The sequence below is a fragment of the Streptomyces sp. NPDC101234 genome (genome assembly GCF_044767525.1).
GTDB classification, from domain to species: Bacteria; Actinomycetota; Actinomycetes; order Streptomycetales; family Streptomycetaceae; genus Streptomyces; species Streptomyces sasae.
The window spans coordinates 26,643-139,508 of sequence record NZ_JBIWOA010000009.1 but is presented as its reverse complement, the minus strand read 5'-3'; the positions used below and the strand labels follow the sequence as shown (position 1 = coordinate 139,508).

89 protein-coding genes, 4 pseudogenes and 1 riboswitch are annotated in these 112,866 nt (G+C 71.3%); of the genes and pseudogenes, 45 read left to right on the top strand and 48 right to left on the bottom strand.

Annotation, left to right across the window (positions count from 1 at the left end):
- Positions 1-127: 127 nt before the first annotated feature.
- From ACIRR9_RS18470 to ACIRR9_RS18455, 4 genes are read right to left on the bottom strand one after another with little or no spacing between them, the layout of a single operon-like run.
- Positions 128-772 (bottom strand): hypothetical protein, encoded by a 645-nt coding sequence (locus ACIRR9_RS18470; protein ID WP_403752638.1) that lies wholly within the window; start codon positions 770-772, stop codon positions 128-130.
- Positions 769-1,989, bottom strand: coding sequence for a hypothetical protein (locus ACIRR9_RS18465; RefSeq protein ID WP_403752635.1), 1,221 nt, complete (start codon positions 1,987-1,989; stop codon positions 769-771). The genes ACIRR9_RS18470 and ACIRR9_RS18465 overlap by 4 nt, the downstream gene beginning before the upstream one ends.
- A gap of 21 nt (positions 1,990-2,010) precedes the next feature.
- Positions 2,011-2,490, bottom strand: coding sequence for a hypothetical protein (locus ACIRR9_RS18460; protein ID WP_403752632.1), 480 nt, complete (start codon positions 2,488-2,490; stop codon positions 2,011-2,013).
- Complete coding sequence (locus ACIRR9_RS18455) at positions 2,487-4,121, bottom strand: hypothetical protein (RefSeq protein WP_403752630.1); 1,635 nt, start codon at positions 4,119-4,121, stop codon at positions 2,487-2,489. The genes ACIRR9_RS18460 and ACIRR9_RS18455 overlap by 4 nt, the downstream gene beginning before the upstream one ends.
- A gap of 145 nt (positions 4,122-4,266) precedes the next feature.
- On the opposite strand from ACIRR9_RS18455, the gene ACIRR9_RS18450 reads away from it, so the two are divergent.
- Together ACIRR9_RS18450 and ACIRR9_RS18445 are read left to right on the top strand one after the other, a co-directional pair.
- Positions 4,267-5,502, top strand: coding sequence for a sensor histidine kinase (locus tag ACIRR9_RS18450; RefSeq protein WP_403752628.1), 1,236 nt, complete (start codon positions 4,267-4,269; stop codon positions 5,500-5,502).
- Positions 5,499-6,230, top strand: a complete 732-nt coding sequence (locus tag ACIRR9_RS18445; RefSeq protein WP_403752625.1) for a response regulator — start codon at positions 5,499-5,501, stop codon at positions 6,228-6,230. The genes ACIRR9_RS18450 and ACIRR9_RS18445 overlap by 4 nt, the downstream gene beginning before the upstream one ends.
- 104 nt (positions 6,231-6,334) lie before the next feature.
- On the opposite strand, the gene ACIRR9_RS18440 is transcribed toward ACIRR9_RS18445, so the two are convergent.
- Together ACIRR9_RS18440 and ACIRR9_RS18435 are read right to left on the bottom strand one after the other, a co-directional pair.
- A complete protein-coding gene (locus tag ACIRR9_RS18440; RefSeq protein ID WP_403752622.1) occupies positions 6,335-6,763 on the bottom strand; it encodes a hypothetical protein in 429 nt (142 codons plus the stop codon).
- A 294-nt stretch (positions 6,764-7,057) separates the two neighbouring features.
- Positions 7,058-7,978: an ADP-ribosylglycohydrolase family protein gene (locus ACIRR9_RS18435; protein WP_403752619.1), complete on the bottom strand. Its 921-nt coding sequence runs from the start codon at positions 7,976-7,978 to the stop codon at positions 7,058-7,060.
- A gap of 985 nt (positions 7,979-8,963) precedes the next feature.
- Here ACIRR9_RS18435 and ACIRR9_RS18430 point away from each other — a divergent pair.
- From ACIRR9_RS18430 to ACIRR9_RS18415, 4 genes and pseudogenes are all read left to right on the top strand, one after another.
- Positions 8,964-9,854, top strand: coding sequence for a phosphotransferase (locus ACIRR9_RS18430; RefSeq protein WP_403752616.1), 891 nt, complete (start codon positions 8,964-8,966; stop codon positions 9,852-9,854).
- Positions 9,855-9,873: 19 nt separating this feature from the next.
- A complete protein-coding gene (locus ACIRR9_RS18425) occupies positions 9,874-11,829 on the top strand; it encodes an ATP-binding cassette domain-containing protein (protein WP_403752613.1) in 1,956 nt (651 codons plus the stop codon).
- Positions 11,830-11,914: 85 nt separating this feature from the next.
- Positions 11,915-12,265, top strand: a pseudogene (locus ACIRR9_RS18420) (NUDIX domain-containing protein); the annotation flags it as partial.
- 122 nt (positions 12,266-12,387) lie between these two features.
- Complete coding sequence (locus ACIRR9_RS18415) at positions 12,388-12,720, top strand: hypothetical protein (protein WP_403753081.1); 333 nt, start codon at positions 12,388-12,390, stop codon at positions 12,718-12,720.
- 103 nt (positions 12,721-12,823) lie between these two features.
- Here the strand turns inward: ACIRR9_RS18415 and ACIRR9_RS18410 are convergent, their stop codons facing one another.
- A complete protein-coding gene (locus ACIRR9_RS18410; protein WP_403752610.1) occupies positions 12,824-13,207 on the bottom strand; it encodes a hypothetical protein in 384 nt (127 codons plus the stop codon).
- Between the two features lie 253 nt (positions 13,208-13,460).
- Here ACIRR9_RS18410 and ACIRR9_RS18405 point away from each other — a divergent pair, with 253 nt between their 5' ends.
- The gene (locus ACIRR9_RS18405; protein ID WP_403752607.1) at positions 13,461-14,255 is read left to right on the top strand and encodes a GNAT family N-acetyltransferase; all 795 of its coding nucleotides are present in this window, start codon (positions 13,461-13,463) and stop codon (positions 14,253-14,255) included.
- Positions 14,252-14,476, top strand: a complete 225-nt coding sequence (infA, locus tag ACIRR9_RS18400) for a translation initiation factor IF-1 (protein WP_232648077.1) — start codon at positions 14,252-14,254, stop codon at positions 14,474-14,476. Before ACIRR9_RS18405 ends, infA begins: the two co-directional genes overlap by 4 nt.
- A 148-nt stretch (positions 14,477-14,624) precedes the next feature.
- On the opposite strand, the gene ACIRR9_RS18395 is transcribed toward infA, so the two are convergent.
- The 4 genes from ACIRR9_RS18395 to ACIRR9_RS18380 form a co-directional block, all read right to left on the bottom strand.
- A complete protein-coding gene (locus ACIRR9_RS18395; protein ID WP_403752603.1) occupies positions 14,625-16,193 on the bottom strand; it encodes an MFS transporter in 1,569 nt (522 codons plus the stop codon).
- A gap of 58 nt (positions 16,194-16,251) precedes the next feature.
- On the bottom strand, positions 16,252-17,604 hold the full coding sequence (locus tag ACIRR9_RS18390) for an alpha/beta hydrolase (protein WP_403752600.1): 1,353 nt from the start codon (positions 17,602-17,604) through the stop codon (positions 16,252-16,254).
- A gap of 151 nt (positions 17,605-17,755) precedes the next feature.
- Entirely contained in the window at positions 17,756-18,616 is an 861-nt protein-coding gene (locus ACIRR9_RS18385) for a PaaX family transcriptional regulator C-terminal domain-containing protein (protein ID WP_403752597.1), read from the bottom strand.
- A 358-nt stretch (positions 18,617-18,974) separates the two neighbouring features.
- On the bottom strand, positions 18,975-19,874 hold the full coding sequence (locus tag ACIRR9_RS18380) for an MBL fold metallo-hydrolase (RefSeq protein WP_403752594.1): 900 nt from the start codon (positions 19,872-19,874) through the stop codon (positions 18,975-18,977).
- A 265-nt stretch (positions 19,875-20,139) separates the two neighbouring features.
- Between ACIRR9_RS18380 and ACIRR9_RS18375 the strand changes: the two genes are divergently transcribed.
- The gene (locus ACIRR9_RS18375; RefSeq protein WP_403752591.1) at positions 20,140-20,574 is read left to right on the top strand and encodes a hypothetical protein; all 435 of its coding nucleotides are present in this window, start codon (positions 20,140-20,142) and stop codon (positions 20,572-20,574) included.
- Positions 20,575-20,756: 182 nt separating this feature from the next.
- Here ACIRR9_RS18375 and ACIRR9_RS18370 read toward each other — a convergent pair whose 3' ends face one another.
- The gene (locus ACIRR9_RS18370) at positions 20,757-23,075 is read right to left on the bottom strand and encodes a helix-turn-helix domain-containing protein (protein WP_403752588.1); all 2,319 of its coding nucleotides are present in this window, start codon (positions 23,073-23,075) and stop codon (positions 20,757-20,759) included.
- A 439-nt stretch (positions 23,076-23,514) separates the two neighbouring features.
- Here ACIRR9_RS18370 and ACIRR9_RS18365 point away from each other — a divergent pair, with 439 nt between their 5' ends.
- Entirely contained in the window at positions 23,515-24,207 is a 693-nt protein-coding gene (locus ACIRR9_RS18365) for a DUF4232 domain-containing protein (RefSeq protein ID WP_403752585.1), read from the top strand.
- Between the two features lie 13 nt (positions 24,208-24,220).
- On the opposite strand, the pseudogene ACIRR9_RS18360 reads toward ACIRR9_RS18365, so the two are convergent.
- The 4 genes and pseudogenes from ACIRR9_RS18360 to ACIRR9_RS18345 form a co-directional block, all read right to left on the bottom strand.
- Positions 24,221-24,523 (bottom strand): annotated as a pseudogene (locus tag ACIRR9_RS18360) (discoidin domain-containing protein); the annotation flags it as partial.
- A 16-nt stretch (positions 24,524-24,539) separates the two neighbouring features.
- Positions 24,540-24,857, bottom strand: a pseudogene (locus ACIRR9_RS18355) (xylosidase); the annotation flags it as partial.
- A 194-nt stretch (positions 24,858-25,051) separates the two neighbouring features.
- Entirely contained in the window at positions 25,052-28,612 is a 3,561-nt protein-coding gene (locus ACIRR9_RS18350) for a choice-of-anchor D domain-containing protein (protein WP_403752582.1), read from the bottom strand.
- A gap of 243 nt (positions 28,613-28,855) precedes the next feature.
- A complete protein-coding gene (locus ACIRR9_RS18345) occupies positions 28,856-29,584 on the bottom strand; it encodes an alpha/beta hydrolase family protein (protein WP_403752579.1) in 729 nt (242 codons plus the stop codon).
- Positions 29,585-29,875: 291 nt separating this feature from the next.
- On the opposite strand from ACIRR9_RS18345, the gene ACIRR9_RS18340 reads away from it, so the two are divergent.
- Together ACIRR9_RS18340 and ACIRR9_RS18335 are read left to right on the top strand one after the other, a co-directional pair.
- Positions 29,876-30,784 carry an aldo/keto reductase gene (locus ACIRR9_RS18340; RefSeq protein ID WP_403752576.1) on the top strand — a complete coding sequence of 303 codons (909 nt, stop codon included), beginning with the start codon at positions 29,876-29,878 and terminating at the stop codon, positions 30,782-30,784.
- A 191-nt stretch (positions 30,785-30,975) separates the two neighbouring features.
- Positions 30,976-32,022 (top strand): lytic polysaccharide monooxygenase auxiliary activity family 9 protein, encoded by a 1,047-nt coding sequence (locus ACIRR9_RS18335; RefSeq protein WP_403752573.1) that lies wholly within the window; start codon positions 30,976-30,978, stop codon positions 32,020-32,022.
- Positions 32,023-32,195: 173 nt separating this feature from the next.
- Here the strand turns inward: ACIRR9_RS18335 and ACIRR9_RS18330 are convergent, their stop codons facing one another.
- On the bottom strand, positions 32,196-32,918 hold the full coding sequence (locus ACIRR9_RS18330) for a rhomboid-like protein (RefSeq protein WP_403752570.1): 723 nt from the start codon (positions 32,916-32,918) through the stop codon (positions 32,196-32,198).
- Positions 32,918-33,631, bottom strand: a complete 714-nt coding sequence (locus ACIRR9_RS18325; RefSeq protein WP_403752567.1) for a hypothetical protein — start codon at positions 33,629-33,631, stop codon at positions 32,918-32,920. The genes ACIRR9_RS18330 and ACIRR9_RS18325 overlap by 1 nt, the downstream gene beginning before the upstream one ends.
- A gap of 420 nt (positions 33,632-34,051) precedes the next feature.
- Positions 34,052-34,165: riboswitch (SAM riboswitch) on the top strand.
- A 406-nt stretch (positions 34,166-34,571) separates the two neighbouring features.
- On the opposite strand from ACIRR9_RS18325, the gene ACIRR9_RS18320 reads away from it, so the two are divergent.
- The 4 genes from ACIRR9_RS18320 to ACIRR9_RS18305 are packed head-to-tail and all read left to right on the top strand — an operon-like array spanning position 34,572 to position 39,873.
- Complete coding sequence (locus ACIRR9_RS18320) at positions 34,572-36,191, top strand: ABC transporter substrate-binding protein (RefSeq protein WP_403752564.1); 1,620 nt, start codon at positions 34,572-34,574, stop codon at positions 36,189-36,191.
- Positions 36,192-36,194: 3 nt separating this feature from the next.
- Positions 36,195-37,154: an ABC transporter permease gene (locus ACIRR9_RS18315; RefSeq protein ID WP_403752561.1), complete on the top strand. Its 960-nt coding sequence runs from the start codon at positions 36,195-36,197 to the stop codon at positions 37,152-37,154.
- Entirely contained in the window at positions 37,151-38,137 is a 987-nt protein-coding gene (locus ACIRR9_RS18310; protein WP_403752558.1) for an ABC transporter permease, read from the top strand. Before ACIRR9_RS18315 ends, ACIRR9_RS18310 begins: the two co-directional genes overlap by 4 nt.
- The gene (locus ACIRR9_RS18305; RefSeq protein WP_403752555.1) at positions 38,119-39,873 is read left to right on the top strand and encodes a dipeptide ABC transporter ATP-binding protein; all 1,755 of its coding nucleotides are present in this window, start codon (positions 38,119-38,121) and stop codon (positions 39,871-39,873) included. Before ACIRR9_RS18310 ends, ACIRR9_RS18305 begins: the two co-directional genes overlap by 19 nt.
- 21 nt (positions 39,874-39,894) lie before the next feature.
- Here ACIRR9_RS18305 and ACIRR9_RS18300 read toward each other — a convergent pair whose 3' ends face one another.
- Positions 39,895-41,601, bottom strand: a complete 1,707-nt coding sequence (locus ACIRR9_RS18300; protein ID WP_403752552.1) for a serine/threonine-protein kinase — start codon at positions 41,599-41,601, stop codon at positions 39,895-39,897.
- A 220-nt stretch (positions 41,602-41,821) separates the two neighbouring features.
- Between ACIRR9_RS18300 and ACIRR9_RS18295 the strand changes: the two genes are divergently transcribed.
- Positions 41,822-42,589, top strand: coding sequence for a hypothetical protein (locus tag ACIRR9_RS18295; protein WP_403752549.1), 768 nt, complete (start codon positions 41,822-41,824; stop codon positions 42,587-42,589).
- Here ACIRR9_RS18295 and ACIRR9_RS18290 read toward each other — a convergent pair.
- The 6 genes from ACIRR9_RS18290 to ACIRR9_RS18265 form a co-directional block, all read right to left on the bottom strand.
- Positions 42,513-42,959, bottom strand: coding sequence for a hypothetical protein (locus tag ACIRR9_RS18290; RefSeq protein WP_403752546.1), 447 nt, complete (start codon positions 42,957-42,959; stop codon positions 42,513-42,515). The genes ACIRR9_RS18295 and ACIRR9_RS18290 overlap by 77 nt on opposite strands.
- A 686-nt stretch (positions 42,960-43,645) precedes the next feature.
- Positions 43,646-44,683: a 2,3-diaminopropionate biosynthesis protein SbnA gene (gene sbnA, locus ACIRR9_RS18285; protein WP_403752543.1), complete on the bottom strand. Its 1,038-nt coding sequence runs from the start codon at positions 44,681-44,683 to the stop codon at positions 43,646-43,648.
- Between the two features lie 36 nt (positions 44,684-44,719).
- Entirely contained in the window at positions 44,720-45,790 is a 1,071-nt protein-coding gene (sbnB, locus tag ACIRR9_RS18280) for a 2,3-diaminopropionate biosynthesis protein SbnB (RefSeq protein WP_403752540.1), read from the bottom strand.
- Positions 45,787-46,791 carry a TauD/TfdA family dioxygenase gene (locus tag ACIRR9_RS18275; protein WP_403752537.1) on the bottom strand — a complete coding sequence of 335 codons (1,005 nt, stop codon included), beginning with the start codon at positions 46,789-46,791 and terminating at the stop codon, positions 45,787-45,789. The genes sbnB and ACIRR9_RS18275 overlap by 4 nt, the downstream gene beginning before the upstream one ends.
- Before the next feature lie 41 nt (positions 46,792-46,832).
- Positions 46,833-50,114, bottom strand: coding sequence for an amino acid adenylation domain-containing protein (locus ACIRR9_RS18270; RefSeq protein WP_403752534.1), 3,282 nt, complete (start codon positions 50,112-50,114; stop codon positions 46,833-46,835).
- Between the two features lie 13 nt (positions 50,115-50,127).
- Entirely contained in the window at positions 50,128-52,692 is a 2,565-nt protein-coding gene (locus ACIRR9_RS18265; protein ID WP_403752531.1) for a Pls/PosA family non-ribosomal peptide synthetase, read from the bottom strand.
- Positions 52,693-53,340: 648 nt separating this feature from the next.
- On the opposite strand from ACIRR9_RS18265, the gene ACIRR9_RS18260 reads away from it, so the two are divergent.
- Together ACIRR9_RS18260 and ACIRR9_RS18255 are read left to right on the top strand one after the other, a co-directional pair.
- Positions 53,341-54,441 (top strand): alpha/beta fold hydrolase, encoded by a 1,101-nt coding sequence (locus tag ACIRR9_RS18260; RefSeq protein ID WP_403752528.1) that lies wholly within the window; start codon positions 53,341-53,343, stop codon positions 54,439-54,441.
- Position 54,442: 1 nt separating this feature from the next.
- Entirely contained in the window at positions 54,443-56,764 is a 2,322-nt protein-coding gene (locus ACIRR9_RS18255) for an FAD-dependent oxidoreductase (RefSeq protein WP_403752525.1), read from the top strand.
- 55 nt (positions 56,765-56,819) lie between these two features.
- Here ACIRR9_RS18255 and ACIRR9_RS18250 read toward each other — a convergent pair whose 3' ends face one another.
- The gene (locus ACIRR9_RS18250; RefSeq protein ID WP_403752523.1) at positions 56,820-57,026 is read right to left on the bottom strand and encodes a hypothetical protein; all 207 of its coding nucleotides are present in this window, start codon (positions 57,024-57,026) and stop codon (positions 56,820-56,822) included.
- 558 nt (positions 57,027-57,584) lie between these two features.
- Positions 57,585-58,025, bottom strand: coding sequence for an ATP-binding protein (locus ACIRR9_RS18245; protein WP_365339311.1), 441 nt, complete (start codon positions 58,023-58,025; stop codon positions 57,585-57,587).
- Between the two features lie 236 nt (positions 58,026-58,261).
- Between ACIRR9_RS18245 and ACIRR9_RS18240 the strand changes: the two genes are divergently transcribed.
- From ACIRR9_RS18240 to ACIRR9_RS18230, 3 genes are read left to right on the top strand one after another with little or no spacing between them, the layout of a single operon-like run.
- Positions 58,262-59,137: a helix-turn-helix domain-containing protein gene (locus ACIRR9_RS18240; RefSeq protein ID WP_403752519.1), complete on the top strand. Its 876-nt coding sequence runs from the start codon at positions 58,262-58,264 to the stop codon at positions 59,135-59,137.
- The gene (locus ACIRR9_RS18235) at positions 59,134-59,394 is read left to right on the top strand and encodes a DUF397 domain-containing protein (protein ID WP_351704161.1); all 261 of its coding nucleotides are present in this window, start codon (positions 59,134-59,136) and stop codon (positions 59,392-59,394) included. Before ACIRR9_RS18240 ends, ACIRR9_RS18235 begins: the two co-directional genes overlap by 4 nt.
- Positions 59,395-59,442: 48 nt before the next feature.
- A complete protein-coding gene (locus ACIRR9_RS18230; protein ID WP_403752516.1) occupies positions 59,443-60,249 on the top strand; it encodes an SAM-dependent methyltransferase in 807 nt (268 codons plus the stop codon).
- A gap of 56 nt (positions 60,250-60,305) precedes the next feature.
- Here the strand turns inward: ACIRR9_RS18230 and ACIRR9_RS18225 are convergent, their stop codons facing one another.
- Positions 60,306-61,163 carry a chitosanase gene (locus ACIRR9_RS18225; protein WP_403752513.1) on the bottom strand — a complete coding sequence of 286 codons (858 nt, stop codon included), beginning with the start codon at positions 61,161-61,163 and terminating at the stop codon, positions 60,306-60,308.
- Between the two features lie 209 nt (positions 61,164-61,372).
- On the opposite strand from ACIRR9_RS18225, the gene ACIRR9_RS18220 reads away from it, so the two are divergent.
- Genes ACIRR9_RS18220 through ACIRR9_RS18195 form a run of 6 tightly spaced genes read left to right on the top strand, consistent with a single transcriptional unit; the run spans position 61,373 to position 66,960 of the window.
- Positions 61,373-62,332 carry an STM4015 family protein gene (locus tag ACIRR9_RS18220; protein ID WP_403752510.1) on the top strand — a complete coding sequence of 320 codons (960 nt, stop codon included), beginning with the start codon at positions 61,373-61,375 and terminating at the stop codon, positions 62,330-62,332.
- 11 nt (positions 62,333-62,343) lie between these two features.
- Positions 62,344-63,513 carry an STM4014 family protein gene (locus ACIRR9_RS18215; protein WP_403752507.1) on the top strand — a complete coding sequence of 390 codons (1,170 nt, stop codon included), beginning with the start codon at positions 62,344-62,346 and terminating at the stop codon, positions 63,511-63,513.
- A 37-nt stretch (positions 63,514-63,550) separates the two neighbouring features.
- Positions 63,551-64,366 carry an STM4013/SEN3800 family hydrolase gene (locus ACIRR9_RS18210; RefSeq protein ID WP_403753067.1) on the top strand — a complete coding sequence of 272 codons (816 nt, stop codon included), beginning with the start codon at positions 63,551-63,553 and terminating at the stop codon, positions 64,364-64,366.
- Entirely contained in the window at positions 64,363-65,700 is a 1,338-nt protein-coding gene (locus tag ACIRR9_RS18205) for an STM4012 family radical SAM protein (protein ID WP_403752504.1), read from the top strand. Before ACIRR9_RS18210 ends, ACIRR9_RS18205 begins: the two co-directional genes overlap by 4 nt.
- A gap of 10 nt (positions 65,701-65,710) precedes the next feature.
- A complete protein-coding gene (locus ACIRR9_RS18200; protein ID WP_403752501.1) occupies positions 65,711-66,562 on the top strand; it encodes an STM4011 family radical SAM protein in 852 nt (283 codons plus the stop codon).
- A 50-nt stretch (positions 66,563-66,612) separates the two neighbouring features.
- Positions 66,613-66,960 (top strand): tetratricopeptide repeat protein, encoded by a 348-nt coding sequence (locus ACIRR9_RS18195; RefSeq protein ID WP_403752498.1) that lies wholly within the window; start codon positions 66,613-66,615, stop codon positions 66,958-66,960.
- Positions 66,961-66,998: 38 nt separating this feature from the next.
- Here the strand turns inward: ACIRR9_RS18195 and ACIRR9_RS18190 are convergent, their stop codons facing one another.
- Complete coding sequence (locus ACIRR9_RS18190; RefSeq protein ID WP_403752495.1) at positions 66,999-67,415, bottom strand: BlaI/MecI/CopY family transcriptional regulator; 417 nt, start codon at positions 67,413-67,415, stop codon at positions 66,999-67,001.
- A 60-nt stretch (positions 67,416-67,475) separates the two neighbouring features.
- On the bottom strand, positions 67,476-68,924 hold the full coding sequence (locus tag ACIRR9_RS18185) for a PepSY-associated TM helix domain-containing protein (protein ID WP_403752492.1): 1,449 nt from the start codon (positions 68,922-68,924) through the stop codon (positions 67,476-67,478).
- 124 nt (positions 68,925-69,048) lie between these two features.
- Here ACIRR9_RS18185 and ACIRR9_RS18180 point away from each other — a divergent pair, with 124 nt between their 5' ends.
- A complete protein-coding gene (locus ACIRR9_RS18180) occupies positions 69,049-69,693 on the top strand; it encodes a peptide deformylase (RefSeq protein ID WP_403752489.1) in 645 nt (214 codons plus the stop codon).
- A gap of 121 nt (positions 69,694-69,814) precedes the next feature.
- Here the strand turns inward: ACIRR9_RS18180 and ACIRR9_RS18175 are convergent, their stop codons facing one another.
- On the bottom strand, positions 69,815-71,242 hold the full coding sequence (locus ACIRR9_RS18175; protein ID WP_403752486.1) for a dihydrolipoyl dehydrogenase family protein: 1,428 nt from the start codon (positions 71,240-71,242) through the stop codon (positions 69,815-69,817).
- 135 nt (positions 71,243-71,377) lie between these two features.
- Here ACIRR9_RS18175 and trxA point away from each other — a divergent pair, with 135 nt between their 5' ends.
- The gene (gene trxA / locus ACIRR9_RS18170; RefSeq protein WP_403752483.1) at positions 71,378-71,758 is read left to right on the top strand and encodes a thioredoxin; all 381 of its coding nucleotides are present in this window, start codon (positions 71,378-71,380) and stop codon (positions 71,756-71,758) included.
- Between the two features lie 16 nt (positions 71,759-71,774).
- Here the strand turns inward: trxA and ACIRR9_RS18165 are convergent, their stop codons facing one another.
- Complete coding sequence (locus ACIRR9_RS18165) at positions 71,775-73,229, bottom strand: benzaldehyde dehydrogenase (protein WP_403752480.1); 1,455 nt, start codon at positions 73,227-73,229, stop codon at positions 71,775-71,777.
- Between the two features lie 125 nt (positions 73,230-73,354).
- Positions 73,355-74,401 (bottom strand): LacI family DNA-binding transcriptional regulator, encoded by a 1,047-nt coding sequence (locus tag ACIRR9_RS18160; RefSeq protein ID WP_403752477.1) that lies wholly within the window; start codon positions 74,399-74,401, stop codon positions 73,355-73,357.
- Between the two features lie 137 nt (positions 74,402-74,538).
- On the opposite strand from ACIRR9_RS18160, the gene ACIRR9_RS18155 reads away from it, so the two are divergent.
- Positions 74,539-75,210, top strand: a complete 672-nt coding sequence (locus ACIRR9_RS18155) for a TetR/AcrR family transcriptional regulator (RefSeq protein ID WP_403752474.1) — start codon at positions 74,539-74,541, stop codon at positions 75,208-75,210.
- Positions 75,211-75,275: 65 nt separating this feature from the next.
- Positions 75,276-76,442 carry an FAD-dependent oxidoreductase gene (locus ACIRR9_RS18150; RefSeq protein WP_403752471.1) on the top strand — a complete coding sequence of 389 codons (1,167 nt, stop codon included), beginning with the start codon at positions 75,276-75,278 and terminating at the stop codon, positions 76,440-76,442.
- On the opposite strand, the gene ACIRR9_RS18145 is transcribed toward ACIRR9_RS18150, so the two are convergent.
- Positions 76,417-77,097, bottom strand: a complete 681-nt coding sequence (locus tag ACIRR9_RS18145; RefSeq protein ID WP_403752468.1) for a TetR/AcrR family transcriptional regulator — start codon at positions 77,095-77,097, stop codon at positions 76,417-76,419. The two genes, ACIRR9_RS18150 and ACIRR9_RS18145, sit on opposite strands and share 26 nt — an antisense overlap.
- 104 nt (positions 77,098-77,201) lie before the next feature.
- Between ACIRR9_RS18145 and ACIRR9_RS18140 the strand changes: the two genes are divergently transcribed.
- Positions 77,202-77,759: an NAD(P)H-dependent oxidoreductase gene (locus tag ACIRR9_RS18140; protein ID WP_403251181.1), complete on the top strand. Its 558-nt coding sequence runs from the start codon at positions 77,202-77,204 to the stop codon at positions 77,757-77,759.
- A 52-nt stretch (positions 77,760-77,811) separates the two neighbouring features.
- Here the strand turns inward: ACIRR9_RS18140 and ACIRR9_RS18135 are convergent, their stop codons facing one another.
- Positions 77,812-78,693 (bottom strand): LLM class F420-dependent oxidoreductase, encoded by an 882-nt coding sequence (locus ACIRR9_RS18135; protein ID WP_403752465.1) that lies wholly within the window; start codon positions 78,691-78,693, stop codon positions 77,812-77,814.
- A gap of 203 nt (positions 78,694-78,896) precedes the next feature.
- Between ACIRR9_RS18135 and ACIRR9_RS18130 the strand changes: the two genes are divergently transcribed.
- Positions 78,897-79,871, top strand: a complete 975-nt coding sequence (locus tag ACIRR9_RS18130; protein WP_403752462.1) for an alpha/beta hydrolase — start codon at positions 78,897-78,899, stop codon at positions 79,869-79,871.
- A 233-nt stretch (positions 79,872-80,104) separates the two neighbouring features.
- Here ACIRR9_RS18130 and ACIRR9_RS18125 read toward each other — a convergent pair whose 3' ends face one another.
- Positions 80,105-80,563 carry a (2Fe-2S)-binding protein gene (locus ACIRR9_RS18125; protein WP_403752460.1) on the bottom strand — a complete coding sequence of 153 codons (459 nt, stop codon included), beginning with the start codon at positions 80,561-80,563 and terminating at the stop codon, positions 80,105-80,107.
- 31 nt (positions 80,564-80,594) lie between these two features.
- The gene (locus ACIRR9_RS18120; protein WP_403753064.1) at positions 80,595-82,649 is read right to left on the bottom strand and encodes a molybdopterin cofactor-binding domain-containing protein; all 2,055 of its coding nucleotides are present in this window, start codon (positions 82,647-82,649) and stop codon (positions 80,595-80,597) included.
- Between the two features lie 185 nt (positions 82,650-82,834).
- Between ACIRR9_RS18120 and ACIRR9_RS18115 the strand changes: the two genes are divergently transcribed.
- On the top strand, positions 82,835-84,001 hold the full coding sequence (locus ACIRR9_RS18115; protein WP_403752457.1) for a helix-turn-helix domain-containing protein: 1,167 nt from the start codon (positions 82,835-82,837) through the stop codon (positions 83,999-84,001).
- Here the strand turns inward: ACIRR9_RS18115 and ACIRR9_RS18110 are convergent.
- The gene (locus ACIRR9_RS18110; protein ID WP_403753061.1) at positions 83,995-88,029 is read right to left on the bottom strand and encodes a molybdopterin-dependent oxidoreductase; all 4,035 of its coding nucleotides are present in this window, start codon (positions 88,027-88,029) and stop codon (positions 83,995-83,997) included. The two genes, ACIRR9_RS18115 and ACIRR9_RS18110, sit on opposite strands and share 7 nt — an antisense overlap.
- Before the next feature lie 293 nt (positions 88,030-88,322).
- On the opposite strand from ACIRR9_RS18110, the gene ACIRR9_RS18105 reads away from it, so the two are divergent.
- Entirely contained in the window at positions 88,323-90,044 is a 1,722-nt protein-coding gene (locus tag ACIRR9_RS18105) for a SpoIIE family protein phosphatase (RefSeq protein ID WP_403752454.1), read from the top strand.
- A gap of 15 nt (positions 90,045-90,059) precedes the next feature.
- On the opposite strand, the gene ACIRR9_RS18100 is transcribed toward ACIRR9_RS18105, so the two are convergent.
- The 5 genes from ACIRR9_RS18100 to ACIRR9_RS18080 all read right to left on the bottom strand — a co-directional run bounded on the left by ACIRR9_RS18100 (position 90,060) and on the right by ACIRR9_RS18080 (position 96,422).
- Positions 90,060-91,085: an alcohol dehydrogenase gene (locus ACIRR9_RS18100; protein WP_403752451.1), complete on the bottom strand. Its 1,026-nt coding sequence runs from the start codon at positions 91,083-91,085 to the stop codon at positions 90,060-90,062.
- 113 nt (positions 91,086-91,198) lie between these two features.
- A complete protein-coding gene (locus ACIRR9_RS18095) occupies positions 91,199-92,314 on the bottom strand; it encodes a hypothetical protein (protein WP_403752448.1) in 1,116 nt (371 codons plus the stop codon).
- A 114-nt stretch (positions 92,315-92,428) separates the two neighbouring features.
- Positions 92,429-93,844 (bottom strand): lamin tail domain-containing protein, encoded by a 1,416-nt coding sequence (locus ACIRR9_RS18090; RefSeq protein ID WP_403752445.1) that lies wholly within the window; start codon positions 93,842-93,844, stop codon positions 92,429-92,431.
- Between the two features lie 86 nt (positions 93,845-93,930).
- Complete coding sequence (locus ACIRR9_RS18085; protein ID WP_403752442.1) at positions 93,931-95,298, bottom strand: HupE/UreJ family protein; 1,368 nt, start codon at positions 95,296-95,298, stop codon at positions 93,931-93,933.
- Positions 95,298-96,422, bottom strand: a complete 1,125-nt coding sequence (locus ACIRR9_RS18080) for a DUF3500 domain-containing protein (protein ID WP_403752439.1) — start codon at positions 96,420-96,422, stop codon at positions 95,298-95,300. Before ACIRR9_RS18080 ends, ACIRR9_RS18085 begins: the two co-directional genes overlap by 1 nt.
- 826 nt (positions 96,423-97,248) lie before the next feature.
- Here ACIRR9_RS18080 and ACIRR9_RS18075 point away from each other — a divergent pair.
- From ACIRR9_RS18075 to ACIRR9_RS18045, 7 genes are all read left to right on the top strand, one after another.
- On the top strand, positions 97,249-98,010 hold the full coding sequence (locus tag ACIRR9_RS18075) for a DeoR/GlpR family DNA-binding transcription regulator (protein ID WP_403752436.1): 762 nt from the start codon (positions 97,249-97,251) through the stop codon (positions 98,008-98,010).
- An 87-nt stretch (positions 98,011-98,097) separates the two neighbouring features.
- The gene (locus tag ACIRR9_RS18070) at positions 98,098-99,453 is read left to right on the top strand and encodes an ABC transporter substrate-binding protein (protein ID WP_403752433.1); all 1,356 of its coding nucleotides are present in this window, start codon (positions 98,098-98,100) and stop codon (positions 99,451-99,453) included.
- Positions 99,454-99,532: 79 nt separating this feature from the next.
- Entirely contained in the window at positions 99,533-100,492 is a 960-nt protein-coding gene (locus ACIRR9_RS18065; protein WP_403752430.1) for a carbohydrate ABC transporter permease, read from the top strand.
- Between the two features lie 26 nt (positions 100,493-100,518).
- Complete coding sequence (locus ACIRR9_RS18060) at positions 100,519-101,406, top strand: carbohydrate ABC transporter permease (protein WP_403752427.1); 888 nt, start codon at positions 100,519-100,521, stop codon at positions 101,404-101,406.
- Complete coding sequence (locus tag ACIRR9_RS18055) at positions 101,403-102,392, top strand: zinc-dependent alcohol dehydrogenase family protein (RefSeq protein WP_403752424.1); 990 nt, start codon at positions 101,403-101,405, stop codon at positions 102,390-102,392. Before ACIRR9_RS18060 ends, ACIRR9_RS18055 begins: the two co-directional genes overlap by 4 nt.
- Positions 102,393-102,632: 240 nt before the next feature.
- Entirely contained in the window at positions 102,633-103,007 is a 375-nt protein-coding gene (locus ACIRR9_RS18050) for a hypothetical protein (protein ID WP_123979144.1), read from the top strand.
- Between the two features lie 200 nt (positions 103,008-103,207).
- On the top strand, positions 103,208-103,573 hold the full coding sequence (locus ACIRR9_RS18045; protein ID WP_365339382.1) for a metalloregulator ArsR/SmtB family transcription factor: 366 nt from the start codon (positions 103,208-103,210) through the stop codon (positions 103,571-103,573).
- A gap of 42 nt (positions 103,574-103,615) precedes the next feature.
- Here ACIRR9_RS18045 and ACIRR9_RS18040 read toward each other — a convergent pair whose 3' ends face one another.
- Complete coding sequence (locus tag ACIRR9_RS18040) at positions 103,616-104,362, bottom strand: FadR/GntR family transcriptional regulator (RefSeq protein WP_123979142.1); 747 nt, start codon at positions 104,360-104,362, stop codon at positions 103,616-103,618.
- Between the two features lie 92 nt (positions 104,363-104,454).
- On the opposite strand from ACIRR9_RS18040, the gene ACIRR9_RS18035 reads away from it, so the two are divergent.
- Positions 104,455-105,342 (top strand): carbon-nitrogen hydrolase family protein, encoded by an 888-nt coding sequence (locus ACIRR9_RS18035; protein ID WP_403752419.1) that lies wholly within the window; start codon positions 104,455-104,457, stop codon positions 105,340-105,342.
- Positions 105,339-106,697, top strand: coding sequence for an APC family permease (locus ACIRR9_RS18030; RefSeq protein WP_403752416.1), 1,359 nt, complete (start codon positions 105,339-105,341; stop codon positions 106,695-106,697). Before ACIRR9_RS18035 ends, ACIRR9_RS18030 begins: the two co-directional genes overlap by 4 nt.
- A 116-nt stretch (positions 106,698-106,813) precedes the next feature.
- On the opposite strand, the gene ACIRR9_RS18025 is transcribed toward ACIRR9_RS18030, so the two are convergent.
- The 4 genes and pseudogenes from ACIRR9_RS18025 to ACIRR9_RS18010 all read right to left on the bottom strand — a co-directional run.
- Positions 106,814-108,088, bottom strand: a complete 1,275-nt coding sequence (locus ACIRR9_RS18025; RefSeq protein ID WP_403752413.1) for a substrate-binding domain-containing protein — start codon at positions 108,086-108,088, stop codon at positions 106,814-106,816.
- A complete protein-coding gene (locus ACIRR9_RS18020; RefSeq protein ID WP_403752410.1) occupies positions 108,085-109,173 on the bottom strand; it encodes an ABC transporter permease in 1,089 nt (362 codons plus the stop codon). The genes ACIRR9_RS18025 and ACIRR9_RS18020 overlap by 4 nt, the downstream gene beginning before the upstream one ends.
- Entirely contained in the window at positions 109,170-110,774 is a 1,605-nt protein-coding gene (locus tag ACIRR9_RS18015) for a sugar ABC transporter ATP-binding protein (RefSeq protein WP_403752407.1), read from the bottom strand. Before ACIRR9_RS18015 ends, ACIRR9_RS18020 begins: the two co-directional genes overlap by 4 nt.
- A 47-nt stretch (positions 110,775-110,821) precedes the next feature.
- Positions 110,822-112,531: pseudogene (locus ACIRR9_RS18010) on the bottom strand (SpoIIE family protein phosphatase); the annotation flags it as partial.
- Between the last annotated feature and the right edge of the window lie 335 nt (positions 112,532-112,866).

Genomic DNA, 112,866 nt, shown 5'->3' with positions numbered 1-112,866 from the left:
CGGCGGCCGGCCACACCCCCCCCCCCCCCCCATCGCCCCCCGCCACGGTGCAAGACCGACTGGCGGGGTGCGGCCGCACCCCGCCAGTCGTTCTTCCACGGTCCTTGAGCACCGCTCGTCAGTAGCGTCAGTAGCTCAATGCCACCATGCGGCGGCCCGGGCGGTGACGGCGCCAGGCCACGGTCAGCAGGGCGATCAGGCCGCCGACCGGCGGCAGAGTGCAAACGGTCCAGCTCACCGCGTACGGGGGGCCGGGCTGGGAGAGGACGGGGATGTTCTTCAGCGTGCCCGTTCCGGTGCCCTGGGAGCCCTTGATGGTGAAGGTGAAGTTCCACTTGCCGGCGGTGGACAGCGACTGGACGTCCAGACCCCAGACCGACAGCTTGCGCGGATGCCGGGCCAGTTGACCGCCCATGCCGCCCCCGCCGCCGCCCGGGCCGCCCATGCCGCTCTTCTGGCCGGCGAGGCTCATGGAGAGGGTGCCGGACCTGCCCTTGATGCCTCCGTCGGGGGCGAAGGTGAAGTCCAGGGACTGGTTGGCGCGCAGCGGCCACTTGGAGAAGCCGACCGTCAGGTCGTAGGGGCCCACCTTCACCTTCTCGGTGTGGACGATGTCGACCGGCGCGTAGGCCTGGGCCGACGGGGCCGAGACGAAGAGCATGCCCGCCATCGCGGACAGGGCGAGGACGAGGGCGCGGGCGCGGTGCAGTACCGTCCGCCGCTCGGTACGTGCCTGGCGCGGCCGTACCCGAAGCAGTGATCGCGTGTTCATCGGGTCAGGCTGTCTTCCTGGTCGGTGACGGTGGTGTTGAGCCGCAGCAGAACGGCGAAGCGGGAGCCTAGGTAGCCGGCCAGTGTGCCGATCACCAGCCCGAGAACGGCGTCGGTGAGGAGGGTGCTCGCGGAAGTGCCTGACTGACCCATCGGGCCACCGCCACCCCCACCACCGCCACCGCCACCGCCACCGCTGACCAGGGAGGTCTGGAGGAGCATGGAAAGGCTGACCAGTACGCCGCCGACGGCTCCGACGACCTGCGGCATCCAGCGCCACGACCAGTTCTGCCTGCGGCCGAGCAGGAGCAGGGCCTCGATCACCACGGCCACGCCGAGCATGAACATGGGGATGCCGGAGGGCAGCACGGGCGCCGCGTTCATGAGGTTGTCGCGCAGCGGCAGCCCGACGTGGCCGGCGTACCACTTGGCCGCCCACGGCGAGAACCACCACAGGAACAGCTGCATGACACCGAGCACGGCCGCGATGGACAGCGCGATGCCCCGGTGGCGCAAGGTCAGCGCCCCCGTGATCAACAGGCACACGGAGAAGAAGATGTTGCCCGCCAGCTGCGGGTCGATGGTCTGGGACACCCCCTGGAACGCGTAGGTGGTGAGGGGGCAGAAGGTGATCAGCACCGGGGTGCTGACGACCAGGCCGATCCGTCCCCACCGCTGCTCCCGGGCGGCGGCGAAGACGGTGATACTGCCGACCATGGTCAGGCTGATGGAGATGAACAGCGCCACGTGCGGCGGGGAGTTGAGCACGGCGTCGAAGCCGTACAGGGAGTGCCACCACAGGTCGACCAGGCCGTACATCAGGAACAGTGCGGCGCCGGTGCCGGAGATGAGATAGCCGAGTGGTGCGGTGAACGTGCCACCGAACACCCGGACCGGCGCACCGCCCACGGCCCGGTCGGTGGAGCGTCCGGCGCGCTGCGCGAAGGTGGAGCGCAGCACCATCACCAGGCTGGCCACACCGGCGAGGGCACTGCCGGAGTACAGCAGCAGGTGGGAGAGGGTGAAGAAGGTGTCCGGGCCGACGTCGACATGCCACTCGATGTCCCAGCTGATGCCGATCAGCGAGGTCAGCGTGCCGGCCAGTACCGTGAAGGCGGAGACGGGGCCGGCCCGGTCCGCCTGCGGCCGGGGCGGGTTGCCGGGTGGTGACGGTTCGTCGGGTGCGACGGTGAGCGTGGAATCGGGGACGGCGTCCATCGGCACTGCCTTTCAGCGGGGTCAGCGAGTGAGGGTGAGCGGGAAAACGAGGTGGTCGTCGCGGCCCTGGCCGTCGATGTCGACGAGGAACTCCCAGCGGCCGGTCATCATCAAGGGCAGGGCGGAGACGCGGTACCGGTTACTCGCGGTGGGTACGGCGGTGTAGTCGGGCAGCGCGTGGCCCGTCGTGGGCAGCACGGCCGAGACGGTGACGACGGGCGCGGAACCGGTCGTCCTGGTCGCTCCGGTCGCTTCGCGCGGTGTGAGCCGTACCTCGACCGACGTCGTGCCGGTCTTCGGTGAAGCGATCGTCAGGGTCACCACGTCGTGGGCGGTGCCGCCGGTGAGGGTCGTGCCGCCGGACGAGGAACCGGACGAGGAACCGGACGTACTCGACAACATCGTCAGGCGGAGCGCCAGCAGGGTGAACAGGACGGTGGCCAGAAGTACCGCGCCCATCCGGAGACGTCGGCGGCGGGACGGTGACATGGGCCCGCTCATCGGGTCTTCTCCGTGGTGGCGTCGGTGACGTGCAGCAGGTAGGGAACGGTGATGATCGTGTTGTCGCGCTCGGCCTGGATCCAGATCCGGTAGTAGCCGGCGATCGGGAACGTGTAGACGAAGGAGACGTCGGGCCCGTAGGCGGCGACCGTCTCGTCGGCGGTGCTGTCGCCGTTGACGGAGGTCAGGCCACTCATCGAGCTCATGTCACCGGAGCTCATGTCCATGCCCGGCATGTCGTCGGCGACGGAGCCCATGGAGTGCGAGTGCGCCCACACCTCGGCGTTCTGTGCCTCCACGCCGACCGCCGCCGTCCTCGACCTGAGCGGGCCGACGACGATCATGTGACCGAGCATGCCGAGCCACGGCTGGAGGGTGGCCGAGTCCCCGATCCGAGCGGTCAGGACGGCTGCCTTGCCTGTGACGAGCGACGACGCGCTCATGCGGACGCGGATCCCGTCGACCGTCCGTGTGCCGGTGCCTTCCTGCGTCAGCAAGGTGCTCGAAGTCGCCTTCGTCGAGCCGGTCGCGTCGATGCCGGTCGCGGAGCGGACCTCCTGGACGCCGCCGCCGCGACGGGCAAACTCGGCGGAGACCGCGTAGTGGCCGGCCTCGGGCAGCGGCAGCCGTACCTCGAAGGTGCCGTACCCGGTCATGACCGGGTGCAGGTGGCAGAGCCGGCCCGAGGGGCCTACGACCAACAGGTGCACCAGTGCCCCGTCGTGGACGACGAGGTCGTCGACGGCCAGGCCCGTCGAGGCGTCGGTCAGCTTCAGCGTCAGGGTGTCGGTCTCGCCCGCGCGGATCGTGGAGGAGCCGAGCAGCAGGGTGGCGGGCGGGCGCGAGTAGTCGGCGGCCTGCTGGACGACCGAGGTGTACGGGTTGCCGACACCGTCGATCGTGGCGTCCACCTGGACTCCCTGGGACACCGGCAGCGGCAGGCTGGAGGACAGGACGGCGCCGGTGACCGCCACGGCGAGGCAGGCGAGCACGCCGCCGGACGGCACGAACGTCCACCAGCCGCGATGCACCCGTACCGCCACGACGACGGTGACCAGCATGAGGACCCCGGCGCCGATGAAACCGGCGTACACCGCCTTCTCCGCCGGTGAGGTGGTCGTCTTCGACACGACGAAGGGGATCTTCCCCGTGTGTCCGGCGCCGTCGTCGAGCATCAGTTCCCAAGGGCCGACCTCGTCGACGTTCAGCTGGGCGGAGTAGGAGCCGGGGGTGCTGTCCAGCTTCACGACGGCCGAGTCCACGGTCGTACCGGATTCCTTGCCCTTCGACGCGGACGTCGAGACGCCGGTGGGTGTCACCGCGAGCTCGATCCGGCCGGCGGCCGTGCCCTTGTGCGTGATCACGTCCACGTGCAGGGGACCCGGCACTCCGGTGATCCGGCGCAGGACGACGGTCAGTTCCCGGTCGCCGAGCGTCTGGGCCACCTGGACGTCGTTGCCGGTGGACGCGGAGTCCGCGGTGGCGGCCGAGCTCGACGTCAGCAGCAGGACCACGGCGCAGACCAGGACGGAGAGCGCGGTCCAGAGGCGGCGTCGGTGGGGGTGGGGGCGGGGGTGGGGCGTACGCGGGCGGGTGGGGCGCACCGTCGTACGAGGGGGCGTGTCGTTCATGGTCGGGCCAAGCTATGGCGGCCGCGCGCCGGTGTCGTCACGGTGACAGGGGAGGCTCCCTCCCCCGAACGGGGGACCCGCGCATGGCTGTGACCAGGCATCATGGGTCGTCGAAGCCAGCTGTAGCGCGGACGAGAGGACTGCATTGCCCGAGAGCGAGGGAAGTGAGGCGCGCGGCGCGGGCCGAGCGGAGTCCGTCCGCGCCCGGGACGTCAGCGGATCACTGACCCGGCAGTCGCTCCTGGTCGCGGCGACCACTCTGGTCGTGGACTGCCTCGGCTTCCTCCTCGCTGACCAGTCCCACCCGCTGACGGCGTGGCACTGGGTGGTCCTCGCGGCGATCGTCGTGGTCGACGCCGCTCTGGCCACCCCGCCGCGGCTGTCGGGAGCCGTGGCCGTCGCCCAGGCGGTCGTGGCGGTCGGCGGCAGTGTCCTGCTGCCCGGTCACGGTCCGCTGCCCCAGCTCAACAACGCGGGCATGCTGGTCTCCGCGTACCGGGCGGGTGCCTGGCTGGACCGGGGGCCCGCCGTGGCATCCCTGCTCTGCCTGGCGACCGGGATCGTCGGGGGGCAGTTGCTCGGCGGCGAGCACTTCGGGCACGGGGGAATCCTGCTCGGCGCCCTGGGCGATGCCCTGCTGCCCTGGCTGGTCGGCCGGTACACCACCGCACGCCGCGCCTACATCGCCGAACTGGAGCAGCGCTCCGAGCGTGAGCGGCACGAGCGGCAGCAGGCCCTGGCCGAGGCCATCGCCGAGGAACGCAGCAGCATCGCCCGTGATCTGCACGACGTCATCTCCCACCACGTCAGCGCCATCAGCATGCACGCGGGGGTCGCCCGGCTGCGGGCGGGGGCGGCGCCGAAAGGCGTCGACGTCGCGGAGTCGTTGACCGCGGTGGAGACGTCCAGCCGGGCGGCCATGGTCGACCTGCGGCGCCTGCTGGACTTCCTGCACGGAGCCCCCGCCGGCGAGGACAGCCAGCCGGGTCTGGACAACCTCTCCGGGCTCCTCGACACCGTCCGTGCCGTAGGTCTGAAGACCCGGGTGACCGTGCACGGCGTGCCGCCCCGGCTGCCGGAGTCCCTGGACATCGCCGCGTACCGGGTGGTGCAGGAGATGCTCACCAACGCCCTCCGGCACGGGGCCGGCGGGGTCGCCGAGGTCGAACTGCGCTACACCCCCGCCACTCTCGCCGTCACCACGACCAACCCCCTCGCCACCGGAACGCGCAGCAGGCCCGACTCCCCGCACCGCGGCCTGCAGGGCATCCGCAGCCGCGCCGCCCTCTTCAACGGCTCCGTCACCTACGGCCCCACGCCCGACGGCACCGCCTGGTTCACCACCGTCACCTTCCCCCTCGACACCCTGGATCCGGCATGACCTTGCGCGTCCTGGTCGCCGACGACCACGCCATGTTCCGCTCCGGCCTGCGCGGCGTCCTGGACAGCCAGCCCGACCTGGAGTGCGTGGCCGAGGCTTCGGACGGCCGCAGCGCGGTGAGTCAGGTGCGCCGACTCCGCCCCGACGTCGCCATCCTCGACATCCGCATGCCCCTGCTGGACGGTCTGCGTGCCACCGAGACGATCCTGGCCGACCCGGAGAACACCACCAGGGTCATCCTGCTGACCACCTACGACCAGGACGCCTACGTCCACCGCGCCCTGCGTGCCGGAGCCAGCGGCTTCCTGCTCAAGAGCCTTCCCCCGGAGGAGCTCATCGCCGCCGTCCGGGTCGCCGCCCGCGGCGACGCCCTCATCGACCCCTCGGTCACCCGGCGCCTCCTGGCCCGTCTCGCCGAAGGGGTCGCGCCGCCGGCCGTCCCCGTCGGCCTGGACGACCTCACCTCGCGGGAGCGCGACGTGCTGCTGCTGATCGCCGAGGCCTACACCAACGCCGAGATCGCCGACCGCCTCGGCATCGGCGACGAGACCGTGAAGAGCCATGTCTCCCGCATCCTGACCAAGCTCAACCTCCGCGACCGTGTCCAGGCCGTCGCCTACGCCCACCTCCACGGCCTCGTCAAACCGGCCTCCACACCGCTCGCCCCGCCTTCCGACCGGACGAGCACCACTCGCGACCGGCGCAGGCGCGGCCCCGGCGGACCGTAGAGCTGAGCGCCGGAGCGACTCTCTGGAGCGCGATGGCCCACGAGAGTCCCGTCGGCCCCATCCACCACGGAGCGATCGCAGCCGAGTTGGTTGCAAGCCCTGGGTCAAGGGCGTGCCGGTTTCTTCCGCTCACCGGCACCGGCCTGCCGCATCAGTTCGTCCGTTGCCGCGGCGGCCAACAGCGGGTGCACGAGCCGGACGTATTCGGCTTGCCCCAACAGGGACTTCCTGAGCTGACTGTGGTTGCGGGCGCTGTACGAGATTCTTCCGCGGACCTCGATGGCGCCGACGGCGAGTGCCGGCTCCTCGATGTACACGGTGAAGGCGACGGATTCCGATTCGGTGCCGACGGTGCAGTCCACGGTGCCTGCCCTGACATCGAGCCCGATGCTGTACTCGACGCCGCCGCCCGCGTACGCCGACACCGGTATGACGTTCTCCGTTTCGGCCGGACCAGTCAGTCCCAGAGAACCCGCCGTCTCTGCGTAAGCGGCCCGTACTTCTTCGAAGAAGATCTTCGACGATGGAACCACGCAGGTCTGGCCTCCTTTGCCTTCGCCGCCTTCGAGCGGTGCGCCCGTCAGCCGCCGGCGGATCCGAGGCTGTTCCGGGCGATGTCCCGCGCGGTCCTGGCCGCCCGGTCCGCGGTCTGGTCGAGGGCCTCCTCGGAGACCCCGAAGAGACCCTGTCGCAACCTCGGCCTCCGGCCGCTCGACACGGTCTCCGTGAAGGCCGGCGTCGAGCTCACCGTCGTAGACCGAAGGGCCAGGACGACCGCGACCCCGTGGACGCCGTCCTCGACGAGATCATCGCCGGCGACATCGGCATCACCCCTCCTGCTCCATCACGACCGGGGGCAGCGGTTCACAGGCCGCGTGCCAGGAAGGGGGAAGGGCGGCAACGCCTGTGCGGGCGGCTATCACGCCGCCCGCGATCGCGCAGGTGGTGTCGATGTCACCGCGCCCGGCGACCGTGAGCCACAGGCCCTCCTGCAGGTCGTCGAGGTGCCCCGCCGCGCACCACAGGGCGTACGGGACGGTGTCGGGCCCTGACATCTGGTAGCCGGAGCCCAGGACCTCCGCGGCGTGCCGGACCGACGTGTGCTCCGGCATCCGGGCCGCGACCCGCACGCCCGACCGGACGTCGCTGTCGGGGAGCCGTTCGGCGACCGCATGGAGGAAGTCCGGCCTGGCCGGGGTGTGCCCGCCCCGGCTGCGGGTCGCCAGCGCCGCGGCGAGGGCAACCGCCACCGCTCCGGCGACCGCCTCCGGGTGGTGGTGCGAGACCGCGCTCTGCCGGGCGGCCTGCTCGGCGACCGCATCGAGGTCGGCACAGTGCCAGGCGCCCAGCGGGGCGACGCGCATCGCCGCGCCGTTGCCCCAGGAACCCTGGCCGCCGAACTGTCCGGCGACCACCTCCTGCCAGGGCTCGCCCGCGCCGATCCGGCGCAGCACGTCGTGCATCGAGGCTCCGTAGCCGCGGTGCGTGTCGTCGGCGTAGGCCGCCGCAAGGCGCAGGGCGAGGCGGCGCTGGTCGACGGTGCCGCCGCCCTCGGCGAGTTCCCGGACGAGAACGAGCGCCTGCGCGGTGTCGTCGCTCCACCGCCACAGCGGTTCCGGGGGCAGCGTCCGCGCCTCCAGGGCTGCCGAACCGTCCCGGCGCAGGATGCCGAACCAGCGGTCACCGAAGGCGTCGCCGAACGCGAGCCCGTGCAACGAATCCAGCACAGCAGAAGGCACGTTGATCATCGCGGCAGTATCGCAGCAGGACGGCGCTCGTCCGCTCGGATTTTCGAGCGGACAGGCTGCTGATCCGCACATGATGCCGGGCGGCCAGGCTCAGCAGGGCGGTCGGGGGTGAACTCCGCACCTGGAGGACCGACGTGCCGGCCCGGTTGATCGAGACGATGGCGTCCATGACCTGGACGACGACCAGCGGGGCGAGGCCCGTGGACGGTTCGTCCAGCATGACCGGCCGAGGTCCGGTGACCGTGGCCCGGCCGACGGCGAGCATCTGCTGCTCGCCGCCGGACAGGGTGCCCGATCGCCGCGGAGACGACTCCGACCTGATGCAGTCCCCCGTCGACACGGTCGACCAGGTACGGCCCGTTGCCTGCCGGGCATGGACTCCCGATTCCGAGTGCGCACGAACTCCTCGGACATCCAGTGGACGATCCACACCAGTTCGTGCTCCTCGACGTCCACCACAGCCATGCGCAGTGCCTCCGCACCCGCAGCCCGCCACCCAGCCGCAGAGCATGTGCTCCGCGCCGGTGACCCCTTCGTCCGAGGTCGCACCGTGCGGAAACGCGTGCGTCACTCCTGTATCGGGTCGCGGCGATTCGGCCACTCTCCGCACTCATGGGTCCGCACAGGCAAGCGGTCGGCACCACGCCGGCCCCGGAATCACGGGGCTGGAGATGCGACTCAAACACGCGCGTTCGAGTCGGGCGGTCGGGTCGTTGTGCCGGTCATCATCAGTCATCCCCAACGCGGCCCGCATGCACGGCTGTTGACAACAGCCGAGCCGGAGCCGTGTCCCTGGGGGATGACCACCGTCCCACCTTGCTGTTCGACGACCTCTGGAGGAAATCATGAATCCCGTTCCCGCCCCCGCTCCTGTCCCTTTCCCTCCTGCTTCGGCGCGCCGCGCCCCGGGCCGGCCCGCGTACACCGCCTGGAGCGTCTCGGTGGCCGGCGCGGATCGATCACGTATGACACCGAGGTGGGGGGCATGACTGACCCGTTCCTGCTGCCCGAACCGGTACGCGGCTGGGCCGAGAAGACGCTGGGCGCCCTCGTCCCCGTACGTGACGCCTCGCTCGACGTCACCCCGCGGAGTTCGTGGCACGTTGTCCGGGCTGCCGACAACGCACGCTTCGTCATCAAGATCGCCCGGACGTCCGAGGGCTTCACCCAGGAGACGTTCGTCCACCGGCACGTGGTCTCGGCCCTCGGCGCGGGAGGCGCGCCGCGTCTGCTGGCCACCCTCCCCTCCCACCTGGCCCTGCTCCTGACCGACCTGCCCGGCCTTCCCCTCTCGGACCTGCACGTGAAGGCCACCGCTCTACGGCGGATCCACTGGCGCAGCGGGGTCCTCGTCGCCCGGCTGCACCAGGCCGGCGAGGCGACCGCCGACGACCGTCAGGAGGCGGACACGGCCGTGTTGCGGGTGGCCCAAGACGCTCGCCTCCACCTGGCCGTGGCCGGCGACCGGCTGTCGGTGGCGGAGCAGAAGCTCGTCGCGCATCTCGCGGACCGCCTGAGCGTGCTCGGCGGCCTGCCACTGGGCTTCGTCCACGGCCGCCTCGAACGCGGCCTGGTCCGGGGTCCCGAGACGCACCTGTCCCTGCGTGACTTCGAGACAGCCGGGTTCGCCCCGGTCGTTGTGGACTTCGCCCGTCTGGCCTGCGGTCCGTGGCTGGCTCATCCGCACCTGCGCCTCGACTTCTTCAACGGCTACGGCCGCGCCCTGAGCGGAGACGAGCGGCTGGCCCTGCGCGCTCTCACGGCCCTGCACGCCGTACGCACGCTGGCCGCCGACGGCAAGGAACACGGCCATCACCAAACGGCCGAAGACGCCCATGCCGTGCTGGCCCGCCTCACGAAAGAGGTACCGGTATGAGGCCGACATCATCCCCAACATGCGTGGCGAGGCCGTCCGTTGCCCGAACTGGACTGCCTCGGGGAGGACGCCGGTGAACGCCGCCTCCCCACCACGGGCAAGGGACGCGGTAGGAGCTGGTCGGGTACCGCCTCCGCCGCCCGCCCCGTTGCACTACACCGGCAAGCACAGCAAGAACCCGCTTGAAGAGGCCGGGTTCACGGCCATGGTCGGCAAACTTCCCGGGGTGCTCGCGCGAACCGCCAGGATCGCGTGGGCCATCGACCGCCGTGCCGTCATGCTGCTCGCCGGCTGCCAGCTGGCCATCGGGGTCAGCGCTGCCGTCCAGCTGACCGGCACCGCGCACGCGATGCGTCAGGTCCTCGCCGCGGGACCGGTCGCGGGCAGGCTCCACCAGGCGCTGCCCGCCCTGGTGGTGATCGCGCTGGCCGCGATGACCGGAAAGGCGGCGACCGCGCTGTCCTCCTACGCGGACGGAAGGATCACACCGCTGCTGACCACGGAGGCGGACAGCAGTCTGGTGGAGGCGGTGTGCGGCATCGAGGCCGCCGCCCGCGCCGAGGACGGCTGCGCGGACCGGCAGGAGGCCGCGGAGATGGGCGCGGTCCGCGGTCATGTGATGGTGCAGGACGCCACCCGCCTGACCGCCGCCCTCATCCGTCTGGTCGCCGCGAGCGGAGTGCTCACCGTCCTGCATCCGCTGCTGCTGCCCCTGCTGCTGCTCGCCGTCGTACCCGCCGGTGTCGGCGCCGTGCTGCACGCGAAGGTCACCTATCAGACGCACTACGCGAACGTGGGCGACCGCAACGTCCGCCACAATCTGCGCGGCTGGGCGACCAGCGTGAAGTTCACCGACGAGATCCGCGCCAACACCATGACCGGCTATCTCAGCTTCTGGTACCGGTCGATCTCCGAGCGGATCGACGCCCGTACCCTGGCCGCCGCGCCCAGCATGCTCAGGATCGTCCTGACCAGTTCGGCGATCGGGGGAGTCTTCCTGGTCGTCACCTGGGCCGCGCTGGCCTGGCTCGCCGCCACCGGCAGGATCGAGCCCGCGGTCGCGGGGACCGCGGTCATCGCCGTGCAGACCAGCCTCGCCGCGCTCAGCCAGGTCGTCATCTACGGCGCGGCCATGTTCCACACCTCGCTCTACCTCGCCGACATGGACGCCTTCCTCGCCTTCGCCGCCGACCGCGCCCCCAAGCGCGGTGAGCCGGCCCTCTCCGCTCCGGTGCAGGAGGTCCGGGCGGAGGAGGTCGGCTACCGGTATCCGGGCAAGGAGAAGCCGGCTCTGGACGGGGTGTCACTGCGGGCGGGCAGGGGCGAGATCGTCGCCCTGGTCGGCGAGAACGGGTCGGGCAAGTCCACCCTGGCCCGGCTGCTCGCCGGCATCTACCTCACCGACAAGGGCAAGGTCAGCTGGAACGGCAGGGACGTGGCAGGTCTCGACCCCGAGAGCCTGTGGGTCATGTCCGGGCTGGTCCCGCAGTCCTTCGCACAGTGGCCGCTGTCCGTACGGGACAACGTGACGCTCGGCCAGCCCCATGAAGACGGTGACGCTCTCGTCTGGGAGGCGATCGACGCGGTCGGCCTGAGAGAGGCCGTCGAGGACCTCCCGGCCGGACTGGACACCTTGCTCGCCCGGGAACTGTGGGGCGGCAGCGAGCTGTCCGGCGGTCAGTGGCAGCGCCTGGCCTGTGCCAGGGCCCTGTACCGCAAGGCAGGTCTGCTGATCCTGGACGAGCCGACCTCGGAAATGGACGCCCGTGGCGAGCACACGATCCTCCAGAAGATCAAGGCCCTCGCCGGAGACTGCATCACGATCGTGGTGACCCACCAGCTGGTCAACTGCCAGATCGCCGACCGGATCCTCGTCCTGGAGAACGGCCGGATCGTCGAGCAGGGCGCCTACGACGACCTCGCGGCCGGCGGGGGCCTCTTCGCCGAACTCCTGGCCCTGTCCACCACCCGTTGAAACCCGGGGCGCCGCCACTGTCGGGGACAAAGGCGGCGGCGCCCCGCTCCTCCTCACATCTCGCCTGCCCGCATGGAGAACCCGCATGAGCATGGCCGAACCGCCCCCGCACACCAACGTGGTCGCCCTTCTGGTCCACCCCGATGGCCGTTGTCTGCTGCATCTACGGGATGCGAACAAGCCCATCTCCAGCGCCGGACAGTGGTCACTGCCGGGTGGCCATCCCGAGCCCGGGGAGAGTCCTGACGCGGCGATCGCCCGCGAGCTGCTGGAGGAGGCGGACCTGCGCATCGCCGATCTGGCCCCGTTCGCGCTCGTGGAGGACACCGAGCCCGACGGCCGGCTGACCGGCCTGGTCCAGTTCTACGCCGGGACCTGGCGCGGCGACCCCGCTTCGGTGCCGCTCACCGAGGGGATCATGCTGCGCTGGACCGACCCCGGACAGCTCCCCTGGCTGACCATCGATCCGGACCTCGACACCGGTCTGCTCACCCGCCCCGACGGCTGGGACGCCGCCAGTACGAACGGGACTGCGAGAAGATCCACGACGAGACGGCCATGCTCGTTTCCCACCTGCTCTGCCACGCCGACGACTCGGGCTACTACATACCGGTCGACTTCGACGAGCCGCTCTTCCTGCCGCCGGAGGCGGGTGTCGACGGTCACGGCATGGTCGGCTCCAGCCAGCGTCTGCCGGCCGAACTGGCCGGCGTCGCACCCTCACTCGGCATCCACCTCGACGCCGACGCCACACTCTCCGCAGCGGCCGAGTCCGCCCTCGCCGACTTCGAGCCCGACGCCCCCTTCGGCATGGAGAGATCCACCTGGCATCAGCTCTATCGCGCCTGCCGGGCAAGCATGGCCGGCGGCCATGCCATCGTCTTCCGCTGAGCTCAGGAACCGATCTCGCTTCGCCACCCGCGAGCGGCTGCCCCCCGCACTTTCACGGCAGGTTTCGAGAAGTCGCCGGTTCGGCCGGAAACACCGGCCGGGATTACCGGTCGGGGTCGAACAGCAGGCCCGCCAGGAAGAGTGTGAGTGATCGTTCGAGCGTCGCGGTGAAGGACGGGAGGAGGAAGGCGAGGCTCGGGTCGGCGGTGTAGACCGCGCGCACGGCCGGCGCCGGGTGAGTGCGCGTCCACAGCGCGCCGACAAGGACGATCGTCATCCTGGCCGCTTCGGTGGCCTGCTGGCCGCCGAGCTCGGGCAGAACCTGCTGGAAGGGCCCGGCCAGACCGGCGAGAGCATCGTGCGCTCCCCGCTCGTACTCCGTGGCCACCTCGGTGGAGACGTTGTGGTCGAGGATTCCGGCCTGGGCGCTGAGCAGTTCGCACAGCATGTCGTTCGACGCGAACGACATGGCGAGACCTGATGCCATCGGTCTGCCATGACCCGTCGCATGTTCGCGACCCGCCTCGCGACCGGCCTCGCGGTCCGCCGACGGGAAAAGGGTTTGAACGAGGCGGCGCCCTGCCGCTACTTTCGTGGCGGACCGTGAAGTCGTCGTATGGAGGTGAGCCCCGTGAACACAGTTACCCGTGGGTGCTCCCTCAACCCGTCACGGTCCGGCGGCTGACGTTCGGTGTCGCCAGGAGCGCCTGAGATCGAGGCACTCCTGGAGGGAGACTCCGATGAACACAAAACCTTTCTCATCCGGCCTGCGCGAGAACGCGGTGATGATCACGCGCGTCGCGGACCGGCAATGGCATGCACTGGATGACGACCTGGTGGTCGGCCGCGGGTACGCGGAGCACCGGTCCGACGGACGCCTGTTCGTCGGCATCGACGCCTGGCACGACGCCACCTTCGACCGGCTCGCCCAGGCGATGCTGGCGGAACTGCCGGTGCCGCTGTACACGGTGGTCGACGAAGCCGACGCCGAGTTGACGGCCGGCTGGCGGCGGGCCGGTTTCACGGTCCGGCGCCGTGAGTGGGAGTACGTCGTGCCGACCGACCCGCGCGTCACAGGGCTCGAAGCGGTCCTGCCGCCTTCGGGCGTGACCATCGTGCCCGCCGGCCAGGCCGACGAGACTCTGCTGCGGGCGGTGGACCGCACGATCCGTGACGAGGTCGAGGCGACCGCCGGGTGGTGGCAGACGATGCCCGCGGAGGTCATTCCCCTCCCCGAGGGCGACACCATCGTCGACCCGTCGAAGTACGCGGTGGCCGCGGCGCCGGACCGCTATCTCGGTCTGATCCGGGTGGTCACGGTGATCCGGCCGCGCATCGGACTGGTCGCGGTCCGGGCCGGCGAGCAGCGCCGCGGCATCGCGCGGGCGCTACTCGCCCACGCGCTGGGGACGCTGCACCGCTCCGGGTTCGCCGAGGCCTGGACCGAGGTCCACGAGTCCAACCAGGCGGCCTCGACGCTGCTCGAGGGCATCGGCGCCCGGCCGCTGAGCAGCAACCTGGAACTGGTGCGATGACCAGGAACAAGAACGTCATCGAAGTCGAGGGCAAGGTCGTCGAGTGCCTGCGCAGCGCCATGTTCACCGTGCAGCTCGAGAACGGCCACCAGGTGCTCGCGCACATCAGCGGGAAGATCCGCAAGAACTACATCAAGATCATGCTGGAGGACCGGGTGCTGGTGGAGCTCCCGCCGTACGACCTGACGCGCGGCCGGATCGTGTTCCGGTACCGGAACTAGCGGCGGTCGGCACCTTCCCCGGAAGCTGAACCCAGGCCCCGGTCGCGGTGCTTCCGCGACCGGGGCCGCTGTGCCGGCTCACCCGACCGCGACGGCCACAGCTGCAGCCATCGATGCCCTGGGGGGCACAGCCGGTCCGGCTCTTTCCCTACTGCTGCTCTGAGGATTCGTCACGTGGAGCGGCTCGGCCGCGAAGCGTCACCAGGGCCAGCAGTGCTGAGAACAGTGCGGCCGAGCCACAGACGACGAAGCCGATCGAGTAGCCGTGACCGAGGGCGTCCAGGGCGAGTGGGTGCAGGTCCGCCAGCTTGGGTGACGCCGCCGAGGCACCGTTCACCGCGAGCGGGCCGCCTTCTTCCAGTACGGCCGTGCCTGCGCCTTTCAGTGCTTGCGGCAGCGCGGATCCGTGCAGGGAGTCGGAGAAGCTGCTTGCCGCGCGGCTCAGGGCCACGGCGCCGATGACGGCCGGGCCGAGGGTGAAGCCGAAGTCCCGCAGCAGGTTGGTGGTGGCGCTCGCCATGCCGGCCAGGTGCACCGGCACGGTGTTGACGGCCGTCGCCGTGATCGACGAGACGGTGATCGCGAAGCCCAGCCCGACCAGGCCGAGCGGCAGGATCAGCGAAGCGAAGGAGGTATCGGTGATCGGCAGCGTGGCCGCCCAGTAGTCGCCCGCCGCGATCAACAGCAGTCCCGTGCCCAGCAGCAGCCCAGGCGCCACACTTCTCAGCAGCCGTTCCGTCAGCGGCAACATCACCAGGGTGATGCCGTTGAGCAGGACGAATGCCAGGGCCGTCCGCATCGGGGCCTGGTCCTGCACCGGGCCGAGCCGGATGCTGACGGAGTAGGCGGTGCCCAGAAAGGCGAACATCCCCACCACGGCCACGACCGAGGCGACCGCGAAGGCGCGGTTGCGGAAGAGGTCCAGGCGGAGGAGCGGGGACTTGGCGCGGTGCTCGGCGAGGACGAAGGCGGCGAGGAAAGCGGCTGCCAGGACGAAGGCTGTGACGATCGCGGGCGAGGCCCATCCGTCGGTGGGGCCCTGGATGATGGCGTAGAGCAGCGAGAACAGGCCGAGACCGATGGTCAGTTGGCCCACCACGTCCAGCGAACGTCCCTCGGGGGCACTGGAGTCGACGGCGAACACGGCGCTGACGGCGGCACTCGCCGCGGCTACGGCGGTGACCACGACGAAGGACCATCGCCAGGAGCCGTAGGTGGCGGTGATGCCGCCGAGCAGCGGGGCGAGGAACCCGCCGGTGGAGAGCAGCGCTGCCCACATCGCGATGACCCGGGCCCGTTGCGCGGGCGAGGTGGTGCCGGCGGCCAGGATGGCCAGCGAGGTCGGGAACAGGCTCGCGGCGCCCAGACCTGCCAGGGCCTGTCCGACCCAGAGTTGGTGGACACCGGAGGCGGTGGCGCTGACCAGCTCGCCCACGGCCAGCAGCGAAGCGCCGCCGATCAGCAGCCGCTTGCGGCCGAACAGGTCGCCGAGCAGTCCGAAGGTCAGCTCCAGTACGGCGACCGGCAGCAGGAAGGCGTCGGAGATCCAGGTGAGCTGCGAGCCGACCGGGTGCAGGTCGGACTGGAACAGCCCGTTGAGTGTGGCCGGTATGGCCAGGCCTATCTGGGCGAGGCAGACGGCGAGGAGACCGGCGACCAGGGTGCCGGTGGTCAGACCGCGGCCGACGGCGGTTCTGGCGGAGGATTCGGTCGTCATTGACACGGAGGTGCTCCTGGGGCGCGCGAGCTTGGGATGGGGAGGGGACGCTTCGGGATCAGCGGGTACCGCTGAGAGGATTCGGCCGGTAGTCGGTGAAGGCAGCGCCGTCGAGGCCCAGTTCGTCGGCGCTGCGCTGGAGTCCGGCGGCGGTGGCGGAGTTGTCCCAGTGCCCGGTGTCCAGCCGGTGCTCCACGGCGTGCAGCCCGGCGACGACTTCGGCGGTGGTGAAGTTGCAGTGGCTCTGGCGTGCCACATAGGCCTGTCGCAGCAGCGCGGAGTCTCCGGCCCTGCGCACCCGCCCGGCGAAGGCCGACTCCTGCTCGACGGGCACGAGTTGGTCGGCGGTGGTGTGGATGTCGAGCAGCGGCACGGCCAGTCCCTGGCCGGCCGTGGAGGTCCGCTTCAGATGAGCCACCGCAGCCGGGTCGGCCGAGATGTCCGCGCCTCGGGTGAGCCGGTTCAGGTCCGTCCGCAGGTCGAGGCCGGCGTCGCGGTAGAGCGCCTTGATCTGCCTGGCATGGCTGGACTTGTGCAGCAGGCCGGCGTAGTCGACGCCCTTGTTCCAGGATGTGTTGCCGCCGGCGGACTGCTCCACCGACCAGCGCGCCGGGACGATGAACCCGAGAAGGCCCTGCGCCAGCCACGCGTACTGCTGCTTCTCCTGGCCCTCGAAGTCGTCACGCGCGGGCGGCTGTTGGCCCGGAGCCCAGTCGGTCTGGTTGAGGAAGGCGGCGGCCAGGGCGATCCGGGCACGCCCCGTGGGGGTCTGCTGTGCCGCTTCCACAGCCTTCGTGAGCCGGTCGGCGAGGGCCGCGCCGTCGGCCTGGCTGCCCAGGTTCACGAGGTTGTCGGCGTCGGCAGGGTCGAAGAAGCTGGCCAGGGTGTACTCGGCGTCGAGTTGGTAGTTGTCCAGGTCCACGCCGCCCGCGACCAGGCCGCACAGGCCGAGTGAGCCGTCGACGCGTCCTGCGCCGTCACGGGCGATCTGGGCGTTGACGAGGCCGCCCATGGACTGGCCCACCGAGATGACCCGGGTCGGCGTGCCGACCTGTCGGCGGAAGGCGGTGAGCGCCGCGAACTGATCCCGTTCGGCCGAGTCGAGCGCCCACATCGAGCCGTTGGGGTCGTAGGAGGAGCCGACGAGTGCGTAGCCGGCGTCCAGCAGGGCCTGGCGCGCCGCGGTCGACGGGGCGTCGGCAGCGACGGTCGGTCCGAAGCCGTGGCTGAAGAGCAGCAGGCTGCCGTTCCACTGCGCGGGTCTGTCCGCGATCCAGGTGGCGCCGTCGGACAGCGTCCCGGAGTAGTGATCGGTGGTCGTGGCCCGGGCGCCGGTCGCCGGCCCGATCAGAGTGGCGGCGAGGGCGGTCGCGCAGGCGGCGACGAGGGTCGAGAAACGGGGTCGGGGCATGACGGCGGCTCCGCGAGTCGAGGGGGGACCGAGCGAGGGAGCGAGCTTTAAGAGCGCTGCGAATGTAGGGCTCTTTTTTCATCGCCGTCAACATACTGCCCAATATTGAGACAGGCGGCTCCGCGTCCGGACGCGTGGGGCCCGGGGCGGATCAGTCCAGCGTCAGGGTGTCGAGGAGCCGGGCGGCCACGCGTGTGGCGGGGCGTTCCCAGCGACTGGCCAGGCCACGGAAGACGGTCTCCGCGTCGGCGGCGGGCCAGTCCCCCGGAAGGTGCTCGGCGGGCAGATGCGGATCACGTCGCACCAGGTCCAGCCAGTCGGTGTGCAGCAGGAGCTGGCCTGCGAGTTCGTCGCCGGAGAGCGCCGCGGGCAGCGGGTCGGTGCGGTCCCAGCGCTCCAGGAACGCCCGGTACCGTGCGCCGATGGCCGGCAGGTCGAAGGCCTGCTCCAGCACCTCACGGACGTCGGTCGGCGATTCCACCTCCGCCCGGAACACCCGCAGGTACGGTTCCATGCCGAGACCCGCCACCATCTCACGGACGTCGACGCGCGCCGGGGCCACCCACAGGCCGTTCTGCAGGGGGCCGAAGCCCGCCCAGATCAGCCGGGAGCGCAGGTCGTGCCGTTCACGGCTCCATGCCTCGGGCAGCGAGAAGCCCACCATCGTCCACCGGCCGTCCCAGTCCCGGTTCACCGCGCCGGTGCGCCAGATGCGGTCCCTGCCGTCCGTCAGCACCTGGACGGCGTGCGGCGTCAGCCCGAAGTAGGTCTTCCGGCCCTGACGGCGACGCTCCAGCAGGCCGCGTTTGACCATCCGGTTCAAGGTGGTCCGCACCGCCTCCTCCGTACTGCCCAGCCTCCCGAGAACAGCGATCACACTGCCGGACGACACCGCGATGGGCCGCCCCAGCACATGAGTGCCGAAGAAGGTCAGCATCAGGGACTGGGTACGCGGCTCGGGACCGCTTTCGGCGGCGGGCCCGGCGGCGACATCGGCACTGGTCACCGGCACAGCGTAGGCCCGGAGCGAACACAGGCTGCCGCCACCCCGGAAAATGCGCCATTTCCATGACGGCAATCGCCAAACAGACCAATCTCAGCAGTCGAGCCACGAGACGGACGGCGAGAGGAGTGCCGTTCCGGCAGACAGCCGCCCGTGGTGCGGGCCAGGCCGAGGGACGGCTGCGCCCCCTCATTCGGCCACGAAGCGGTGGACACTGCGGCCCGCACCACCTGCCCGTACGACTTGGCCCGGCTCTTGGGAGCCGTTCGCCGCGGACATGATCCATGGCTGAGCGCCGCGGTCGGCCATTGCGGGCATCGCGGTCGGCCACACCGCCGACCCGCGCGGATGCACCCGTGGGACGCGCTCAGCCCCAGGCCGCCCACTCCTGCACCGCGAACCGGTCGCCTACGCGTCGTACTTCGGCCGCGCCCGGCCCGGGGAAATGCGCGGGGAACAGCACGGCGCCCAGGTCCGCGGCCTCCCCCAGCACCCGGCGTCGGCTGCGCCGTGCGCGAGGCTCGTCCTCGTCGAAGCTGGGACAGTCGTCCGGCTCCACGATCTGCAGCGGGCTGTGCAGCAGATCCCCGGCGAACACCGCCCGGTCGGTGCCCGACCGCAGCCATACGACGGAGGAGCCGGGCGTGTGGCCGGGGGCGGGCTCGATGCGGAGCCGGCCGTCGATGTCGTAGTGGTCGCCCTCCCACAGCACGGTCCGGCCGGCCTGGTGGACGGGGGCGACGCTGTCCTCGAAGACGTTGGCCATCCGAGGGCCGGACCGGGTCCGGTGTCCGTTGGCCGGATTCCAGTAGTCGAAGTCCGCCCGTGCGAGGACGTACCGAGCGTCGGGGAAAGTCGGTCGCCACTCCCCCTCGGGCGTCAGGCGGGTGTTCCAGCCGACGTGGTCACTGTGGATGTGAGTGCAGATCACCGTGTCCACGTCCGGCGGATGGACACCCGCTGCGGCCAGCTCTTCGAGGTAGTGGGTGTGCAGACGGTGGAAGGAGGGCATGGCCGGGCGCTCCCGGTCGTTGCCGACGCCGGTGTCGATCAGGATCGTTCGGCCCTCGCTGCGGATCAGCCAGGTCTGGATCATCATGGGGATCTCGTCCGCGGCCGGGTCCAGGAAAGTCGGGGCGAGCCAGTCCCGGTGCTCCTGCCAGTGCTCGACGGGCACATCGGGGAAGACATAGTCGCGGGCGCGCCCCTTGGCGGGCAGCTCCACCACACGCGTGAGCTCCACGTTGCCCAGCACCATGGTGTCCATACGTCCAGCCTGCGCGCCGGATGACGCGGGCGCGATCGGTGGCACGGCTGCGGCCAGGGAGGAAGCAGGACGCGGCGCGATACGGCCCTGAGCCGGCCGTGCCTCACACCGGATCCGGCCGGCTCGTGGCGGACGGGGGTTACTTCTGCCGGTCGTTCTGCATGGTCCGCGTCCGCCTGCCCGTGATCGACTCGTCGTGGCGCCGGGGACGCCTGTTCTCTCCCTTCCCCGACTCGACCACGCCCCTCGGCAAAGGAACATGCACATGCGCAGATTCAGGAGTGCCCTCACGGCAGTCGCGGCCCTGGCCGCTTTCGCGGGAGTGGGTGTCGCGGCGGCGCCGGCACAGGCGGCGACCATCTGCAAGGACAAGGGCATCAATTACCTCTGCCAGTACGGCATCACGACCACCAAACTCGACAATGGGACGACACAGGAATTCGTCGTCGGTACCGATCACGCGGTCTGGACGAACTGGAGCTACTCCGACGGCAACTGGAACGGATGGGTGTCCATGGCCGGATGGGCCCAGAGCCGGGTCTCCATCGGCCGTTCCTCCTCAGGAACCCTCAATTACTTCACCATCAACGCCATCGGCAGCGACGGCAACTACTGGTTCCGACAGCGCTTCACCAACGGCCAGTGGAGCCCCTGGCAGGTGAGCTGCAACGTCTCGGACACCGGCTCGCTGTGCCCGTGACCGTGGTGGGAGAGCGGCAGCGGCCCTGACGGCACGCAGCCACCTGTCGTCACCGGTCCGGTGAGCGGCTGAGCCGCACTGCGGGCCGAGGCCCGGTCGGCGCTCCCCTCGGGGGCCCGGCCGGGCCTCGTGTCGTCCGGGGCCTGGGCAGACGGCAGCCGGCGCGCACGGCCGGTCGGGCCTCACCCGCCCGTGGTGGTCCGGTCCAGCGCGGCGAGTGCGGTGGCGGCTTCGTCCTGTCGTGGGCTTCTCAGCGCGGCGAGGGCGGCGTGGGCGGCGACCAGTGTCTGACGGGCCTCCGGGTGGCCCATGGCGCCGAGCACCTGGCCCAGATCGAGCCGAGCCTGCTCGGCCCAGGCCGGCATCTGCGCGGTCTCGAAGGAGGCGAGGGCCTGCCGCAGCGGCGGCTCGGCTTCGTGCCAGCGCTCCAGGGCCGCCAGGTCGTTGCCGATCTGCTGTCGGGCGACCGCGTGGTACAGCGCGATCAGTTCGTCCGCACGGCCCGGGACACCCGCCCGGCAGATCTGTTCGCTGCGGCGGTGGATGTCCAGAGCTTCCGCCGGTCGGCCGATCTTGCGCAGCAGGGTGCCGAGGCTGTTGAGGATCGTCAGCTCGGCCAGCCTGGCCTGCGGGGAGCCCTGTGAGGCGAGGCAACGGGCCGCCTCACGCAGCCGTGTGTGGGCCTCTTCCGTACGGCCCAGTCGATTCAGTGCCCCCGCGCCGTAGCCGAATGCCCAGCCCTCCTGGAGTCCGTCCTCGCTGTCGCGGGCGGCCACGAGCGCGGCGTCGGCGGACGCCAGGGAGGCTCGGGGGTCGTGGACGCAGAGGTTGTGGGCCCAGGCGAGGTAATTGAGGTGGACTGCTTCCTCCCGCCTGCTGCCGAGTGCGCGGGCGGAGTCGGAGGAGCGCTGGAACACCTCCACCCACTGCTCCCAGTGCTGGGTGCGGTCGGAGAACCAGTGCATCGCCTTCGCGGTGTCCAGGACCTGCCGGTGCCGGCCCGTGTCGTGGGCCCGGCGCAGCGCGGCGAGCCACTGGGCTCGCTCGGCCTCCAGCCAGGCCCGCGCCTCCTCCCGGCCGACGGGTGCTGTGTCCGGGTCCGGGTCACCGGACGGCGCCGTCCGGTCGTGGTCGACGTCGAAGTGCAGCGCGGCGGCGGTGGCCCGGCACAGCATCCACTGCGTGGTCCGGTCGAGCGCCGCGTCGCGGACCGCGGGGCCGTCCTCGGCCTCGACCTGCTCGGCCGCGTAGAGCCTCAGCAGGTCGTGGAACCGATAGCGCTCGGCGGTGGGGTCGCTCTGGAGCAGCCCCGCGTCGGTCAGTTCCTCGGCGCAGGCGACCGCCTGGTCGTAGGACAGTCCGGCCAGGAGCGCGCCGCTCTCCGGGCTGAAGTCCGCCCCGGCGGCCAGTGCGGCGCGCCGCAGGAAGGTCCGTGAGTCCGCGGGCAGTTGACGGTAGGAGAGGGCGAAGGCGGCGCGCACCTGCAGGCTTCCGGCCTGGAGGCCGTCCAGTCGGCGGCCCTCGGCGGCGAGACGGGCGACGAGCTTGCCCAGGCGCTCGTGCGGCCGGCTGAGGAGGCGCTGTCCGGCGATCCGGACGGCGAGAGGAAGATACCCACACAGATCGGCCAGGTCGCGTGCGGCCTGCGCTTCCGCCCGTACCCGTTCGGGGCCGACGATGCGGGTCAGCAGTTCCACCGCTTCCTCGCGCCGCAGCAGAGCCAGATCGCAGCGGTGAACGGAGGTCAGACCTGCCAGGGCCTGACGGCTGGTGACGATGGTCAGCGACGGGCCGGTGCCGGGCAGCAGCGGGCCGACCTGGGTCTCGTCGATGGCGTTGTCCAGCAGCAGGAGCAGCCGGCGGCCGGCGGCCAGGGAGCGCCACAGGCTCGCCCGCTCGTCGGTGCCGGCCGGTAGCGCGGCGTCGGCGATTCCCATGGCGCCCAGCAGCCGGGCCAGCGCGTCCCGGGGGGTGGTCGGCTCGGCATCCATGCCGTGCAGGTCCAGGGCGAGCTGCCCGTCGGGGAAGTGCGGGGCGAGACGGTGCGCGGCGTGCACCGCGAACGAGGTCTTGCCCAGTCCCGGCTGTCCGGCGACCACGGTGACCACCGGCCGGCTCGCACCGGGGCCCTGCGCCAGGTCCAGCAGCCGGGCAAGAGCCGTGTCACGGGCGGTGAAGTCCTGGATGTCACGCGGCAGGGCCAACGGGACGGGCACGGAGGGACCTTCGGCCGGGCTTTCGACCGGGCGAGGGCGGGGGCGCCCTTGCGCGGCGGACGCCTCCAGGCCCGACGCCTCGTCGCCGTCCAGTCCCAGAGCTTCGGCCAGCGCCTCGACCGTACGGCGCTGCGGCCCTCGGGTACGCCCGCGTTCCATGTCTGCCAGTGCCCTGACGCTCACCCCGGCGGCGTGCGACAGCGCCTCCTGGCTCAGTCCGGCGCGAGTCCGCAGGAAGCGCAGCCGCTGCCCGAAGTCCTCCGTGGAAGGCGTGCCACCGCGCACGTCGACGTCCCCCGATCATCCGGCTCGTCCGGACGCGAGCCCCCGGCAGAAGTATGACGGACGGTAGTTCTGCAGGTGGAACCGCCTGGGACGCGACGGCCGTTGGTGATCGACTGAGAACAGGCGCGGAACGCCTCCTCCCAGACGGACGGAGTCCGGACGGCCGGTCCTCGACGGACGGTGCCGCCGGACCACGGACCCTGTGCGGACTGGGGACGGGCACCGACCACCCGCCGCCGAACACCCACCGAAGACACGCGACCGACGCACGAGCGACAAGCGACAAGCGAGAAACGGGGAAACCTCACGCGAGTTCGTGTACACCCTGCCGTCCGACTGCCGGCCGGGCACGGACAACTGACCAACCGCACCACTCCACCGGAACGACCTCGGCCGACGGCACCCGCCGCGGCCCCGCACCACTCACGGGAAACTCTCCATGAACCTTCTGCGTCACCGCTCCCTGCTGCTCGCCACCGCGGGCACGGCCGTTGCCCTGTCCCTCACCGCCTGTCAGAGCGACGCGCCCGCCAAGTCGGCTCCCGCGGCCACCTCTTCGGCAACCGGGAAGACCTCGGACGGCGGGCAGGCCGACGCGTCCGGCGCGACGGACTCGACCGGCGCGACGCACTCGACGGCGTCGACGAGCTCTGCGGACCGCACCGCCGGCGGCGGCTCCGCGGGCTCGACCGGCGGGCAGGCGTCCGCCACCACCCGCATCTGCACCGCGGGGGACGTCACCGTCACCGCCGCCCGGCAGGACGGCCCTCCCTACACCCATATCGTCCTCACGGCGAAGAACACCTCCGGACACTCCTGTCGGCTGGCCGGTGCGCCGCACATCCAGTTCCTGGAGAGCCACAAGCAGGACGTCCCCTCCGTCGCCAAGAGCAAGCCGGCCGCGCCGGTCGTCCTCACGGCGGGAGCGCCCGCCTATGCCCTGGTGAAGCTGTCGGACGGCGGGGTCGACGAGGACAACGAACCCGTGTCGGCGTTCTCCGTCGTGCTGGAGGGTGACTCCACGGTCATCACCGTCACCGCGCCGGGCAGCGGCGGCGTCGCCGTCGACCCGGCGAAGGCCCTCACCGGCTACTGGACCCCCGAACTCCGCAACGGAGCGGACGACTTCTGAGTCACGCCGGGCATCACGCCCCGAAGACCCGGAACTCCGAGACCTGTCCGGCCGGCCAGCCGTTGTCGGCGGTGGAGGTGAGTCGTACATAGCGGGTGGCGACGGTCGCGGGGAGCGTGAGGGCCGCGGTGTCGCCGGTCGCCAGGTCGAAGGTGTAGCCCGGCGAGGCGAGAAGCTGGGCGAAGGTGCCACCGTCGGTGCTGCCCTCGACGGAGATGGTCTGGGTACGGGTGGCCCAGGCCGTCGCCGGGGGAAGGTCGAGGACGATCCGCCTGACACCGGTGGCGGCGCCCAGATCGACCTGCGCCCACTGGGGGAAGGCGTTGTTGGCAGACGACCGGCTTGCCGTTCTGCCTCGCGTACGCCGCGGACGCGGTGTGTGCGGGCATCTTGGTCGTCCAGTCCGTCTTGATCTCGGACTGTATGTTCGTCCAGTCGCTGACGTCGTACATGATGTAGAACTTCCGCCCGTACGACTCGGCGGCGCCGCGCACCCTGGCCGCCATGGCGTCGCGGGTGGAGGCCTCGCCGCCGGTGGGGTTGAAGCGCTGCAGGGCGACGGTGTCGATGCCGTTCTGCTGCAGCCACAGGAAGTGGGTGTTCACCGTCTGCTGGTCGTAGGAGGAGAACAGGGTGGCGGGACGGCCGTTCGCCCGGCGAACCGGCCGCCGACGCGGTCCGGGCGAGTACGGTCTCGGTGACTCCCGCGGTTCCGGCCGCGGTGGCCGCGATCGCGGCCCGTGGGAAGACTCTTCGTGTGACACCCATCTGGATTCCTCTGGACTCCTCTTCGGCGGTCGGTGCCGCCGAGCGCGAACGCGCCCGGCGGCACCGTGAGTTCGGATCAGGTGTTCCAGACCTGGAACTCCGAGACCTGCCCGGCCGGCCAGCCGTCGTTCGCCGTGATGTTCACCCGGAGGTATCGCTGGGTGGTCGCGGTGAACGCGATGGTGACCGTGTTGTTGGTGGTGGGGTCGAAGGTGTAGGTGGCCGACGACTTGATGGTGGTGAAGGAGGAGCCGTCGGTGCTGCCCGACAGGGACAGCGTCTGGTTGCGGGCGCCCCAGGTCGCGCGGAGCTGGAGGACGACGCGGCCGGCGCTCTGCGCGGAACCGAGGTCGACCTGGACCCACTGCGGGAAGGCGTTGTTGGCGCTCTCCCAGTAGGTGCCCTGGTTCCCGTCCGTCACGTTCGACGACGGGTACACGTCGGTGTGGCTGGACTCGGTGGTGGCCGCGCCGGCCGCCAGGTTCCTGCTCACCGTGCCGGCCCCGGTGCCGTTCAGCGCGACCGTGGTCGTGCCGTTCGACGCGTTGCTGGCGATGCTGAGATCGCCGGTGCGGGTGCCGGAGGCGGTGGGTGTGAAGGTGACGGCGACCGTGCAGGAGGCCCCTGCCGCGATCGACGTCCCGCAGGTGTTGGTCTGCGAGAAGTCACCGGTGACGGAGATACCGGAGACGGTCGCGGCCGCGGTACCGGTGTTGGTCACCGTGACCGTCTGCGCACTGCTGGCGGTGTTGAGCGCCTGGGTGGGATACGACAGCGACGTCGGGCTGGCCGACAAGGTCGCCGGCGAGGAGCCGCCGTCGCTGGGGAACACCTCGAAGTCCGACAACTGGGCGGCATTCCACCCGGTGTTGGCGGTGATGTTCACCCGCACGTAGCGCGCCGTGGCGGCACTGAACGTGATGGTCACCGTGTTGCCGTTGGCGTTCGGGTCGAATGTGTACCCGGCCGACGCCTTGATCGTGGAGAAGCTGGAGCCGTCCGTGGATCCCTGCACCGACAGCGTCTGGGTGCGGGCCGACCAGGCCGTCGCCGGCGGGAGCTCGAGCACGACCTTGCCGACGCTGTAGTTCTGGCCGAGGTCGACCTGGGCCCACTGCGGGAACGAACCGTTCGTGCTCTCCCAGTACGTCGAGGCGTCCGGGTCGGTGAGGTTCGAGGCGACGTACGGGCTGTTGCTCGAACTCGCCGACGCCGGCCGACCGGCGGCGATATTGGTGGTGCTGTCGATGCCGCTGCCGGCCAGGGTGACGACGGTCGGGCTGTTGTTGGCGTTGCTGGTGACGGTCAGGTTGCCGGTGCGGGAGCCGCCGGTGGTGGGCTTGAACCCGACGGTCACCGTGCAGGACGCACCGACCGCGAGGGTGGCGCAGTTGTTGGTCTGGCTGAAGTCACCGGTCGCAGAGACGCCCGAGACGGTCGCCGAGGTGGTGCCGGAGTTCGTCACCTTCACCGTCTGCGCGGTGGCCGAGGAGCCGACCACCGTGGCGGCGAAGGACAGGCTCGCCGGGTCGGTGTTCAGCACCGGGCCCGGCGCGGTGCCGGTGCCGGAGAGGCTGACCGTGTTGATGATCCCGCCCGCGTTGACGGTCAGCGCGCCGCTACGGCTGCCGGTCGCCGTCGGCGCGAACTTCACGCTGACGGTGCACGATCCGTTCGCCGCGATCGACGAGCCGCAGGTATTGATCTGGGAGTAGTCGCCGCTGGTGGAGACGGACGAGACGGAGGCGGTGGTGTTGGTCGGGTTGGAGACGGTCACGGTCTGTGCGTCGCTGGTCGAACCGGTCGGGACCGAACCGAAGTTGAGCGCGCCGGGGGTGGCCGACACGCCTTCGGACGGGTAGGGCGGGTAGACCGGGGCCGGCCAGCCTCCGCAGTACGGTGTGCCGCTGATGCCGGAGTTGCCGCCGCCGTCGGTCACCGTGAAGCTCCCGACCGAGCAGCTGTACACCGGTGAGGAGTAACCGACGCCGGTGGCCGTGACGTTGGTGAACTTGGCCGCGCCGCCGGTCTGTTCCTGCAGGGCGAAGGTTCCGGTGCCGGCGATGGTCACGTTGTCGAGGTTGACGCCGCTGATGGTGCCCTCGACCCACTGGACGGCTTCGTAGGGACTCTGCTGGATCAGCGCGTTGGTCACGTCGATGGGACCGGTGATCGCGCCCTGGCTGCCGTCGAACCACAACGCGCCCACGCCGAACTGCCAGTTCGGGTCGAGGCTGCCGTCCCGGACCATGGTGTTGTCGGAGATGGTGGTGGTGCCGACCGGCGTCGACGAGAAACGCTGACCGACGTGGATGCCGCCGCCCTGGGTGATGCCGCTGTCCACCACCCGGTTGCCGCTGACGGTGTTGTCGTGGCCGCCGTAGATCGCTATGCCGTTGGCGAGGATCTGCAGGGACACGGTGTTGTCGGAGATCGTGTCGTGGGCGTCGGCTCCGATGGCGGAGTCCGCCCAGGTGGCGATCCCGTCGTCGCCGGTGTTGCGGATGTCGCTGTCGGTCACCTTGGAGTTGGTGACACCGCCGTGGAAGTTGATGCCGTCCGCGGTGGTGTCCCGGATGCGCATGCCGCTGAACGTCAGCCCGTCCATCGGCCCGTCCATCCAGGCGCCGACCTTCATGTGGTCGATCCACAGGTTGGAGACCGTCGAGTTGCTCATCGCGCCGCCGATGCCGTTGACCTGGGCGCTGTCGTCGCGCTCCTGCACATCGCCGAAGACCGCGAAGTTCCGCAGGTGCACGCCGGTGCTCGGCGAGGGTGCGGAGTTGCCGTAGAAGCCGGGTGCGGCGCCGGTGACGGTCGAGTACCACATGCCGGCGCCGGCGATCGTGACGCCGTTGACGCTGATGTGGCCGGGGATGTTGTAGGTGCCCGGCGGGATCCACACGGTGCCGCCGGGGCCGGCCGCGCTGATCGCGGCGTTGAACGCGCTGGTCGCATCGGTCGCACCGGTCGGGTCGGCGCCCTTGCTGGTCACCGTCACCGACCCGGAGGGCGCGGTCAGCGCGGCGCCGACCTGCTCGAAGTCGGCGAAGTCGATCGTGTACGAGGAGGCGGTGTCCCCCGAGTCGATCTGCAGCTTGAAGGTCGTGCCCGCCGGATAGGTGGTGGAGAACAGACGGTGGGCCTCGTCGAAGAAGTGGTGCGGGTTGCTGCCCGGGGTGTTGGTGAAGGGGTAGCTGCCGTAGTACCAGCTGTAGGCGTTGGTCAGGGTGAAGTCGGGCTGCTTGACGCCGTTGACGTACAGGGACAGCGCGGCGGTGTAGACCGAGCCGCCCGAGGTGTCGGGGATGCTGTACCGGAAGTTGATCGAGTTGGTCGCCACCGGCGTGGTGAACGTGACGTACTCGCCGGTGCCCTGAAGCGTCGTCGCCTTGCGGTACGACGCCTCGTCGGCCAGCTGGCCCTGGGTGTAACTCGGTCCGATGATCGTGCCGTTGGTGGCGGAGCTCTCCGCCTGCACCTCGACGTACGGCAGGCTCGCGCCGCTGCCGCCGGTGGCGGCGGCCGCCGCCCACGCCGGTTGGACGGCCAGGACGAAGACGCCGACCGTGGCCACCATCGCGGTGCTGACCGCCCAGACGAGGACACGTCTCAGATCTCGGATGGAATGGAGCACTTACCACTCCTTACGTCATGAAATGCCGGAATTGCTCCGTCGACACCGCCAGAGAGGTGGGGGAGCCAGGGGGTGCTGATGACGCAAGGGGACCGTAATATCGGCGATATGAGCGCGCAAGAACAAGACGGAACTTCGCAACAATAAAAATTGAGCCTGCAAGATCTAATGTGACACTTCTGGCCGCGCACATTACGGTGCCGCCGGACGGGGTGTCCGGCGGCACCGTGCAGCAGGACGGCCCTAGCCGGCGGGCTCGTCCTCCCGGACGGAGATCAGCTCCTTCTCGCAGGTCAGCTCAGCCAGGAGACGCTGCGGCTGCCCCTTGGAGAACTGGTCGTTCTCGGCTTCGAGCACCAGCGTCGGGCAGGTGATGCGGTCCGCGACACCCTCCATGGTGTACGCCTCGGCCGCCCTGACCAACTCGTCGATGCCGGACGCGCCGAGGGTCCACCGGCCGTTGCGCACCACCCATCGCACCATGGTGTTCTGCGCCATCAGCGTCTCCATACCGCCGGGCGTCGAAGCGGCCCGGTCGGCGGTTGCGGCCACGGCCTCGTGGAAGTCGTAGACGCCGTCGTACAGCACGCACGCGACGAGGCGGTGCTCGAAGGCGGCCGCCCGCGCGGCGAGGTAGCCGCCGAGGCTCATACCGATCAGCACGAGTCGCTCGGCGTCCACCGCGGGCACGGTGAGCGCGAAATCGACCACGGGGGTGACCACGGCCTCCCAGTCCGGGCGGAAGTGCAGGCCCTGCCCGCGGACGGTGCTGCCCTGGCCGGGGCCGTCGAACGCGATGACGTTGTAGCCACGCCGCAGCGCACCCGCGGCCGGCGCGAAGTAGTCCTCCTCGAGGGTGGAGTCGTATCCGCCGTGGAAGAGCACGGTCGGGCGCGGGGTGCCCGAATCGTCGGCGAGGAACAGATAGCCGCAATCGAGGCGGCGCTGCGAGCGGCCGTCCGCTGACCTCACCGTTCCGGTCGGGGCGGAGTCGAGCGGGGCCCCGGGCACCTGTCCCGTGGCCCCCGTGTCCGATGACCTGGTGGCTGACGCTTCAAGTACCCCTCCCTGCTAGAATGTTGCCCAGCAGCAGAGCCTTCTCGGCGCGGATTCCGATCCGCCGGGGAGGCTTTTTTCATGCCCGGGGTCCCGCCCCGGTACCGGCGGGCCCGGTTTGCGGCGCTCGCCCCACCGGGCGGCCCGAACCCGCCGCGCCCACCCGTCGGTTCCTCGTTTCCCGACCCGCAAGAGGAGAGCCATGTCATGAGCTCACAGACGAACACCACAGCAGCCGCCGGAACTTGGCGACTCGACGACCTGACCGTCAACCGTGTCGGGTTCGGCGCGATGTGCCTGACGGGCACCGCACCCTTCGACCGCGGTGTGCCGCGCGACCGCGAGCAGTCGATCGGCGTGCTCCGGCGGGCGGTCGAACTCGGCGTGAATCACATCGACACCGCCGCGTTCTACTTCTCCGCGACGCGCTCCGCCAACGAACTGGTCAACCGGGCACTGGCGCCGTACCCGGAGGACCTGGTCATCGCCACCAAGGTCTGGCCGGGCCGCGATCCCTCGGGCGCGTGGTGGTGGGCCGCTCCGGAGCAGCTGCGCGGCCAGGTCGAGGAGAACCTGCGCCAACTCGGCCGCGATCACCTGGATGTGGTGAATCTGCGGGTACCGCCGAGCCGACGGACCGGATCGATCAGCGAGCACTTCGGAGCGTTGGCCGAGCTGCGTGACGCCGGGCTGATCCGTCACCTCGGCGTCTCCAACGTCACGTGCCGGCAACTGGCCGAGGCCCGGGCCATCGCCCCGGTCGTCTGCGTGCAGAACCCGTACGGGATCGGTGCGGCGGGCGAGGACCGGGCACTTCTGCGGCTCTGTGGTGAACTCGGCCTCGCCTTCGTTCCCTTCTTCGCGATCGCCGGTGCCGGCCGCGAGGCGGGTCCGGCCGCCGGTGACAGCGAGGAGGTGTGCGCGGTCGCCCGTGCGCACGGTGCGTCCCCCGCGCAGGTCCGGCTGGCCTGGACCTTGCAGCAGGGACCGCATGTGCTGGCGATTCCGGGGACCGGCGATCCGGGCCACCTCGCGCAGAACATGGCGGCCGACGCGCTGCGGCTCTCGAAGGAGGAGCTGGCACGCCTGACCTCGCTGCGGACGGCCGCCGCGTGACGGGCCGTTGCCCGCCGGAGGAGCCCGTCGAGCCTGGCCGCGGTGACGGTGGTGGCACCGCGGCACCAACCCCGTCACTTGCAGAATGCATATGCGCAAATACAGTGAGTAGTGACATTTGAGTGGTTTCGTGGCGTCTTGCGACGCGGGTCGCGAGATCACTCGTTCTGTGCGACTGGAGGAGTACGCGGATGCAGCCCTACCCGGAAGACCTGCGTGCGGACGCGACCTACCGCGACGACGGTGACACCAAGCTCGAGGGTATTTCCCTCACCTGGCAGATCGGCCAGAACGCCCCCGACCAGGGCGAGACGCAGCCGCCCGACTGGAACAACGGCCAGCCGGCCTACCCGCACCACTACGAGGTCTGGCTGGACGGGCGGCCCGCGCAGACGGTGGACGTGTACTGGGCGACGTGGTACCCGCACTGGCAGGCGGCGAACCGGCACTGGGTGTGCCTCGGGGAGACTCCGGCCGGCCAGTACCGGGTGAAGATCCGGGCCCGGCACGCCGACGGCCCCTGGGGACCGTTCACGAACGAGGTCACCGTCGACACGTCCACCTCCCAGCCCTACAAGCAGTTCATCCCCCGACGTGCCGCGGAGAGTGCAGAGGGCGGCCGGGAGCGGCACGGGAGCCTGGAGTTCCCGGTCAGCCGGGCCATCCGGGCGATCCGCGACCAGGACGACGCGCGGATCTGCCAGGAAGCACGCCGGCTGAACACGTCCACCACCTGGCAGGAGGTGGTGCCTCCCGGCACGGTCGCCGATCCGCCGTGGAACGAGGAACGCGGCTACCTGGAGTACCGGAAGTTCTTCCAGGACGCCGATGTGGCCTCGGCGGCGAACCCGGCTTTCAAGGGCCTGGACCTGGCGGGCGGCGACGGCCACGGTGACTGGCCGATCAGCACGCTGCAAGCCGTCGACGGCCGGCACACCTTCACGTACAACTACCGGCAGAACCACATGGGCCCGAAGTGGACGCACCAGTGGTTCATCACCAAAGAGGGCTGGGACCCCGCTCAGCGCATCTCCTGGGACGTACTGGAGCCGACTCCCTTCATGGTCGAGCACCACGGCGGTGGCACTCACGGCGACCAGGAACTGCAGTACACCACCGAGGCGCTGGTGAACCGCCGGGGACGGCACGCGATCGTCAACATCTGGGGCGGCGGCGACGCCGGGCACGACTTCGTCGGCGAGTTCTTCGTCAGCGTCGCCGACGTCGACTTCCGCTGACCCCCGGTCGGCGCCCGTCCGGCGTGCGGCCGACGTGAACGGCCGGAGGCCTCCCGAGGAGGCAGCCCGGCCCCTCGTCGGCGTTCGCGGGCACACGCCGGCCGGGCGTCGGCTTCCGCGCACCCGGCATTCGCAGGGACGTCACGCACCCCGGCCGGTGTCCTCCCAGGCCGTCACAGCGACGGGCCGGGCGGAGGGACCATCCCCGCGGGCGTGGGGAGCCTGTGGCGCAGGGTTGTTGCGAGAGCGAAGCCGATGGCCGCGGCCAGAAGGTGGCCGATCGTGGTGAAGTCCGGCAGACCACGGCTGAAGTCGGCGCCGATGACGGGCCATGCCACCACCGCAGTGATCGCCGCGATCCGCCGCACCGACGTGAGGAACACCACGACTCCGGCCGCCAGGGCCGCCTCGGCGCCGTAGCTGATGCCGTAGTCCAGGGCGTCCCGGACGCCGGCCGGATACCAGCCGCGGACCACGGCGGCCACGATGAAGACGGCGGTCAGCGCGGTTGCCAGCACATGGCCGACGGCAAAGACGCCGAACGCCCGTAACGCGCCGTAGCGGCGTTCCAGGAGGGCCAGACAGACAGCTGTGCCGGCCCCCAACGTGATCAAAGTCCCCACGAAGTAAAGGGACTTCACTTGGGTCAGTGTCCCGTCGAAGAAGAGCGCGCTGCCCGCCAGGGCGAGGAACGGATGCCGGGGAAGATTGTCGACGTTGGTGCTCACCGTCTCCAGCAGGCGGCGGCGCGTGGGGGCCGAGGCCGTCACGAGCCAGGCGTGGGTGGCCAGCAGGACGGCCAGATAACCGGCCGTCACCGGGTTGCCGTGGACGTACTCCTCAAGGAAGCGGCGCACCGCGGTCGGCGTCTCGCCGAACCGCTCCCTGCCACGCATCACCCGGTCCGGCCCACGACGAGCTGATAGAAGATCGGCTCGCCGGTCGTCGTCACCCTGTGCTGGAACCGCGTTCGCTCCAGCACAGTGAGCCCTCCGCCGGCCACCAGCCGCTCGACGGCGGCTCCGAACCCGTCCGGATCCGATGCGTCCATCCACCGCTCGTCGATCGTGAAGGCCACGGGCGCGCCGGGCGACAGGACCTCGAGGGCGTTCTCGAGCTCCTGCGGTGTGGCGTGCGTACCTCCGAACGCGCCGGCCGACACCAGTCCCCCGAACGCGTAAGGGCGCAGGGACTCACCGAGTGCGTCGCCGAGCAGGAAGTCACCGACCACGTAGTCGGCGTAGACACCTGGCCGGTCGCGCAGACTCGCCCGGCGTGCCGCCGGCAGCGGGTCGACCCCGACGACCCGGCCGACGCCACCACGACGTACGAGTTCACCGACCAGGCCCGTGCCGGCGCCGATGTCGAGGACCGTCAGCGGGCCCGGCTCCAGGCCGAGGCGGGCGACCGCGCGCAGCAGGCCCTCCGCCGCGACCTGCGGTGATCTGCACTGCAGCCGTTCCTGGACGACATGTTCATAGAGGCCTGGCACGGCGTAGATCCGCGTGTACTCGTGCAGATGCACGATCTCGCGCTCGCTCAACGCGATGTACTCGCCGTCGGTCACCGGCGGGCCGAACAGCCGGACGTCCGCAAACATCTCTGCCATGGCCGCGAGACTATGCGCGCGTGTCCGTGCCCCGCCACCGGTGGCGGGGCGGCGAAGTCCGACGGTGGGATGCGGGCGGCGGACGGGTGGGCGATCGGCGTGCTGTCGCCCACATCGCCGTCAGCGGGTCACGGCCGGATGCCGGAGGGTCCCAGTACGCCGGCGTCGACGCGCAGCGACTCCAGCAGGGTGGCGGCGTTGATAAACCATCCACCGTCATATGTTTCCTTCCGAATCCCGCCGAAGGGCCGGGGCGGGCGACGGGTAGCTGCCCGCGACGAGACGGGGATCAGCGACAGGTCAGGTCGAACCGGCCGGCGTGGCGGCCCACTCGGAAGGGGTCGAGCGTCCGGTTCGTCGAACTGGGCCTGCGGGGGCTGGCATTGACGTACGACAAAACCGCTCCGTACCATCGCGACCGGCATTGAGTGTCAGCGTCAAGCCCTGGCTCGCTGACCGGCAACCCTCCCGCGCGGTGGGGTGCTCCAGGTGAAAGCCCGGCGGGATCACCGATGATCCCCGCAAGCGCGTGGCCCCGGTGGCGGGGCCGGAGACGGGGAGGGACCGGTATGCGGCACAGCGGTGACGTGGCTGCCTCCTTCGCCGGCGCCATGCCGTTCTCCCGGCTCTCCCGCCGACGCCACATCGATCTCAAGCGCTCGACGAGCTGTCTCTGTCGCGCGATCACCTGTCGCTGACGAGCCCGCCTGCCGTCGGCTGACGACGACGGACCGACCGGCCACCGTGTCGGCCGACCCGGTTCGGCCTTCCCTGCCGACCGGCCTTCGTCGACCGACCGCATAAGGCACCACCCACCCCCTCGAAGGCCCCTGGGCCCGCACGCCCATGCACGCCCATGCACGGCCGTGCACGGCCGTGCCGCGCTCCCCCGACGCCCGGCACCCGGTGCCTGGTGACACGAGTAGGAGAAAGCCCTCCCGTGACTGCACTTCCGATTCTCAGACCATCCCGTCGGGCGCCGCTGGCCGCCCTGTTGACCACCAGTGTTCTGCTGACCGCCTGCGGGTCGGGCGACGGCGGTTCCGGCAGCGGCAGCGGCCGGCCGAAGTCCGGCGGCACGCTGACCTTCGCGGTGGGCTCCGACGCCGGCTGCGTGGATCCGCAGCAGGTCGGCAGCAACGACACCATCTACTCGGTCCGCCAGATCGTGGACTCCCTCACCGACCAGGACCCCGCGACCGGCAAGATCGTGCCGTGGCTGGCCAAGAGCTGGGACATCAACTCCGACGCCACCCGGTTCACGTTCCACCTCCGCTCGGGCGTCACCTTCAGCGACGGGTCCGAGCTGACCGCGCAGGTGGTGAAGGACAACTTCGACGCGGTACCGAAGCTCGGCGCCCTCGGCACCCTTGCCGAGGGCTACCTCAGCGGCGTCCAGAGCACCACCGTGATCGACCCGCTCACCGTCAAGGTGACCTTCAAGCAGCCCAACGCCCAGTTCCTGCAAGCGACTTCGACCCACACGCTGGGCATCGAGTCGTCCGCGAGCGTGCGGAAGACCCCGCAGCAGAAGTGCAGTGACGGGATCGTCGGGTCCGGGCCGTTCGTGCTGAAGCAGTATGTGCAGAACCAGTCGATCACCCTCGCCAGGCGGACCGGGTACGCCTGGGGATCCGCGCTGTGGTCCAAGAAGGGCGAGGCCTACCTGGACAAGCTGGTGTTCAAGGTGGTGCCGGAGGCGGGCGTGCGGGCCGGCAGCCTCCAGTCCGGACAGGTCGACGCGATCAGCAGCGTCGGCAAGGCCAACGAGGCCGCACTCAAGGGTGGTCAGGTCGCTCTCCAGCGTCGGGCCAACCCCGGTGTGGTGTTCGGCCTGGGTCTCAACAACGCACGGCCCCTGCTGAAGGACGCCAGGGTGCGGCAGGCGATCCAGGTCGCCGTCGACCGCAGCCAGATCGCCGACACCGTCTTCCCGACCGGCACCCGGCCGGCCACCAGCGTGCTGGCACACACCACTCCGGACTACACCGACCTCTCCTCGGACCTGTCCACCGACACGGCCAAGGCGAAGTCCCTGCTGGAACAAGCCGGTTGGCAGACGGGCGGTGACGGCATCCGCACCAAGGACGGCAAGAGGCTGAGCCTGACCATCACCTGGTTCCCCAACTCGGCCACCAACCAGCCCGCCCTGGAACTGGTCCAGCAGCAACTGAAGGCCGTCGGGATCGACGTGGTGCTCAAGCAGCTCCAGGTGACCCAGTTCGCGACGACGCTCCAGTCCGGTGACTTCGACGTGGTGTGGGGGAACGTGACCCGCTCCGACCCGGACATCCTGCGCAGCTCGTTCTCCACCCGGCTGGGCAACTTCTACCACCTGCCGGCCAGTTCGCTGGACACGGCGCTGTCCGGGCAGGCCGCGGCCACCGACACCGCGAAGCGCGGGAAACTGGTGGCCGAGGCGCAGCGACTGCTCGTGCGGAACGCGTACTACGTGCCGGTCGTGGAGCTGCAGACCCAGCTCGGCGTATCGAAGAAGGTGCACGACCTCGCGTTCGACTCGGGCAGCCGCGTCCAGCTGCACGACACCTGGATCGGCTAGCGCATGCGCCGCTATGTGATCAAGCGCCTGGCGCAGGCGGTCGGGGTGCTGTGGGCGGCCTACACGGTGTCGTTCCTGGTGCTGGACTTCCTGCCCGGTGACCCGGTCACCGCGATGGCCGGCGCCGGAATGGACTCGGGGCAGGTCGACCCGGCCCAACTCGCCGCGCTGCGTCACGAGTACGGCTTCGACAAGCCGGTGCCGGCGCAGTACGCCGAGTATCTCGGACGGGCGGTGCGCGGGGACTTCGGCGACGCGGTCTCCAGTGGCCGCCCGGTCACCTCCGTCATCGGCGACGCGCTGCCGCAGACGCTCCAGCTGACGGGGGCCGCGCTGCTGCTCGCGGTGGTGCTCGGGGGCGGTCTCGCCATGGTGGCGACGTACACTTCACGGCGGTGGCTGCGGCAGTTGCTGCTGTCGCTGCCCCCGCTGGGGGTGTCGGTCCCCACGTTCTGGGTGGGGCTGCTGCTCGTCGAGACGTTCTCCTTCCGGCTGCGCTGGTTCCCGGCGTTCGGCAACGACGGGCTGCGGGGCCTGGTGCTGCCGGCGCTGACCCTGGCCGTCCCGACCGGCGCACTGGTGGCCCAGGTGCTGGCCAAGAGCCTGCTCACGGCACTGGACCAGGCCTATGTGGAGACCGTGCGGGCCAAGGGCGCCGGTCGCCGGCGGGTGCATCTGCGGCACGCGCTGCGCAACGCGTCGCTGCCCGCGCTGACCGTCGTCGGTCTGCTGGTCGGGCAGCTCATCGCCGGTTCGGTGGTCGTGGAGACGGTGTTCTCCCGCGACGGCCTCGGCCGGGTGACCGCGGCGGCGGTCACCGCTCAGGACATCCCGCTGGTCCAGGGGGTGGTGGTGTTCGGTGCGCTGATCTTCGTGGCGACGAACCTGATCGTCGACCTCGTCTATCCGCTGCTGGATCCGCGCATCGTGGTGGCCTCGGACCGGAGGGCGAGCTTCGCATGAGCCAGAGCCTTGTCGACGGCACAGACGACACAGACGAAACAAACAACGCAGACAACGCAGACGGGACGGCTGACGTGGCCGACGCGGCGGAGGCCGCCCTCGGCCTCGCCCGGACGCCGCTGGCGGGACCCGCATCCGGACCGGGCCGCCGTGCCGACATACGAAGGGCGCTGCGGTTCCTGGTGCGCCGCCCCGGGCTGCTGCTGTCGGTCGCGGTCGTGGTGCTGGTGGTGCTGGCGTCGTTCCGGCCGGACCTGTTCACCTCCCGGGACCCGTTGAAGGGTGTGCCGTCCCAGAACTTCCGCGGCCCGAGCGGGGGTCACTGGTTCGGCACCGACGAACTGGGCCGTGACGTGTTCTCCCGGGTCGTCCACGGCGCCCAACTGTCCCTGAAGGCCACGCTGATCGCGGTTCTGGTGGCGTTCGTGGTGGGCGGACTGCTCGGTGTGGTCGCCGGGTTCGTGGGCCGCTGGGTGGACGACGTGCTGATGCGCTTCGTCGACGTCCTGCTGTCCATCCCCGCGCTGTTCCTGTCGCTGGCCCTGGTCACCGCGCTCGGGTACGGGACGGTGAAGGTGGCGGTCGCGGTCGGCATCGCCAGCGTCGCCTCCTTCGCCCGGGTGGCGCGCGCCGAGGTGCTGCGGGTGCGGCAGGCGGTGTTCGTGGAGGCGTCCCGCTCCTGCGGGGCCCGCTGGTACTCGGTGCTGGGCCGGCATGTCCTGCCCAACGCCGCCGGCCCGGTCGTCGTCCTGGCCACCCTGGACTTCGGTTCCTCGATCCTGGCGGTGTCGGCGCTGAGCTTCCTCGGCTACGGAGCGCCGCCGCCCGCCCCGGAGTGGGGCACGTTGATCTCCGACGGCCGCAACTACCTGGCGAACGCCTGGTGGCTGACCGCGCTGCCCGGTCTGGCGATCGCCTCGACCGTACTGGCCACCAACCGGATCGCGCGGGCGCTGGACGGCGAATGGTCCCGGCAGCGATGAGCGACGCACACGAGAACGGTGAGGACATGACCACACCACTGCTGGAAATCCGCGGTCTGTCCGTGTCGTACCGCACCCGGGCCGGCTCCGTACCGGCTGTGCGGGGCGTGGATCTGGACGTATGGCCGGGGCAGGTGACCGCCGTGGTCGGCGAGTCCGGATCCGGCAAGAGCACCACCGCGCACGCCGTCACCCGGCTGCTGGCCGCGAACGGCACCATCGACGCGGGCACGGTCCGCTTCGGCCGGCACGATCTGACCAGCCTGTCGGAGGCCGAGCTGCGGACCGTGCGCGGCGCGCGGATCGGGCTGGTCCCCCAGGATCCGACGGTCTCGCTCAACCCGGTCAAGCGGATCGGCGAACAGGTCGCCGAGGTGCTGCGCATCCATGGGCTGGCGACCCGGCGTTCGGCGGCGGCCGAGGCGGTCGAGGTGCTGAACCGGGCCGGGCTGCCCGACGCGGCGGTCCGGGCCCGGCAGTATCCGCACGAACTCTCCGGCGGCATGCGGCAGCGGGTGCTGATCGCCGTCGCCATCGCCGCCGGACCCGAGCTGATCATCGCCGACGAACCGACCAGCGCGCTCGACGTCACCGTGCAGCGCGTCATCCTCGACCATCTCCAGCACCTCGCCGAGGAGTCGGGCACCGCGATCCTGCTGGTCACCCATGACCTCGGGGTGGCCGCCGACCGGTCCCGGCGCCTGGTGGTCATGGCGCAGGGCAGGGTCGTGGAGGCGGGCGAGACCCGGACCGTGCTGGCCGACCCGCGGCACGAGTACACCCGGCGCCTGCTGGCCGCCGCACCCGGTACGAGCACGGCGGTGCCCCGCACCCCGGCGCCCGCCGCGCCCTCCACGCCCGCATCACCCGCATCACCCGCATCACCCGCATCACCCGCATCACCCGCGGACGCGACCCCAGCGACCCCCCTGGTCGAAGCCCGCAACCTGGTCAAGGAGTTCCGGCTGCCCCGCATCGGCGGCGAGTCCCGAACCCTGCGCGCGGTGGACGACGTCAGCCTCACCCTCCACCGCGGCCGGACCCTCGCCCTGGTCGGCGAGTCGGGCTCGGGCAAGTCCACCACCGCCCGCCTGGTGCTCAGGTTGACCGACGCCACCTCCGGGCAGGTCCGGTTCGACGGTGCCGACGTCACCACCGCCAAGGGCGCCCGGGCCCGGGAGCTGCGCCGCCGGGCCCAGTTGGTCTACCAGAACCCGTACGCCTCCCTGGATCCGCGCTTCTCCATCGGCGACGTCATCACCGAGCCGCTGCATGCCTTCAGGGTCGGCGACCGCGCCTCCCGCCTCGCCCGGGCCCGCGAACTCCTGGACCGAGTGGCTCTGTCCGCCACCGTTCTGGAGCGCCGCCCGGCCGAGCTGTCGGGCGGTCAGCGCCAGCGGGTGGCCATCGCGCGGGCCCTCGCCCTCTCGCCCGACCTGGTGGTGTGCGACGAGCCGGTCTCCGCGCTCGATGTCTCCGTCCAGGCCCAAGTCCTGGATCTGTTGGCCGAGTTGCAGGCCGACACCGGCGTGGCCTATCTGTTCATCTCCCATGACCTGGCCGTCGTACGCCAGATCGCGCACCAGGTGGCGGTGATGCGCGCCGGGCGCGTGGTCGAGACGGGCCCGCCCGAGGACCTGTTCACCGAGCCCCGCCACGAGTACACCCGCGAGCTGCTCGCGGCGATCCCCGGCGGCCGTGTCCCTTCCTTCACGGCCGCGGTCACCACGAGCTGAGGACCGGCGTGCTCCGAGCTGTCAGCGCGTCGGCAGCTCGGACGCGGTGAACCGTTCGAAACCCGCGTGGAAGGCCGTGCCCTGTGGGTCGGTCGCGCTGTAGTGGAAGGCGGCCACACCACAGCCCCGGGCGTCGAAGGCGGCTCCGGTGTACGAGGCGACCTTGTTGCCGTCGACGGCGAGTTCCACCTCGATCCGGCCCTCACCGGCCGGGGAACAGGTCATCGACATGTCGACCTGCTGCCGGCTCTCCACCTGTAGGCCCAGGTCAGCGAGGTCGACCTCGACGACCCGGTCGTGCTGGAAGACCCCCTTGTACCGGAACTCGCGCACGATCAGGGCTTCCTGACCTGTCGTCAGATAGGTCGCCCAGCGGGAGCCCTTCCAGTAGTCCCCCGAGCCGTTGCACCACAGCCCGACCCCGCCCTCGCCCCCGTACCACTCCGTCCGGGTGCTCAGTTGCACGGCGAACGAGGACGGCTCGAAGGGCGCCTGCGGCCACACCTCCAGCTCGGTCCTGGGATCCACCAGCATGGTTCCGCCCTTGTGCGTGATCTTCGCCAAGGCCGGGTCCTTGTGGAGCCAGTCGCCCGAATCGGTCAAGTCATCGGTGTACGACAGGGGTTGGGAGCTCCCGGGGGTCGCGGGCGAGGACACGGAAGCCGAGCCATGGGTCCGCGGGCCGCCACCGGCCGCCGGTCCCCCCGGGGTGGTGCTGAGCACGACGGCAAGCAGGACCGCCACCGCGGCGCTGCCGACCGCGAACCCCCACAACCGCAGCTGCCTGGCGCTCGTGGCGGGGGCGGAACCGGGGTCGCCACCACCGGTCCCACGTTCGGACGCCAACGGTAACGGTTGCGGCTGCAACTGCGGCTGTGGCTGCGCTTGCGACTGCGGCTGTGGCTGCGACTGCGGTGCATCCGGCTCCGTCTGCGCGCCCTCCGTGGTCTCCGCGAGCCGGGCGACGAGCTGAGCGGCGGTGGGACGTTCGGCCGGGTCCTTGCGCAGACAGTCGGCGATGACCGAACGGACCGGCTCCGGCACCGCCGTGAGATCCGCGTCGCGCGTGCACACGGCGACGAGCACTTCGTAGTCGCTCTCCCCCTCGAAGGGGTGTCGGCCCGTGGCGGCGAAGTACAGCGTGCCGCCGAGCGAGAACACGTCGGAGGCGGCGGTGACATGGAGCGACTGGACCTGCTCGGGCGACATGTAGGCGGGCGAGCCGAGCACACTGCCCGGTGTGGTGAGCGCCGACTCCAGCAACCGGTCGTCGCGGGCGATACCGAAGTCGATGATCCGCGGTCCGTCCGGGGAGAGCAGGATGTTGGACGGTTTGATGTCACGGTGCACCACACTCACGCGGTGCACCTGTGCCAACGCGTGCGCGACGGTCAGCGCCATGGACTGGAGCCGCCCGGCGGGCAGCGGGCCGTTGGCGGCCACGTGCTGGTGGATCGTGGGCCCCGGGACGAACTCGCTGACGATGTACGGGCGTCTCCCGGCCAGGTCGGCGTCGAGGACCCGTGCCGTGGCCAGTTCTCCGACCCGGCTCGCCGCGCCGAACTCCCGGCGCACCCGGGCGAGGGCGACCTCGTCGTACTCCTTGCCCGGCAGCAGGAACTTCACCACGACCTGCTGCCCCGCCCGGTCCCGGGCGAGCCAGACCACGCCCTGCCCGCCCCGGCCGAGTTCGCGCTCGCAGACGTACCCGTCCACCGACAACCGCATCCGCGGATCCATGCCCCGCCCCCAGTTTGCCCCGGTTCATGGCTGCCTTTCAGGGTATCGGCTTCCCGGTGCCGCGACAGGCCCCTCGGCCGGGTATCCCGCACCGCACCGGTACCGTCGGGGGACCGCAACGCACGCTCCCTGAGTACGCCTACTCATGCCCGCCCGTCCCTGGCCGAGGACGATGGGCTGAGCCGGCGTACGGACAGGAGACGGGGGCATGGGGAGATTTCTGGGAGCGGTGGCAGCCGTCGTGGCCGCGGCCGCGGCACTGGTCTTCGCATATGTGGCAGGGGCACCGCCCGCTGTGGTGTTCGGCGTCGGGGCGGGGGTGCTGAGCCTGCTGTGGCTGCTGCTCCTGCTCACGCTGCCCTGGAACCTGTACTTCCGTGCGCACGCCGTGCTCGCGGAGATCGCGGTCAGCCGTGAGAAGGGCATGCAGGTCTCCGCCGCCCGGGATGCCGAGGCCGCGCGTATCGCCCGCACGATGCTCCGGGCGGCGGTCGCGGGTCACGTCCTCACCACGGCGGTCGTCCTCGCGGTCACCTGGGCGACGGGCGAGTTCACGGGTTACTGGTTCGCCGCGTTCTTCCTGCTGAGCACCTTCTTCCGGCCGGCCGGCGCGTACTTCGGCCAGCTCCGGCGGCGCCTGGGCACCCTCCTGAAGGACGTCACATATCCGCGGGACGACGTCGTCGAGCTGCACGCCCGGCTGAACCGTGCCGAGGCCGGGACACGGGTCCTGGAGGAGAAGGCGGAGGAACAGTACCGGGCCCTCGCCGAACTGCGCCGTGCCGTGGACGCGCTGGCCATGAGCACCTACGAACGGGCCGAGGGGGCGGACCGCCGGATCGCCGCGCTGGGCAGGGAGTTCGAGTCCACGGTGAACCGTCTCACCGACAACCAGGAGATCATCGCGGGCGTGAAGGCGTTCCTGCGTCTGCTGCACTCCGCCGACGCGGCCGGCGGCGCCCCGGCCTCCGGGTGACCGGTGTCCCGCCGGTCGGCTGCGGTGTGCGCAGCAGGCGTAGGCCGGCGAGGCTCTGGAGTGTCAGCGCGGCGGCGGCCGCGGCGGTGACGGCGAACCCGCCGCGCGACCCGAGCGAGTCGACCGCCGAGCCGGAGAGCGCCGCGGCGACGGCCGAGCCCGCCGCGCTCGCGGAGCCGAGCCAGGAGAACGCCTGGGTCAGGACGGACTGGTGGACGACTGACTCGGTGAGTACGGAGAAGAGCGCCAGCAGGGGCGGGACGTTGGCTCCGGTCAGTACGACGGCCGCTCCGAGACCGAGGGGCGAGCCGACCGTGAGCAGCAACAGCGTGCCGAGCGTCAGCGCACCGGTCGCCGCCAGTAGGTGCACCGGCGGTGCAGCCTGCCAGGAGGGCGTCGCAGGCGCCCACCGTGACCAGGGACACCAGGACGGCCACCGCGACGGCGTGGCCGAGCAGTGCGGGCGGCAGCACGCGGGTCTGCCCGAACCGGTCCACGAGCCGGGCCAGTTGTGGTGCCGCGAGCGCCTCGGACACCGCGAACGCGCCGCCGACCAGGCCGGCCGTGGCGAAGGTGCCGGTGCGGTTGTGCACGAGCCAGACGATGCCGAGGCCGGTCATCGCGACGCCGACGCGTCCGAACGATGCCGGCAGGAAGAAGGCCGCGGCGTCCGGGGTGCGCAGCAGGGAACGGTAGTTCGCCGAGGGCACGGCGAGTCCTTTTCGCTGCCCGGCGGGACGGCCCCACCTGGGTCGGTCGTCGGTGCCCGGAAGTACCGACCCGTGGTCGCCGCCTGGAACCGTCCGGTGGTGGCGCGGAGAGGGGACACGCGCCCCGCGCCGACTCCGTCACCTGGCAGAGGTTCTGATGTGCTGTCGATGGCTGTGAATCGCGGACATTCTCGCCGCCGGGGCCGATGCTGTCCACCAGCCGTTCGGACGGGGACGGATGAGGAAGGGGGCCGCCTGGCAAGCCCGCTCGGGTAAGGGTGGCCCGCCCCTCGGGTGCCGCCGTGCGGGCGGTTCCGAGGGGCTCTCCTGCGGTGTGGCCGTGGGGTCAGGGGCTGCGTCTGCGGACCGGTGCGCGTGACGAGGCCGACTTGGCCTCCCGGGGCAGGGGCTTCGGCCGTACGCTCTCCTCGGTGTCGAGCACCTGGTCGCCGTACAGGTCCTGCAGCCAGTTGGTCTGGTAGATGGTGTCGAGGTAGCGCTCGCCGAGGTCCGGTGCGATGGCCACCGCGGTGATGTCGCGGGTGCCGTGCCGGGACAGCCAGTCCGTCGCGCCGCTGACCACCGTGCCGGTGGAGCCGCCGAACAGGAAGCCGTGTCTGGCCAGTCGGTGACACATCCGGATGGTGTCCGTCTCCTCCACCCGTATCACCTCGTCCACGAAGGACTCGTCGAGCAGGGGCGGGCGCATGCTCATCCCTAGCCCGGGGATCATCCGGCGGCCCGGCTCGCCGCCGAACGCCACCGAGCCGACGGCGTCCACGGCGACGATCCGTACCGGCCGGTGGTACTCGCGGAAGTAGCGTGCGCACCCCATCAGGGTCCCGGTGGTGCCGGCCCCGACGAACAGGACGTCCAGGTCGGGGAAGCGCCGGGTGATCTCGGGGGCGGTCGTACGGTAGTGGGCCAGCCAGTTGCCGGCGTTGGTGTACTGGCTGAGCCAGACGTACCGGTCGTCGGAGGCGCACAGGTTGCGGACGTACTCGATGCGGGTGCCGAGGAACCCGCCGTTGGAGTCCTGGTCGGCCACGATGTGCACCTCGCTGCCGAGTGCCTCCATCAGGAGTCTGGTCGACAGGTTGCACCGGGAGTCCGTCACACACAGAAACCGGTAACCCTTGCTCGCGGCGATCATGCTGAGCGCGACGCCCAGGTTTCCGGACGAGGACTCGACGAGGACGGAATCCGCGGTCAGGATTCCGTCCCGCTCGGCGCTCTCCACCATCTCGTTCGCGGCCTTCAACTTGATGGAGCCGGCGAAGTTGAAGGCCTCGCACTTGAGATAGAGCGGGTATCCGCAGATCGACTTGAGGTCGACGAAGAGGTCGCCCTCGTTGAAGGCGTGGGGAGCGGATATGACGGGCACGGCGGGCCTCCTGGTGCCAGGCCGAGGACGACGGTCTCAGCCGTACCGGCGCAGTTCGTGGAAGAAGTCATCGATGAGACGCAGGTCTCCAGCCCGGGACACCTCGTCGTAGACGTACTTGCCGACGGCGAGGTCCAGGACGCCGAGCCCGAAGGGCGAGAAGATCACCGGGCGGTCGGCGGGCGGCGCGGCCCGTCCGGCCATGACGTCCCCGAGGGTTCCGTTCAGGAAGTCCCGGTTGCCGGTGAGCTGTTCGACCAGATGGGGCGACGTGTCGGCCTTCAGGCAGTGCTCGACATCGTCGACGAAGTTGGCCGAGCCCAGCAGGACCTCGGGGGCGAGGTCGCGCAGGGACACGTGCAGGACCAGTGGGTTGTGGGTGAACAACGCCGGGTCGGTGACGTGCGGTTGGCCGGCGATGGTGGCGAAGACCACGAGGTCGCTGGCGCGGATGAGGTCCTCGGCACTGTCGTGGACGGTGATCCGGGCGGTGGTGCCGGACTGCCGCAGGTAGCCCTGGTAGCCGGCGGCGCTGTCGGCGGACAGGTCGTGCACGCCGATCTCGTCGAAGTCCCAGCCGGTGCCGGCCAGGAAGGTGTGGATGTAGCGGGCGATCAGGCCGGTGCCGAAGAACCCGACCCGGGTGGGGCGGGACCGGCCGCGGCTGAGCCAGTCGGCGGCGAGTGCCGCGGACGCGGCCGTCCTGGTGGCGCTGATGATCGAGCTCTCCAGGCAGGCGAACGGGTAGCCGGTCTCCTGGTCGTTGAGGATGAGCACCGCGGAGGCCCGCGGCAGCCCTGCGCTCACGTTCTCCGGAAAACTGGAGACCCACTTCAGGCCGTCCACCTGGACCTGCCCGCCGAGCGAGGCCGGCAGCGCGATGATCCGCGAGGTGGGGCGGTCGGTGAAGCGCAGGAAGTACGACGGCGGGTTGACCGAGTCTCCGGCGTCGTGCACCCGGTAGACGGTCTCGACCAGCTCCTTGAGCTGTTTCTCGCGCCCGCTCAGGGCCCGCTGCACCTGCTCTCCGGTGATCACCGCGAAGGAAGGTGCGGAGCCCCGCCCGGGCGTGGCCGACCGGGCGGCCGACGGCAGTACATCGGTCATCGCTCGCTCGCCTCCGTCGCCGGGCAGTCGTCGGCCGGCCGCACCGGCTCGCCCATGCCGACCAGCACCTGCCGCTCTCCGGTGAACACCTCTCTGCTGTGCGCGGTGCGGATGTTGTCCACCAGCAGCAGGTCACCGGCCTGCCAGGGCTCGCGCCGGGTGTGTGCCTCGTAGGTGGAGTTGATCAGCTGGACGATGTCCTCGCCGATCGGGGTGCCGTCGCCGTGGCGGGTGTTGAACGGCAGTCCGTCCGCGCCGTAGACGTCCACGAGGTATTCGCGCACCTCGGGGGCGAGCGTCCACTCGTTGAGGAAGGCGATCTGGTTGAACCAGCAGCGGCGGCCCGTGACCGGGTGCCGGACGACGGCGCTGCGGCGCTGCTCGGTGCGCAGCGAACCGTCGGGCTGCCAGGTGACGTCGATGGCGTTGGCCCGGCAATAGCGCTCGATCTGGGCGCGGTCTGCGGTGCCGAACGACTCCGTCAGGCTCGCCCCGATCTCGTCGTTGTAGGTGCGGGTCAGGATCCAGCCGTCCCGCTCGAACCGTTCGGTGAGCCCGCCGGGCAGCGCCTGCAGCACCTCCTCGGCGTCGGCGACCGCCGTGGCCCCGCCCTGTCCGGGTGCGGTCAGGCAGGCGAACAGCATCAGGCCGGGCACCTCGAGCCGGTAGCTCAGCTCGTGGTGCATGCACATCGGCTGGTTGGCCGGCCAGGGTGTGGAGGCGTAGAGCCCGGGACCGTGGGCCTCGCGGGGGGCGAAGGCCTCCAGCTCGGGCATGAGTTCACCGGCCAGCCGGGCGAGGACGGCACCGGCCGGGCCGATGTCCCGCAGCCCCAGGCCGCGGACGACCAGGGCTCCGTGCTCCGTGACGTGCGCGCGCAGCGCCTCACGGTGTTCGGTGGCCCATCGTGGGGCGTCGTCGGGTGGATCGACGCGCAGCAGGGCCGGTTTGTCCGGCCGCAGCTCCACGTCGAGTGGTGATGCCAGGGATGAGAACGGCATCTCGGGTTCCTTTCGGTCGACCGTCCGGTGTGCGACGGTGCTCAGGAGGAGGCGAGTGGTACGACGGTGCGCAGGACGGCCCGCGCCGCCTCGGCCGGACGGGTGCGCAGGAAGTGGTGGCCGCCGTCGGCGAGTTCGTGGAGTTCGACGTGGTCGGCCAGGAGCAGCCAGTCCCGGTGGTGCCGGGCGTGGCCGGCGGTGTGCGGGTCGTCGTCGGCGACGACCACCGTGACCGGCGCGGACAGCTTCACCGGGGGTGGGGCTGTCAGGGCCTCGTGGAAGTAGCGGTGCGCCGAGACGCAGTCGTGCCGGTAGGCGGCGGCTATGTGTCCGGCGTGCCGTGTGTTCAGTTCCGCGAGTTCGGTGTGGCCGCCGTCCGCGGCCAGCCGCGCGGCCAGCTCGGCGTCGCTGCGGCTCGTCAGTTCGGAGACTGCGGTGTGCCGCTCGGTGGCGGTGCCGAGCAGTTGTGCGCCGAGGAAGACCCGTGTCACCGCGACTCCCCGCTGCTGGAGCCTGCGGGCCGTCTCGACGGCGGGGGCGGTGCCTGAGGAGTGGCCCCAGAGCATGACCCGGGTGAGGCCGCGCGCCGTGATCTCGGCGGCGACCTGTTCGGCCACCTGGTCGATCGATGCGAAGGGTTCCGGGGGTGCGGCCAGGTTGTGGCCGGGCGGGTCCACGGCGAGGACCGCCAGGCCGCTGTCCGCCAGCGCGGTCGCCATCGGCAGGTAGTTGACGGCGTTGCCGCCGGCGTACGGGAAGCACACCAGGGCGCACTCCGGTGTGCCGCTCCCGCCCGACAGGGTCAGCAGCAGCTCCGGGCGCCGCCGGGCCGTACCGGCGCCGCCGACGCCACCACCGCCGTTGCCGCCGCCGTGGTCGAGCAGTGCGGCCAGGTCGGCGAGGACCGGGTGCCGGGTGATGTCCTTCAGGGACACCGCGCGGTCCAGCGCGAGGCTGAGCTTGACCGCGGTCAGGGAGGTGCCCCCGGAGTCGAAGAAGTGGTCGGTGCGGCCGATCTGCCGCTCGGGCACCCCGAGCAGCTCGGCCCAGGCCGCGGCGAGCCGCCGCTCGGCCGGGTTGAGTTCGTCCCCGGATTCCCGCTGCGGGGCCGATTCCTCGGCGAGTGCGGTCAGGGCCTTCCGGTCGATCTTGCCGTTGGCGGTCAGTAGAAGGCTGTCCTGCCGGTGGAAGGCCGAGGGGACCATGTAGGCGGGCAGCACCGCGCCGAGCGCCTCGCGCAGTGCCTCGGGCCGCTGCTGTCCACCGGCGTAGAAGGCGATCAACCGCTTGGCGCCGCCGGGACGTTCGGCCACGACCACCGCGCCGTCCCGTACTCCGTCGACCCGCAGCAGGGAGTTCTCGATCTCGCCGATCTCGATACGGAAGCCGCGGATCTTGACCTGGCTGTCACGGCGGCCGAGGAACTCCAGCTTGCCGTCCGGGTGCCAGCGCCCCCAGTCCCCGCCCAGGTAGAGCCGTTCCCCGGGCCGGTACGGGTCCGTCCGGTACGCCTCCCGGGTGCGATCGGGGTCGTTGACGTACCCCCGGCCGACGCAGACACCGGAGAAGGCGATCAGCCCGGGGGCGCCCAGCGGCACCAGCGACAGCTGTTCGTCCACGACGTACACGCGCACGTTGTTGACGGGCCGGCCGAGCAGCACCCGGTCGGGCACCTCCCGCAGGACCTCGTGGTTGGTGTCGTCCGAGGTCTCCGTCAGCCCGTAGGCGTTGAGCAGCCCGATGCCCGGCTGGACCGCGAACCAGCGCTGGACCAGCTCCCGTTTCAGCGCCTCGCCGGTCACCGACACGCACCGCAGGTCGGGCAGCGGGCGCGGGCGCTGCTCCAGGTAGGTGACCACGACCTCCAGATAGGAAGGGACCACCTGGGCCACACCGACCCGGCCGTGCTCCAGGGTGTCCACGAACCGTTCGACGTCCGTGATCACGTCCTGCTCGACCAGCAGGGTCCGGCCGCCGACCAGCAGCGGGGCGATGAGCTGCCACAGCGAGATGTCGAAGCACTGCGGGGCCGTCTGCGCCACCACGGACCCCTCGCCGATCGCGAGGTCGTCGATCTTGGCGTGGAGATGGTTGAGCATGCCCGCGTGCTCGCACATCGCGCCCTTCGGCTCGCCGGTGGAGCCGGAGGTGAAGTAGACGTAGGCGAGTTGGCCGGGGTCGACCCGGACGCCGGGGCTGTCGTCGGCGTGCGATTCGGCGTAGGCCGTGTCGATCCGGAGCTTCTGGACGTCCGGCAGGGCGGCCAGCGCCCGGTCGAGGGCGTCGGTGCTGCCGGACTCGGTGAGGACCAGCCGGCAACCCGCTCGCGCGAGCGTCGCCTGGATACGGCCGGCCGGGAAGTGCGGCTCGATCGGCAGGTAGACGCCACCCGCCTTGAACACCGCCAGGACCGCGGCCGGCCAGTCGAGGTTGCGCTCGGTGACGACGGCGACGACGTCCTCCCGGCGCAGGCCCCTGGCCAGCAGGGCTCGCGCCAGCCTGTTGGCGCGCCGGTCGAGTTCGCCGTACGTCCACTCCCGCCCGGCGTGTACGGCGGCCACGGCTTCCGGATGGGCGCGCGCCCGCTGCTCGAACAGTTCGTGTGCCCGCGCGTCCGGCAAGGTCCGGTGCGGCCCGGCCAGGCCTTCCAGCTGCTCCTGTTCCTCCTCGGCCGAGAGCAGGCTCCCCCGGGTGTGGTCGGCGTCCGGATCCGCCGTCATCTTCCGTAGTGCGGTGAGGTGGTAGCCGCCGATGCGGGCCGCGGCCGTGGCGTCCAGTACGTCCGTGCGGTGGCGCAGGCGCAGGGTCAGCCGCCCGTCGTGGTCGGACCAGCGCACCTGCAGAACGCCGTCGTCGGTGGGGGGCTCGGCGGCTCCGAGGGGCCCGCACACGATCTCGTACGACGGCTCGGTCAGCCCCAGCTCCCGCCGCAGCTTCTCCACCGGGAAGTCCCGGTGCGCCAGCACCTCCGCCTCGGCGTGCCGGGCGGCCGACAGCAGGGCCTGCCAGGAGCCCGGGGGGACGGCCGGCCGGCACGGCAGCGGCTCGCCGCGCGTACCGGTGGCGTACCCCGTGACCACGTCGGGCTCTCCGGAGAGCACGGCCAGCACCTTGATGTGCGCGGCCAGCATCAGCGTGTCGGCGGGCAGTCCCTGACGCCCGGCCAGGTCACGCACCGTCCGCGTCACGTCGTCCGGCACCGGTATCTCGTGTTCGGCCGTCCCCGGAACAGGTTCCCGGACCCACCGGGGCACGGTGGTGACACCGCCGGCGGTCAGTACCCGGCTCCAGAACTCCCGGTCCGCTTCCATGCGCGTTCCCATCGAATGGCCTTCCTCAACTCAAGGTCGCCGAAGCGGCGTCGGCTGCTGACGTTGCCCTGCCGGGGCCGGTGGACCCGCTGCCGGACTCCGGCATCTCCACCGCGGGATTGCCGCCCCACTGTGCGTTCGGCGGGACTTCCTCGCCCTTCATGAGGAACGAGTCGGGTGCCAGCACCGAGCCGTCGCCCATGGTCACGCCGTAGTGCACATGGGCGGCGATGCCCAGCGTGCAGCCGGCTCCGAGCGTGGTGCCGTCGGACTTGAAGGTGCCGTCCTCCTGCGAGTGGCACTGGAGCTTGCTGCCGGCGTTGAGGGTGCAGTCGTCGCCGATGGTGGAGAGTGTCCGCTCGGTCAGATAGCAGCCGTCGTCGAACACCCGGCGGCCGATGCGCACGCCCAACAGCCGCCAGACCAGGCTCTTGTAGGGGGTTCCGTTGAAGATGTTGAGGTAGTGGTCCGGTACCTTCCACACCCGTTCGTGCCACCAGAAGTACGGGTCGTAGATGGAGCACAGCCGGGGGCGCAGCGCGCGGAACGAGGTGAGGCAGCGCTCCACCAGGATGAAGTACAGGGTGGTGAACGCGAGCGTGAAGGCCAGGTATCCGCCGATCACCACTTGTCCGAGCGCTCCGTACAGGTCCACGGAGGCGAGGCCGAACAGGGTGAGCGCGAAGGTGTGCAGCCAGCGCACGAGCAGCATGAGCACCATGGAGCGGAGGTTGTAGCGGTTCTTCGCGGCGAGCCGTTGGTGGAGTGTGTCGCCCGTCCTGAGGTGGTCGAAGCGCGCGTCGCGTTCCACCGAGCGGGGGATCTCGAAGCACGGTGAGCCGAGGAGGCCCACGCCTTCCCGGATCTCGCCGTCGAGGGGGATCATCACCTTCGTCGCGAGCAGGCAGTTGTCACCGGTCCTGCCGCCCGCCGGGTAGGCGATGTTGTTGCCGAGGAAGTTGTGCGGGCCGATCGACACCTTGGATGCCCGGAAGGACGTGCTGGAGTAGTCGGCGTTGACGACGGACAGGCCGTCGGCCACCATCGTGCCGCTGCCGACGGAGACCAACAGGGGTGTCTCGTGCTGGACTTCGGTGCCGAAGTTCGACCCGGTCTGCTCGACCCGTGACAGGTCGTAGCCGATGCCGCGGAGGTAGTACACGATGTAGGAGCTGTCGCCGAAGAGCCAGGCGAAGAACTTGACGTTCGTCATGCGGGCCGTGGTCCGGTGCAGCGCGTAGTGGAATCCGTAGAGCGGATACACCTTGTCGGGTCTGATGACCAGGCCCACCAGGCGCGGGAGGGTGCACAGGGCCGCCAGGCCCAGGACGAGGAACCCGAAGAACAGCACCAGGGAGAGCAGCAGCGCGTCGGGCACGAGTGCCGACCGGCTCAGTGCGGCGGTCTCGGGGTTCAGTCGCTTGCCGATCGAGGGGACCTCGGTGAACAGCATGTACATTCCGCCGACGAGCAGCGGTATGTAAAGGAGGAAGAGCTGTACCAGCGTGCCGAGGGCGAACCAGGCCCGGCGGAGGGTGCCGCACCGGGCGGGTGCGACCCTGAGGTAGTCGGTGGGTGTGGGTTCCGCCGGGGACCCGTGCCAGTGCGCGCCGTCCGGGACGCTCTGGCCGCGGTGCAGGGCGGAGGAGTGGCCTAGCTGGGCTCGGTCGCCCATGGCCGTGTCGATGTCCAGGACGGTCTTCTCGCCGATGTAGACATCCGCGCCGATGGTGATCCGGCCGGTCTGGATGTGTCCCGCACAGGCGCGGTAGCCCAGGAAGAAGGAGTCCTTGCGGATCACCGTGCCGGCGCCGATCGTCAGCAGGTCGGTGCAGACCGGGACGGAGTGGGAGAGGATCGTGACCCCCTTCCCGACCCGGGCGCCGAGGGCCCGCAGATACAGCACGTACAGCGGGGTGCCGATGAGGAGGATCATCGGGTTCGCGTGGAGCAGCACCTTGACGAGCCAGAAGCGCAGGTATCTCAGGCTCCAGACGGGGAACTCACCGGGTCGCCAGCGGCCGACGAGAACCCATTTGGCCACGACCGGGAACGCGCACAGCGCCACGAACGCGATGCCTCCGAACAGCAGCGACCGCAGATAGACGTCGGCCAGGCCCTTGCCGGTGGCGATCCACTCGTAGCCCATGGCGGTGGCGAAGCCGGAGACGAGGGAGTAGCCGAGGAAGACCAGCAACTGGAGCGTTCCGCACAGGAGATGGCTCCACCGGTTCCCGGGCGGCGGCGGGGTCGGCGCCGGGGCGTCGACCGGTTCGGCGGGAACGGGTACGACCTCCCCGAGCGCCGTCGCCAGGCTGTGGATCGTGGGGTGCCGGTAGATGTCCCTCATCGACGGGGACGGCAGGTCCGGCCGCTTGCGAATTCGGGCGCAGAACTGGGCCATGACCAGTGAGTTGGCGCCGAGGTCGGTGAAGAAGTGGCTGTCGGCGGGAACGCGTTCGGCACCCAGGAGATCGGCCAGTGTCTGCGCGAGCTCCCGCTCGGTGTCCGCTCCGTCGGGGCCGGTGTCGCTCATGGCGACGACAGATGCGTCCGGCGCCGACGCGACCTCGGAGGACTGCTCCACCATGCGATCTCCTGGAGAACGTGGATGTTCCTGATCACGAACCGGCGGATTCAGTCTGTCCAGATGAGGACATGCCTGCCACTTTTGTCGGTGCCCTGGCCGCGTGCCGGGAACGACGTGTCGGGCCGTATCCCCGGGGGTTCACGCCGGGACGGGAGCGCGCCCATCACTCGTACGGCGGTCCCCCGTCCGGCAGCCCACGGCTCCGGTGAAGTCGCGACACGCGCCCGCGCACCCGGCCGTTCATACGGACCCGCACTTCACGTCCGGTCCGGAAGCGCCGCCGGTCCCGGTCCGGGCGCGGTCCGCGAAGGCGGCGGGAGCCGGCTGCACTCCCCGGCCGCCCGGACGGCGGCCGCGGTCCTCCGGTGGCCGGGCGGTCCGCCCGGGGCCGGGTCGAAGGGTGTGTGATGCGCCGGGGTCGGCGGTGTGCCGGACGCACCCGTGCCCGCCGGAGCGAACCGAGCCGCCCTGGGCACCAACTCGACTGGGCCTCAGGGCATTTCGCTCTTCACACGAAATCACCGGACTCGACACGATCACGGCACAACGGCGCTACCTGAAATCCTTCCGCCACGACATCCTTGTCATCGAGGGGATCGACGGAAACGACGGGATCGACGGATCGAGGACGTCGGAGGATGCGCGGACATGCAGCGAAGGATTCCCAGGTACACGCCGGCCGGTGTGGCGGACGCCGCGGTGACCACTCACCCGTTCACGACCGAGGACGGCCTGGGTCTGTGTCTCACCCGGTTCCGGCGGTTCGACTGCGACGACGTGGTGGTCCTGCTGCACGGGCTCACCGCGTCCAGTGACCTCTTCATCATGCCCGAGCACCGGAACATGGCCGGCTACCTGCTGGACAACGGCTTCGGCGACGTCTGGACGCTCGACATGCGGATGAGCAACAGGTTCCCGTACAACACCGAACCCCATCGGCACACCCTCGACGACGTCGCGCTGTACGACTACCCGGCGGCGCTGGCCGAGTTGCGCCGGCACATCGGCGACCGGCGCGTCCATGTCGTCGCGCACTGCCTTGGATCGATGACCTTCCTGATGAGCCTGTTCGGGGACGTCGTACGGAACATCGCCAGCGTGGTGGTCAACGCCGTCGGCCTGATGATGCACGTACCGACCTGGTCGCGGTGGAAGCTCGACTACGGCAGGGAACTGATCGAGCGGGTGATCGGGCTCTCCCACCTCGATCCGCGGTTCGACCGGGCGCCCGCCCTCACCCGGGGCCGGGCCCTGGCACGGCTGGTGTCGCTGGCCCACCCAGAATGCGACAACCCCGCCTGCCACATGGTGAGTTTCATGTGGGGCAGCGGCTGGCCGGCGCTGTACAGCCACGCCAACCTCGACCCGGTCACCCATGACCGCATCGCCGATCTCCTGGGCCCGACCGGACTGCAGTACCACCGGCACATCCGGAAGATCGTGCGGGCCGGCCGCGCCGTGAAGTACGACAGCACCGCGCCCCGCCATGCCTCGCTGCCGGACGACTACCTCGCCAACGCCGAGGAGGCGGAGACGCCCGTGCTGTTCCTCACCGGGGACCACAACAACGTGTTCGGCGACTCGTGTGTGCGCTGCCATCGTGAACTCACGGCCCGCTCCCGGCACCCCGACCGGTACGAACTGTATGTGGCCCCCGGCTACGGCTACTTGGACTGCATCATCGGCAAGAACGCGCACCTCGACGTGTTTCCGCACGTTCTCGACTTCCTCAGGCGCAGGGCGGTCTGAGATGACGCGGCACATCGCGCCCCGCGAGCATGTCGACGTCGTGGTGATCGGCTCCGGCTTCGGCGGTGCCGTCGCCGCGTACCGGCTGGCCCGGGCCGGGAAGTCGGTGGTGGTGCTGGAGCGCGGTCGCGCCCATCCGCCCGGAGGCTTCCCGCGCACTCCCGCCGAACTCGGCCGGTCGCTGTGGGATCCGCGAGCGGGGCTGCACGGCCTGTTCGAGGTGTGGAGCTTCGACCGCTTCGACTCCGTGGTCGCCAGCGGCCTGGGCGGCGGGTCACTGATCTACGCCAATGTCCTGCTCCGCAAGGACGAGCGCTGGTTCGCCGAACAACGGCCGCTGCCGCAGGGCGGATTCGAGGCCTGGCCGGTCGGCCGCGCCGATCTAGACCCCCACTACACCGCGGTGGAGGAGATGCTCGGCGCCACCCCGTACCCCCTGGACCACCCCGGCTACGCCGACACCCCGAGGGCGCATGCGATGCACGACGCGGCGCGGCTGCTCGGCCTGGAGGTCCGGCGGCCGCCGCTCGGGGTGAGCTTCGCACCAAAACCCGGTGCCGAGCCGAGCCCCGGCCGGCCGCTCGCCGAGCCGCCGGACGGCAATCTGCACGGCGCCGCCCGGACCACCTGCCGACTGTGCGGCGAGTGCAACCTCGGCTGCAACGAAGGCGCCAAGAACAGCCTCGATCTCACCTATCTGTCCGCTGCCCGACGGCACGGCGCGGATCTGCGCACAGGACACGAAGCCACCCTCCTGCGCCCCCTCGACGCAGGCGGTTACGCGGTCGACCACATCCGGCACCACCCCGACGACGACGGCCGGAACGCCGGGCATGCGGCCACGATCGACTGCGACCGGCTGGTCCTGGCCGCGGGCACCTACAACACCGTCCGTCTCCTGCTGCGCTCCCGCCGGCACCTGACCGCGCTGAGTCCGGCGGTCGGCACCCGGTTCTCCACCAACGGCGACCACCTCGCCTTCGTCCTCCGGGCCGGGCAGGGCCACGGTGGGCGACCGCTGCTCCCGCATCGCGGCCCGGTGATCACCAGCTCCGTCCGGCTGCCCGGCGAACTCGACGGCGTCGACGGTGCCGGGCGCGGCGCGTACATCCAGGACGCCGGTTATCCGGCCTTCGTGGAGTGGCTCGTGGAGGGGGCCCGGGTGCCCGGCGCCCTCACCCGGACCGCGCGGTTCGTACTCGGCCGGCTCCTGGACCGCGCGGCCGGGGCGCCGGATCCCCGGCTTTCCGGGGCGGTCTCCGAACTGCTCGGCCGGGGTGCGCTGTCCAGCACCTCGATGCCGCTGCTGGGCATGGGCAGGGATGTCCCCGACGGTGAACTGCGGCTGCGCAACGGCAGGCTCGACGCCACCTGGACCGCGCAGGGCAGCGCCGCGCACTTCGAGGCGCTGCGCGCGGCGATGAAGCAGGTCGCACAGGCGCTGGGGGCGGGATACGCCGACCATCCGCTCTGGCGCCGCGGGCGGGCGATGACCGTGCACCCCCTCGGCGGCGCCCCGATGGGACGGCACCCGGCCACCGCGGTGTGCGACTCCCACGGCGAGGTCTTCGGCCACCCCGGTCTGTACATCGCGGACGGCTCGGTACTGCCCGGTTCCGTAGGGGTGAACCCCTCCCTCACCATCGCCGCCCTGTCCGACCGGCTGAGCACCCGGCTGCTGGAGCACCCTCCCGCCACCCCGCATCGCGTGCCGCGCCCGACGAGCACCTACCCGGCACGGACCACGGTGCAGTTCACCGAGGAGATGCACGGCTTCTGCGCACCGGGGTCGGCCGATCCGCTCACGGCGCACCGCAGCGGCCGGCGTGAGCCCCTTTCCTTCCGGCTGACCGTCACCGCCGACGACGTGGACCGCTTCCTCGACGAGCCGGACCACACCGCCCGCGTCGACGGCTGGATCGACAGCCCCTGTCTGGGCGGGCGCCGCCCCGTGCCACGGGGCACCTTCACCCTGTTCGACGAGGACGCACCGGCCCTGCGCTACCGGCTGTACACCACGGACGCGGAGGGCCGGAGCCGCACCCTCGCCGGGCACAAGGTCATCTCCCGCGGGGCGCCGGTCCGGGTCTGGTCCGACACGATGGTCCTGCCGTTCCGGCTGCTGCACGGCCATACCGCGGATGACGACGACCTGCGTACACAGGTCCTCGGTGCGGGCGTCGTGCGGCTGCGCCCCGTCGACCTGGCCCGGATGCTCACGACCTTCCGGACGACCGGCCCCTCAGGCCCGGCGGCCCTGGCCCGCTTCGGGCAGTTCTTCCTCGGCAGCCTGTGGAGTCACTACCTCCTGCCCGGCTCCTGACCGGCGCAGTGCGCTCCGGCGCAGTTCACCCCGCCACGGTTCACCCCGCCACGGTTCACCCGGCCGCGGTCCAGGCCTTCGGCCCGAGGCCGCGCCACTCGATCAGGTCCGGGTCGTCGACCGTCGTGTCGGTCTCGGGCAGGCCGGCTCTGCGCAGGAACTCGACGACGTCGAGCAGGTGATACGCGGTGCCGACGTACTCTCCACGGATCATGACCCGTCTGCCGCCGTCGGGCTCCGGCGGCTGCACGATCACAGGCACGCCTTCCATAGTTATGTGGTGCCCCGGGCGGAGCGGCTCATGCGGCCCGCGCGGGCCCCTGTCCGTCATGGGCGAGGCCCCGTCCGCCACGCCGTCACGCGCCAACAGCCGCCGTACGCGGCGGACGGGAGGCGATCGTCGGCGGATCTACGCGGGTCACTCCGGCGTCGCCGGGCACGTGCGTCTTTTGCCGCCCGACCGCACCTTCACGCACCGGATACGCGACCTTCGCGATGTGCACGCTTTCGGGCACTCTGCGTATCCGCCGTGCCGCCCTGGGGAGACGCCCACGCGCGTGCCTCCCAGCCTCCCGCCCTTGCCGTGCAGGCGCCGGCCCCATACAGAAGAAGCCGAACCTGGGGGTGTGGCGCAGGCCGTGCTGACGGCGGCGCCCGGCCTGCCGCCACCTCGGCGGTGCGGTCGCCCCTCCCCCAAGGGACGACCGCACCCACCCGGGCCGACGCCGTCCCCGCGGTTTCCCCGCGGGGACGGTCCGGGCGAGCCCCCCATGCCCGCCCGACCGGCACCCTGGAAGCCCCCTGGGTGCCCGGCGCCGTGTCAGGCTGTCAATGTGGCCCAGACCGCATGGCCGCTGGTGAGCCTTGAGCGGTCCACGCCCCAGGAGTCGGCGAGCTGCTCGACGAGCAGCAGTCCCCGCCCGCCCTCGTCGTCGGGGCCGGGCTCGCGCCGGAGCAGGCTCCGCCGCGAGTAGTCGTGGTCGTGGACCTCGAGCCGCAGACAGCCATCGGCGATGAGGCCCATGCCGCACAGGATGCGGACGCTGAACGTGTGGCGGACGGCGTTGGTGGCCAGCTCGGACACGAGCAGCACCGCGTCCTCGCACAGCTCGCCGGGCAGCCCCCACCCGCTCAGCCGCTCCCGCATGGAGCGGCGGGCCACTCTCACGCTGGAGCGGTGCGAGGGCAGCTCGATCCAATGGGACTGGTCGGGGTCGACTACGTCCAACAGGTCGCGGTGGGAAGTCGCGTGGGGGGACACGATGGTTGCCTTCCGTGAGGCGGGCGCGGCGGTGAGCAGGCAGAGCTGAACAACATCCCTGCGGGGATCGGACGTTGTTCGTGGTCGTGCACGCGAATTGCTCAAGTAACTATGCGCGCACCCAAGTTCAACCTGCAACCGGCTCCCTGATAATTTCAGAATGCCGGTGTCGGTGTGGTCGCTTCATCAAGTGCCTGTCACACTCGTCGTGGTGATAGTCCCTCAGGAGGTAGGGCGTGAGCGAAGGCCGGTCGAACACGGGCAGCAGCAGTGCGCCCACCGTGCTGCGCATGATCCTGGGCCGCAGGCTCCAGGAGCGGCGCCAGGAAGCGGGCGTGTCACTGGAGGACGCTGCGCGGGCGCTTCGGGTCGCCCCGCTGACCATCCGCCGGCTGGAGAAGGCGGAGGTCGCGCTCAAGCCCCTCTACGTGGAGAAACTCCTCGAGACCTACGGCGCCGACCGGCAGGAGACGGAGGAGTTCGTCGCCTTCGCCGAGCGCGCCAACGAGCCCGGCTGGTGGCACACCTACCGCGATGTGCTGCCCACCTGGTTCAGCGCCTATGTGAGCCTGGAGACCGGGGCGAAGACCCTGCGCACCTACGAGCCGCACTACGTCACGGGGCTGCTGCAGACCCGCGAGTACGCGCGTGCCGTGCTCGGCGGCGGTTTCCCGAACGACGGTGACGAGGAGCTGGACCGGCGTGTGGACCTGCGGTTGCGCCGTCAGGACCTGCTGGACAGGCCGGACGCGCCCACGCTGTGGGTGGTCATGGAGGAGGCCGTCCTGCACCGGGTGGTCGGCGGTCCCGAGGTGATGCGGGCCCAGATCGAACGGCTCCTGGAGGTCATGGAGCTGGACCATGTCAGCGTCGACGTCGTCCCGTTCACCGCCGGTGCCCATGTGGGGGCGTGCGCCCCGTTCACGTACTTCCGTTTCGAGGAGCCCGAGCTTCCGGACGTCGTCTACAGCGAGATCCTCTCCGGGGCCATGTACCTCGACCAGCGCTCCGACGTCGTGGCCCATCTCGAGGCGCACAACCGCATGTCCCTGCTGACCTCCGACGCGCAGAGCAGGGGTCTGCTGAACCACATGCGCAAGGAGTACGCATGACCATCATCGACGGCAGTGCCCACGACGTGTACAACGGCATGCCCGCATCGGACCTCGGTGAGCAGGGCTGGGAGTCTCCCTGGAGCGGTCCCAACGGGGGCCAGTGCGTACAGACCAAGCAACTCGCCGACGGCCGGGTGGCGCTGCGCCAGTCGACCGATCCGGCCGGACCCGCGCTGATCTACACCCCCGAGGAGATCACGGCGTTCGTCGCCGGGGTCAAACGGGGCCTCGCCGACCATCTGACCACCGGCTGATTCCTCTCTCCTTCCTCCCTCCCCCACGCACCCACCGAAAGGGACACGATGACCACCTCGCACGCGGCGCGGGACATCGACACCAGCAGGCCCCACTCCGCCCGTATGTACGACTACTACCTGGGCGGCAAGGACCACTTCGACATCGACACGAAGGCCGCCGAGACCGTGGCGTCCGCCTACCCGGGCATCTTCGTCTGCGCCCGGGAGAACCGTGCCTTCATGCACCGCGCCACCCGGGTCCTCGCCCGGGAGCACGGGATCCGGCAGTGGCTCGACATCGGCACCGGCATCCCCACCGAGCCGAACCTGCACCAGGTGGCCCAGTCCGTGGTCCCCGAGGCACGGGTGGTGTACGCGGACAACGACCCGCTCGTCCTCAAGTACGCCGAGCGCCTGATGCGCAGCACGGCGCAGGGCCGCACCACCTACATAGAGGCGGACGTCAACGACCCGCAGTCGCTGCTGGACGCCCCCGAGCTGGCCGAGGTGCTGGACCTGGACCGGCCGGTGGCGCTGTCCCTGAACGCCCTGATGCACTTCGTCACGGATGCCCAGGACCCGTACGGCATCGTCTCGCGGCTGCTGGACGTGCTCCCCTCGGGCAGTGCGCTGGCCCTGAGCCACTGCACGCCCGACTTCGACCCGTCGACCTGGCAGAAGGTCACCGACATCTACAACAACGCCGGGACGCCGGTGCAGTTCCGCTCGCGCGAGGACGTGGCGCGCTTCTTCGACGGGCTGGAGCTGCTCGACCCGGGCGTCTCGGTCGGCCACCGCTGGCGCCCGGACGCCGAACCGACCGCCACCGACGCGGAGGTCAGCCTGTGGACCGGGGTGGGCATCAAGCCGTAGCGCACCCGGGCTGTCGTACCGCACGGTGAGGTGACGGTACGACAGCCCCGGGCCGGTCAGCCGATGTGGTAGCTGTCCCCGTACACCTTCCAGTCCAGCGGGGTGTTCAGGCACAGGTTGCCCTTGCGCAGGAAGACCCGCTGCTCGGTGTCGACCCTGGTGGTGTCGCTGTGCGCCTCCTCCTGTTTCATGGCCCAGACACGGGCGTCGAGGAAGGCGTTGAGGTACGTCGTCTCGTTGCCGCCCTGCGCCGGCGGCTTCGCCTTCGCGAGCGCGCGCTTGCGTATGTTGCGGAAGCTGGTGGGGTCGTCGCCGTCGCCGTGCATGACGATGGCGTCGTAGTAGGTGAACTGGCCCAGCGTGCCGAGCCCGTCCGTCTTGCCCTGGCTGACGGCCGGGTTGAAGTACACGCGGTCGCGCTCGTCGTTCTGCGCCTGCTGGAACGCGGTGTCCTGGGCCGCCTTGCGCCAGTCCGAGGGGAAGTTCGGGTCGAGGCCGGAGTGGGAGTCGGTGCCGTTGACCCGGCGCAGCGCCGGCAGGTACTTGGCGAGCACGTTGCCGGGCTTGCGGTCGGTGTAGAGCTGGACGAGGTCGAGCATGTCACCGGTGCCGGAGCAGAACCCGATGATCCCGGCGGTGTAGCCGCGGCCGTCGCCGATGTCCTCGATGTACTTGTACTGCGCCTTCCAGTCGAGCGAGGAGTTCTCCGCGCTCGACACCAGCTTCATGGCGATCTCCTTCTTCACCGGGTCGTCGAGGCCGACACAGCTCGCGGCTGTCGAGGCGGCGGCATGTGCGGGGCGGAGCAGCACGGCTCCCGCTCCGGCCGCGGACACGCCGAGCAGAGCGAGCAGGGTGCGGCGGGAGGTCAGGACGGGGGCGGGGTTCGTCGCGGCGTCGTTCGGATGCCTCATGGGGGCTCCAGAAGGTGGTGGGGGGTGGATCGCTGCTACTGATAGGAAGGTTTCCTACCAGTGATGACCGGAGTTGTGTACCCGTCACACAGAAAGTTCGTAGGGTCGAACAAGAGGGGATTCACCGGCCGGACGTCGCGTTGTCAGTGCCGCTTGGTACAACTGCGATCATCACCGAGCGCCCTCGAACGCGTCCCAGGAGCAGCCGTATGACCGTCAATCAGCACCTCTCCACCCTCTACGGGCTGCCCGCGTACGTCTTTCCCGGTCCCGGAGCGCCGACGGACGACCTGCCCGACGCCGACTCGGTAGCCTGGCGGATCACCAGTGATGTCTACGACGCCGACGAGGACTGGACCGACGCGTTCGCCCGCTTCCTCACCGCCGTCGACACCACCCGGGTCCGGGCACTGATAGTCGGCGCCTGGCAGGAGGCGTACGACACCGATCCGTCCCCCGTCATCGAGGCGCTGCTGGCCGCGCGCGACCGGCTCCCGGCGCTGCGCGCGCTGTTCCTGGGCGACATGGTGATGGAGGAGTGCGAGATCTCCTGGATCAACCAGAGCGATGTCACCCAGCTGCTCGAAGGGTTCCCGGAACTGGCGGAGTTCGGGGTGCGCGGCGGCTCGGGGCTGGGCTTCACCGGGCTGCGGCACACCGGACTGCGCCGGCTGACCATGGAGGCCGGCGGGCTGCCCGCCGCGGTGGTGCGCGGGGTGGGGGCCAGTGACCTGCCCGCCCTGGAGTACCTTGACCTGTGGCTGGGCACCCCGGACTACGGCGGCGACAGCGCGGTGGCCGACCTGGCGGGCATCCTGTCCGGCGAGAGGCTGCCGGGGCTGCGTCATCTGGCGCTGCGCAACAGCGAGATGCAGGACGACGTCGCGGCCGCCGTGGCCGACTCCCCGGTCCTCGACCGCCTGGAGGTGCTGGACCTGTCCATGGGCGTCCTCACCGACGACGGCGCCACGGCGCTCCTGGACGGCCGCCCTCTCACCCACCTCAAGAAGCTCGACCTGCACCACAATTACCTCACCGAGCCGCTCCAGGACCGGGTCCGCGCGACCCTGATACCCGCCGGTGTCGAGGTGGACCTCGACCGCGACGACGCCGACGAGGACAAGGACGACGACGGCACGGTGTGGCGGTACGTCGCCGTGGGCGAGTGACGGACGTACCCATGGGCTCAAGCGACGGTCGTGCGTCGACGTCTGCGGCAGGCGCGCGGTTCGCGGTCGTCGGCAACCCCGAGAACCGTCGCGTCACCCTCTTCGCGGACGCGGTCCGGGCCGCCGGACTTCCCGGGCCACGCTTGGTCGCCTGGCAGGACGTACTGCGCGACGGCGGGGCCGGGTTCGGCGCCGGGGAGATCGTCCGGATCGACTCGCCCGGGGAGAACGCGGAGGTCGACCGGCTGCTGCGGGGCGAGGGCGAGCCGACCCGGGTGGCGGGCTCGGCGCGCTGGTACGCCGGGTTCGTCACCGCGCTGGGCACCCTGCGCGGCGGCCTGCGCCTCGACGACCCGGACGACCTGGCCGTGCTCTTCGACAAGCGCCGCTGCCACGCCGTCCTCGACGCGGCCGGGGTACCGGTGCCCGCCTCGCCCACCTCGGGTCCCGGGGCGGCGCCGGTGCACGGCTGGGACGACGTGCGGGCGCTGATGCGGGAGCACCGGATGCCCCGGCTGTTCGTCAAGCCCGCGCACGGCTCGTCCGCGTCCGGCGTGCTCGCGGTGGAGTCGGCGGGCGGCGGGCGGATCCGGGCGACCACCTCGGTGGAGCGCGCGGCCGACGGCGCACTGCACAACTCCCTCAAGGTGCGCCGCTACGACCGGGAGCCGGAGATCGCGGCGATCGTCGACGCGCTCGCGCCGGACGGACTCCATCTGGAGCGCTGGCTGCCGAAGGCCGCCCAGCAGGGACGGGCCGCCGATCTGCGGGTCGTCGTGGTCGGCGGCCGGGCCACGCATGCCGTCGTCCGCACCAGCCGCTCCCCGCTGACCAACCTGCACCTCGGCGGCAGCCGGGGGGACCTGGACGCGGCCCGGCAGGCGGTCGAAGCGGCCGGGGCCCGCTGGTCCGACGTGCTCGGCGTGTGCGAGCGGGCCGCCGCCTGCTTCCCGCGCACCCTGTGCGTCGGCGTCGACCTGCTCCCGGCCGTCGACTGGCGCCGGGCGGCCGTCGGCGAGGTGAACGCCTTCGGCGATCTGCTGCCCCGCCTCACCGGCCTGCCCGGCAGCGGTGCGGAGGGTCTGGACACCTATGCCGCCCAAGTCCGCGCCGCCCTGCACCACTTTGCTCCCCAGTACCCAGAAGGAACCCCGCATGCCCTCGCCCGCCCCGGCCGCTGAGCCGGACATGAACGAGCCGGACCTGACCGAGCCGGACATGAACGAGGTGGTCGGCAGCCACGACCTGCTGCTCGTCACCCTCGACACCCTGCGCCACGACGTCGCCGTGGAACTCGCCGCCGAGGGCCGTCTGCCCCACCTCGCCCGCCATCTGCCCGGCGGCGGCTGGGAGAAGCGGCATGCCCCGGGCAGCTTCACCTACGCCTCCCACCAGGCGATCTTCGCGGGCTTCCTGCCGACCCCGGCCGCCCCCGGCCCGCACCCCCGTCTGTTCGCGGCGAGCTTCGCGGGCAGCGAGACCACGGCCACCGGCACCTTCGTCTACGACACCCCGGACCTGGTCTCAGGTCTGGCCGAGGCCGGCTACCGCACCGTGTGCATCGGCGGTGTCGGCTTCTTCAACAAGCGGGGCCCGCTGGGCTCCGTCCTGCCCGGGATGTTCGACGAGGCGCACTGGGAGCCGGAGTTCGGCGTCACCTCGCCCCACTCCTTCGAGAACCAGGTGGCCCGCGCTGAGCAGATCGTGCGCGAACTCCCTCACGAACAGCGGCTGTTCCTCTTTGTCAACGTCTCCGCCCTGCACCAGCCCAACTGGTTCCATCTGCCGGGCGCGACCCGCGAGGCGGGCGACAGCCGGGCCACCCATGCCGCCGCCCTGGAGTACGTGGACCGGCACATCGGCCGCCTGTTCGCCGCCGCGAGCAGCAGGCGCCGCTGCTTCGCGATCGTCTGCTCCGACCACGGCACCGCCTACGGCGACGACGGCTACACCGGCCACCGCCTCGGCCACGAGTCCGTGTGGACCGTGCCGTACGCCCACTTCTTCCTGGACCCGGCGGAGGCCGCCCGATGACCACCGCGACCGCGGCAAGCCCCTACCAGAGCTATGTCTACGCCTACCCCCACAAGACCGCCTACCGCCGGCTGCCCGACCGCCCCGCGCTGGGCCACCTGTGGGCCGCCGAGCCGAAGAACGCCCTCTCCCTCTATCTCCACATCCCGTTCTGCGAGGTCCGCTGCGGCTTCTGCAACCTCTTCACCCGCATCGGCGCCCCCGACGACCTGACCGGCGCCTACCTGGACGCCCTGGAGCGCCAGGCGACCGCCGTGCGCGAGGCCCTCGGGGACACGGGCGACGTACGGTTCGCCACGGCGGCCTTCGGCGGCGGCACCCCCACCTTCCTCACCGCCGCCGAACTGACCCGGCTGTGCGACATCGCCGAGGACCGGATGGGCGCCGACCTGCGCGCCGTACCGCTGTCCGTGGAGGCCTCGCCCGCCACCGCGACCGCCGACCGGCTCACCGTCCTCGCCGAGCGCGGCACCACCCGGCTCAGCCTCGGCGTGCAGAGCTTCGTCGACTCCGAGGCGCGGGCGGCCGTACGCCCGCAGCGCCGTGCCGATGTGGAGGCCGCGCTGGCCCGGGTCCGCGAGGCCCGTATCCCCGTCCTCAACATCGACCTGATCTACGGCATCGACGGGCAGACGGAGGAGACCTGGCTGCGCTCGCTGGACGCGGCCCTCGCCTGGCACCCGGAGGAGCTGTACCTCTACCCGCTCTACGTCCGCCCCCTGACCGGACTCGGCCGCCGCGCCGCCGCGGACCCCGACCCGGCCTGGGACGCCCAGCGGCTGCGCCTCTACCGGACCGGCCGCGACCACCTTCTCGCCCACGGCTACACCCAGCAGTCGATGCGCATGTTCCGTCGCGCCGACGCCCCGCCGCAGGGCGCCGACGACTACGCCTGCCAGACCGACGGCATGATCGGACTGGGCTGCGGTGCCCGGTCGTACACGTCGGGGCTGCACTACTCGTTCGACTACGCCGTGGACATGCACGAGATACGCGGGATCATCGACGACTACGTCTCCCGCCCGGCCGGGGACTTCGGGTACGCCGAGATCGGCCGCCGTATCGACGCCGACGAGGCGCGGCGCCGGCATCTCCTGCAGTCCCTGCTCCAGGCGGAGGGGCTGCGCCACGACGACTACCGGTCCCGCTTCGGTGCCGCCCCGGCCGACCACTTCGGCCCGGAGCTCGGCCGATTCGCCGACCGCGGCTGGCTGACCGACGACGGCACCGTCCTCCGGCTCACCCCCGAGGGGCTTGCCCACTCCGACGCGATCGGCCCCGTCCTCTTCTCCCCCGCGGTCCGGGCCGCCATGGCCGGCTACGAGCGGAAGTGACTACCCGGCCATGGACCTGACCCTGCTCTACCGGGGCCCACTCGCCTCCTGCGACTACGACTGCCCCTACTGCCCGTTCGCCAAGCGGCGCGACACCGTGGACCAACTCCGCGCGGACCGTGCCGCGTTGACCCGCTTCGCGGACTGGGCGGCCGATCGGACGGAGGACCGCCTCTCGATCCTGTTCACACCGTGGGGCGAGGGCCTGGTCCGCTCCTGGTACCGGCGCACCCTCGCCGAGCTGTCCCGTCTCCCGCACATCCGGCGGGTGGCGATCCAGACCAACCTCAGCTGCCGCACCGACTGGCTGGCGGACGCCGACCCGGCCACGCTCGCCCTGTGGTGCACGTACCACCCGGGCCAGACCCCCTACGACCGGTTCCTCGGCAAGTGCCGCGACCTCTCCGACCGGGGTGTCCGCTTCAGCGTGGGGATCGTCGGCCTCCCCGAGCACCTGGAAGCGGCCCGCCGGCTGCGCGCGGACCTGCCCGAGCACGTCTACCTCTGGGTCAACGCGGCCGAGGGCCACACCTACACCGATCCGGAGGCCGGCCTGTGGACGGCCCTCGACCCGCTCTTCCCGTACAGCCGCCATCCGCACGCCAGCGCGGGGCTGCCCTGCCGGACCGGTGAGTCGGTCGTCTCCGTGGACGGCGAGGGCACGGTCCGCCGCTGCCACTTCGTGCCCGCTCCGCTCGGCAACCTGTACGACGGCTCCTACCGTGCCGCCCTGCGCCCCCGCGCCTGCCCGCTGACCAGCTGCGACTGTCATATCGGCTATGTCCACCTGGAGACGCTGCCGCTGTACGACGTGTTCGCGGGCGGGGTCCTGGAGCGCATCCCGGCACCCCTGACGGAGTAGTGGAATATTCAACTACACCGGTCTGTTGACGGCGTCGAAGGAGGTCACGAGTGGACACGACGTACTACGAGCAGGGAACCGCCGCCGAGCGCTGGGACCGTGCTCAGCTGTTCTTCGACGCCAAGGACTACGCGGGCGCCGCGCGGGTGCTCGCCGGGCTGGTCGAGGAGGTGCCGGAGCAGACCGGACCCCGGCTGCTGCTGGCGCGTTCCTACTACCACTCGGCCCAACTGCAGCGCGCGGAGGCCGAGTTGCGCGAGATCGTCAAGCGCGACCCGGTGGAGCACTACGCCCGGCTGATGCTGGGCCGCACGCTCCAGCGGCAGGCCCGGCACGACGAGGCCGAGCCTCATCTGCGGATCGCCTCGGCGCTGGCGGGGGACTTCCCCGAGGAATGAGCGACGGTCACCGAGGGCCCCTGGTCTTCCAGGGGCCCTCAGTCGTGCGTACCGCTCCGGTCCGCGGGCGAGGTGTCCCGGGCGTTGGCCGGCCCCGGCCCGGCGTCCTCCAGCAGGGCCCGCAGCACCCGCTCGTCACCGGGCGGCAGGGCGGTCACGAAGCTCGCCAGGACGGCCTCGCGGTCCCGCTCGCCGTCGAGGAGCCGGCGCATCCGCAGGGCGGCGAGCCGGGCCACATCGGCGGTCGGCGTCCACAGGAAGGAGCGGCCCTGCCGTTCCCTGGCGACGACGTCCTTGGCGAGCAGCCGGGTCAGGATGGTCACCACGGTGGTGTAGGCGAGGTCGCCGCCGAGCCGCTGCTGCACCCAGGCCGCGCTGACGGGACCGTCGGCCTCGCTCAGCGCGCCGAGCACCTGCCCCTCCAGCTCCCCCTGCCCGCGCCGGACCCGCGCCATGGTCCCGTCTCCCTCCGGCGTAGGCGTGTCGTTCCACGCCCGTCTGCGTGTCTCACCACGCTACTTCACGCCGGCCCGGCCCCCGTACGTCCGCCGTCCCCGGCGGTGCGCGATCTCGCCGAGCACGATGTCGACGGCGAGGAAGGCGGCCAGGGGGATCCCTAGCAGCGGCACGAAGTAGCCCAGCACCGCGATCAGCGCCATCGCCGGGACCAGAAGGTACGGCGGGACCTCCGCCCAGGCCCCGCGCGGGATCGGCCGGCCGAAGGCGGAGCCGCGGCCACGCTGCCACCACATGCGGTAGCCCCACAGGATCAGCAGGATCAGGGAGAGCGCGAGCAGGGCCAGCGCGACCTGGTTGACGATGCCGAAGAGGATGCCGGTGTGCAGGTCGATGCCCCAGCGGGTGAGTTTGGCGAGGACCGGATAGTCGGCGAACCGCAGCACGTCGGTCACCTTGCCGGTGGCCGGGTCGACGGCGACGGCGTCCTGCTTCTCGGGCCAGCTGCGCTGGACCTGCTTGACGACGTACGTGCTGTTCGCGTCGGCGGGCGGGACGATCTCGACGGGGTCGCCCAGCCCCTCGGCGCGGGCGGCGGCCAGCACCTTGTCCAGGCCGACCCCGTGTTCGGCGTCGCCACCGGTCATGGACGCCATGTCGTGGCCCGCGTGCTCGCCGCCGCTCGCGGCCGCCGACACGGACGGGGTGGCCTGGCCGAGGGAGGTGCGCAGCTCGTCGATGTTGGCACCGGCGTAGGTGGACCAGGTCAGACCGGTCGCCGACAGGAAGACGAACCCGGCGGCGGCCCAGACGCCGACGCTGCCGTGCAGGCCGAGCGTGCGCCGCCGCCCGCTGGTGCCGCGCACCTTGCGCAGCGCCCGCCGCCGCGAGAACCACAGCACCAGGCCGCCGCCCGAGATCACCCACAGCCAGCTGGCCGCGAACTCGCTGTAGAGCCGGCCGGTGTCGCCGAGGTGGAGATCGCGGTGGAGCTCGTCGATCCAGGTGCGCAGCGGCAGCGCGCCGGTGGAGCCGTACTGTTCGAGTGCTCCGCGCACCTTGCCGGTGTACGGGTCGACGAACACGGCGAGGGTGTGGTCCGGGTCGACGCCCTTCACCCCCGACAGCAGCACCCTGGTGGTCGCGTCCGCCTGCGGAGCGGGCCGTATCGCGGAGATGGTCCCCTCGGGGTGGGCCTTGCGCGCCGCGGCGACCTGCTCGGAGACCGGCAGCTCGGTCCTGCCCACCGGGACGGTCAGCTCATGGGCGTACATGAGCTTCTCGGCCTGGAAGGAGAGGGCGTACAACAGGCCGGTGACGGCGGCGACCAGCAGGAAGGGGGCGACCAGGACGCCGGCGTAGAAGTGCAGGCGCAGGACGAGGGGGCGCAGCGGGGCCCAGCGGCTCGGGGGTGCGGCCGGGACGGTGGGCTGCGGGGCCTCATCCGATGGGGGTCCCCCCGATCGAGCGGAGCCGAGATCGGGGGAGGCCGAGGGGGCGGTGGACATCGGCGGGGTTCTCCAAGGACTCGTGGCTGAGCGGTGACGGTCCAGTAGTCGGAGGGGGCGGGGACCGAGTTCCCGGCAGTCGAAGTGACCCGCGTCACACTCGCGGTCATGGGATGCTGGCGCAATGGCATCACCCAGCGATCGCGCACCCCTTGTCGAGCGGGTCGAGGAACTCCTCGCCGTCGACGGCCCGTTGCCCATCGTCGCGGCCGGCGACCCGGTCCTGCGCCGTGGAACCGAGCCGTACGACGGCCAGTTGGGCCCCGAGCTGCTGGCCCGCTTCATCGAGGCGCTGCGCGTCACCATGCACGCGGCACCCGGCGTGGGCCTGGCCGCGCCCCAGGTGGGCGTCCCGCTCCGGATCGCGGTCATCGAGGATCCGGCACCGGTACCGGAGGAGGTGGCGGTGGCCCGCGGCCGGGTCCCACAGCCCTTCCGGGTACTGGTCAACCCGGCCTACGAGCCCGTCGGCCCCGCCCGCGCCGCCTTCTTCGAGGGCTGCCTGAGCGTGCCGGGCTGGCAGGCGGTGGTGGCCCGGCACGCCGAGGTCCGCCTGCGCGGCCAGGACGAACACGGCCACGCGGTCGACGAGTTGTTCATGGGGTGGCCGGCCCGAATCGTCCAGCACGAGACCGACCACCTCGACGGCATGCTCTACCTGGACCGGGCGGAGCTGCGGTCACTGTCGTCGAACGAGGAGATGGTCCGCCGCTGGACCCAGCCGACTCCTACGACAGCCGCAGCGGACCTGGGCTTCGAACTGCCCTGATCGCACAGCGCCCCGCCAGGGGCGCTGGGGTTACCCCCGGCCGAAGGCCGGGGGAGGAACTGCGCGACAAGCCCCCACCGGCCCGCAGCCGACCACGCGCCCAGCCACCCCCTTCTCCGTCCTACCCCCGGTACGCCTCAAGCAGCCGCAACCACACCTCACTCAAAGTCGGATAAGACGGCACCGCATGCCACAACCGGCTGATCGGTACCTCCCCGGCGACCGCGATCGTCGCCGAGTGGATCAGCTCGCCGACACCGGGGCCGACGAAGGTGACCCCGCGCAGGGTCTCGGAGTCCAGGTCGACGACCATGCGGGCGCGGCCCTTGTACCCGTCGGCGTACAGTCCGGCCCCCGCGACCGAGGAGAACTCGACGTCGACGGCCCGCACCCGGTGGCCGGCCTGCTCCGCCTCCGCGAGGGAGAGTCCGACGGCCGCCGCCTCCGGTTCGGTGAACACGACCTGCGGTACGGCGCCGTGGTCTGCGGTAGCCACGTGCGCACCCCAGGGCGCGTCCAGCAACGGCGTGCCCGCCGCGCGCGCGGCGATCGCGGCGCCCGCGATCCGGGCCTGGTACTTGCCCTGGTGGGTGAGGAGGGCCCGGTGGTTGACGTCCCCGACGGCGTAGAGCCAGTCGGTGCCCTCGACCAGGAGGGTGTCGTCGACCGACAGCCAGGAGCCCGGTTCCAGATCGACCGTGTCGAGACCGATGTCGTCGGTGTGCGGGACGCGCCCCGTGGCGAAGAGGATCTCGTCGGCCTCGATCCGGTCGCCGCTGTCGGTCACGGCCACGACGGTGCCGTTCTCGCGGGTCACCGACCGGACGGACGTGCCGGTGCGGACGTCCACGCCGGCCTCCGTGAGCGCCTCGGCGACGAGTTCGCCGGCGAACGGCTCCATGCGGTTGAGCAGGCCCTTGCCGCGGACCAGGAGGGTGACCCGGGAGCCCAGGGCCTGCCAGGCGGTGGCCATTTCGGTGGCGACGACACCGCCGCCGATGACGATCAGCCGTCCAGGTGCCTCCTGGGCGCTGGTGGCCTCGCGGCTGGTCCAGGGCTTGACCTCGGCGAGTCCCGGCAGGTCGGGCAGCTGGGCGCGGGTGCCGGTGGACACGGCTACCGCGTGCCGGGCGGTGAGGGTGGTCAGGGTGCCGTCGGGGCCGGTCACGGTGACCGTACGGGGTCCGGCGAGGCGGCCGTGGCCGCGGTAGAGGTCGGCGTGGATGCCGTCCAGCCAGGCGACCTGGCCGTCGTCCTTCCAGTTCGAGGTGAAGTAGTTGCGGCGGGCGAGGACCGCGGGGGTGTCGAGCGGGCCCTGGACCGCCTGGGCCAGGCCGGGCAGGCGGCGGGCGTCGGCCTGGGCGATGACCGGGCGCAGCAGGGCCTTGCTGGGCATGCACGCCCAGTACGAGCATTCGCCGCCGACGAGCTCGCTCTCCACTACCGCGGTGGTGAGACCGGCCGCACGGGTGCGGTCGGCCACGTTCTCCCCCACGGGCCCGGCCCCGAGCACCACGACGTCGTAAGCGATGGATTCCGTTTCCGTCATGGGGCCAGTCTTGCGGTTCGTGTGCGCTCGGGCCACACGGGTATGGGGGCGGAATACCTGCCCGGTCGGACATGTTGTCGCCAGCGGTTTCGCCCCGCACCGGGACGCCCCCACATCAGGAAGAGGGAAGCACGCATGAGCAGCACCGTGGAGCTCACCAAGGAGAACTTCGACCAGACGGTCACCGAGAACGAGTTCGTCCTCATCGACTTCTGGGCGGCCTGGTGCGGCCCGTGCCGTATGTTCGCCCCGGTCTACGAGAAGGCCGCCGAGGCCAACCCCGACCTGGTGTTCGGCAAGGTGGACACCGAGGCCCAGCCGGAGCTGGCCCAGGCCTTCGGCATCCAGTCGATCCCGACCCTGATGATCGTCCGCGACCAGGTCGCCGTGTTCGCCCAGCCGGGCGCCCTGCCGGAGGCGGCCCTGACGGACGTCATCGGCCAGGCGCGCAAGCTGGACATGGACGAGGTCCGCAAGAGCATCGCCGAGCAGCAGGGCAGCGCCCAGGGCGAGTGACCCCTTCCGGCGGAGCTCAGAAGGGGTACTGCGCCGCGTCCCCGCGTACGGTCGTCCAGCGCACGTCCGTGAACGCCTCCAGGTTGGACTCGCCGCCGAACCGGGCCCCGGTGCCGGAGGCGGCGACTCCGCCGAAGGGCGCCACGGCCTCGTCGTTCACGGTCTGGTCGTTGATGTGGACGATGCCGGTCGGGATGCGTTCGGCGAGGTCGAGTCCGCGTGCCGTGTCGCGGGTGACGATGCCGAGGGAGAGACCGTAGGAGCTGTCGGCCGCGAGGGCGGCGGCCTCGTCCGCGTCGGCGAAGGCACGGACCGGTGCGACCGGTCCGAACACCTCCTCCGCGTAGGCGGGCGTGCGGTCGTCGACGCCGGTCAGGACCGTGGGCCGGTAGAAGAGGTCCTCGTGGGTGCCGCCGGCGGCGAGTCGGGCGCCTTGGGCCGTGCTCGACTCCACCAGGCCGTGGATCTTGGCGAGTTGGCCGGCGTCGATGATCGGGCCGAGGTGGACCTGGTCGCGGAACGGGTCGCCGACGGCGAGCGAGTCGGCCTTGGCGGCGAGGCGTTCGGCGTACTCCGCCGCCAGGGAGTGGTGGACCAGGTGCCGTCCGGTGGTCATACAGATCTGGCCCTGGTGGAAGAAGGACCCCCAGGCGGCCGTGGAGATCACCGCGTCGAGGTCGGCGTCCTCCAGGACGATCAGGGCGGAGTTGCCGCCGAGTTCGAGATGGGCCCGCTTCAGATGGCGGCCCGCGGCCTCACCGACGGCGCGGCCGGCCGCCGTCGAACCGGTGAAGGAGATGACCGGCACCTGCGGGTCCTCGACCAGGGCGGCTCCCACGTCGGCGCCACCGGGCAGTACGTGCAGCAGCCCCTCGGGCAGCCCGGCCTCGGCGAACACGGCGGCCAGGGAGAGCCCGCCGCAGACTGCGGTGCGCGGATCCGGCTTCAGGACGACCCCGTTGCCCAGGGCGAGGGCGGGCGCGACCGAGCGTATGGACAGGATCAGCGGCGCGTTGAACGGCGCGATCACGCCGACGACACCGACCGGGACCCGGCGGGTGTACGACAGCCGGGGCGCCTCACTGGGCAGGACCTGGCCGGCCGGACGGGAGGCGAGGGCGGCGGCCTCGTAGCACTCCTGGGCGGCGACGTGCAGTTCGAAGTCCGCCTTGCCGGGTATGGAGCCGGACTCGCGGACGATCCACTCGCGCAGTTCGTCGGCGTGCTCCGTGAACAAGTCGCCCGCCTTGCGCAGGACTTGAGCCCGGACGAAGTGGGGCGTCCGGGCCCAGTCGCGCTGTGCCGCGCGGGCGGCCGAGGCGGCCGGGGAGACATCGGCGGGGGCGGCGAGGGTGACGGTGCCGAGCGTGTTGCCGGTGGCGGGCTCGGTGACGGCGTACCGGGGGCCGGACAGGGGCCCGGTCTGTGAAATCTTCGGGTCCTGCCAGGTCTTCGGGTCGAGCAGCGGCATGACGGGCTCTCCGATCGATCACCGGGGTTGCGCGGCCCACGGCGCACCCATGAGCCGTTTGGTTGAGCGCGCAACATCCTAGCCAGGGGGCCCGGAAAAGCACCGCCCCCGACCAGGGTGACCCATCAACTGGAGTCGCGCTGCACCACCGAGGCGCCCAGTACCTTGTGCGTCTCCGGTTCGCAGCCGGTGTCGCGGACCGCGCGGTCGACCAGTTCGGCGAGGTCGCGGCCGGACGGCAGGTCGATGTGGACGGTGGAGAGCCGGGGCCGCAGCAGCCGGCCGAGCATCAGGTCGTCGGCGCCGACCACGGCGATGTCCTCGGGGATGCGCACCCCCTCGTCCTGGAGCGCGCGCATTAACAGCATCGCGTACTCGTCGTTGTAGGCGAACACCGCGTCGATCCCCAACGTCCGCCAGCGCGCCGCGAGTTCGGCCGCGGACTGCTCCGTGAGGGCGAGTGGCAGCTCGGTCACGGTGGCGCCGGTGCCGCGCAGGGCCGCGCGGACGCCTTCGACGCGGGGCCGGGAGTAGGTCTCCAGGCCGGAGCCCTCGGGCACGACCACGCCGATCCGGCGCCGGCCGCGGGCGTGGAGATGGGCGCCCGCACAGTGGCCGACGGCGTCGTGGTCCATCAGCAGGGCATGGGCTCCCTCCACCCGCTCGGGGCCGAAGGTGACGACGGCGCGGGCACCGGCCCGCTTGAGGACGGCGACACCCTCGGGACCGAGCTCGGCGCCGGGGACCAGTACGGCGACGGGCCTCAACTCGGCCCAGGCGCGGGCGGCTTCGTCACCGCGCAGGCCCGCGGTGCCGTACTGGACGACCGTGTAGTCGAGGCGGCTGAGGGCCCACTGGAGGTCGTTGAGGAACTGCGCGTACAGCAGGCCCATCGGGATGGCCGGGGCGGACATCAGGACCATCCGGCTGTGTCCGGCACGCAGGCTGCGGGCGGCCGCGTGGGGGACGTATCCGAGTTCCTTCGCGGCCTGGCGGACGCGGCGGCGGGTGGGCTCACTGATCCGTACGGCGCTGGTGTTGTTGAGGACGTAGGAGACGGTCGCGCGGGAGACGCCGGCCAGACGGGCCACATCGGCGCTCGTGGGGATCGAGCGCGGTGTCGGCGACGCCGCCGAGGGCGGTTTCGGTATCTGCACCATGACGTACCGCATCTTGGCAGAAGGCTGGGGAGGGGGGACCGGCGGGGCAAGGTGGTTCACGGTTGGACGAATTGGGCCCCGCCATCCCATCGAACGAACATGTTCGTGGCGACCTTGTTCGCAACGAACATGTTCGTTACTGTGGAGTCATGCCCACCACCCCCCGCTCCCGCCGGGAGCGCCCCGCCAAGCCCGCCCTGACCAGGGAGGGCATCGTCGCCGCCGCCCTGGAGGTGCTGCGCGCCGAGGGTCTGCAGAAGGTCACCATGCGGCGCCTGGCCCAGGAACTCGACACGGGCCCGGCCTCGCTGTACGTCTACGTCCGCAACACGGACGAACTGCACGCGGCGGTCCTGGACGAGCTGCTCGGCACGGTCGGCCCGGCACCCACGGAGGGCGACTGGCGGGAGCGGCTGGAGCGGGTGCTCATCGACTACACCCGGATGCTCCTGGAGTACCCGAGCCTGGCCCGCTCCGCGCTCACCGCCTGGCCCAGCGGCCCGCACTACCTGAACCTGATCGAGACGCTGCTGGGCCTGCTCGACGAGGGCGGGGTGCCGCGCGATCGCGCCGCCTGGGGCGTCGACCTGCTGCTGCAACGCGCCACCGCGACCGCCGCCGAGCACGCGGGCGGCGGGTCCCAGGAGGACTGGAACTCGCTCGGCCGGGTCCTCGGCGAGGTGTCCGAGCACACGCACCCGCACATCGCCGCCGCCTCCGGGCTGCTCCTGGCGGGCGCTCCCGAGGTCCGCGCGTCCTGGGCTTTCCAGGCACTGATCAGCGGTATCGAGCACACCGCCGTACCCGATTCACACGCCTAGATCCGCACGACTGGATCCACACGGCTGGATCCACCTATTCGGATCCGCACGCCCAGGAGGCCATCATGTCCACTCCCCACTTCCCCATCGCGATCATCGGTGCCGGTCTGGGCGGGCTCACGCTCGCCCGGGTGCTCCATGTGCACGGCATCGAGGCGGCCGTCTTCGACCTCGACGCCTCCCCCGCCGCCCGTACCCAGGGCGGCATGCTCGACATCCACGAGGAGTCCGGCCAGGCGGCGCTGCGCGCGGCCGGGCTGTACGACGAGTTCCTGGCGCGGGTCCACAGCGGCGGCCAGGCGGTACGGGTGCTGGACCGGGACGCCGGCGTCCGGTTCGAGGAGGCCGACGACGGCACCGGCGGACGCCCGGAGATCGACCGGGGCGATCTGCGCCGGGCGCTGCTCGGCTCACTGCCCGAGGGCCTGATCCGCTGGGGGGCGAAGGTCGCCGACGCCCGTCCGCTCGGCGCCGGCCGGCACGAGGTGACCCTGGAGGACGGCGGCAGCTTCACGACCGGCCTGCTGGTCGGCGCGGACGGCGCCTGGTCACGGGTGCGGTCGCTGGTCTCGGACGCCCGGCCCGCGTACTGCGGGGTGTCGTTCGCCGAGGCGGACCTGCGGGACGCGGACGTACGGCACCCGGTGAGCGCCGAAGTGGTCGGCGGCGGCATGCTGTTCGCGCTGGGTGCGGGCCGGGGCTTTCTCGCCCACCGCGAGAGCGACGGCAGCCTGCATGTGTACGCGGCGGTGGAGGCACCCGAGGAGTGGCTGGACGGGATCGACTTCACCGACACCGAGGCGGCCAGGCGGGCCGTCCTGGAGCACTTCGACGGCTGGGACAAGAGCCTGCGGGCGCTGGTCGCGGACGCCGACGGCGCACTGGTGCCCCGGCGGATCCACGCCCTGCCGGTCGGCCACCGCTGGGACCGGGTGCCCGGGGTCACCCTGCTCGGTGACGCGGCCCATCTGATGTCGCCGTTCGCGGGCGAAGGCGCCAACCTGGCCCTCGTCGACGCCGCCGACCTGGGCCTCGCGCTCGTCGCGCGGCCCGGCGACCCGGAGGCCGCGCTGGCCGCCTACGAGGCGACGATGTTCCCGCGCGCGGAGTCCGCCGCGGCGGAGTCCGCGGCGGGCGGCGCCATGCTGTTCCGCGCCGACGCCCCACAGGGGCTGGTCGACATGTTCACCGGCCACCGGGGAGAGATCAGCGGGGCGGCTCCGTCCGAGTGACACGGGCGACCAGGTCGACCCAGCCGGCCTCCAGGCGCTCCATCGGCATCCCGCACTGCTGGGTCAGATGGTGGATCTGGGCGGGGTCGAGATAGGCCAGCATCGTCTGGGCGAGCAGTTCGCAGTCCGCGTCCGGCTGGATCTGCCGCAGCAGCACCGTGAGATGGGTGCGCAGCGCCTGGACCGAGGGGTGGGAGTAGCGCCGGTTCGGCTCCGGCTGGGCGGCCAGCCGCAGGTCCAGCTGCTCGGCCGTGCGGTAGAGCACGGCGATGCCGAACGCCCGCAGCCGGTCGACCGGCGGGGCGCCGGGGCCCAGCGGGGGCGGCCCGCCGAGGAAGTCGGCCTGGAGCTGCCGGGACGAGTGGTCGAGGAGCGCGGTCAGCAGGCCGGTGCGGTCGCCGAAGCGGCGGAAGACCGTGCCCTTGCCCACTTCGGCCGCGGCCGCCACCGCCTCCATCGTGACCCCTTCCACCCCGTGCTCGGCGATCAGCCGGGTGGCGGCCTCCAGCAGCCGGGCGCGGTTGCGGGCCGCGTCGGCGCGCAGGCACGGCTCTTCCGGGCCGGGGCCCACCTCGAGCAACTGAGGGGTGTCGAAGGGCTCCTGGGGCTGCGGGAAGGGCGGCAGGGCGCTGGACATGAAGACAGCGTAAAGCATCGGGAACAGAACTGGACCGCGGTCCGCTTAAGGTGTTACAAATTCATCCGGACCTCGGTCCGGTTTGCAACAGCAGTGTTAACAGCCCCCCTCTGGAGTTCCCCATGTCTGTCCGCATCCTTGCGCTCGTCGGCAGCCTTCGCGCCGGTTCGCACAACCGCCAGCTCGCCGAGGCGGCCGTCAAGCTCGCCCCCGAGGGTGCCGAGGTCGTCCTCTTCGAGGGCCTCGCCGACATCCCGTTCTACAACGAGGACATCGACGTCGAGGGCAGCGTCCCGGCCGCCGCCGCGAAGCTGCGCGAGGCCGCCCAGGCCGCCGACGCGTTCCTGCTCTTCTCCCCCGAGTACAACGGCACGATCCCGGCCGTCCTGAAGAACGCCATCGACTGGCTGTCCCGCCCGTACGGCGCCGGCGCCTTCGGCGGCAAGCCGGTCGCCGTCGTCGGCACCGCGTTCGGCCAGTTCGGCGGCGTGTGGGCGCAGGACGAGACCCGCAAGGCCGTGGGCATCGCCGGCGGCAAGGTGCTGGAGGACGTCAAGCTCTCCATCGCCGGCTCCGTGGTCCGCTTCGCCGAGACCCACCCGGCCGATGACGCCGAGGTCGCCGCCGACCTGGCCGAGGTCGTCGCCCGTCTGCACGGCAACGTGGGCGTCGCCGCCTGAGGCACCGCCTGAAAGGGGCCGGAGTCCCCGGCCCCTTTTGTCATGCCGTCGGTCAGTCGATCGCGGCGAGCCGCTCCACGGCCGGGGCCGCGAAGCTCTCCATCCACCCCGAGGTCTCGCCCAGGCGCGGCGCGAGGATGACGGTGTCCACGCCGAGTTTCGCGTAACCCTCGATGTCCCGGGTGAAGGCGTCCAGGTCGCCCTCGGTGGCCGGCTCGGCGCCGTACGCGATGGTCTTGCGGATGGTGTCGTAGTCGCGTCCGACGGTGTCGCAGTGACCGCGCAGAACTTCGAGCTTGTGCCGCAGCTCCTCCGGGGAGCCGGGGATGAGGTTGCAGGCGTCCGCGTACTGGGCGACGAGCCGCAGGGTCTTCTTCTCCCCGCCGCCGCCGATCATGATCTCGGGATGCGGCGCACTGACCGGCGCCGGCACGCACAGCGTCTCGGCGAGCTTGTAGTGCTTGCCCTCGAAGGGCCCGTTGTTCTCCGGGTCCCACATCTGCAGACAGATCCGGAGTGTCTCCTCCAGCCGCTCGAAGCGTTCGGCGAGCGGCGGGTACGGCACACCGAGACCGTGGTGCTCACGGTCGTACCAGGCGGCCCCGATGCCGAGCGTGGCCCGGCCGCCGGACACCACGTCGAGGGTCGTGGCGATCTTGGCGAGGAGTCCCGGGTGACGGTACGTCACGCCGGTCACCAGGGCGCCGAGCCGGACCGTGGAGGTACGGCCGGCGAGGTAGCCGAGGGTGGTGTAGGCCTCCAGCATGGGGTCCTCGGCGCCGCCGTTGAACTCCATCTGGAAGTAGTGGTCCATCACCGAGACCCAGCTGACGCCCGCCGCCTCGGCCGCGGCAGACGCGGCGGCGAGTTCGGCACCGAGGGCGGGTCCGCCGCCGGGGTGGTTGAACCGGTTGATGTGCACGCCCACGCGCATGGCCGTTCTCCGTTCCGCCGGGATCGTCGTCCGCCCTCCCGACGCTAGATCTTGAAGTGCGCTCGAAGTCAAGCCGCCCGGCGGGTTCCGGACCGGCACCCGCCGGATGGCGGGGAGCTTCCGCCGTCCGGCGGCCCCCGGTGCACGCACGGTCGCACGGATCATGCTGTACGAGCCGCCGTACCCCGACGCGAGGAGCAGCCATGACCTCCGTACCACCCCCGTTCGACCCCGAACTCTCCGCCGCCCTGGAGCTGATCAAGGACGTGATCTCGCCGGCGATGACGATGGAGGACATCGCCACGATCCGGCAGGGCGAGGGGATCCGGCTGCTCGCCGAGCTGGACCTCACGATGGACGGGGCGTTCGAGGTGCAGGACCGCACGGTGCCCGGCCCTGCGGAATCGCCCGAGATCTCCCTCCTGATCTGCCGCCCGGTCGCCCCGGCCGCCGTCGGCCCGCTCCCGGTGATCTACCACGTGCACGGCGGCGGCATGGTGATCGGCAACAACCGGGTGGGCATGGACGTCCCGCTGGCCTGGGCGAGGGAACTCGGCGCGGTGGTGGTGTCGGTGGAGTACCGGCTGGCGCCCGAGCATCCTCATCCGGCGCCGGTCGAGGACGTGTACGCCGGGCTGCTGTGGACGGCGGAGCACGCGAAGGAGATCGGCGGCGACCCGGACCGGATCGTGATCGCCGGCGCCAGCGCGGGCGGCGGCCTCACCGCGGCCCTGGCCCTCCTCCTGAGGGACCGTCAGGGCCCGTCGGTCATCGGCCAGATGCTGCTCTGCCCGATGCTGGACGACCGCAACGACACCCCCTCCGGCCACCAGATGAAGGGCCTCGGTGTCTGGGACCGCACGGCCAACGAGACCGGCTGGACCGCTCTCCTCGGCGCGGCCCGGGGCGGCCCCGACGTCTCCCCCCACGCGGCCCCGGCTCGCGCCACCGACCTCACGAACCTCCCCCCGGCCTTCCTCGACGTGGGCTCCGCCGAGACCTTCCGCGACGAGACGGTCACCTACGCCTCCCGCATCTGGCAGTCCGGCGGCATCGCCGAACTCCACGTCTGGCCGGGCGGTTTCCACGGCTTCGACGGCTTCGCCCCGCAGGCGGCCCTGTCCCAGTCGGCGCGGGCGGCCCATGTGGACTGGCTGCGGCGGCTGCTCGCGGGCTGAGCGAAGGTCGACCGACGGGCACCGGCTGCTTCACCGGGACCCGTCGGGGCGTCGACCGGTGCACGCTGCCGCGGGCATCGGCTGCGTCGACCGGCGCACGGTGCCGCAGGGACCGGCTGCGCCGATCTCCGCCGGGCACCGCACCAGCCGCTTGCCCCAGGAGCATGCCCTCGCCCGAGTTCCCGGAGTGCCGCGGCCCGGGACCCATGTGGCCGGCGACGGCCTTGGCGGCCTCAACCTCCGTTCGCCGATGCCTTCTTGATCGCCTCTCTGATCCTTGAGTAGGTGCCGCAGCGGCAGACGTTCTCGATGCGGTCGATGTCGGCGTCCGTCGGGTGCGGGGTGCGTTCGAGGAGGGCGGCCGCCGCCATGATCTGGCCGGGCTGGCAGAAGCCGCACTGGGCCACGTCGCAGTCCAGCCAGGCCTGTTGGACGGGGTGCAGGGTGTCGCCGTCGGCGAGGCCCTCGATGGTGGTGACCGTGCGGTCCGCGCAGTCGGCGACCGGGACCGTGCACGGCTGGATCTCCGCGCCGTCGAGGTGGCTGGTGCAGGCGCGGCAGACGCCCACCCCGCAGCCGTACTTGGGGCCGGTGACGCCGAGCAGGTCGCGCAGGACCCAGAGCAGGGGCATGTCGGCGGGGGCCTCGACGGTGACCGGTTTGCCGTTGAGGACGAAGGAGTACGAACGCATCGGTGCCTTCTGGGAGTCGGGAGGCGGTGGGTCAGAAGTCGAGGGGGAAGCTGCGGGGCTTGGTGCCGGTGGCGCGGGCGTAGGCGTTGGCGACCGCGCCCGCCGCCGCGGGGACGCCGAGTTCGCCGGCGCCGCCCGGCTCCCGGCCCGACGGGACGATGTGCGCCTCGAACTCCAGTGGCGCGTGCCGCTGGCGGGCGTAGTGGAAGTCGGCGAAGCTGCCCTCGCGCACCGCGCCCCGGTCGATGTGCAGCCCGGCCCGCAGCACGGTGGAGATGCCGTCGACGGCGGTGCCCATGAGCTGTGCCTCCAGACCGCGCGGGTTGACGGCCGTACCGACGTCGGCGGCCATCACCACCTTGGTGACCCGGGGGTTCTTCGGGTCGGTGGCGTCGATCTCGGCGAGGCAGGCGACGGCGGACCCGTACTCCTCGTGGACGGCCACGCCCTGGGCCGTACCGGAGGGCATGGGGCGGCCCCAGTGCCCGGCGGCGGCCGCCTTGGCGAGTACGGCCTTCACCGCCTTGCTACGCAGGGTGGTACGGCGGAAGGCGACCGGGTCCTGGTGCAGGCCGCGCGCCACCTCGTCGACGACGATCTCCTCCGCCGTACGGCTCGTCCCGGAGTCCACCGAGCGCCAGGCGCCGAGCGGGATCGCCAGCTCGATACCGCCCGAATCGCCGCCCACGCGACCGAAGTCGTACAGCCCGCTGTCGCTGGGCAACGGCCGTACCCCGCCGGTCTGCGCGGCCAGGCCGGCCTTGTCGGACGACTCCCCGACCGAGGCCGTCATGTGCTGGAACGCCACGACACGGCCGCCCGCGACGCTGGCCCGGATCCGGTGGTGGCTCGCGGGGCGCATCCTGCCGTGCCGGGTGTCGTCGTTGCGGCTCCACATCAACTTCACGGGCCTGCGGGCCGCCTTGGAGACGAGCGCCGCCTCGATCGCCGCGTCGAACTCGAGCCGCCGCCCGAACGAGCCGCCGCCGCGCAGCACATGGACCCGTACCGCCGACTTCGCCAGTCCGAGCAGGCCGGCGACGGTGTCGCGGGCGTCCATCGGCGTCTGCGTGGAGAACCACAGCTCGGCCCGGTCGGAGCGGACGTCGGCGATGGCGGTCAGCACTTCCATCGGGGCGTGGCTGACGAAGGCGAACGCGAACTCGCCCTCGATCTGGGTCGATCCGTGGGGTGGGGTGCCCAGGCGGGGTACCGCGGCGCGCAGCCGGGAGCGGATCTCCTTGTCGGACAGGGGTGCCAGCGGGCCGGGAGCCCAGGTGATCCTCAGCGCGTCCCGGGCCTGGAAGGCGTGGTGGAAGGTGTCGGCCACGACCGCGACTCCGCCGGGGATCCTCACCACCGCCTGTACGCCGGGCAGGGCGCGGGCCGCGGTGTCGTCGAGGGAGACCAGCCTGCCGCGCAGCGTCGGCGGCCGGGCCACCACGGTCGGCTTCGCCCCGGCCACCGCCAGGTCTCCCGTGTATTTCGCGGCGCCGGTGACGATGTCCCGGGCGTCGATCCTGGTCGTCGGCTTCCCGATCACCTTGTGCCGGGCGGCCGGCTTGGGCTTGCTCGACACATCGGGGGTCCGGATCCGGGCGGCGCTCGCGGTGAGCGAGCCGAAGGTGGCCATCCGGCCGTCCGGGGCGACGACCCGGGTGTTCCAGGTGCGCAGGGAGTGCGCGGGGAGCCTCCAGCGGCGGGCGGCCGCGGTCACCAGGCGGGCGCGCGCGGTGGCGGCGAGCTGCCGGGCGGGGTCGTACAGGGACCTGACCGAACTGGACCCGCCGGTGTACTGGTTGCCCTTGCTCCGGGCGTCCGCGAGCGGGATCCGTACGTCGGTGAGGCGGGCGTCCAGTTCCTCGGCGATCATCATGGCGACGGCGGTGGTGATGCCCTGGCCGACCTCGACCCGGGGCAGCCGTACGACGACCTCGTTGGCGGCCGTGACCTCCAGGACCAGCATCTCGTCGTCGGTGCCGGTGACCAGGACGTCGGAGGCCTGGGTGGCGCCGTCGGCCCGCTGGGTGTCGCAGCCGAGCGGGGCCGCGACCGTGAGGGTGGTCGCCGCCACCGTGTAGACCATGAATCTCCGGCGGGACGGTCCGGCGTCCCGCACGGGCTCGTTGCGGTCCAAGCGAGAGCTCCTGTCGGTCGGTGCCTGTGTCAGAGCTGTGTCTCGACAGCCGTGTCCTGACAGCTATGAGGGACGAGGGTCGGCATCGGTTGCCTGCCTCCTCCGCGCACCGCCGGATGGCGCATCATGGCGGTATGAAAGAGCTGGCGGGGCGGCTGGCCGCGGTGGACCCGGATGCCGGGGCCGCCGTCGCGGTCATCGCCTACTTCGACCGGCTGGCCGAGGCCCGGGCCGGTCTGGAGGCGCTGGTGCGCGGGGCCGCCGTGCTCGCCGGCTGTCCGGCGCGGCTTGCCGACGAGGAACGGCGGGTCCGGCTGCGGGTGGAACCGGACGGCCGGCGCAAGGACAGCGGAAGCGACCCCGAGCCCGGCTGGCCGTGCGCGCCGCTGGTGCCGGGCGGGCCGCCCGCGCTCTGGCTGGAGCGGGCCGGGGACGCCGGGCCGAGCGTCGTGGACGCGGTGATCCTGGAGCGGGCCTCGGCGGCCGTACGGACCGTGCTCGACCGCACCCGGGGGCGGGCCCCTGCGCCGCCGGTGGACGATCCCGCGCTGGTGGAGACGGTCCTGGACGCCGACGCCCCGCTACCGGCCCGGCTGTATGCGGCCCGCCGGCTCGGCCTGGACACCACCGACCCGGCGGCGCGGTTCCGGGCGGTGGCGATGGCGGACGGCCCGCCCCGCATCGTGCCCGACGGCCCCCGCATCGTGACCGACGGTCCGCCCCGGGGCGTGGCGGACGGTCCGCATGGGCTCGTGGCCGACGCTCCGCAGCGGATCGTGGGCGGCGGCCCGCAACAAGTCGTCGCCGGCGGCCCGCGCGGGATCGCGGCCGACGGACGTCCGGTGCCGTCGGCGGAACGTGCCGGTGTGGGCCCGGCCGTGGCCGTCGTGGATCTTCCCGACTCCTGGGCGGCGGCCCGCACCGCGCTGCGGTTCAGCTCCGACGGCGGCGCGCAGGAACCGGGGGGCCGGCCCGTCGTGCACAGCGACGAACTGGGCGGTGTCGCGCTGCTCGCCGGTCTCGTCGTACCCGGAGCCGAACCGGCGCCGGACGTCCGTGCCGTGGAGGCCGCGGCGGCGGACGCGCCCTGGATGCTGCGCACGCTGCACGCGGTCGCGTCGACGGCGAGTCTGCGGGCGGCGGCCGTCGAGGTCAACGTCCATCACTCCACGCTCCAGGACCGGTTGACGCACGCGGAGCATCTGCTGGGCTGGCCGGTGCGCACCCCGCAGGGCCGGTTCCGGCTGCAACTCGCCCTCACCATGCGGCAGCTGATGCGGAACCGGTCGACGGATCAGTAGACGTCCCGGACGTAACGCTTCTCCGTGGCCAGCTGTTTCACAAAGGCCGTCGCCTCGTCCTCGGTCAGTCCGCCGTGCAGGGTGGCGATGTCCTTCAGGGCGTTGTCGACGTCCTTGGCCATGCGCGAGGCGTCGCCGCAGACGTAGAAGTGGGCACCGTCCTGGAGCCAGGACCACAGCAGCGGGCCGTGTTCGCGCATCCGGTCCTGGACGTAGACCTTGGCGCGCTGGTCGCGGGAGAAGGCGGTGTCGAGGCGGCTCAGGGTGCCGTCGGCGAGCAGGGCGGTGAGCTCCTCCTGGTAGTAGAAGTCGGTGGCCCGGTGCTGTTCGCCGAAGAACAGCCAGTTGGGGCCCCGGTGGCCGCGGGCGCGGCGCTCCTCCAGGAAGCCGACGAACGGAGCCACTCCGGTGCCGGGGCCGACCATCACCATCGGGGTGGCCGGGTCGGCGGGCGGCCGGAAGTGCGGGGAGCGCTGGACGTGCACCGGGACCTCGGTGCCTGGCTCCGCGTCGGCGAGGAACGGGGAGCAGACGCCCTGCCGGGGCTTGCCGTGCAGGTTCTCGTAGCGGACGACCGAGACGGTGAGGGAGACCTGGTGGGGGTCGGTGAGCGGGCTGGACGAGATGGAGTACAGGCGCGGCTGCAGCCTGCCCAGCACACCCGCCCACTCCCCCGCCTGCGCGCGGATCCCGAACTCGGCCGCGATGTCGGCCGCCTGCCGCCCCCAGGACCACTTGGCCAGCTCGTCCTTGTTGTCGGGGCGCAGCAGTTTGCGCAGCTCGCGCGGGTCACGGGCGCGGTCGGCGGCGAACCGGAGCAGGTCCGGGGTGATCCGGGTGATGTCCAGGTGCCGCAACAGGGCCTCGGCGAAGGGGACTTCACCGACTCCGTTGACCTCTACGCCGGTTGCGGCGTCGACCCCGGTGACTGTCAGCCATTCATTCACCAGAGCATGGGAGTTGAGCGGTCGTACGCCGAGCGCGTCGCCCGCCTCGTAGACCAGCGGGGTCTCGCTGTCGCGGGTGTCGAAGGTGAAGCGGCGGACTTCCTTGCCGGCACCGGGCAGGCTGAGCAACTGGTTGCCGACGAGCCGGGCGGTGACGGGGGCCGGGCGCCTCGACTTGACGGGCGCGGCGGCCGGGAGAGCCGCGGGAGCGGGGGCGGGCTCGTCCTTGAGAGCGATGAGCACCTGGTCCAGCCAGGCCTCCGCCTGTGTCTCGTAGTCCGGTTCGCAGTCGGTGCGCGGTGCGAGCCGAACCGCGCCGAGTTCGTCCATACGGCTGTCCAGGCGCCGTCCGTGCCCGCAGAAGTCGTCGTAGCTGGAGTCGCCGAAGGCCAGGACGGCGAACCGGCGGCCCGCCAGGCGCCCGGTGTCGAGCGTCGTGAGGCCGTCCCAGAAGCCGGCGCCGTTGTCGGGCGCGTCGCCGTCGCCGAAGGTGCTGGTGATCAGCAGCAGGTCGGCGCCGGTGGGCAGGGCGGACGGGTCGGCCTCGTCCATGGCGACGAGGGAGGCCGCGTGGCCGCCCGCGGTGAGGCGCTCGGCGGTGGCGGCGGCGAAGTCCTCGGCATTGCCCGTCTGCGAGGCCCACAGGATGACCACTTGGCGGCCGGGCGTCTCCGCCGTCACCGGGACCGGCGCCGACCGGGAGTACATACCGGCGAGGGTGCCGTTGACCCACAGGGCGTGCTCGGGGCTGAAGGGCGCGTCCGGCGGCAGCACGGGAACACCGGGGGCACCGGCCGGGATGCCGGCCAGGAAGCCGACGAGGTACTGCCGTTCGCGATCGCTCAGGACCGGTGGCGGGGCGGGCCGGAGGCCGAAGACGGCGGCGGCGGACGGCAGCACGGCGGTGGGAGCGACGACGGTGGCAGCGGGCACGACGAGGGCAGGGGACACGACGGCGGCGGCTGCGGTCGATTCGGCGCCCGGTGTCTGCACGGTCACCGGTGTGGACACCTTGGTCAGCGACACCGCGCACACCTTCAACTCGGGCTGGAAGGACAGGGGGTCGACCGCGTCGCTGGTCACGGCGTTGACGCTGAGGTACTCGCCGAACAGGTCGTTCCAGTGGAAGGGCGCGAAGCAGGCCCCGGGCAGCACCCGGTCCGTGACGACTGCGGGCAGCACGGCCCGGCCGCGCCGCGAGGCCACCTCGACGGAGTCGCCGTCGGCGAGGCCGAGCGCGGCCGCGTCCTCGGGATGGACCTCGACGAACGGGCCGGGGTTGAGCTTGTTCAGTTTGGCGACCTTCGCGGTCTTGGTCAGGGTGTGCCACTGGTGCTGGAGGCGGCCGGTGTTCAGGACGAACGGGTAGTCGTCGTCCGGCATCTCGGCGGGGTCCAGGTGCGGCCTGGCGTGGAAGGCGGCACGGCCGGAGGCGGTGGCGAAGGTGAGGGACCCGTCGGCGTTCACATACCGGACCGGGTTGCGGTCGGGGCCGTCGGCGGTGGCGGCGGGCCACTGGACTGGGGTGGTGCGCAGCCGGTCGTAGGTCACGCCCCGCAGGTCGTAGCCGGTCTGCGGGTTGTGGAAGCGCTTGATCTCCTCGAAGATCTCCTCCGCGCTGTCGTAGGAGAAGCCGTCCTCGAAGCCCATCGCCCGGGCCACCCCGGCGATCAGGCGCCAGTCGGCGGTGGCCTCGCCGGGCGGATCGGCGGCCGGGCGGGCGAGGGTGAGGTTGCGCTCGCTGTTGATGAGGACGCCCTCGGTCTCGGTCCACAGGGCGGCGGGCAGGACGACGTCGGCGTAGGCGTTGGTCTCGGTGTCGGTGAAGACGTCCTGGGTCACGACGAACTCGGCGGCCTCCAGACCCTCGATGACCGTCTTGCGGTTGCCGACGGAGGCGACCGGGTTGGTGCAGATGATCCAGCAGGCCCTGATCTCGCCGTCGGCCATCTTCCGGTACATCTCGACGGTGCCCTTGCCGACGCCGTCGGCCCGGATCGTGCCGGGCTCCAGCCCCCACACCTCCTCGGCGAAGGCGCGGTCGGCGTCGACCAGGACCGACCGCTGGCCGGGCAGCCCGGGCCCCATGTAGCCCATCTCCCGGCCGCCCATGGCGTTGGGCTGGCCGGTGAGGGAGAACGGGCCGCTGCCCGGACGGCAGATCTTTCCGGTGGCCAGGTGCAGGTTGATCAGCGCGTTGGTGTTCCAGGTGCCGTGCGTGGACTGGTTGAGGCCCATGGTCCAGCAGCTGGTCCACTCCCCCGCCGCACCGATCAGCCGGGCCGCCGCGCGCAGGTCGGCCTCGGGGATACCGGTGATCTCCGCGACCGTCGCGGGCGGGTAGTCGGCGAGGAACTCCGGCATCGTCTCCCAGCCCTCGGTGTACGCGGCGACGAACCCGGGATCGGTGTGGCCGTTCTCGTGCAGCAGGTGGAGCAGGCCGTTGAGCAGCGCGAGGTCGGTGCCGGGCCTGACCTGGAGGAAGAGGTCGGCCTTGGCGGCGGTGGCGGTACGGCGCGGGTCGACGACGATCAGCTTCGCGCCCGCCTTCACCCGGTCCATCAGGCGCAGGAAGAGGATGGGGTGGCAGTCGGCCATGTTGGCGCCGATGACCAGGAAGACGTCCGCCTTGTCCAGGTCCTCGTACGAGCCGGGCGGGCCGTCGGCACCCAGCGAGAGCTTGTAGCCGGTGCCGGCGCTGGCCATGCACAGCCGGGAGTTCGACTCGATGTTGTTGGTGCGCAGATAGCCCTTGGTCAGCTTGTTCGCCAGGTACTGCGCCTCCAGGCTCATCTGGCCGGAGACATAGAGGGCGACCGCGTCCGGGCCGTGCTCGTCGACGATGGCGCGCAGCCGCCGCGCGGTCTCGGCGACCGCCGTGTCCACCGCCGTGGGCACGGCCTCCTCGCCCCGCTCGGGCCGCAGCAGGGCGGTGGTCAGACGGCCGGGAGCGGAGAGCATGTCGGCGGTGGTGGCGCCCTTGGTGCACAGCCGCCCGAAGTTCGCCGGGTGCTCCTTGTCGCCGGAGGCCTTGAGGACGCTACGGCGGCCGTCCGGGCCCGGGCCGATGTCCAGGACCATGCCGCAGCCGACCCCGCAGTACGAGCACACGGTCCGCACCTTGCCGGTGTCGGTGCTGCGCGAGTCCGGCGCTGCCACGGGCGCCCCCTGTTCTTGCTGGTCAGCCTCTTCCATCCGACCTCGACGGTATGTACAGGTGATTACGTCGGCGTCACCGCTCCTGATCAACGGGGGTTAAGGCCGCCGCACAGACCGGCCCCGGGCGATGTGAGCGGGAGCGTCCGAGATGCGGCGCACAGCGACCTGATGGACGATGAGGGCGGCCGAGGGCGGGGGCAGGCGAGGAGGTCCGGGTGGACAGGGACACCTCCTCGGCACGTCCGGCCGCACCGGCGACACCAGCTGTTCCGGCCGCTCCCACCGTGGACATCGGCTACTTCGACCTGCTGCGCGGCATGGTCGAGGACTCGGCCGCCGTGTTCGTGGTCCTCGACACCGATCTGCGCTATCTGTACGTCAATCCGCACATGGCCCGGATGACGGGCCTGCCCGCCGCCGCGTACATCGGCCACAAGCTGCAGGAGGTGCTGCCGCACGTCCAGCGGTCGGAGCAGGTGCTGCGGGACATCCTGCGCGACGGACAGCCACGCGAGATCGTAGTGACCGGGCGGACCTGGGCGGACTCGCCGTACCAGGTCCGGGAGTGGCGCTGTGTGTACCACCGGATGGTCGACAGCACGGGCAAGGTCGTGGGCGTCGCCGGGGTGGGCCTGGAGATCAGCGAGCCGCAGCAGTACCTGTACGAGCTGGAGCGCGCCCATCGGCGGCTGGCGCTGCTGGACTCGGCCGCGTCCCGGATCGGGACGGGCACCGACGTCGCCGGGACCTGCCAGGAGCTCGCGGAGTTCGTCGTACCGGAGCTGGCGGACGCGGCCGGGGTGGAGCTCAGTCCCACGGACACGGAGTCGGCGCGGCGGGCGCCGACCCGGCTCGCGGCGTACGCCACGCGTCCCGGGCTGGTCACCGGGCTCGCGGCGCTGGACGCGCGCGGTGAGCTGGTCGGCTGGCCGCGCGGCACCGGGACCCGGCGGAACCTCGCGGCGGGCCGGATCTGGCGGCGCAACGCGATCACCGAGGCGCAGTGGCGGTCGCTGATCCCCCGCTGGGCGCCGGCCCGTGCGTGTATCACCGCGGGTGTCCACTCGGTGCTCCTCGCGCCCCTGGTTGCGGACGGCCGGGTCCTCGGCATCCTGATGCTGGCCCGGGCCGGGGAGTCGGCGCCGTTCTCGAACGAGGACGCCACGGTGGCCCGGGAACTCGCCGCCCGCGCGGCACGCGCCCTGGACCGTGCGGTCCGCTTCGAGCGCGAGCACACCATGGCCCTGGAGCTGCAGCGGGCCGTGCTGTCCGAGCCGGGCCAGCTGCAGCAGCGCGCCGGTGTGGAGACCATCGCACGCTACCGGCCCGCCGACGACGGCTCACTGATCGGCGGCGACTGGTACGACGTCCTGGCCCTGCCCGACGGCCGTACGATGCTGGTCATCGGGGATGTGATGGGCCACGGCGTGGAGGCGGCGGTGGCCATGAGCCACTACCGTTCGACCCTGCGTGCCCTGGCCCTCGCGGGGCTCTCGCCGCGCCGCATCCTGCAGCACGCGGACCGGATGGTCGCCGACTCCGGTTTCGAGCGGGTGGCCACCTGTTTCCTGGTCCTCGGTGACGCGGAGGTCGCCACCCTCACCTATGCCGGCGCGGGCCATCTGCCGCCGGCCTGGCTCACTCCCGGGGGCGAGATGCACCTGGTCCCGGTGCCGGTCGGCCCGCCGCTGGGCAGCGGGCTCGGCCGGTACGAGCAGCGGGTCTTCCCGGAACGCGGCGGGGTGCTGCTCCTGTACACCGACGGGCTGGTGGAGCGGCGCGGCGAGGACATCGACCGCGGCCTGGACCGCCTGACGGGACTGTCCCTGTGCCCCACCGACCCGCTGGACAAGATCGTCGACACGGTCCTCGCCCGCCTGGCGACCGGTTCGGAGGACGACATCGCGCTGCTCGCGGCACGGGCCGTACGCACGTGATCCGCAGTCGTGCCGTCAGTCGTAGGTGAGCACCATCCGGAAGCGCGCGGCCCCGGCCATCATCTTCCGGTAGGCCGCGTCCGCCTGCTCCAGCGGTACGGTCTCGATCGTCGGGCGGATGCCGTGCAGGGCGCTGAACTCCATGGTGTCCTGCACGTCCTGCGCCGTGCCGGAGGGGTGGCCGCGGACCACCCGGGCGCCCATGATCAGGTGGAACGGGGTGATCCCGAGGGGCTCGGGGTCGGCGCCGATCACCACCAGTTCGCCCCGGGGCGCCAGTCCGTCCACGGTCGCCGAGATGGCCTGGGAGTTGCCCGCGGTGGCGAGGACGACCTCGGCGGCGCCGAGCGACTGGAGGGCCTCCGCGACGGGGGTCCTGGCCGTGGAGTCGACGTAATGATGGGCGCCGAGCTGCTTGGCGAAGTCGGCCTTCTCGGGGCCGCGGGCGATGGCCACCGTTTCGAAGCCCATGGCCACCGCGTACTTGACGCCGAGGTGGCCGAGCCCGCCGAGACCGAGGACGGCGACCAGGTCGCCGGGTTCGGCGGGGCTGCGCCTGAGCCCGTTGAAGGTGGTCACGCCCGCACAGGCCATGGGCCCGGCGTCGGCCGCGGTCAGCCCGTCGGGGATCCGGGCCAGGGCGTCGACCGGTGCGATCACCTTCGTGCCGAAGCCGCCGTCGTAGGCCCAGCCGGGCGTCTTCATGGTCTCGCACACGATGAAGTCGCCCTGCCGGCAGGGCTTGCAGTGGCCGCAGCTGCCGCCGAACCAGCCGACCGCCACCCGGTCGCCGACCGCCCAGCCCCAGTCCTCGATGCCCTCGCCGATTTCCTCGATCCGCCCGGCGATCTCGTGTCCGGGCACCACGGGGAACGTGATGCCCGGTACGGCGGCGTCCACGAAGAGGGAGTCGCTGTGGCAGACGCCGCAGGCCTCCACCGCGATCCGCACATGACGGGGTCCCGGCCGTGGCACCTCCCGCTCGACGATCTCGAACGGGCCGCCCGCGGCGGCCACCTGCGCGACTCGGTAGGTACTCATGACGTCACTCCCGGAACGGGTACGACGGAACGGTCCGAAAACCCCTTCACCCAGCACACCAGCTCCGGACCGATCACGCGCGTCGAGCCCTGATCAGGGCTTGCCCCGGACGATCAGGAGGTGATGCCGTTGTACTGGTCCCAGGTGTAGGCGAGGTCGGGGGCGGCGGGCTTGCCGGTCCAGTCGAAGTAGTCCCAGACGAGTTCGGCGGGGTTCGTGGCGAGGTAGCCCCGGCCGGGCAGGTCGTCGGCGTCGTCCCAGGCCCAGGGCGGGTTGGCGGCGTCGGTGGCGCAGGCGCCGTTGGCGGGGCCGAGGACTCCGCCTTCGCCGCACTCGGCGCCGTAGGGGTCGGAGCTGTCGTCGCCGGCGAAGTTGTCGGGGGTCGCGAACAACGTTGTCAGGGTGCGGTTCGCCCACATCCCGTTCGGGGCGAAGATATCGGTCAGCGTGTACTGGACATCGCGGTCGTCGGACCCGGACGGGACCTCGGCGGTGGAGCCGGGGTAGTAGACGATGCCGTCGCCGTTCGCGTACTGGCCGCGTTCCTTGGACAGGTACCCCTCGGCCCATGCGGCGTGGGTGTTGGGCTGCTGGGTGGTGAACGGGCGGCCGTGGCCGTCGTCGTGCGGGTCGCCCTGCAGTTTCAGTGTGCCGTCGACGCTCTCCTGGCCGCTCGTGAAGTCGCTGCCCGAGGGCACCCAGGAGTAGAAGTTGCTGTGCGCGACGGTGATCGCCGCCTTCAACTGCCCGTGCGCGGAGCCGTCGTTGGCGACGACCTCCAGCACGCCCTCGGAGTCGTTCTCGTGCTCGGTGAGGTCCTCCTGGTAGTTGTCGATGACTCCGTCCGACCAGTCGCGCGGGTGGAAGTACATGTACAGCAGGTAGGAGAAGGACGGGGTCTGGACGACCGAGTAGTAGACATGCGCCGCGAGCGGGTACCGGCTGGTGTTCTCCCAGTTGTTGCGGCCGTTGAGGTCGCCGTCGTAGTCGTACGAGGTGATGTAGTCGGACCTGCCGCCGAGGGCGGTCTCGCCGGTGGAGTCGACGTCCTGGAAGTTGACCGGGGCCCACCACTGGGCGAGGGCGGCGCGGTCGTCGGCGGTGGCCGCGTGTGCGGGGGCGGGCCGGTCGAGGGCGAGGCAGCCGACGGCGGCGAGGGCGGCCGTCAGGGCGAGGAATCCGCGTCGGGTGAGCGGCGCGCGCGAGCGGCCGGGACGGCTGGTGGCCACGGTTCCTCCGGGGGCGGCGAAAGGAACCGGCACGTCGATGAACTCGACGTGCCGGTACGGGAGTTGGCGCGTGTTCCGGTGGTGCGTGAGGTGCCGCGCGTACGATACAGCGGGTCAGCAGGTGATCGTGCCCCTGCGCAGTGCGTGGCCGTTGTCGTTGCTGTCGTCGGACCAGTACACGGGCTTGGTGCCGCCGCTGCACGCGTCGGAGCCGGAGACGCTGAAGCCCTCGTTGTTGAAGTTGTCCATGCCGGTGGGGCGGTTGTGGATCGCCGTGGTGGCGAAGGCACCGGACGAGTTGATCTGCATGGTGCGGTGCTGGCCGGAGCAGGTGTCGTCGCAGACGACCCAGAGGCGGGAGGCCTGCGGTTCCCACTGGAGTTCCATGACACCGGCCATGCCGCTGCTGATGGAGGCGACACGGGTGAAGGTGCCGTCGTCCTTCAGGACGTAGCCGTAGATCATGCCGGTGCCCTCGACGCCGACGAAGAACACGCCGCCGGTGTGGGAGGCGTAGGTGCTCGGGGCGTAGGCCGCGCCGGTGGACTCGTCCTTGAAGCCGGCGGCGGTCAGGGTGGCGTCGGGGACCCAGGTGATGCCCTCCAGGCCGAGGTTGGAGCCGACCGCCGGCAGGTCGGAGGTGAGGTTCCACTCGGTGGAGGCGTTGACGGTGGTGCCCGTGCCGCTCACGTCGTACTTCAGGACGGACAGCCGGCTGGTGCCCGAGGAGTCCGCGTTGCGCTCGCTGCTGACGTACACACCGCCGGCGGAGCCGGCGCCGGTCAGGGTGACGCCCTCGTCGTCGGGTGTGCCGGAGCCGCTCGGGAACCTGAGGGTCTTGCCGGAGGCCCAGCCGTTACTGGTGTCGGCCTTCCAGGCGGTGGTGCCGTTCGGCACCAGTCGCCAGAGCTTGCCGCTGTTCTGTGCCGCCCACATCACGCTCCCCTCCTGGTACAGGCCGCTCATGTCGGAGCCGAAGGCGTTCTTGGTGTCGGCGGTGGTGACCGAGCTGCCGCCCTGCCAGGCCGTGGCCGAGATGCCGCTGCCGCAGTCGTTGGCGGCGCCGAGGGTCAGGGCGGCCGAACCGAAGGCTCCGGTGCCGTCGGGGCAGCGCGACCACGAGGGGGCGGAGTGCTGGGTCCAGCTGAAGCTGTCGACGAGCGTGGTGCCGTCGGCGAGGTAGAGCCGCGCCTCGTCGGAGGAGCCGAGTCCGAAGGCGTTGTGGACGTCGAAGGCCACGAAGCCGCCGGGCGCGAGGGTGGTCCCGGAGGCTATCGCGTACTTCGAGCTGTCGTTGTCGTCCTTGAGGATCCAGCCGGAGATGTCGACCGTGGCCGTGCCCTTGTTGTAGAGCTCCACCGAGTCGTTGACGCTCCCGGTGGTCACCACCTCGTTGATCCGGATGTCGTCGGCCGCCGCCGCGTGGGCGGGCGACGCGGTCAGGGCGCCGACGACCAGCGTCGGTCCGGCGACGGCGACGAGAAGGACACGGAGGCTGCGGCGCCACCGGCGTACGCGTGATGCGGTCACGAAATCCGTCCTGGGGTTCCGTTCTGACAGGCCGCCAGGACCTTTCCGGTGTGGCCCGAACAACCGCCTTCGCCCAGGTGAGGGCGTTATGAACGGTGAGCGAACCGCCAAGATCGATCCGGGCGGCCGGTGGTGGCCAGCCAGGCCGTGGCGAGCAGGGCGGTGGTGACGAGTACCAGGAGCAGTGGGGACGTATGAGCCCCCGCGCTGTCCGCGGCGCGGGCCACGGGGTTGGGCAGGCCGAGGCGGTCCAGCAGCCAGCCGAGAGCGGCGAGGGCGGTCAGTGTCGCGCAGGCCGTGCGCAGGGCGGAGTGCCTGGGCAGCCGGGTGAGGCAGACCAGGCTCGGGAGGGCGAGCAGGACCAGCAGGAGTTGCATGCATTCGATGCCGAGATTGAATCCCGCGAGGCTGAGCGCCAATTGGGAGGTGGAAAGGTGCATCTCGGCGAGAGTCAGCGAAAAGGCGAGTCCGTGTCCGAGGCCGAATACCCCGGCGACCACGGCCTCACGCCCGGGGAAGAGCGGTCGTATTGCATGGACGGCTCCGACGAGAATACTGAACGCGATGAACGCCTCGACCGGCTGGGCCGGAATGTCGAGGTTTCCGAAGGCGCTCAGTGCGAGTGCGGCGGAATGCCCGACGGTGAAGGCGAGGGTGGTCCGGCCGATTCGCCCGACGGCGGTCCTGGTGTCCGTGAGCCCGCTCCAGCGCTTTCCGGTCGCCCGCAGGGGCGCGGGCAGCAGCAGGATGAGCAGGAACAGCAGATGGTCGGTGCCTTCGAGAATATGGTGGGCACCGAGCCGGAACATGGCGTAGGTGCCGCTCCATATGCTTCCGCTCTCCAGGTCGACGGTGAGCGGGGCGACGGTCATGGTCCGGGTGTCGGTGCGGATGACCCCGACCTGGGTCGCGCCGTCCTGCCCCGATCCGGCCACCTTTCCGGTGGCCCAGTCCTGGCGGACGGAGACCAGGACGGTGTGGGTGACGACCTGGTGGACGATGGCGTCGTAGTCGAGGACGAAGCGGCGCGGGTCCCCGCCGGCGGGCGGGACGAGCGTGGCCCGGACGGTCAGTTCGCGGTAGGGACCGGTCGAGGTCTGCTGGGTCCGGCCCAGTGCCATGGCACCGAAGGTGACGGTCCAGGCCTTGCCCCGGCGGGTGGTGGCGTGCACATGGGCGGCCAGGTAGCGGCGGATCGCGGCCTTCCGGGCCGACAACTGCTTCGCCGTGGTGTCGTCGTCCAGGCCGATACCGCTGGCCCTTGCGAAGTCGCTGACCGGGAGGTCCAGTTCGGCGGCCACCGACGTCTCGTGCACGTCGAGCAGGAGTACGGAGTGCGGCATGGGATGCGCGGCAGCGGGCGGCGCCGCGAGGAGCAGCGCCGCCGTCACCGCCGTCGCGATCCCGGCCAGCATGCGCAGCGCATGTGACAGTGAGATCGGCAGACGGTTCATCAGAACGAGAACTCCCCGCCGTAGTCGGTGGTGTGGTCGCGGTAGACGGTGTGGTAGTGGATCTTGCTCGTGTAGACCACGCCGTCCTGGCAGACGAACTCGATCCAGACGCCCGGTCCGTCGATGCGCACGTAGTCGCCCTGGGCGCTCAGGTCGGTGCTGCCGGAGTACGAGATGTAGGTGTCGTCGAGTTCCGACTTGTAGGTGCTCAGTACGGAGGCGGCGGTGGTGTCGTCCGCCACGTCGACCCAGGGCTTCATGGCCGCGAGGACCAACGCCTGCTGGTCGTCGGTGAGTTCGCTGACCTTGAGGCCCTCCTTGGTCTCGGGGAAGTCCCCGTCGTCGTCCGGGCCGAGCAGCACGTCACTGAACGACTCGGAGAGCTTCGCCTCGGTCAGCTCGTCGTCGGTCAGGCTGTCGACCATGGCCTTCATCCCGTCGTACATCCCGGACAGGGGTGCGTACGACGTGCCGTCGTCACCGGTCCAGCTGGTCGGCTCCACCCCGACGAAGAACGGGGTGGTGCCCTCGACCGCGCCGTCCTTGAAGGTGAGGTTGAGCGCGAGGTGGTGGCCGCCGAAGTGCAGCTGCCAGGTGCCGGTCGTGCTCGGGGTGCCGAGGAACGCCAGGTAGTAGTTGCCGCTGCCGTAGCCGCTGGCGGTCTCACCGAGGTAGTCGTCGGCCTTCAGGATCTGGCTGATCTGGTCGTACCCGGAGCCGCTGCCGGTGCCGGTGGCCGCCTCGATCACCGCCTTGGCGGCGGTCAGTTGCTCGTCGCTGAGGGAGCTGAACTCAATGCCGACCCGGCAGGTCGAACCGCAGGGGAGGTTCGACCAGGCGGTGGCGTTCGCCTGGGTGAAGTCGAGGAGCACGGACGACTGCTGGTCGCTGTCGAGGGTGTCCAGGAACGCGTCGGCCGCGGTGACGACGTCCGAGACGGAGGAGGAATCCGCGGTCGTGCTCGCCGTGGCGTCGGCGGAGGCGCCGGCCGAGGAGTCGCCGGTGGTCGCGGCGTCGGCGTTGACATAGACGGCTCCGAAGAGCAGCGCGGTCCCCGCGGCGAGGGCCACGCCCGCACGCTTCCACTTGCTCTTCGTCCTACGGTGGGTGCTGATTTCTGACACCTTGACGGTCCCTTTCGGAAGAGAATGCAGAGGAACTCCGGGAACTGTTGCCATGCATAAGGCCATCGGTTTTCCACCGACCCGGGCACATGAATACGCACTATCCGGCGAGAGCCACTGTCCCGAACTTTCCTGCCCGTTGTCCGGGCGAGATAAATTCCACCAGCCGCCGCTATGGATGGCATCGAGCGGTACTCGGACTTGCCTATGGGTTGCTGTGGCGGATGCGCGGGAATTTCAGCTAACGGGAAGTTGAATTCAGCCAGCATGGCCGAAAAATGCATGCGGTCGAAAAGCGCCCGCCAGTGTCAGACGGTTCGTTCGACGCCGTAGTAGCCGTGGTGCGTCCGGAACCGCATGGCGTCGGTGCCGTCTGTGCGAGAAGGCGCGGGAGCTCGGGCGGCACATGGCTCGCTGAGCGGTGCGGACGCGCAGCGCGATCCGATCGCCGGTCTGCCGGTCCGAGGGCTTCCCGGCCCCGCGCGCGGTTCCCGAGCCGGCCGGACGCGCTGCTGACCCGGATCCGGGACGGGCTTTCCCGGGTCGGCGCGGACATGCGGGCGACAAACGGGCGTGCGCCGGTCATGGAGCGGGCAGCGGCCCCCCTCGGCGGGCGGCCCTCCGGCGCGTCGTCCAGGCACTCCGCCCTCCGGAAAGCGGGCACATTCGGTCATGAACTGGGCTACGGCGAACCTGGTCAGTACGCGCAATCGCCTTGTACAAATTTGGCCACCGGAGGCCGAACGGGCCGGACTCCGGGACATCGGCCGCCGCGGGCACCACCGCGCAGCGCCGTGCGACAGAGCCATGAAACGGAGGTGCCGCCGTGGACGCCGAGGAACGAAGACGCGGGATCCTCGCAACGGCACGCCGTTCGGGATCCGTCGACGTCGGCATGCTCGCCGCCGACCTCGGGGTCTCCAAGGAGACCGTGCGCCGGGACCTCAACCTCCTGGAGACACACGGGCTGGTCCGTCGTACCCATGGCGGAGCCCACCCCGTGGAGAGCGCGGGCTTCGAGACCACCCTCGCCTTCCGCACCACCGAACACATCCCCGAGAAGTCCAGGATCGCCGTCGCCGCGGCCGCCCTGCTCGGGGACGCCGAGACCGTCTACCTCGACGAGGGCTACACCCCTCAGCTCATCGCCGCCGCACTCCCCCGCGACCGTCCGCTGACCGTGGTCACCTCCTCGCTGGCCACCGCGGGCGACCTGGCCTCGGCCGAGAACATCACCGTGCTGCTGCTCGGCGGCCGGGTGCGCGGCGGCACGCTGGCCACGGTCGACCACTGGGCGCGCCGCATGCTGTCCGACTTCGTCATCGACCTGGCGTACGTCGGCGCGAACGGCATCTCCCGCCAGTGGGGACTCACCACCCCGGATCCCGCGGTCAGCGAGGTGAAGGCCGAGGTCATGCGGATCGCCAAACGCCGGGTGTTCTCCGGCGTCCACACCAAGTTCGGCGCCGTGAGCTTCTGCCGGTTCGCGAACGTCACGGACTTCGAAGCCATCGTCACCGACACCGGGCTGCATTCCTCCGAGGCCCGCCGCTACGCCCTGCTGGGCCCCCAGGTCATCCAGGCCTGAGCCGCAGTCCAACTCACCGTCCCACCACCCCCGTAAGGCCGGGGCCCTGGTTCCGCACGCCCTCGAACCCTCCTGTTGGAGTCAGTCATGCACACCAGAAGAATGATCCATGTCCTGCTCACGGCCACGGCCGCGGGCTCCCTGCTGGTCGCCTGCAGCGGGGCGGGCGGCACCTCCGCCTCCGGGGGCGACGGCAAGAGCATCAACGTGCTGATGGTCGGCAACCCGCAGATGGAGGACATCCAGAAGCTGACGAAGAGCACGTTCACCAAGGACACCGGCATCAAGGTCAACTTCACGATCCTTCCCGAGAACGAACTGCGGGACAAGGTCACCCAGGACATCGCCACCCAGGCCGGCCAGTACGACGTCGCCACCATCGGCGCCTACGAGGTGCCGATCTGGCAGAAGAACGGATGGCTGCACGAGCTCGGTTCGTACGCCGACAAGGACACCGCCTTCGACTCGGCCGACCTGCTCAAGCCGGTGGTCACCTCGCTGTCCGGCTCCGACGGCAAGCTCTACGCCCTGCCGTTCTACGGCGAGTCGTCCTTCCTCATGTACAACAAGGACGTCATGAAGGCGAAGGGCGTCACGGTGCCCGAGCACCCGACCTGGCAGCAGATCGCCGACATCGCGGCCAAGGTCGACGGCGCGGAGCCGGGGATGCGGGGCATCTGCCTGCGCGGCCTGGCCGGCTGGGGCGAGCTGGGGGCGCCGCTGACCACCGTGGTCAACACCTTCGGCGGCACCTGGTTCACCAAGGACTGGCAGGCCCAGGTGAACAGCCCGGCCTTCAAGAAGGCGACGAACTTCTACGTCGACCTGGTCAAGAAGCACGGCGAGGCGGGGGCCGCGCAGTCCGGCTTCACCGAGTGCCTGAACGCCATGAGCCAGAAGAAGGTCGCGATGTGGTACGACGCGACCAGCGCGGCCGGGTCGCTGGAGGACCCCAGCGCCAGCAAGATCGCCGGCCATGTCGGCTACGCCTACGCGCCGACCGCCGAGACCAAGAGCAGTGGCTGGCTGTGGAGTTGGGCGTGGGCCATGCCCAAGACCACCAAGAACGCCGACGCGGCCTCGAAGTTCATGCTGTGGGCGTCGAGCAAGAAGTACGAGAACCTGGTCGGCGAGAAGCTCGGCTGGTCGCGGGTCCCGGCCGGCAAGCGGGCCAGCACCTACGCGATCCCGGCGTACCAGAAGGCCGCCGGGTCGTTCGGTGACATCACCCTGAAGTCCATCGAGCAGGCCGACCCGGCCAACCCCGGCACCCAGCCGAGGCCGACCGTGGGCGTCCAGTACGTGGCCATCCCCGAGTTCCAGGACCTGGGCACCAAGGTCACCCAGGAGATCTCCGCCGCCATCGCCGGCAAGACCAGCGTGGACAAGGCGCTCGACGACGGCCAGAAGCAGGCCGAGGACGTCGCCAAGAACTACAAGTGAGCCGCACTGCCCGGCCGGCCCCGACGCCGGCCGGGCGCCCTCTCCCCCACCCCGGCTGTCACCGGCAGAGGAACTCTCCATGACCACGCTCACCGCTCCGCCCACGACCGCACCACCACCCGGCCGCACGCGCTCGTCCGGCGGCGCCGGCAAGTGGAAGCGCCGTCTCCCGCTGCTCCCGGCGCTCGTCTTCACCATCGCCGTCACGCAGTTGCCCTTCGTGGCCACCATCGTGATCTCCACGTTCCAGTGGAACATCCTCAAGCCGGGTGACCGGCACTTCGTCGGCCTGTCCAACTTCAAATTCGTCTTCACCGACGAACGGCTGCGCACCGCGGTCCTCAACACCGTCGTGCTCACCGCGTCGGTGGTGCTGATCAGCGTCGTCCTCGGGCTCGGTCTGGCGATGCTGCTCGACCGCCGGTTCGTCGGCCGGGGCCTGGCACGGACGATGCTGATCGCGCCGTTCCTCGTGATGCCGGTCGCGGCGGCGCTGCTGTGGAAGCACGCCATCTACAACCCCGACTACGGCCTGCTCAACGGCACCCTCAACGCCGTGTGCCGGCTGTTCGGCGCCGCCAACGGCCCGACGGTCGACTGGGTTTCGTCGTATCCGATGCCCGCCGTCGTCGTCTCCCTGGTCTGGCAGTGGACGCCGTTCATGATGCTGATCCTGCTGGCCGGTCTGCAGGCGCAGCCCGGTGACGTCCTGGAGGCGGCCCGGGTGGACGGGGCGTCGGCGCTGGCGACCTTCCGACACATCACCCTGCCGCATCTGCGCCAGTACATCGAACTGGGCATCCTGCTCGGCACGATCTACGTCGTGCAGACCTTCGACGCGGTCTACACGATCACCCAGGGCGGCCCCGGCTCCCAGACGACCAACCTGCCCTACGAGATCTACCTGACCATGTTCCGCAAGTTCGAGTACGGCCAGGCGGCCGCCGCCGGAGTGGTCGTCGTGCTCGGCTCGATCGTGATCGCGACGTTCGCGCTGCGCACCATCGCGTCGCTGTTCCGCGAGGAGGTGTCCCGATGACAGACGCCCCGATGACAGGTGTCCCCATGACGCGCGCAGCCGTCGCCGCGCCCGGTGCGGGAGTCAGGAAACTGTTGCGCCGGCGTCCGGACGACCAGGGGGCCGCGGCGCGGCTTTCCCCGCTGTGGACCTTCGTCGCCTGGCTCGCCACGCTGGCGTTCTTCGCGCCGGTGGCGTGGATGGTGCTCACCTCCTTCCACCAGGAGGCGGACGCGGCGACCAACCCGCCGACCCCCTTCGCCTCCCTCACCTTCGACCAGTACCGGCTGCTGTTCAGCCGGGACATCACCCCGTTCCTGCTCAACTCGGCGATGGCCAGCGTCATTTCGACGCTGCTGGTGCTGGCCTTTGCGGTGCCGACGGCCTACGCGCTGTCCATCAAGCCGGTCGAGAAGTGGACCGACGTGATGTTCTTCTTCCTGTCCACCAAGTTCCTGCCGGCCATCGCGGCCCTGCTGCCGGTGTACCTGATCGTCAAGGACGCCGGGATGCTGGACAACGTGTGGACGCTGATCGTCCTCTACACCGCCATGAACCTGCCGATCGCGGTGTGGATGATGCGCTCGTTCCTCGCCGAGGTGCCCAAGGAGATCCTGGAGGCGGCGGAGGTCGACGGCGCGGGCCTGCTCACCGTGCTGTGGCGGATCGTCGCACCGGTCGCGGCCCCCGGACTGGCGGCCACCTCGCTGATCTGCTTCATCTTCAGCTGGAACGAGTTCATGTTCGCCGTGAACCTCACCGCGACCAACGCGTCGACGGCACCGGTCTTCCTCGTCGGGTTCATCACCAGCGAGGGCCTCTTCCTCGCCCGGCTCTGCGCCGCCGCCACCTTGGTCTCCCTGCCGGTCCTCATCGCCGGTTTCGCCGCCCAGGACAAACTGGTCCGCGGCCTGTCCCTAGGAGCAGTCAAGTGAAAGCCGCCGTCATCGAAGCCCCCGGCAAGGTCACCGTCACCACGGTGCCCGATCCCGCTCCCGGGCCGCGCGAGGTCGTGGCCGAGGTGGCGGCCTGCGGACTGTGCGGGACCGATCTGCACATCCTGCAGGGCGAGTTCGCACCGACCCTGCCGGTCGTGCCGGGCCACGAGTTCGCCGGGGTGGTCGTCGGTCTCGGGCGCGAGGTCACCGAACTGGCCATCGGCGACCGGGTCGCCGTGGACCCCTCGCTGTACTGCAACGAGTGCCGTTACTGCCGGGCCGGACGCAACAACCTCTGCGACCGCTGGCAGGCGATCGGGGTGACCGTGGCAGGCGGCGCGGCCGAGTACGCGGTGGCACCCGTCGCCAACTGCGTACGGCTGCCGGACCACATCGGCGTCCAGGACGCGGCCCTCATCGAGCCGCTGTCCTGCGCGGTGCGCGGCTACGACGTGCTCAACAGCAGGCTCGGCTCCCATGTGCTGATCTACGGCAGCGGCACGATGGGCCTGATGATGCTGGAGCTGGCCAAGCGCACCGGTGCCGCTTCGGTGGACGTCGTCGACGTCAATCCGGAACGGCTGGCCACGGCCGCGAAGTTGGGCTCCTCGCAGACGGCGCTCTCGGCCGACGAGCTGGCACGACCGGGCGGTTGGGACGTGGTGGTCGACGCGACGGGCAACGCGGCCGCCATCCAGGACGGCCTGGACCGGGTCGCCAAGGCGGGCACCTTCCTGCAGTTCGGGGTCGCCGACTACGCGACCCGGGTCACGATCGACCCGTACCGCATCTACAACCAGGAGATCACCATCACCGGCTCCATGGCCGTGCTGCACAGCTATGAACGCGCCGCGGAGCTGTTCGCCGCCGGTGTCCTCGATCCGCAGGTGTTCATCAGTCACCGGCTGCCGCTGGCGGAGTACCCGCAGGCGCTGGAGCGGTTCGCCGCCGGCCAGGGGCGCAAGATCGTCGTGCTGCCCTGACGTCCGCTCGCCGCCGGGACCGGTCGTACCGACCGCCGTCCCGCGGCGCAGCGTCAACTTCGCTCTCCCTCGCACCGATTTCCGTCGCTCAAACGGACGGGTGACGCGGCTGTCCGGTCATCATCCGTCAGACCCGGAGACGCCGTCCCGGTACGGCTCCCCCCGACCTACGGTCCATGCAACGGACGGGACGGCGACCGCCGGTCCGTCGCAACCGACAACCAAAGGGGAGGCGCCGCTATGGCGAGCGTGGAAGTGTCGCTGAAGGAAATGATGGCCGGGGTCGAGGGGTCACTGGGAGCCGCGGTCGTCGACTACACCAGCGGCATGGCCCTGGGAACGCTGGGCGGCGGAAAGGACCTCGACCTCACCGTCGCCGCGGCCGGCAACACGGACGTCATCCGGGCCAAGGTACGCACCATGTCGGAGCTGGGCCTCAAGAGCCGGATCGAGGACATCCTGATCACATTGGAGAAGCAGTACCACCTCATCCGCCTGATCACCGGCCGCAGCGGGAACGGCCTGTTCCTCTACCTGGTTCTCGACAAGGAGCGCTCGAACCTCGCCATGGCCCGGCACCAGTTGAAGCGGGTCGAGGAACAGCTGGAGGTCTAGCAGCCGTCCTGGGTCCGGGGCTTCGTGCGCCCATGATGTGAAAACTTCTTCAAGTGACCACATCAGCATGATCCCAAGTCATGCCTGCGCACGGCCCCGGACGGCAAGGATCGGCTGTACAGGGCCAATGCGGCGGTGCCGCGAGGCGCCGCCGCACCCCGGCGGCCCACCCCACTCGACCCGGCAGAGAGCGAGCGGTCATGCAAGTCCCCCTCTACCAGGCCAAGGCGGACTTCTTCCGCATGCTCGGGCACCCCGTGCGCATCAGGGTCCTGGAACTGCTCCAGCACGGGCCCGTTCCGGTACGGGAGCTGCTCGCCGACATCGAGATCGAGCCGTCCAGCCTCTCGCAGCAGCTGGCCGTGCTGCGCCGGTCGGGCATCGTGGTGTCCATCCGGGAGGGGTCCACCGTCAGCTACGCACTGGCCGGCGGCGATGTCGCCGACCTGCTGCGCGCGGCCCGCCGTATCCTCACCGAACTGCTCGCCGGGCAGAACGTGCTCCTCGCCGAGCTGCGCCAGGCCGACGCGTCCGTCCCGCCCGTGTCCACGAACAGCCGCGGCTGACCGTGCCTGCGGGGTGCCCCCGGGGACTCGGGGGGCGGCACTTCAGTCGGTGAGCAGGCCGACGTACATCGTCCGGTGCAGGGTCTCGACGTGCCGCGCGGCGACCGCGCCGGCCGCGGCGGTGTCCCGGGCGCGGAGGGCCTCGACAAGCCGCCGGTGCTCGGCGTTCGACTCACGCAGGGCGGCCATCGGGTACGGCAGGTAGTACCGGTAGAGCTCGCGCAGGACGGTGGCATAGGGGACGTCGGTGCCGGGGACGCCGGTGGCCGCGGCCGTCGCCAGGTGGAACCGTTCGTCGAGGCCGTGGAACTCGGCCCAGCTCTCCGCCCGGTCCATGGCGTCCACCAGCTGCTGGAGCTCCGCCAGGGCCGCGTCGTCGGCGTGCTCGGCCGCCAGGTGGGCGATGCCGCACTCCAGGACCAGCCGGTGGTCGATCAGCCGGTGCACGGCGGCCGTGTCGGCGCGGTAGGCGGTGGTCGTGTCGATGACGCCCTTCGCGGGCTGCTCGGCGACCAGCGTCCCGCCGTTGCGGCCGCGGCGGCGCTCCAGTACGCCGTCCTCGCACAGGGAGACCAGGGCGCGCCGGGCGGTGATCTCGCCGACGCCGAGCGCGGCGGCGATCCGGTCGGTGCCGGGCAGGCGCTCGCCGGGGGCGAGCAGGCCGAGGTCCACGGCGAGGGCGATCCGGGCGCGCACCGCCTCCAGTGCGGACAGTCGCCGGATGCCGCTCAGCTGGGGAGCTTGGAGCTGCGCGGTCGGGGCAGCGGCTTCGGTACGGCGGCCAGGCATGGCGCCACCTTAACCATCCGCTGGACGTCATCTAAAACTGATCAGGATGAGCAGTCTTGTTTAAGTGCTCATCCTGACCTATTTTCTTCGCCATGCCCCGTGCACTACCCCTGGCCCTCGGCCAGCTGCCTCCCCGTCCGGCCGGCGCGCCGCTGTCCGGCTTCACCGCCGAGGTCGAGCGGATGCTCCTCGACTCGCCCGGCACCCGGATGGCCGTCTTCCCCGAACTCCATCTGTTCGGGGTGACCGGCCCGCCCGACGAGGCCGCGGGCGTGCTGCGGGAGGCCGCCGAGCCGCTGGCCGGCCCGCGGGTCGGGGAGCTGGCGCAACTCGCCGGTGACCTGGGCATCTGGCTGCTGCCCGGCACGGTCCCCGAACGGGGCCCGAAGGGCGAGCTCTACAACACCGCGCTCGCCTTCTCACCCGAGGGCCGCCTGGTGGCGTCGTACCGCAAGGTCTTCCCGTGGCGCCCCACCGAGCCGTACGACCCGGGCGACCGCTTCGTCGTGTTCGACGCGCCCGGCACCGGCCGGATGGGCCTCGCCATCTGCTACGACGCCTGGTTCCCGGAGGTCGCCCGCCATCTGGCGTGGCTGGGCGCCGAGGTCATCGTCAACCCGGTGATGACGACGACGCCCGACCGGGAGCAGGAGCTGGTCCTGGCCCGAGCGAACGCCATCGCCAACCAGGTCTTCGTCGTCAGCGTGAACACCGCGGGCCCGGTGGGCACGGGCCACAGCCTGGTCGTCGACCCGGAGGGCCGGGTGCGCGCCGAGGCGCCCTCCACGGAGGCGACCGTCCTGACCGACGTCATCGATCTCGACGACGTCACCCGCGTACGGGAGCACGGCACCGCCGGGGTCACCCGCATGTGGGACCACTTCACCGACACCGACCGCCCCATAGAACTGCCGCTGTACGGCGGCCGTATCGATCCCCGCCGCTGGCACCCCGCCCCGTCCCCCGGAGCCGCATCGTGAACTCACCCGCACCCGCGCTGGCCCGCACCCTGACCCTGAGATCGGTCGTGGTGTTCGGCCTGGCCTACATGGCCCCGCTGATCGTGCTCGGCACCTTCGGCGTGGTCGCCGACGAGACCGGCGGCGCGGTCCCCAGCGCCTACCTCGTCGCCCTCGCCGCCATGCTGTTCACCGCGCACAGCTACGGCCGGATGTCCGCCGCCCACCCCGTGGCCGGCTCCGCCTACACCTACGTACGGCGGGCCGTCGACTCGCGCGTCGGCTTCCTTGTCGGCTGGGCCACGCTGCTCGACTACTTCTTCCTGCCGATGGTGATCTGGCTGATCGGCGGCGCCTATCTGCACGCCCAGTACCCGGGCGTCCCGAACTGGGTGTGGATCGTCGCCTTCATCGCCGTGACGACCGCGCTGAACGTGCGCGGCATCAAGACCGCCGAGCGCGTCAACGACCTGCTCATGATCTTCCAGATCCTGGTCATCGGGATCTTCGTGCTGCTGTCCCTGCGGCACGTGGTGTCGGCCGGCGGGGCCGGCGCCCTGGCCAGTGCCACCCCGTTCGCCAACAGCGCCACGACCGCGACCGGCATCTCCGCGGGCGCCGCGCTCGCTGCCTACTCCTTCCTCGGCTTCGACGCGGTCACCACCCTCACCGAGGAGACCCTGGAGCCCCAGCGGACCATGCCCCGGGCGATCATGCTGACCGCCCTGATCGGCGGTGCCGTCTTCGTCGTCGTCGCCTACACCACCCAGCTCGCCCACCCCGGCTCCCACTTCAACGACTCGGGTTCGGCCGCCTTCGAGATCGCCAAGGCCATCGGCGGCGACCTGTTCTCCTCGTTCTTCCTCGCGGGGCTGGTCGTCGCGCAGGCCGCGTCCGGTATCGCCGCACAGGCCAGCGCCGCCCGGCTGCTCTACGCGATGGGCCGCGACTCGGTGCTGCCGCGCAGGATCTTCGGCCGTATCCACCCGAAGTTCCGCACCCCGGCCGTCAACGTGCTGCTCACCGGCGCGATCGGACTCATCGCCCTGCGCCTGGACGTCGCGACCTCGACGTCGTTCATCAACTTCGGCGCCTTCACCGCCTTCACCTTCGTCAACATCAGCGTCATCGCCACGTTCGTCCGGGAGCGCCGCAGCGGCACCCGGCACGGTGTCCTGTCGTACGTCGTGGTCCCGGCGATCGGCGCGGCGGTCGACCTCTGGCTGCTCGCCCATCTGGACGGCAAGGCCATCACGCTGGGCCTGATCTGGCTCGCGCTCGGCATCGTCCAGCTGGCCTGGCTCACCCGCCTGTTCCGCAAGGCGCCCCCGGAGCTGTCGATGAACGAGGACGAGCGGCTGCCGGAGCCGGTGTGACCGACGCGTTCCGCATCGCCACCGGCGCCTGACGCCGCGGAAACAGGTGGAGGCCGTCCCCGCGTACCCGGGGACGGCCTCCGTATGTTCGCGTCGAATCGCCGACACACGGCACGTCACCTGCCCCAGATCTCCCGGTATGCCTCCCGGTAGCCCGACGGGTCCCAGGAGGTGGCGCCGCCGGTGTTGGCGGCGGTGGAGACATGGACGGGTGCCGCGTAGCCGCTGGCCGGGCTGCCGGAGAAGGCGCGGTTGAACTCGTCGACGATCTGCCAGCCCTGCTGGGTCAGCGGCTCGGGGACGGTGGCGGACTGGTACTGCCCGCTGTTGATGCGCTGGAAGGCGGACGGATCGCCGTCGCCCGCGCCGATGTTGTACGGCGGTCCCGAGCCCGGTGCGCCGGCCGCGCGGAAGGCGGGCGCGGCGTCGGCGAAGTAGAGGTCGTTGATGGCGACGGAGTGGGTCCAGCGGTCACCGAAGCGGGACAGGAGCGAGGCGATCTCGCGCGGGGTGCGGCTGCCGGCGTCCGGGATCGGGATGTTCTCGTACGCCAGGACGCGCACGCCCGGGCAGGTGGCGAGCTCCTTCCTGATCAGCTCGGACTTCGTGAGGGCGAACGGGATCGAGGCGTCGGTGAAGACCACCGTCCCGGCCCTGCCGCGGGAGTGCCCGATGACCCACTGGGCGCTGATGCGGGCCACGTCCCGGACGTGGGTGGTGACGTTGCTGAAGAGCGGGGGCCGCCGACTGGGGCCCGGCGCGGCGACCGCGTGCCAGCCCACCAGCGGGATGTTCTCGGCGGCGGCCCGGGAGACCTGCTGCGCGGTGGAGCCGGGGTCGAAACCGCCGATGACGATGCCGGAGGGCTTGAGATCGACCGCCTGGCCCATCGCGGCCTGGATGCCGGCCGGGGTGCCGCCGCCGTCGATCACCCGGACGTCCCAGCCGACGACCCGTGCCGCCTGCCGCACGCCCTGCACGGCACCGGCGACACCGGGGTTGGTCATCGTCTGGGCCACATAGACGAGGGACCTGCCCGTCACCGCGCGCGGGCCGGTCGTCGGCCCGTTCCAGGGCACATCGGTGCGTTCCGCACGCTCGACGGCGGCGCGGGCGGTGTCGTAGACGGCGGGGCAGCCGATCGGGCCGGTGAGCGACTCCCCCGGCCCGGTGCGCGGGGAGCCGCGTTCGCAGCCGGCGAGAACGGCGATCGTGGCCAGCAGCGCGGCGGTGCGACGGGCGAACCGGCGCCGGCGGACACCGGGGCGGGGGCGGGCGGTACGGATGCCGTACCCCGGGTCGCCGAAGGGCAGAGCGGGCGGAGCGTGGGACAGGCCGCGCCCGGCCCCCGCCTGCCCGTGTCGGCGGACATGCCACGGACAAGGCGTCATTCGGCGCCCCCCTCCGCCGGCGTCGGCGGTTCGGGCGGCAGGCCGGTGCCGGTGCCCAGGCGGCGACGGGACGCGTAGCCCGCGAGGCCCACGGCGACCAGGAGGGTGCCGCCGTAGAAGAGGGGGACGGTCCAGAAGTCGGCGCCCAGTTGGCCGATGCCGGTGAGGCCCACGGCGAGGACGGCGACCGCGACGACCGTGCCGAGGACGTTCGGGCGGCCGGGTCTGATCGCCGTCGAGCCGAGGAGGGCGCCGGCGAAGGCGGGCAGCAGGTAGTCGAGACCGACGCTGGGGTTGCCGAGTTCCTGCTGGGCGGCGAGCAGCACCCCGGCGAAGCCGATGATCAGCCCGGACGCGGTGAACGCGTACACCGTGCAGGTGCGGGTGCGGATGCCGACGAGTTCGGCCGCGCGCGGGTTGGAGCCGACGACGTAGAGATACCTGCCGAGCGGCAGCCGCTCCAGCACGAGCCAGAGGACGGCGGCGAGGGCGAGGACGTAGAAGGCGGGGATCGGCAGGCCGAGGAACTTCGCGTCGTAGAGGTCGGTGAAGGCGGCCGGGAGGCCTTGCGGGCCGGGGACGATCCGGCCGCCTCCGGTGACCCAGCCGGTGATCGCGTACATCATGCTGCCGGTGCCGAGGGTGGCGATGAAGGAGTCGATCCGCCCGAACTCCACGACGGCCGCGTTGACGACCCCGGCGAGGCCGCCGCCCGCGACCACGGCGAGACAGGCGAGCGGCCAGGGCCACCCCACGTCGACGATCAGCTTCATCACCATGACGTGGGCGAGGCCGAGGCCGTAGCCGAGGGAGAGGTCGAAGGCGCCGGTGACGATGGGGACCATGGCGGCGAGCGCGAGGACGGCCGGGATCGCCTGGGTGGACAGGATCGAGTCGACGGTGTCCAGCGTGGGGAAGGTCCGGGGCAGCGCCAGCGAGAAGACCAGGACGAGCAGGAGGGTGAGGACCGGCAGCCCGTAGGACCCGATCAGATGGCCACCCGGCCGGGGCCCACGACCGGTCACACCCCGCAACCGGCTCCGAAGCCCGGTGATGGTCTGCCACCCGTTCCGGAACCCGGTCATGGCCTGCCACCGGTTCCGGAGCCCGGCCCCTGCCCACCACTCGGTCCGGAGCCCGGTCCCCGTCCGTCACCCGGTCCGGGAGGGGGTACCGCCGAGGCCGTTCGGGTGAGTTCGGCGGGTGTGAGGGCGCTGCCGCTCAGCTCGGTCGTCACCCTCCCGCGGACCAGGACGACGGCGCGCCGGCACACGTCCGCCACCTCCTCGAAGTCGCTGGAGACGAGCAGGACCGCGAGGCCCTGGGCGAGGGCGTCGTCGAGCAGTCGGTGGATCGCGCCCTTGGCGCCGATGTCGACACTCGCGGTGGGCTCCTCCAGGATCAGCAGCCGGGGGCCCGCGCGCAGCCAGCGGCCGATCATCACCTTCTGCTGGTTGCCGCCGGAGAGCGTGGCGACGGGCGCCTCGGTGTCGCGCGGGCGCACGGCGAGCCGGTCGACCAGCCCGGCGGCCTCGGCCCGTTCCCGGCGCGGGCGGATCCGGTGCAGGGCCGGGACGCCGTCGGCTCGGGGGTTGGCGAGGAGGTTCTCGCGCACGGTCAGCTGGGGGAGGCAGCCCTCCCGGAGCCGGTCGCCGGGGACCAGGCCGACGCCGCGGGCGACGGCGTCGGCGACCGTGCGGGGGCGGTAGGGCCGGCCGTCGAGCGTGGCGGTTCCGCCGAGCATGGGCAGGGCACCGGCGAGGGCACGGCCCAGCTCGACGTGCCCGGCGCCGGAGAGGCCCACGAGGGCGACGGCCTCGCCGGCCCTCAGTACCAGGCTCACCGGGCCGGTGCCGGTGGTGCGCAGTCCGTCGAGGGTGAGGACGGCCGGTGCCCTGGCAGGGACCGGCGCGGTGGGGCGAAGGCCGAAGGGCTGCTCGCCGACGATGTCGTGGACGAGACGGGCGGGGCTGTACCCGGCCAGGAGGCCGCGGCTGACGAGCCGGCCGTCGCGCAGGACGGCGAAGGTGTCGGCGACCTGGTGGACCTCGTCGAGGCGGTGGCTGACGTAGAGGATTGCGTGGCCGCGGTCGCGCAGGTCGTGCAGGCTGCGGAAGAGCCGGGCGCAGTCGGCGGCCGGGAGGCGGGCGGTGGGCTCGTCGAGGACGATGAGCCGTGCGTCGGCCACGAGTGCCCGGGCGATGGCGACCAGGGAGCGCTCGGCGGGGGCCAGCCGGGCGACCGGTTCGTCGGGGTCGAGGTGTACGGCGACGGTCCGTAGGGCGCCTGCGCAGCGCTCGCGGGTGCGGCGCCAGGAGATCAGGCCGGCACGGCGCGGGTATCCGGTGCCCAGGGCGACGTTCTCGGCCACCGTCATCCAGTCGACGAGCCCGAGGTCCTGGTGGATGAAGGACATCGCGCCGGTGGCCGCGTGGCTGCCGAGGGGGTGTCCGATGACGGTGATCCGCCCGGCGTCGGGACGGTGCACTCCGGCGAGCACCTTGATGAGCGTGGACTTTCCGGCACCGTTGGGTCCGAGGAGGGCGAGGACACTGCCGGCGTGGACGTCCAGGTCGACGCCGTCCAGTGCGACGGTCCCGCCGAACCTCTTCACGAGCCCGCGGATGCTGACCACGGGTTCCGCCGCGGAGGCGGGAGCCGCAGCCAGGCCGGGAGCGTCACACACGGGAAAAAATTACATCAATCCATACGATATGGGGTGCCGAGGGGGTCTCACACGCCGTCGACTCCGCATTCGGCCCAGATGACCTTGCCCTCCGCCAGGTGCCGGGTGCCCCAGGCCCGGGAGAGCTGGGCGACCAGGAACAGGCCCCGGCCACCCTCGTCGGTGGTGGCCGCCCGGCGCAGGTGCGGGGCGGTGTTGCTGGTGTCGGAGACCTCGCAGATCAGGGTGCGGTGGTGCAGGAGTCGTACCCGGACGGGTCCGGAGCCGTGCCGGATGGCGTTGGTGACCAGCTCGCTCAGGATCAGCTCCATGACGAACGCGGTCTCGTCGAGGCCCCATTCACCGAGCCTGCCGAGGGCGGCGGCGCGGACCTCACCGACCAGGGCCGGATCGGCGGGCAGCTCCCAGGTGGCGATCCGGTCGGGCCCCAGGGCGTGGGTGCGGACGACCAGCAGGGCGACGTCGTCGCACGGATGGGCGGGCGCCACGCTGTCCAGGACCGCCTGACAGGTCTCCTCGGGGGTGCGCTCCGGGCGGTCCGCCAGGGCGCTGCGCAGCTGTTCCAGGACGGCGTCCACATCGCGGTGGCGGTCTTCGATGAGTCCGTCGGTGTAGAGGACGAGCTGGCTGCCCTCCGGCAGGTCGACCTCCGCGGAGTCGAAGGGCAGCCCGCCGAGACCGAGCGGAGGACCGGCGGGCAGGTCGGGGTAGGAGACGCTGCCGTCGGGTCGGACCAGCGCGGGCGGCGGGTGGCCGGCGCGGGCCATGACGCAGCGCTGCGTGGTCGGATCGTAGACGACGTACAGACAGGTTGCGCCGATGATGCCGGAGCCCTCGCCGTCGGGGTCGTCGCGATCCAGCCGGCCGACCAGGTCGTCCAGGTGGCTGAGCACCTCGTCCGGCGGGAAGTCCAGTTCGGCGAAGCTGCGGGCGGCGGTACGCAGCCGGCCCATGGTGGCGGCCGAGAGCATGCCGTGCCCTACGACATCGCCCACGAGCAGCCCGATCCGGGCACCCGGGAGAGGGATGACGTCGTACCAGTCGCCGCCGACGTCCGACTCGGCGGGCAGATACCGGTGGGCGATCTCCACGGCGTCCTGGTCGGGCAGCCGGTGCGGCAGGAGTCTGCGCTGGAGGGCCAGGACCATCGAGCGTTCATGGGTGTACCGGCGGGCGTTGTCGATGGAGAGGGCCGCACGTGCGGCCAGTTCCTGCGCCAGCGAACGGTCGTCGTCGCCGAAGGCGGCGGAGCCCTGAGCACGGTAGAAACTGGCGATGCCCAGCACGACCCCCTGGGCCACCAGCGGTACGGCGATCAGCGAGCGCACGTGGGCCAGCAGTTGCTCGGTGTGCTCGGGATCCTGTGCGAGCCAGCCCGCGGCGACCTGCAGATCCGGCTCCAGCTCCGCCCGGCCATGGGTCAGACAGCGCAACTGGGGGGTGGTCGGGCCGAATTCGATCCGTTTGCCGACCGGCGTGAACGGCAGCCCGTCGCGGACCCCGTGCACCACCGTCCGGCGCAGATCACCCAGCGGGTCGTCGGACTCCTCGCCGCGCAACACGGCATCGGGCAGGTCGACGGTCACGAAGTCGGCCAGCTTCGGCACGGCCGTCTGCGCCAGTTCCTCGACGGTACGGCGGACATCGAGCGTGGTACCGATGCCCGCGCCGGCCTCGGACAGCAGCTCGAGCCTGCGCCGCGCGGCAAGGGCGTAGGCACCCACCCCGGGCTCACCGAAGAGGACGAGACGGCGGGGCGGAGCGGAGGTTCCGGGGGTGCCTGAGGTATCAGAGGTGTCGGGGGTTCCGGGCGCGGTGTCGCGACCGGTCCCGGGGGTGTTCCGGCCGGTTGCGGGGGCGGTCTTGTGACCGGTCGCAGGGGCGATACGACCAGTCGCAGAGACCTTGTGACCGGTCGCGGGCGCGATACGACCAGTCGCAGAGACCTTGTGACCGGTCGCGGGGGCGATACGACCAGTCGCAGAAGCCGTGTGAGCGGTCGCGGGGGCGATACGACCAGTCGCAGAAGCCGTGTGAGCGGTCGCGGGGGCGATACGACCAGTCGCAGAAGCCGTGTGAGCGGTCGCGGGGG

Excerpts from the sequence above, each read along its gene's own strand:
- ACIRR9_RS18470 (WP_403752638.1), bottom strand. The coding sequence starts at position 772 with ATGAACACGCGATCACTGCTTCGGGTACGGCCGCGCCAGGCACGTACC.
- ACIRR9_RS18465 (WP_403752635.1), bottom strand. The coding sequence starts at position 1,989 with ATGGACGCCGTCCCCGATTCCACGCTCACCGTCGCACCCGACGAACCG.
- ACIRR9_RS18460 (WP_403752632.1), bottom strand. The coding sequence starts at position 2,490 with ATGAGCGGGCCCATGTCACCGTCCCGCCGCCGACGTCTCCGGATGGGC.
- ACIRR9_RS18455 (WP_403752630.1), bottom strand. The coding sequence starts at position 4,121 with ATGAACGACACGCCCCCTCGTACGACGGTGCGCCCCACCCGCCCGCGT.
- ACIRR9_RS18445 (WP_403752625.1), top strand. The coding sequence starts at position 5,499 with ATGACCTTGCGCGTCCTGGTCGCCGACGACCACGCCATGTTCCGCTCC.
- ACIRR9_RS18435 (WP_403752619.1), bottom strand. The coding sequence starts at position 7,978 with ATGATCAACGTGCCTTCTGCTGTGCTGGATTCGTTGCACGGGCTCGCG.
- ACIRR9_RS18430 (WP_403752616.1), top strand. The coding sequence starts at position 8,964 with ATGACTGACCCGTTCCTGCTGCCCGAACCGGTACGCGGCTGGGCCGAG.
- ACIRR9_RS18425 (WP_403752613.1), top strand. The coding sequence starts at position 9,874 with ATGCGTGGCGAGGCCGTCCGTTGCCCGAACTGGACTGCCTCGGGGAGG.
- ACIRR9_RS18415 (WP_403753081.1), top strand. The coding sequence starts at position 12,388 with ATGCTCGTTTCCCACCTGCTCTGCCACGCCGACGACTCGGGCTACTAC.
- ACIRR9_RS18410 (WP_403752610.1), bottom strand. The coding sequence starts at position 13,207 with ATGGCATCAGGTCTCGCCATGTCGTTCGCGTCGAACGACATGCTGTGC.
- ACIRR9_RS18405 (WP_403752607.1), top strand. The coding sequence starts at position 13,461 with ATGAACACAAAACCTTTCTCATCCGGCCTGCGCGAGAACGCGGTGATG.
- infA (WP_232648077.1), top strand. The coding sequence starts at position 14,252 with ATGACCAGGAACAAGAACGTCATCGAAGTCGAGGGCAAGGTCGTCGAG.
- ACIRR9_RS18395 (WP_403752603.1), bottom strand. The coding sequence starts at position 16,193 with ATGACGACCGAATCCTCCGCCAGAACCGCCGTCGGCCGCGGTCTGACC.
- ACIRR9_RS18390 (WP_403752600.1), bottom strand. The coding sequence starts at position 17,604 with ATGCCCCGACCCCGTTTCTCGACCCTCGTCGCCGCCTGCGCGACCGCC.
- ACIRR9_RS18380 (WP_403752594.1), bottom strand. The coding sequence starts at position 19,874 with ATGGACACCATGGTGCTGGGCAACGTGGAGCTCACGCGTGTGGTGGAG.
- ACIRR9_RS18375 (WP_403752591.1), top strand. The coding sequence starts at position 20,140 with ATGCGCAGATTCAGGAGTGCCCTCACGGCAGTCGCGGCCCTGGCCGCT.
- ACIRR9_RS18365 (WP_403752585.1), top strand. The coding sequence starts at position 23,515 with ATGAACCTTCTGCGTCACCGCTCCCTGCTGCTCGCCACCGCGGGCACG.
- ACIRR9_RS18340 (WP_403752576.1), top strand. The coding sequence starts at position 29,876 with ATGAGCTCACAGACGAACACCACAGCAGCCGCCGGAACTTGGCGACTC.
- ACIRR9_RS18335 (WP_403752573.1), top strand. The coding sequence starts at position 30,976 with ATGCAGCCCTACCCGGAAGACCTGCGTGCGGACGCGACCTACCGCGAC.
- ACIRR9_RS18330 (WP_403752570.1), bottom strand. The coding sequence starts at position 32,918 with ATGCGTGGCAGGGAGCGGTTCGGCGAGACGCCGACCGCGGTGCGCCGC.
- ACIRR9_RS18325 (WP_403752567.1), bottom strand. The coding sequence starts at position 33,631 with ATGGCAGAGATGTTTGCGGACGTCCGGCTGTTCGGCCCGCCGGTGACC.
- ACIRR9_RS18315 (WP_403752561.1), top strand. The coding sequence starts at position 36,195 with ATGCGCCGCTATGTGATCAAGCGCCTGGCGCAGGCGGTCGGGGTGCTG.
- ACIRR9_RS18310 (WP_403752558.1), top strand. The coding sequence starts at position 37,151 with ATGAGCCAGAGCCTTGTCGACGGCACAGACGACACAGACGAAACAAAC.
- ACIRR9_RS18305 (WP_403752555.1), top strand. The coding sequence starts at position 38,119 with ATGGTCCCGGCAGCGATGAGCGACGCACACGAGAACGGTGAGGACATG.
- ACIRR9_RS18300 (WP_403752552.1), bottom strand. The coding sequence starts at position 41,601 with ATGCGGTTGTCGGTGGACGGGTACGTCTGCGAGCGCGAACTCGGCCGG.
- ACIRR9_RS18295 (WP_403752549.1), top strand. The coding sequence starts at position 41,822 with ATGGGGAGATTTCTGGGAGCGGTGGCAGCCGTCGTGGCCGCGGCCGCG.
- sbnB (WP_403752540.1), bottom strand. The coding sequence starts at position 45,790 with ATGACCGATGTACTGCCGTCGGCCGCCCGGTCGGCCACGCCCGGGCGG.
- ACIRR9_RS18275 (WP_403752537.1), bottom strand. The coding sequence starts at position 46,791 with ATGCCGTTCTCATCCCTGGCATCACCACTCGACGTGGAGCTGCGGCCG.
- ACIRR9_RS18270 (WP_403752534.1), bottom strand. The coding sequence starts at position 50,114 with ATGGGAACGCGCATGGAAGCGGACCGGGAGTTCTGGAGCCGGGTACTG.
- ACIRR9_RS18265 (WP_403752531.1), bottom strand. The coding sequence starts at position 52,692 with ATGGTGGAGCAGTCCTCCGAGGTCGCGTCGGCGCCGGACGCATCTGTC.
- ACIRR9_RS18260 (WP_403752528.1), top strand. The coding sequence starts at position 53,341 with ATGCAGCGAAGGATTCCCAGGTACACGCCGGCCGGTGTGGCGGACGCC.
- ACIRR9_RS18255 (WP_403752525.1), top strand. The coding sequence starts at position 54,443 with ATGACGCGGCACATCGCGCCCCGCGAGCATGTCGACGTCGTGGTGATC.
- ACIRR9_RS18235 (WP_351704161.1), top strand. The coding sequence starts at position 59,134 with ATGACCATCATCGACGGCAGTGCCCACGACGTGTACAACGGCATGCCC.
- ACIRR9_RS18230 (WP_403752516.1), top strand. The coding sequence starts at position 59,443 with ATGACCACCTCGCACGCGGCGCGGGACATCGACACCAGCAGGCCCCAC.
- ACIRR9_RS18225 (WP_403752513.1), bottom strand. The coding sequence starts at position 61,163 with ATGAGGCATCCGAACGACGCCGCGACGAACCCCGCCCCCGTCCTGACC.
- ACIRR9_RS18220 (WP_403752510.1), top strand. The coding sequence starts at position 61,373 with ATGACCGTCAATCAGCACCTCTCCACCCTCTACGGGCTGCCCGCGTAC.
- ACIRR9_RS18215 (WP_403752507.1), top strand. The coding sequence starts at position 62,344 with ATGGGCTCAAGCGACGGTCGTGCGTCGACGTCTGCGGCAGGCGCGCGG.
- ACIRR9_RS18210 (WP_403753067.1), top strand. The coding sequence starts at position 63,551 with ATGAACGAGGTGGTCGGCAGCCACGACCTGCTGCTCGTCACCCTCGAC.
- ACIRR9_RS18205 (WP_403752504.1), top strand. The coding sequence starts at position 64,363 with ATGACCACCGCGACCGCGGCAAGCCCCTACCAGAGCTATGTCTACGCC.
- ACIRR9_RS18200 (WP_403752501.1), top strand. The coding sequence starts at position 65,711 with ATGGACCTGACCCTGCTCTACCGGGGCCCACTCGCCTCCTGCGACTAC.
- ACIRR9_RS18190 (WP_403752495.1), bottom strand. The coding sequence starts at position 67,415 with ATGGCGCGGGTCCGGCGCGGGCAGGGGGAGCTGGAGGGGCAGGTGCTC.
- ACIRR9_RS18185 (WP_403752492.1), bottom strand. The coding sequence starts at position 68,924 with ATGTCCACCGCCCCCTCGGCCTCCCCCGATCTCGGCTCCGCTCGATCG.
- ACIRR9_RS18180 (WP_403752489.1), top strand. The coding sequence starts at position 69,049 with ATGGCATCACCCAGCGATCGCGCACCCCTTGTCGAGCGGGTCGAGGAA.
- ACIRR9_RS18175 (WP_403752486.1), bottom strand. The coding sequence starts at position 71,242 with ATGACGGAAACGGAATCCATCGCTTACGACGTCGTGGTGCTCGGGGCC.
- trxA (WP_403752483.1), top strand. The coding sequence starts at position 71,378 with ATGAGCAGCACCGTGGAGCTCACCAAGGAGAACTTCGACCAGACGGTC.
- ACIRR9_RS18165 (WP_403752480.1), bottom strand. The coding sequence starts at position 73,229 with ATGCCGCTGCTCGACCCGAAGACCTGGCAGGACCCGAAGATTTCACAG.
- ACIRR9_RS18160 (WP_403752477.1), bottom strand. The coding sequence starts at position 74,401 with ATGCGGTACGTCATGGTGCAGATACCGAAACCGCCCTCGGCGGCGTCG.
- ACIRR9_RS18155 (WP_403752474.1), top strand. The coding sequence starts at position 74,539 with ATGCCCACCACCCCCCGCTCCCGCCGGGAGCGCCCCGCCAAGCCCGCC.
- ACIRR9_RS18150 (WP_403752471.1), top strand. The coding sequence starts at position 75,276 with ATGTCCACTCCCCACTTCCCCATCGCGATCATCGGTGCCGGTCTGGGC.
- ACIRR9_RS18145 (WP_403752468.1), bottom strand. The coding sequence starts at position 77,097 with ATGCTTTACGCTGTCTTCATGTCCAGCGCCCTGCCGCCCTTCCCGCAG.
- ACIRR9_RS18140 (WP_403251181.1), top strand. The coding sequence starts at position 77,202 with ATGTCTGTCCGCATCCTTGCGCTCGTCGGCAGCCTTCGCGCCGGTTCG.
- ACIRR9_RS18135 (WP_403752465.1), bottom strand. The coding sequence starts at position 78,693 with ATGCGCGTGGGCGTGCACATCAACCGGTTCAACCACCCCGGCGGCGGA.
- ACIRR9_RS18130 (WP_403752462.1), top strand. The coding sequence starts at position 78,897 with ATGACCTCCGTACCACCCCCGTTCGACCCCGAACTCTCCGCCGCCCTG.
- ACIRR9_RS18125 (WP_403752460.1), bottom strand. The coding sequence starts at position 80,563 with ATGCGTTCGTACTCCTTCGTCCTCAACGGCAAACCGGTCACCGTCGAG.
- ACIRR9_RS18120 (WP_403753064.1), bottom strand. The coding sequence starts at position 82,649 with ATGGTCTACACGGTGGCGGCGACCACCCTCACGGTCGCGGCCCCGCTC.
- ACIRR9_RS18115 (WP_403752457.1), top strand. The coding sequence starts at position 82,835 with ATGAAAGAGCTGGCGGGGCGGCTGGCCGCGGTGGACCCGGATGCCGGG.
- ACIRR9_RS18110 (WP_403753061.1), bottom strand. The coding sequence starts at position 88,029 with ATGGTCCTGGACATCGGCCCGGGCCCGGACGGCCGCCGTAGCGTCCTC.
- ACIRR9_RS18100 (WP_403752451.1), bottom strand. The coding sequence starts at position 91,085 with ATGAGTACCTACCGAGTCGCGCAGGTGGCCGCCGCGGGCGGCCCGTTC.
- ACIRR9_RS18085 (WP_403752442.1), bottom strand. The coding sequence starts at position 95,298 with ATGAACCGTCTGCCGATCTCACTGTCACATGCGCTGCGCATGCTGGCC.
- ACIRR9_RS18070 (WP_403752433.1), top strand. The coding sequence starts at position 98,098 with ATGCACACCAGAAGAATGATCCATGTCCTGCTCACGGCCACGGCCGCG.
- ACIRR9_RS18065 (WP_403752430.1), top strand. The coding sequence starts at position 99,533 with ATGACCACGCTCACCGCTCCGCCCACGACCGCACCACCACCCGGCCGC.
- ACIRR9_RS18060 (WP_403752427.1), top strand. The coding sequence starts at position 100,519 with ATGACGCGCGCAGCCGTCGCCGCGCCCGGTGCGGGAGTCAGGAAACTG.
- ACIRR9_RS18050 (WP_123979144.1), top strand. The coding sequence starts at position 102,633 with ATGGCGAGCGTGGAAGTGTCGCTGAAGGAAATGATGGCCGGGGTCGAG.
- ACIRR9_RS18045 (WP_365339382.1), top strand. The coding sequence starts at position 103,208 with ATGCAAGTCCCCCTCTACCAGGCCAAGGCGGACTTCTTCCGCATGCTC.
- ACIRR9_RS18040 (WP_123979142.1), bottom strand. The coding sequence starts at position 104,362 with ATGCCTGGCCGCCGTACCGAAGCCGCTGCCCCGACCGCGCAGCTCCAA.
- ACIRR9_RS18035 (WP_403752419.1), top strand. The coding sequence starts at position 104,455 with ATGCCCCGTGCACTACCCCTGGCCCTCGGCCAGCTGCCTCCCCGTCCG.
- ACIRR9_RS18025 (WP_403752413.1), bottom strand. The coding sequence starts at position 108,088 with ATGACGCCTTGTCCGTGGCATGTCCGCCGACACGGGCAGGCGGGGGCC.
- ACIRR9_RS18020 (WP_403752410.1), bottom strand. The coding sequence starts at position 109,173 with ATGACCGGGTTCCGGAACGGGTGGCAGACCATCACCGGGCTTCGGAGC.